Genomic DNA, 113,218 nt, shown 5'->3' with positions numbered 1-113,218 from the left:
CGAGCGCCGAGCTCGACCATGGCTCGCCGTCGGTAAGAAAGGCGAGGACGGCGGCGTGCTTCTCCTCAACGGGCCGCGCCAGCACGAGGACGTCGCGCGTCTTCCGCGGCGCCAGCACGAAGCCCTGCTTCGTCGCGCTGATATCGGCCAGCGGCGCGAGCTTGGTGCGGAGTCGTCCGATCTCGACGCGCAGGCGCGCGCGGTGCGATTCGTCGGCGTGCCTGGCTTGAAAGGCGCCGGATATCAGCGTCTCGCGCGAGACATCCGCAGGCCATGCCTGCGCCAGGAGACGCGCGAGCGCGAACAGCACGGGACGCGTTCCAAGCGACACCGCGACGCCTTGCCTCCGCACGACGTGATGGAAGGTATCGACGACGAGCGCCGTCGAGGTCGCCAGACGTTCGACCTCTCCCAGCAACAGCGGATGTTCGCTGCCGCGGGCGATCAGGCGTGCTGCCGGCGTGTCGAGGATCAGGCTCGCGCTGTCGACCTCGGCCACGAGCGCCGGAATGGCTGCAAGGCGCGCCGCGTGAGCCGCGCGGCCGAGCGCTGTGCGCGCGTCGTTCGTTCTGAGCCGCCTGATGGCGATGCCGGCGAGCACGAGCTCGCGGACGACCTGCGACGCGGGCGGGAGCATGGCGGGACGGACTTCGGCGAGGGTGCGCTCGGCCTCGTCGAGGCGCCCGACCAGAAGCAGGCGGCGGGCCTCGACATGGCCCGCATGGGCGGCATTGACGAGATCGCCGTGCTGTTCGAGCGTCGCGCGTGCCGCCGCGAGCGTCTTCACCGGCCAGTTCAGATCGCGTGAGACCAGCGCGATCTCGGCTTCGGCCACCAGGCATCTTGCGCGTGCCACCGCCTCGCGCGGACCGAAGGCACGCGCGGCGGTGCGCAGCAGCGACTTGGCCTTGGCGAGATCGCCGAGCTGCGCCATCGCGATGCCGCGCAGCGCCAGCGACGGCGCATCGTTGCGCAGCGCGACGCGGTTCAAGGCGCCGAGCGGATCGCCGGCCTCTAACGCGCGCGCAGCGGCAGTGATCAGCGATTCCATGTCAATCCCGCCACACTTGTTACTCCCACCGCGCAACCGCTTGGTGCCAGAAGTCGTTGGCAGGACGTCGAGCAAAAGCTTTGGAGAGTCATGATGACATCAGCAGAAAAAGCAGGAACCAACGGAAAGACCGCCATGCAGACACCGCCGGTGGTGTCGCCGCAGGACTGGGAGGCGGCCCGTCTGCAGCTGCTCGTGAAGGAGAAGGCGCATACCCGTGCCCGCGACGCCCTGGCCGCCGAGCGGCGCCGCATGCCGTGGATGGCTGTCGACAAAACCTATGCGTTCGAGGGGCCCGGCGGCAAGCTCAGTCTGCACGACCTGTTCCAGGGCCGGCGGCAGCTGATCGTCTATCGCGCCTTCTTCGAGCCCGGCGTGTTCGGCTGGCCCGATCAGGCCTGCCGCGGCTGCTCCATGGTGGCCGACCAGGTCGCCCATGTCTCGCATTTGAATGCCCGCGACACCACGCTGGTGTTCGCCTCGCGCGCGCCGCAAGCCGACATCGTCAGGCTGAAGCAGCGGATGGGCTGGATCATGCCCTGGGTCACCATCACCGACAGCTTCGATGCCGATTTCGGCGTCGACGAATGGCACGGGACGAATGTGTTCTACCGCGACGGGACGCGCATCTTCCGCACCTATTTCGTCAAGAGCCGCGGTGACGAGCAGATGGGCGGGACCTGGAACTATCTCGACATCACCCCGCTCGGCCGCCAGGAGGTGTGGGAAGATTCGCCGGAAGGTTACCCCCAGACCCCGACCTACAAATGGTGGAATTGGCACGACAGCTACACCGAAGGCGCCGCGCCCGACAAGCGATGGGTGGAGATCTCGGACGCCGGCGAGAAAGCCTTCCGCGAGGAGGCCGCGGGAGAGCGGAAATGACCGGTCCGGTCAGCGCGGTCCCCAGCGCCAGCCCCGACGGCGTCGCGGCCGCGCGCCACCTCGCCAGATGGCTGGGGCTGGCGGCCACGCCGACCTTCGCCATCATGGCCGTGCTGACGGCTTTGCCCGGGGGTGGGCCCGCGGAGATGCTGTGCGGCGCCGGGCAGGGCTCTCTGCTCGGCGGGATGGTGCCGATGTATCTCTTGATGAGCGCGTTCCACGCCGCGGCGTGGCTGAGGCTGATGGCGGGGCGCGGTCAGCCGGTAAGCGCGCCGCCGGTGTGAACGCCTCGTCCTTCGAGACGACCGCTCCGCGGTCTCCTCAGGATGAGGCTAATCGACATCGGAGCCGCGGCTAGAGAGCTGCCCCGCACTCAGGCCTCATCCTGAGGGCCCGCCGGAGGCGGGCGTCTCGAAGGATGATGTGATCCTCGCTTTGCCAGCTCATGCAGCCTGGCGAAGTCGCCGCGCATAAACGCTTCCTTCTTCGCGCGGCTCCATTTCTTGAGCTTGCGCTCGCATTCGATTGCGTCGGTGATGCGATCGAACCATTGATAGAAGACCAGAGTGACGGGTCGACGAGACTTTGTGTAGCCCTCGAACGTGCCGGCGTTGTGCTGCGCGACTCTGATCTCGAGCTCGGTGCGGGTCGTGCCGATGTAGTAACTGCCGTCCGCGCATTGGAGAATGTAGAGGTATGCGCCGTCTGTCATCGTGAACGCCTCGTCCTTCGAGACGACCGCTTCGCGGTCTCCTCAGGAAGAGGCTAACTGACGTTCCAGGCTTGCTGCAAGGATGAGGCCGCGCACGCAGCCCTCATCCTGAGGAGCCCGCCGGAGGCGGGCGTCTCGAAGGATGGCCGCACCTCGCAAGCCAATTGCCCCACGGTGGCGCCTTCTATTGCGTTCCGCCCGCCGCTTGCAGATACGCAACCACCTTACCCGCTTCGTCCTTCGAGATGCCGCCATAGGGCTGCATCTTGTGGCCGGACACGACCTCGTCCGGCTTGACCATGAAGCGGGTGAGCTTGTCCTGGTCCCAGGCGAAGCCGGCTTCTTTCATGGACGAGGAGTAATTGTAGTCCGGCAGCGAGCCGGCCTTGCGTCCGACGATCTTGTTGAGATTGGGACCGAGGCGATTGTCGCCTTCCTTCATGGAATGGCAGGTGCGGCAGGAATTGTTGAAAGCCTGCTTGCCGGCGTCGTCAGGCGCGGGTTGCTGCGCGAGCGAGGCGGGCGCGGACACGAGCAGCGTCAGTGCTCCGGCGCCGGCGAGGGCGTGCAGCCATGGGCTTGGCGAGGGTTGCCTTCGTGGTCGCATTTGCGCCTCCATCGGGGATTGCGCCGCAACAGGCGCAACGGGATGTCAGGGCAAACGAAAACGGCCCCGGTGGGTTCCGGGGCCGTTCGCGTTACGTTGTCCTGTCGCTTCAGCGGCTCGCGGCGCCGAGGTCTGCGCGGCGCTCGGTCATCGGCAGCACGATCACCTTGGTGCCGACGTTGACGCGGGAATAGAGGTCGGTGACGTCCTCGTTGGTCATGCGGATGCAGCCGGAGGACACGCGCTTGCCGATGGTTTCGGGGGCGTTGGTGCCGTGGATACGGTAGATGGTGCCGCCGAGATACATGGCGCGCGCGCCGAGCGGATTGCCGGGGCCGCCGGCCATGTGGCGCGGCAGATAGGGCTGGCGGGCGATCATTTCCGGCGGCGGCGTCCAGGCCGGCCACTCGGCCTTGCGGCTCACCGACTGGATTCCGGACCAGGTGAAGCCGTCGCGGCCGACGCCGATACCGTAGCGCAATGCCTGGCCATTGCCGAGCACGTAATAGAGATAGGTGTTGGGCGTATCGATGATGATCGTGCCCGGCGCTTCGCGCGTCGCGTAAGAGACGGTCTGGCGGCGGAAGCGGGCCGGCAGCTCGACCGCGTCCTGATCCTCGGGCTCGGTCTGGTAGGTCGGCGCCTGATAGGGCTGATACGACGGCTGATACGGCTGCAGCGGCTGCGGCGCGGTCATCGGCGGCAGCGGCTGGAAGAACGGGAAGATCTGCACCGGCGCGGCCTTGGCTGCACCTGCAAATGCGATTGCGGAAACCGCGACGGCACTGAGTGCAACGGCGCGCGAAAACGTCTTCGTGTCCAGATTGAACATGTGATCGCCCCTGTTTGCTCGGTGTTTTGCTCACCGCGGCACCGTTGCGGTGCTCCGTTGCCTGAATTCCTAACGGCAAAACGTTTCGGGACATTTGCGCGGAAAACCGAAAACGGTTTCACGGCGGCAAGAATTGTTTCATGACAGTTTCGTGGCCCCGCCGGCTCGTTAACGAACAAAACAGCGCGCCGACACTTCTGTGACGTCACACGCCTGAAATATCCTTCGTTGATGGTCGATGCCTGAGAATCATCAAACTCTCGGGATTTTCCCATGCGGGTATTAATCGCGACGGACGCCTGGCATCCCCAGGTCAACGGTGTGGTCCGCACCCTGACCTCCCTGGCGAATGCGGCCAAGACCCTCGACGTCGAGATCGACTTCCTCACCCCCGACGGCTTTCCGTCCTGGCCGCTGCCGACCTATCCGGGCCTGCGCTTTGCGCTGCCTTCGGCGAAGGAGATCGCGCGGCGGATCGAGAAGGCCGCGCCGGAGGCGCTGCATATCGCGACCGAGGGCCCGATCGGCTGGGCGGCGCGCGCCTATTGCCGCCGCAACCGGCTCGCCTTCACCACCTCCTACACGACGCGCTTTCCGGAATACGTCTCGGTGCGGACCGGCATCCCGGCGGGCGTCGGCTATGCGGTGCTGCGCCACTTCCACGATGCCGCCGCCATGACCATGGTTGCGACGCCCTCGCTGCGGCAGGAGCTGTCCGAGCGCGGCTTCAAGCGGCTCGGCTTCTGGACGCGCGGCGTCGACACCGGGCTGTTTCATCCCGACGCTCCGGCACAGCTCGACCTGCCGCGCCCGATCTTCATGACGATGGGGCGCGTGGCGGTGGAGAAGAATCTCGAAGCGTTCCTCTCGCTCGACCTGCCCGGCACCAAGGTCGTGGTCGGCGACGGTCCGCAGAAGGCGGCGCTGGAGAAGAAATATCCGGACGCAGTCTTCCTCGGCGAGAAGAAGGGGGCGGATCTCACCGCCCATCTCGCCGCGGCCGACGTCTTCGTGTTTCCGAGCCTGACCGACACCTTCGGCGTGGTGCAGCTCGAGGCGCTCGCCTGCGGCACGCCGGTTGCGGCGTTTCCGGTGACGGGCCCGAAGGACGTCATTGCCGATCACCCGATCGGCGCGATCGACCACGATCTGCGCACCGCCTGCCTGCGCGCGCTCACGATGTCACGCGAGACCTGCCGCAACTTCGCGCTGGAGCGCTCCTGGGAGAACAGCGCGCGCCAGTTCGTCGGCAACCTCACCTCACTGCAGCCCAGCCGCTCCTTGCGCGCCTCGCCTCGCATGGCGCGGCGGCCGGTGCGCGGCTGACCGTTTATTCGAACCACAGCGAGAACCTCATCGATGGCTAAGATCATGAACCTTGACGGCACCCAGCAGCTCGACCTCACGCGCGGCACGGTCGAGCAGGCCTATGACCGCTGGGCGCCGGTCTACGATCTCGTGTTCGGCGGCGTGTTCGCCAAGGGCCGGCAGGCGGCGATCGCGGCCACCAACAAGATCGGCGGCCGCGTGCTCGAGGTCGGCGTCGGCACCGGCATCTCGCTGCCGCTCTACGCGCCGAACCTGCGCATCTTCGGCACCGACATTTCGGAAGCGATGCTGGACAAGGCGCGCCGCCGCGTGACGGAGCAGAAGCTGAAGAACGTCGAGGGCCTCGCGGTGATGGACGCCGAGAAGCTCGAATTCCCCGATAATTCCTTCGACGTCGTGATGGCGCAATACGTCGTCACCGCCGTGCCGAACCCGGAGAAGGCGCTCGACGAATTCGCCCGCGTGCTGCGTCCGGGCGGCGAATTGATCATCCTCACCCGCGTCAGCGCCGACACCGGCATGCGCCGCTTCATCGAGCAGAAGCTGCAGCCGGTGGTGCGTCCGCTCGGCTTCCGCACCGCCGAGTTCGCCTGGTCGCGCTACGCCAAATGGCTCGCCGGCGCGCACGGCATCGAGCTTGCCGAGCGCCGCTTGATTCCGCCGCTGGGACACTTCTCGCTGGTGCGCTTCCGCAAGGTCGACGTCGCCAAGGCGGCTTGAGCTCACGCGTCGCGTGCGTCATCGCGCCGCTGCACATCGTCACATGACAAAATGATGATGTCACACGGCCTACATCGAATCTCTGTAAATCCTGAACCCGAAAGAATTTTGGGGATGAGCATGATCAAGAACTATCTTGAGCAGCTGCGGATCCAGCGCTGGGACGACCATCGCTACTATCACCACAGCCGCATCAATCAGAGCCTGCACTTCGTCAGCGCGCTGAGCTTCCTCTTCGCCTATGTCTGGCTGTTCATCGATCCCGTCGTCTCCGCGCTGGTCGGCTGGCTGGTGTCGATGACCTCGCGCCAGGCCGGCCATTTCTTCTTCGAGCCGCACACCTACGACCACATCAATCAGGCGACGCACGAGTACAAGGAAGAGATCAAGGTCGGCTACAATTTGCAGCGCAAAGTGGTGCTGATGGCGATCTGGGCGCTGTCGCCGCTGGTGCTGGTCGTCGATCCCACCCTGTTCGGCATCTTCACGCCCTGGCAGAGCGCGACCGACTTCATGCGGCAGGTGGCGAAGATCTGGCTCGTGGTCGGCGGCGGCGGCCTGCTGTTCCGCACCGTGCACCTGTTCTTCATCCGCGACGTCGAGACCGGCCTCGTCTGGATGACCAAGATCCTGACCGATCCCTTCCACGATTTGATGCTCTATCGCGGTGCTCCGCTCGCTTTGATGCGCGGCGAGCTGATGGATCCCGGCCTGCACCTCAATCCCGAGCACACGCTGGGCTTCATCGAGGAGCCCGTGCTCGAAGAGCAGCACGCTTGAAGCGCGCGGCGCACGCGACAGGCTCCGATGTCTGATGGCTACGTCATGCCCGGGCTTGTCCCGGGCATCCACGTGTTGGGGACTGCGAACGCGGTGCTTCCTTCACCTCTCCCCGCGTGCGGGGAGAGGTCGAATTTGCGCGGAGCGCAAATTCGGGTGAGGGGGGCTATCCGCGGGGGTGCTGCCAGATTGTCGTGCGTCAACGCTCACCGCACGCGCGGAGAGTCCCCCTCACCCCGACCCTCTCCCCGCAAGCGGGGCGAGGGAGAAGGGCGAGCGGTGATCGGGGCCAAGTGTCAGAAAGCCTCAGCGCCCGAAGCGCTTGGCCAGCATCTCTTTCAGGATCTGGCGCTTGATCTGCTTGTTGGTGAGCACGCCATCGTGCCACCAGAAGCCGTCGGCCTTCATCTTCTGCGCGGCGCGGACGAAGCGGTCGGCGACTTCGGTGAAGTCGGCGTCGGTGTAGTTGAGGCTGAAGATCAGCCGTCCGGTGCCGACCCAGCTCAACGCCAGGCCTTCGGCGCGCAGGTAATATTGCAGCATCCAATTGTAGCGGGACGGCGTGGTGTATTTCACCGTCCAGATCGAGGAGAAGTTGGCGAAGCGCACCGGCAGGTCGGCATCCTGCATCATCTGGTTGAGCTTCTTCACGCGCCCGTTCCAGGTCTCCTCCAGCCCATCATAAACGGCGCGGAAGTTCGGGCTGGCGAGGCGGCTCAAGAACTCGTCCATCGCCGTCATGACGTAGGGGTGCGAGTTGAAGGTGCCGCGGGCGAAGCAGATGTCGGCGGGGCGGTCGTCGCGGAAGCGCCGCATCAATTCGCGCTTGCCGCAGACCACGCCGACCGGCAGGCCGCCGGCGAGGCTCTTGCCGTAGGTCACCATGTCGGCCTTGACGCCGAAATATTCCTGGGCGCCGCCGGCGGCGAGGCGGAAGCCGACGAAGACCTCGTCGAAGATCAGGACGATGCCGCGCTGGTCGCAGACCTCGCGCAACTTCTTCAGCCATTCGGTGTAAGCCGCGCGATCGAAGTTGCCGCCGCGCGAGGAATCGACCAGCGAGGAATCGCCGGGCGCGTTGGCGTTGGGATGCAGCCCCTGCAGCGGGTTGACCAGCACGCAGGCGATGTCCTTGCGCGTGCGCAGGACATGCAGCGTCTTCTCCGACATTTCGGCGAGGGTGTAGGTCTCATGCGCAGGAATGGGATTGCCGACGCCCGGCTGCACGTCGCCCCACCAGCCGTGATAGGCGCCGGCGAAACGAACCAGATGCGTGCGCTTGGTGTGGTAGCGCGCCAGCCGCACCGCCTGCATCACGGCTTCGGTGCCGGACATGTGGAACGAGACTTCGTCGAGGCCGGAGATTTGGCAGAGCCGCTGCACATTCTCGAGGATGACGGGATGGTAGGGGCCGAGCACGGGGCCCAGCGCATGCGCGCGCTTCTCGGCGCCCTCGATGCACTCCTTGTAGAAGTCGTTGCCGAAGATGTTGACGCCGTAGGAGCCTGTGAGGTCGTAAGCAGTGTTGCCGTCGACGTCGGTGACGGTGACGCCGCGCGAGGACTCCATGAAGGTCGAGGTGCCCAGATGCTTGCGGACGAGACGCGAGAACTGGAACGGCACGCGGTAGCTCTCGGTGAAGTTCAGATCGGAGATCGTCTCCGCGGCCTCCTTCGTCATCGCGCGACCCTTGGGGTAGCGCTCGGCGTAAAGCCTGGCGAGACGAAAGAAGGCGTCCTTGCGTTGCGCTGCGATGTTCGCCGGCGCGCCGTCGCAGGCGAAGTATTGATCACCCTCGAACTCGTAGAACGGCAGCAGCCGCGCCACCCGGCGCGACATCTTGGAGTGCCCGGCGAGCGAGCGGTGCTTGGCGCGGGAGAGTTCGACCCGCGCCTTGATCTTCGGGAGGACGGCGGCAGCGGACGCTGCGGCGGCCACGGACATCGAGAGAATCGGGAGTGTCGTTTCCATGACAACAAGCGCTAAACCTGTGAGCTGACAGATTCATGACAGTCAAAGCCCTCATCGCCTCTTTCACCCAGCAGGAAGATCTCAACTTCCTGTTGACCAACCGCATCCCCCGCGCGGCGCTGACCCGCTTCATGGGTTGGTTCTCCAAGATCGAGAATGCCCTGGTGCGGGATTTCTCGATCGCGCTGTGGAAGCTGTTCTCCGACCTCGATCTGTCGGAGGCGCGCAAGACGCAGTTCAAGAGTCTGCACGACTGCTTCACCCGGGAGCTGAAGCCGGGCCTGCGGCCGTTCGATCCTGATCCTGCAGTGGTGGCGAGCCCCTCGGACGGCATCGTCGGCGCTCACGGGAAAATCGCGGACACCGAGCTGTTCCAGGTCAAGGGCGCGCCCTATTCGCTGCTCGATCTCGTCGGCGATTCCGCGCTGGTCGAGCAGCACCGCAACGGCTCTTTCGTCACGCTGCGGCTGACCTCGAGCATGTATCACCGCTTCCATGCGCCTTATGACGCGCACATCGAGCGGGTCACGCTGATCCATGGCGACGTCTGGAACGTCAACCCGATCGCGCTCAAGCGCGTCGAGCGCCTGTTCTGCAAGAACGAGCGCGCGGTGATCCGCACGCATTTGTCGACCGGCGAAGCCGTGACACTGGTCCCGGTGGCGGCGATCCTGGTCGCGAGCATCCGCTTGCACTTCCTCGACATGGTGCTTAACGCGCAGACGCGCGGCTCGGTCAATTTTCCCTGCGACGTCAACGTGAGCAAAGGCGAGGAGCTCGGCTGGTTCGAGCACGGCTCGACCATCATCATCCTCGCGCCCGGCGATTTCTCCTTCTGCGACGGCATTGCCGAGGGCACACGCATTCGCGCCGGTCAAGCGCTGCTCAGGAGAAAGTAGCCTTCAATCCGCCGCCCCCGCCGCCTATATCGTCGGGCGGGGACGATTCGATCGATACGGATGTGACGATGGCGCGGGCGCCGGTCATGGCGGCGGGTGGTATTGTGTTGCGGCGCGCGCCGGTGCCGCTGGTTGCAGTCGTGCGCCAGCGCAAGCGCAACGAATGGGTCCTGCCCAAGGGCAAGCTCGACGACGGCGAGACGCCGAGGGAAGCCGCGCACCGCGAGGTGTTGGAGGAGACCGGCCACGACGTGGCCGTGCACGAATTTCTGGGCACGCTGGTCTATCAGTCCGGCGGGCGCTCCAAGGTCGTGCATTACTGGAGGATGGAGGCCGACGGCGGGCCGGTCCGCAAGCTGATGAACGACATCAAGGCGGTCGACTGGCTGACGCTGGACGACGCGATCGCCCGTCTGTCGCGCGAGTACGAACGCGTCTTCCTGACTCAGATCGGACCGATCGCGCTCGCGGCGGCAGGGCTGGCGCCTCTGTTCGCCCCGGAGCAGGTTTCCGAGCCGGTGTCGCCGTTGGCGAAAGACGACATCCATGCATCTTTGCAGACGCTGACACAAGCGGAAGCAGCATCCGTCGATGAATTGCGGCACGGCCTGTTGCGGAAGGTGAAGGCTTGGCTGCGCGGCGAAGCGTGAGTTACTTACGCGCAATTTCAGTGCGGCATTGAAGGTGCACCCTCTCCCCTTGTGGGAGAGGGTGGCTCGCCGCAATAGCGGCGAGACGGGTGAGGGGTCTCTATCCTCACGAGCGGGTCCGGCGAGTGGATAGAACCCCTCATCCGGCGCTTCGCGCCACCTTCCCCCACAAGGGGAGAAGGAAGACTACCGCCGCTCCTTCTCCTTCGGAGCGGGCGCGGGTCTGTGCGGCGCTGCGGGACGTTGCGCGGCGGGGAGGCGTGGCTGGAAGCCGCCGGGGCGCTGCATACCTGGTTGTTGAGCCGGAGGCTGGCCCGGTTGCAATCCTGTGCGCGGCAATGGCTGCTGCGGACCTGTTTGCTGTGTCCCGCCCGGTTGCGGCGGCACGATTCCTCCGGGCTGAATCTGTCCACCACGCTGCGGCAGGGTCTGCGGTACGCGTGGACGGCCGGCACCTCGCGGCTGGCCGGGCTGCGGTTGCAAGTGTTGCGGCTGCCCGGCACGCGGCATGCCCGGCTGCACCGCGCCGCCGTGCTGTCCTTGTCCCTGCCGCTGCGGCGGCTGCACGCCTTGCTGTAGTCCCTTCCGGCCCGGCGTGCCCGGCTGCTGCTGACCCGGACGGTTATCCTGACGCTGCCCGTTCGGTTGCTGCGGCAATTGCCCTGGGGTCGTCGTCGGCCGCAATTGTTGCTGCTGCGGCGGTTGTGCCGGCCGCGGAATGCGGCTGAGCGCAGCCGGATTGGCGCGACGGAAGTCGCGCTGCTCGATGACGATCTGCCGGCCCGCAGTCTGCGCCAGATGCACCTGGCCGACGAAGCCGCGGTCGCGCGCGATCTGCTGCGCGGGAATTATGATCGGCACGGCAGCAAAGCGCATGCCGCCGGCCGTGGCTGCGCCCGCTCGGATCGCAAAGCCGCTCGCGGCTTGCGTCAGCGCGCCGAGCCGCGCGCCGCTCGCGCGTTCCTCGACATCGATGTGGCCGACCCGGCCGTCGGCGTCGGGATAGAGCTTGATGTTGACGTTGCGCGCCCGGTTCGCCGCCGCCCCTTCGGGCACGTCGACGACCCCGGTGGTGCCGCGGATGCCGAGCGTTGCCGTCGGCGTCGTGATCTTCATGTCGCCCGTCTTCGCCACCGCGGCCGCCACGAAGGCAACCGTGCCCTTGCCGACGTCGAAGATCGCCGAATTCTGCTTGCCGCCGTCGTCATAGACGTAATTGTCGATGGTGATCTTCGCGCTGGCCGAGAGGTTGAACGTGGTGGCGTCGTTGAAGGTGATGCCGAGCGCGGAGTTCGACGAGGTCTGCACGATGTCGTTGAGATAGATATCGTCGCGCACGCGCAGCGGATAGGAATTCTTGTCGCGGATCACGGTCGCGATCCCCGTCACGGTCGCGACGTTGCCGATCGGCTCGACGGCGGGGGGCTGTGCGTCTGCAGACGGTGCCGGCGTCGGCGTCGGCGTCGGCGAAGGCGCGGGCGTTGGCTGGGCTTGCGGTTGCGCCTGTGCGAACTCGATCGTCTCGGATGCGCACGCTACACCAGCGCCTGCCAGCGGCAAGGCCAGCAGGGCGAGCGCGAATACGAGGCGGCGCCAAGCCAGCATTGATGTCACGAAGGAGTCCCGGTGAGAGCGTGAGGCGAGATCGGGCGATTTCAACGGGGTGTGGCTGAATGGTGGATGAACGTCTGTCGTCGGGGCAGGGGCTAGCTATCCTTCCGTCATGGCCGGGCTTGTCCCGCCTGCACGGACGAAGCCGCTACGGCGCGGCGAAGGCACGGCCATCAACGTCTTGATTGCGGTACGAAGAACGTGGATGCCCGGGACAAGCCCGGGCATGACGAAGAGTTGTCTACTTTTCGCGATGCGCTCCGCGGGTCAGCTCACGCGCTTCCAGGTCTGGCCGCCGCAGAACATGCCGCCGAAGGCGCAGCCCTGCACGCGCATTACGTTCGGACCTTTCATCGAGATCGTGGAGTCGTAATTGCGGCCGGAGTTGGGATCGCGAATGCGGCCGCTCCACTTCGATCCTTCGGGCTTCATGTTGATCAGGATGCGCTCATTTGTCTTCTCGGCAAAGCCGCAGAGATTGGCGCCACACTGCTCGACGCGGACATTGCCCTTGTTCTCTTCGGTCGCCCAGATGCCGATCGGCGAGTTCGCTGCGGCCACGGGCGCGGCAGCCACCGGAGCCGGCGCGGGAGCCGCGGCGACCGGAGCGGGGGCGGCAACAGGGGCAGGCGCAGCAACAGGAGCAGGCTGCGAGCTGTCGTAGCCGACAGAAGGAGCGGCGGCAGCGGTCGCGGCTGGGGCAGCGGGCGCGGCTGGCGCTGCCGGCGCAGTCGCTTGCGGCACGGGCTGCTGCTGCACGGGAGCCGGCGTGGGTTGCGTCGTCGTGGGCGCCGGAGCCGGCGTGGTGTCGTCGTCATCGTCCTTGGAGCCGCCAAGACCCTTGAGGTTGATGTTGTTCAGCTTGATCGGCTTGTCCGACAGGCCCGGCGCGACGATGGTCACGCAATTGAGCGAAGCGCAGTTGCGCGGCGTCTCGATGCGGATGTGCTGGCCCTCGATCTGGAACGAGATCGAATTGCCGGCATGCGCGGCGGCGGTCGAAGCCAGGAAGAGGGCGGTGGCGGCGATGGAGAGCTTGTTCATGACAACCTCCGAAAATAGCGCGGTCCCGATATGGACTGGTGTCGCTGGTGAATGAAGCGTGGTTCGACCCTACGCCGCGGCGGTCGGGCGTTCTGTGATGGGCGTCACAACGAGCGAACAACGCCTGGGTGATGCAGCGCACATTCAGCCGCGCCTGCGCTGCGTAACGTCGTCGCGACACCGAGGGAAACGCAGATGCAGCGGCTTGCAACCTGGCTTGCCACCTGTCTTGGCACATCGATCGTGCTGCTGGCGGTCGCGCCGACGGCGCAGGCCGGCTCCTACACGTTCTCGATCGGCGGCAGCCGGTTTCATGTCGAGGCGCCGCGCAATTGCCGATCCGCGTCCTGTATCACGGTGGCCTCCAGGCGCAACCTCAGGCCGACGGACGATGTCGGCACGGCACGAACTGTGCAGCCGGCGCCCGCGCCGATGATCCAGGCGCCGCAGCCGGCTTGTCCGGCGGCAGCGGTCAAGCCGCCACAAGCGGCTGTGGTGGTGCCGCCACCGGCGCCTCCCGTTCTTGCCGCGGCGTCGTCGCAGCCTGTTGCACCGCCGCCGGCGCCAAGCTTGGAGATTTCGAGACTGGAGACGTTGAGCCCCGGTCCGCCGCGGGTTGACCTGGAGCGCATCGACCAGCCGAAGACCGCCGCGCTCGAACCGCCGCGCATCGAGCCGCCGGTCATCGTTCCGAGCACCGAGATCAATCAGACTGCAGCGGTGGCGCAGATCAGCACTGACCAGGGCCACGCGCTGCTCGGCGAATGGGAGAGTCTAGGTGCCAAGGGCACGGTCCGCATCGAGCGCTGTGGAGCTGCGTTGTGCGGTTACGCGCTCAGTGAAGCGTCGAGCCGCGGCGAGAGCGTGCTCGTCCACATGAAGCCGAAGAAGCACAATGTCTGGACCGGCAGCATCTACAGCCGCTCCAGCGGCAACACCTACTACGCCACGATGACGCTGAAGAGCTCCGGCAAGCTGCACGTCGAAGCCTGCGCGCTCGGCCGCTTCTGGTGCTCCGGCAACGACTGGACGCGGGTCGAAGCGCCGCGGGAGGAGCTGATCACGACGTCACCTCAATGGAGCGCGCGGTCGTAGCTCGCGGCGATGCGCATTGTTGTGCCTTCGCCCCTTGTGGGAGAGGGCAGCTCCGCTGGTCGACACGAATTCACTTGGGTGAGGGGTTGTCTCCACAAGCACTGTGCCGCGAGGATAGAACCCCTCATCCGTCGCGCTTTCGCGCGCCACCTTCTCCCACAAGGGGAGAAGGGAAGAGAGTCACTGTGTGCTTTGAGTCTAAATCATCCCGAGCACGATGGCGCCGACGAAGGCCATGGCGAGGTAGGCGGTGATCACGCTCAATCTGCCGGCGAACGTCATGAGGTCGCTCCCTCGGTGCGCGCTGCTTGGCGCGCAGCCCTTATGGTTAACAGAAAGTCTCTTTTCGAAAAAGTCAGGCTCGCTGTCGCTCGTCATCGGCAGCAACCGGTGCCGCCGCGCCCGGTATGGTTAAAGAACACTGAAATCAACACGTTGAAGAGTCTTTAAGTAAATTCATCGAACGTGCGTGCATGACGCGCGGAGTTCGTTTGTATCTCGTCGGCTCCATCGTCCTTGTTTCGCTAGCGGGTTGCGGTCGCGGCTTCTTCCAGGCCGAACGCGAACCCTGGCGGGCCGAGGCAGAAGCCGCATGCCTGAAATCGGGCGCAGTCAAGGAAAGTGCGGACATCGTCCGCATCGACCCGATCTCCGGGCCTGGCAGCTGCGGCGCCGAGTTTCCGCTCAAGGTCGCCGCCATCGGCGAAGCCTCCGGCACCTATGGCTTTGCCGACGAGGCGCTGCGTCCGCCCGGCAGCATCGGCAACCAGCCGCGTTGGCCGGTGCAGCCGCAGTCGAATTATCCGCAGAGCCAAGGCTATCCAACATCGTCCTATCCCGCATCGTCCCATCCGCAGCCCTCGAACTATCCCGAGAGCGCGGTGCGCCAGCCCACCGGCTACGGCACCTCGACCGGACCGATGTCGCTCAACGCCCCCGGCGTGGCCGCGCAGGAAGACGAGATCGACCTGCCGCCCGAGGGCACCGATGCCGCGGGGGCGGCGCGCTACATGAACACACCGAGCTATCCGGCTCGTCCGGCGCCTTACTCGCAGGCGCCGGCGCAGCAGCCGCTGCCGCGTCTTGGTCCTGCGCAGGGTAATCCCGTCACGAGCGTCGGTCCCGTCGCGATCAAGCCGACCGCGACGCTCGCCTGTCCGATCGTGTCCGAGCTCGACCGCTGGCTCGCCGACACGGTGCAGCCGTCGGCGATGCGCTGGTTCGGCGTGCGCGTCGCCGAGATCAAGCAGATCTCCGCCTATTCCTGCCGCGGCATGAACGGCAATTCGCGGGCCCATATTTCGGAGCACGCCTTCGGCAACGCCCTCGACATTTCCGCCTTCGTGCTCGCCGACGGCCGCCGCATCACCATCAAGGACGGCTGGCGCGGCATGCCGGAAGAGCAGGGCTTCCTGCGCGACGTGCAGGCTGGGGCCTGCGCGCATTTCACGACCGTGCTGGCGCCGGGCTCCAACGTCTTTCACTACGATCACATCCATGTCGATCTGATGCGCCGCGCCAGCCGCCGCCTGATCTGCCAGCCGGCCGCGGTGTCGGGCGAAGAGGTCGCCTCGCGCGCGCAATCGCGCAGACCCTATGCGAGCGGGCGCGAGCCGTCGGTGACCGGTTCGCTCGGTGCTCGCAAGAGCACGATGCACAAGCGGGAAGACGACGAGTACATCGACGAATAGCCCGATTTGCCAGTAGCCCGGATGGAGCGAAGCGCAATCCGGGAAAAACTGTCCCCGCATTCCGCTTCGCTCCATGCGGGCTACGATCGCGTCAAAGGCAATGTCTATCGTCCGCTATCTCACCCACCCGCAGGTGCAAATCGATCCCGATGTGCCGGTGCCGCAATGGGGCCTGAGCCCGGTGGGTCGCGCGCGCACCGAAGCCTTGGCGAATGCAGGCTGGCTCGCAAGCACGACGCAGATCGTCTCCAGCGGCGAGCGGAAGGCGATCGAGACCGCCGAGATCGTTGCCGCTCGGCTCGGACTCATGATCGAGATCCGCGAGGCCATGCACGAGAACGACCGTTCGGCGACCGGCTTCCTGAAGCCGGCCGAGTTCGAAGCCGTCGCCGACCAGTTCTTCGCCGCGCCTCATCTCAGCGTGCGCGGCTGGGAGCGTGCCGCGGATGCACAGGCGCGGATCGTGCGCGAGGCTGAGGCGGTGCTGGCGCGACATCGTCCCGGCGACGTCCTGTTCGTCGGCCACGGCGCAGTCGGCACGCTGCTGTTTTGCCACATTGCGGGCCACCCCATCGCCCGCATCCACGATCAGCCCGCCGGCGGTGGCAACTGCTTTGCGTTCGCGCGGGAGGGGCGGCGCGTCCTTCACGGGTGGCGCGCAATGGAAGACATCGAAATTTGATCCCAGCCGAGCCGGAGTTCACCCTGCAGCCGGCTTCCGCGGCGCCGGTGCCAATCCCATGCAGCGCTGCACCTCACCCGGGACGTTGTAGGTGCGCATGATGTGGCGGCTGTCGCGTAAGCCGGACGCCTCGCGTTGCACCACGAACATCCAAAGCGCCTGGCCAGCTTCCAGCACCAGCTTGCGCCTGGCCGGTTGCATCGCTTCCGGCACATCGGTCGCTGCGTGGGCGGCGTCGAACTCGCGCAAGCGCGACAGGCTCTGTTCGAGGGCGCGGCCCATCCGTCCAAGCGCGGAAGCCTGTTCCTGGACGATCTCGTAGTGGAGGATGTCGACCGGCGGGCGAAGATCACGAGACATGGCCGCAATATAGCCGCCCGGCCCACAGGCGCAACGCGCGGCTACTTCGCCTTATACGCCGCCAGGAACATCCGCGTTGCGCTCTCGACCACCGCACTCATGCGCTGTTCCGACGGCGCGGGCGCCGCCTGGAACACGAAGGGCAGGAACAGCGAGGCCTTGCTGAGCTCCATGAACTGCGAGGCGGCGAGATCGCAATCGTCGATCGCGAGATCGCCCGAGGCGACACGGGCCTTCAGGTAAGCGGAGAGGCTTTTGATGCTCTTGTCCAGCACGCGCGCATAGTAACGGCGGCCGACATCAGGCATGCGCTCGGCGATCGCCATCACGGTGCGGATCGCGGATCCGCCACCGGGGCGGCAGACCAGGTGAAGATAGGCGAGGCCGAACTCCTTCAGCGTGGTCTCGGCCTCGCGCTCGGGATCGAAACTGAACACGACCTGGCCATGCTGGAGCGCCTCCTGTTCGACGATGGCTTCGAACAGCGCGAATTTGTCGGCGAAATAGACGTAGAGCGTGCCCTTGGAGACCTGCGCGGCGCGGGCGATCTCGCCCATGCTGGCGCCGTCGAAGCCAAGATCCATGAACACCTTGCGGGCACCGTCCAGAATCTGGCGGCGCTTGGAATTGTCCTCGTCCGGGACGACGTGCAATTGTTCGCCGGCAGCTACAACCATTGGTTTAGGGTCTCGGAAGCTTTTTGGTTCGGATCAGGGCCATGAAACGCCAACGAAGGATTCGCGGCAGTAAGGTCTGCAGGACATAATCTCTATATTGACCGAACCGTTCGGTCAATGGTATTTGAGATCCAGCGAGGAGATCGCCCGCAACAGAGGGCGCCCTCGGTTGCGTTTGTGGGGAGGCCTGGATGGCCGCATCGAGAGACCAGACGGCTCGCGTCCTTCGCCAGGAAGCGGTGGAGGGCCAGGCGGGCGGCGATCCTGGCTCCGAGGCATCCGCACTCCCTGCCGAGCAACTGCGCCCTCATGTCGCCGAGGAGGCGAAGCGTCCGACCCGCGAGGCGCCGGAGAGTCCGGTGACCGACAAGCCGCCGGCACCCGGGGCGGAAGCGCCCGCCGCCGCTGCGCCCAAATCCGGCAAGCGCAAATTCGTCCTGACCGGCCTCGGCCTCGCACTCGCGTTCGCCGTTGCGGGCTATGCCGGCTATTACACGCTGGTCGGCCGCTTCTACATCTCGACCGACGATGCCTATGTCCGCGCCAACAACACCATGCTCGGCGCGCGCGTTGCCGGCCATATCTCCGCGATCCTCGCCGGCGACAACACGCCCGTCCAGGCCGGCGACATCATCTTCCGCATCGACGACGGCGATTACAGGATCGCGGTCCAAGCCGCCGCGACCAAGATCGCGACCCAGCAGACCACCATCGATCGCATCGGCCGCCAGGTCGCCGCACTCGACAGCCAGGTCGCCCAGGCCAAGGCGCAGCTCGTCTCCGCGGAAGCGGGCCTCAAGCGCGCCGACCTCGATTACGAGCGCCAGCAGGCGCTGAGCAGCAAGGGCTTTGCCTCGCGCGCCACCTTCGAAAGCTCGGAGGCCGGACGCGACCAGGGCGCCGCCGCGGTTAAGGCTGCAAAGGCCGCCTTTGAGGTTGCCGTCAGCAATGTCGACGTCGCCAGGGCGCAGCAGGCCGAAGCGCAGGCCCAGCTTGCCGAGCTCAAGACCACGCTGGCCAAGGCCGAGCGCGACCTCGGCTTCACCGCGGTGCGCGCACCGGTCAACGGCACGTTCTCGAACCGCCTGGTCAACACCGGCGACTTCGTCGCGGTCGGCCAGCGCCTCGGCAACATCGTGCCGCTGGACGAGGTCTATATCGACGCGAATTTCAAGGAGACGCAGCTCAAGCGCATCCGTCCCGGCCAGCCGGTGACGATCAAGGTCGATGCCTATGGCATGCGCAAGTTCTCCGGCGTGGTCGACAGCATCGCGGCGGGCGCAGGCTCGGTGTTCACGCTGCTGCCGCCCGACAACGCCACCGGCAATTTCACCAAGATCGTGCAGCGCGTGCCGGTCCGCATTCGCGTGCCCAAATCGGTGGCGAAGCAGAACCTGCTCCGCGCCGGCATGTCGGTCTACGCCACCGTCGACACCAACAAGGGCGCCGCCGACGCCGACAGCGAGGTCGACCTCGACCATCCCACCGCGGTCCATCCGCAGTAGGGACGATGACATGAGCCGCGCTGCTGCCCCGAATGCAGGTGCGCTCCCTCTCCCGCTTGCGGGAGAGGGCTGGGGAGAGGGTGTCTCCTCCAGGGAGACTCCCCAAGAGGAGAAAGCCCTCACCCGCCGCGCTCTTCGAGCGCGTCGACCTCTCCCGCAAGCGGGAGAGGTAAGAGCCCGCCGCTCCAGTCCGAGCTGACACATGGCCACCGCCACCACCGCTTCACCTGCCATGATGGCGGATCCCGCTTCGGAGCGCATTGCGCCGAAGCGGCTGTTCGCGTTCATCATCATGGTGTTCGGGATGTTCATGTCGATCCTGGACATCCAGATCGTCTCGGCCTCGTTGAGCGAAATCCAGGCCGGGCTGTCGGCGAGTTCCAGCGAGGTGTCCTGGGTTCAGACTGCCTATCTGATCGCCGAGGTGATCGCGATCCCGCTGTCGGGCTTCCTGTCGCGCGCCTTCGGCACGCGGCTGCTGTTCGCGATCTCGGCGGCGGGCTTCACCGCCGCAAGCCTGCTCTGCGGCTTCGCCACGACGATCGAGGAGATGATCCTCTGGCGTGCGCTGCAGGGCTTCCTCGGCGCCGGCATGATCCCGACCGTGTTCGCCTCGGCCTACACCGTCTTTCCGCGCACGAAATTCCACATCGTCGGCCCTATCATCGGGCTCGTCGCGACGCTGGCCCCGACCATCGGGCCGACGGTCGGCGGCTACATCACCGACCTGATGTCGTGGAACTGGCTGTTCTTCATCAACGTCGTGCCCGGCATCGGCATTACATTAGGTGTGCTGGCGCTGGTCGATTTCGACGAGCCGCATTTCGAATTGCTCGACCGCTTCGACTGGTGGGGCCTATTGTTCATGGCGAGCTTCCTCGGCACGCTGGAATACGTGCTGGAGGAAGGATCGCAACATCAATGGATGCAGGACACGTCGGTCGCGATCTGCGCCTGGATCAGCGGTCTCTCGGCCATCGCCTTCTTCTGGCGCGTGTTCACGGCGGCCGAGCCGATCGTCAATCTGCGCACCTTCTCCGACCGCAATTTCGCCGTCGGATGCACGCTGCAATTCTGCATCGGCATCGGCCTCTACGGCCTGACCTACATCTACCCGCGCTATCTCGCCGAAGTGCGCGGCTACAGCGCGCTGATGATCGGCGAGACCATGTTCGTCTCCGGCATCACCATGTTCCTGGTCGCGCCGCTGGTCGGCCGGCTCATGGCGAAGGTCGACATGCGCTACATGATCGCATTCGGCCTCATCGTGTTCGCGATCGGCTCCTACCAGATGACCTTTATCACGCGCGAATACGATTTCTACGAGCTGCTGGTGCCGCAGATCCTGCGCGGCATCGGCATGATGTTCGCGATGGTGCCGACCAACAACATCGCGCTCGGCACGCTCGCGCCCGAAAAGGTGAAGAACGCGAGCGGCCTGTTCAACCTGATGCGCAATCTCGGCGGCGCGGTCGGCCTCGCCGTCATCAACACCGTGCTCAACGAACGCACCGACCTGCACATCGTCCGCCTGCAGGAGCGGGTGACCTGGGGCAACGCGACCGCGACTGAAACCCTGACCATGTTGATGCAGAAGTTCCAGGGGCTCGGCGATTCCGCGCTGATGGCGATGAAGCAGCTCAGCCAGATCGTGCATCGTCAGGCCGTGGTGATGAGCTTCGGCGACGTCTTCCTCATGCTGGCGCTGTTCTATCTCGGTCTCAGCCTGCTGGTCGCGCTGCTGAACAAGCCGGCTTCGCCGTTCGGCGCGGCCGGCGACGCGCACTAATTTGCAACACTCGTGCGTGATCTCGCGCGAGGCCCGTTGCAATCGGCTGGCGACACATCTATAAAGCGCACCTCATTCATTCGAACCGGGGAGAGATTTGCATGATGTCGTCGCAATCGCAGATCGTACGCCCGCGCTCGATGATGACCTCGATCACGTTCTGGCTCGGTATGTACGCGGCCTGTTAGAGGCCTCTTCCGCCAGCTTTGATTGGGCCAAGGTTTTGGCCAAGCGTCCCGATCGCTTCGTTTCCCAAGTCAAAGTCAGTCTTACGTGACGCCGTCGCGGCCTTCGGGCCGACTCGCGTCCATCGATGGAGCCGGCCCGCGCGAAGCGGCCGGATGATGCCATGACCGCTCTGTCAAAGAAGCCCGCCGCCATTCGCGTCGTGCTGCCCTTCGTCTTCCGGCACTGGCTGAAGCAGCCGGTGCGCGGCCTCGTCGTGGCCGGCGGCCTGTTGGGGGCAACCGTCGCCGACCTGTTCATGCCGGTCTTCTCCGGACATCTGGTCGATGCGTTGACCCGCGGACCGTCCGATCCCGATGCGCGCCATGCCGCGCTGGTCGCGTTCGGCGCCATCGTGGCGCTGGGCGCGGCCTCGGTGGTGCTGCGACTCGCAGGGTTGCAGGCGATCGTGCCGTTCACGCTCAAAACCATGTCGGACGTCGCACAAGAGGCTTTCACCCGCGTGCAGCGCTTCTCGACCGACTGGCATGCGAACTCCTTTGCCGGCTCCACGGTGCGGAAGATCACTCGCGGCATGTGGGCGCTCGACCTGCTCAACGACACCATCCTGATGGCGCTGGCGCCCTCGCTGCTGGTGCTGGTGGGCTCGATGATCCTGATCGGGATGCACTGGGCCTCGCTCGGCGTGGTGATCGCGATCGGGGCGATCTTCTACGTCACGATCACGGTGGTGCTCTCGACCCGCTACATCGCGCCGGCCGCCCGCGTCTCCAATGCCTGGGACACCAAGGTCGGCGGCACGCTGGCGGACGCGCTGACCTGCAATGCGGTGGTGAAGTCGTTCGGCGCGGAGTCGCGCGAGGACACGCGGCTCGCCGGTGTCATCAACCGCTGGCGCGTGCGCGTGCGGCGGACCTGGTATCGCTACAATTACACGGCGATGTCGCAGCTTTCCTTGCTGCTGTGCCTGCGCGCCTCCGTGATCGGCGGATCGGTGCTGCTGTGGATGTCAGGTCACGCCTCGCCCGGCGACGTCACTTATGTGCTGACCAGCTACTACATCATCCACGCCTATTTGCGCGACGTCGGCATGCACATCAACAACCTCCAGCGCTCGGTCAACGACATGGACGAGCTGGTGGCGATCCATGACGAGCCGATCGGCATTGCCGATGCGGCCGACGCGCGGCCGATCGCGATCGAGGGCGGCGAGATCGTGTTCGACGACGTCACGTTCCACTATGGCGGCCATCGCGTGCCGCTGTACGACGGCTTGTCGGTCAGGATCCGCGCCGGCGAGCGGGTCGGCCTGGTCGGCCGCTCCGGCTCCGGCAAGACCACCTTCGTCAAGCTGGTGCAGCGGCTCTACGACGTCACCGGCGGCCGCGTGCTGATCGACGGGCAGGATATCGCGCTCGCCACGCAGCAATCGCTGCGCAGCCAGATCGCGATCGTGCAGCAGGAGCCGATCCTGTTTCACCGCACGCTCGCCGAGAACATCGCCTATGGCCGGCCCGGTGCCAGCCTTGAAGCGATCGAGCAGGCGGCCCGCCTCGCCAACGCGCATGACTTCATCCTGCGCCTGCCGAAGGGCTACGGCACGCTTGTCGGCGAGCGCGGCGTCAAGCTGTCGGGCGGCGAGCGGCAGCGCGTCGCGCTGGCGCGCGCCTTCCTGGCGGATGCGCCGGTGCTGATCCTGGACGAGGCGACCTCGAGCCTCGATTCGGAATCGGAGGCGCTGATCCAGGAGGCGATGGAGCGACTGATGAAGGGGCGCACCTCGATCGTGATCGCGCACCGGCTGTCGACGGTGAGGAGCCTCGATCGCATCCTGGTGTTCGACCGCGGCGAGATCGTCGAGCAGGGCACGCATACGGTGCTCGCAGCCAAGCAAGGGGGCATCTATCGCGGCCTGTTCGAGCGTCAGGTGGTGGAGCTCGGACAGATCGCAGCAGCGGAGTGAGGCGCGCGGCGGCGGGGCGAAGTCCCGCCGTCACGGCGTCGAAGGATGGAATGAGATGAAAGACCTGACGCGCGGCTCCATCGCTAGCCACATCCTGAGCATGGCGCCTCCGATCATGGCCGGCATGATCTCGATCATGATCTGCCAGCTGGTCGATCTCTACTTCGTGTCGGGGCTGGGTGATGCCGCAGTGGCAGGCGTGGCCGCGGCGGGAAATGCCGGCTTTCTCGTCAACGGCCTGATACAGGTGCTCGGCGTCGGGACAGTGGCGCTGATTGCGCATGCGGTGGGACGCAAGGACCGGCGGGACGCCAATCTGATCTTCAATCAGGCGGTCGCGCTGTCGGTGCTGTTCGGCCTGCTGACCCTGGTCACGGGAGCGGTGCTGTCGCGTCTTTACATGCGTTCGATCGCCGCTGACCAGGCCACGATCGAGGCGGGGACCACTTATCTGTTGTGGTTCATGCCGGCGCTCGCGCTGGAATTCGTCATGCAAGTCATTGCCTCCGCGCTCAGCGCGACCGGCATCGTGCGCCCCGCCATGTTGGTGCGGGTCCTTGCCGTCATCATCAACATTGCACTGGCGCCGGTCCTGATCTCCGGCTGGGGCACCGGTTATCCGCTCGGTGTCGCCGGCGCCGGACTGGCGAGCACGATCGCGGTGGGCGCCGGCGTCCTGATGCTGCTGGCGTGTTTTCGCAAGGTCGAGCGCTACGTTGCATTCAATCCGGTGCAGTGGCGTCCGCAACCACGCCACCTCAAGCGCATCCTCAATGTCGGTCTGCCGGCCGGCGGCGAGTTCGCAATGATGTTCATCTTCATGGCGGTAGTCTACTACGTGCTGCGCGACTTCGGCGCGGCGGCACAGGCAGGCTTCGGTATCGGTCAGCGCGTCCTCGCCCTCATCCAGATGCCGGCGCTCGCGGTTGCACTGGCGGCCGGGCCGATCGCCGGGCAGAATTTCGGCGCCGGCGACGCCGCGCGGGTGCGAGAGACTTTCGTCAAATCGGTGCTGATCACCTCCATCGTGGCGGTCGGCTTCATGATCCTCGCGCAGCTGAAGCCGGAGCTGCTGCTGGCCGGATTCTCCAACGACCGGGAGACGATGGAGGTCGCCTTTCTGTTCCTGCGGATCATCTCGCTCAACATGGTGGCGCAGGGCCTCATCTTCACCTGCTCCAGCATGTTCCAGGGCCTCGGCAACACCAGGCCTGTGCTGCTGAGCTCGATGACGCGCGTGCTCACCTATTCGCTGCCGGTGCTCTGGCTGTCGACGCGACCCGGATTCCGCATCGAGCACGTCTGGCATCTTTCGATCGCGGCGACGACGCTGCAGGCCGGCTTGAGCCTTTGGCTGCTGCGCCGCGAGTTCGGCAAGCGCTTCGCGCCGCGGGACCAGGCCGCGGAGACGGTGGAAGCCAAGCCGGTCGCGCCTTCCGCTCCCGCGTAGCGAAAGTGACCTCCCGCGAGTTCGCGGCGCTTTAATGCGCGCCAAGGCTGTTCCAGACGAGCGTGAGGCCCGACAGAAACAAGAGGCCGAGCACGACATCGCCGAAATGCTTGTCGTTCAGCGCATGGTAGACGCGCGCGCCCGCCCATGCGCCGATCAGCGTGCCCGGAAACGCGACGGCCGCGAGCCAGACCACCTTGAGGGCGACGAGACCTGATGCCGTCTGCAACACCAGCGCGGTGGCGAGCACCGTGAAGTTAAAGAGTTGGAAGATGCCGCGCCGCTCGTGCTTGTTCCAGCCGCGGATGTTGGCCCACAGGATCGGCAGCGGGCCGGACAATCCGGCAAGTCCGCCCAGAATGCCGCCGGCAAAGCCGATCGCACCGTCTGCGATCCGGCCGCCGATCTTGATCGCGAGCGGCCTCTTGTTCAGATACAGCGCGCTCGAAAAGATCAGGATCAGCACGCCGACGCTCAGCCTGAACACCTCCGGGTCCGCGGAGGCGACCATCATGGTCCCGAGCGGCACGCCAATCAGTCCACCGATCAGGAACGGCCAGACCAGCGAGAGATCGAAATTCTTCCACATCGAGGGCAGCGTCGAGGTCTGTGCGATGACCGAGCAGATCAGCACCAGGGGCACCGCGAGCGAGGGCGGCAGCACGTAGAGCCAGATGCCGAGCGCCATCAGCGCCGTGCCGAAACCGGCCAGTCCCGAGACGAAGCCGCCGGCGAGCGCGCCGAGCAGCAGCAGGACGTAGGTGAGCGTTTCCAACGGATTGTCCTTGTCGCAAGGGGCGACCCTGAACGGTTGATCGCACGGCTCGCATAACATGCCTGCCGGCATCGAGGTCAATCCATGCCGCATGCAAGCGTGATCTGCGGCTTTCCAGCGCCGCGATCGTCAAAGACTAGACGATCTGCCTCGTATCGGCAGGCTTGTGCAGCGCGCCGACCAGGATACGCAGCGCTTCCGTCAATTCCGATCTGTTTCGGGCCGCGCCGAGCGAGACGCGTGCCGCATGCGGCGGTGCCCCGTCGACGGTGAAGGCATCGCCGGCGACGACGGCAAGCCCGTTCCGCAGCAGATGTGCGGCAAGATCGGGCCGCTCCTCCGGCAGCCGCAGCCAGAGATGATGCGCCGCGGGCCTGGCGAGGAACTGAAAGCCTTTCAGCGCGCGTTGCGCGAGCTGCTGGCGCCCGACCGCTTCGTTGCGGATGGCGCTGATGATGCGATCGGCGATGCCGTTTTCGATCCAATGCGTCACCAGCGCGACCATCAAGGGCGCCGGCATTTGCACGGTCGCCTGCAAGGAGGTGCGCATGTCCCGCTGGGCGCCGCTGTCGGGCGTCACCAGATAGGCAACACGCAGCGCCGGCGCGATGCATTTTGACAGCGTCGTTGCAAGATAAGTCCGCTCCGGAATGAGGTTCGCGATCGGCGAGGCCGAGCGGTCGAGCAGCCCGTAGGCATCGTCCTCGATCAGGATGGTGCCGGCATCGCGGATGATCTTCGCAATAGTGCCGCGCCGCTCGGCGGAAAGCGTCGCCGTGGTCGGATTGTGCAGCGTCGGAATGAGATAGACGGCTTTCGGCGTATGCACGCGGCACGCCTTTGCCAGCGCATCCGGCAGGATGCCGTCCTCATCCATGGGGACACCGACGAGCTTGACGCCGAGCAGTGCCGCGGCGGCCTTGATGCCAGGGAAGGTGAGGGCTTCGGTCAGCACCGTATCGCCGGGCCGCGCAAGATGGGCGAGCAGGTTGAAGAGGATCGTCTGGGCGCCGGGAAAGATCACCAGCCTGGCGGCCTGCGCATGCGGAACGCGGGTGCGCATCCAGCGCGCCGCGACCTCGCGCTCATGCGCGCTGCCGCCGGGCGGCTGGTAGTTGAGATACGCCGTCAGGCCCGATTGCGCGCGGAGGGCTTCGAGTCCGGCGATGATGCGCTCGTCGAGCTGCGCCTCCAGCGGGTGCGGCGGCACGTTCATCGACAGGTCGATCGCGACCGGGTGCGGCAGGTCAACCGCGCGCCGCGCGCTGGTCTCCGAGACGAACGAGCCCTGTCCGACCCGGGCTTCCATGATGCCGCGGCGCCGCGCCTCGGTGTAGGCGCGCGTCACTGTGGTGAGGTCGATGCCGAGGACCTTTGCCAGCGCGCGCTGCGTCGGCAGCTGCTGACCGCGCACCAGCCTGCCGGCGGCAATGTCGGCCTCCATGGCCTCGACGATGCGCTGGTAGCGCGGGCCCGAAAGCTCCGAGATTGTAGGGATCCATTCCATGCAATTTTGGCCCATAACCTTTGAATGTATGGATGCAAGATATTATTGTATGGATCATCGAAAAGGAAGAGGTGTGGTCATGTCTGTCTCTCCGGCGACGGTCTCTCTGGCCAAGGCGATGTGGCGCGGGTTCAGCGGCAGATGTCCGAATTGCGGGGAAGGGCACATGTTCGGCCGCTTCCTGAAAGTGACTGACGCGTGCGACCATTGCGGCGAGGAGCTCTTCCACCAGCGCGCCGACGACTTTCCTGCCTATCTCGTGATGGTGGTGGTCGGCCATCTCGTGGTGCCGGCGATCCTCGCGGTCGAGACCGCTTACGCGCCGCCGGAATGGCTGCAACTCGCGGTGTGGCTGCCGGTGACGCTGTTCGCCTCGATCGCATTGCTGCAACCGACCAAGGGCGCCATCGTCGGCCTGCAATGGCAGCTCGGCATGCACGGTTTCGAGGCGGGCAAGCTGCGGCGCGAGGCCGGCGAGCTTGCGCCGGTGCTGGTGAAGGACACGCGCGCCGCCTGAGGCGGCGTTTACATCGCGCGGCATGCCGCTACACTCCATCGTATCAAGCAAGAACGATGGAAACGCCATGGCCCCGCGCGCGAAGACCTTCCTGCTCTGTCACGGCGCATGGTCCGGCGGATGGGCCTGGAAGAAGATGCACCCGCTGATGGCGCAGGCCGGCCACCGCCTGGTGGCGCCGACCTACACCGGGCTCGGCGAGCGCGCGCATCTGGCCAATCCGTCGGTCGATCTCGACACCCATATCCAGGACATCCTCAACGTCATCGCCTTTGAGGACCTCAGCGACATCGTGCTGCTCGGGCACAGCTATGGCGGCATGGTTGCGACCGGCGTCGCCGACCGCGCGCGCGAGCGCGTAACGCAACTGATCTATCTCGACGCCTTCGTGCCGCGTCACGGCCAGTCGCTGTTCGACCTCAACGAGGGCGGGCGCGAGCCGATGCGCAAGGCAGTCAGCTCGGGCGACGGCTATCGCATCCCGCCGAACCCGCCGCCGCCGGACACCTCGCCGGCCGATCTCGACTAGCTCAATGCGCGCCGCGTCCCGATGCCGATCAAGTGCTTCGAGACGCGCCTGAGGCTCGAACATGGCGAGCCGGCGATGCCGCGCAGCTACATCTACTGCACGCGCCTTCCGCCCGGCGATGTGTTCGGGCAGTTTGCCAGGCGCACGAAGAGCGAGAAGGGCTGGCGCTATGTCGAGCTCGACGCCAGCCACGCGCCGAATGTGACGGCGCCCGAGGCGTTGATGGCGGTGTTGGACGAGATCGTCGCATAGGTCGCAGCCGTCATTCCGGGGCGTGCGCAGCACGAGCTACGATGCGCAATTGCGCATCTGAGAATCCATTTCTCCTCCGCGCCGGCCGCCTGATGGATTCCGGGCTCTCGCTTCGCGAGCCCCGGAATGACGGCGGTTGGCTGGCGAGGTGATCGGCCAAAATGGTGAGGGGTCCGATGCGTTGGCACCGAACCCCTCGTCGCACATCAGCCGGCCTGTAAGCCGGGTTCTGTAGGGCACCGTCCGCTTGCGCGAACGATACGTGACGGCCATTCCTCTGGGGTCATGTTTGCACATGGCCTCGAGCAACCTACCCGGACGGCGGGCCTGACATCGCCCCGCGGCGTTATCGCTTTCGCGAACAGCCCGCTTAAGCCGTCCCTATTCGGTTTTGCTCCCGGTGGGGTTTGCCATGCCGGCTCCGTTGCCGGACCCGCGGTGCGCTCTTACCGCACCTTTTCACCCTTACCGCGCCGAAGCCCCGAAGGGCGAAGGCGGGCGGTTCATTCTCTGTGGCACTTTCCCTGGGGTCACCCCCGCCGGACGTTATCCGGCACCGCATGTCAAGGGAGCCCGGACTTTCCTCCCCGGCGGCCTTTCGGCACCTGCCGGAGCGGCCGTCCGGCCGACTGACTGATAACGCATGGGGCATTTGTGACGGTTTCGTCAAGCCGATATCGCCGCGCACGGCCCGCCCGAAATATTTTATCCTGAAGATGTCGTTTGGCGCGCCGCCCGTTCGACTGGTTGTCGGCAACACAGCCGAACACAGGAGTGAAGCAATGCAATATCTGCTGATGATCTACCAGAACGAGGTCGAGTACGCGAAGATCGACGCGGCGACCAGCCAGAAGATCCTGGCCGAGTATCAATCCTTCACGCAAGACATCATCCAGAACGGCAATTTCAAGGCCGGCGACCGCTTGCAGCCGACCACGACCGCGACAACGGTGCGCGTGCGCGACGGAAAGACGCTGACGACCGATGGTCCGTTCGCGGAAACGCGCGAGCAGCTCGGCGGCTATTACCTGATCGAAGCCAAGGATCTCAACGCCGCCATCGAGATCGCGGCGCGGATTCCGAGCGCACGCATCGGCTCGATCGAGGTGCGGCCGATCTGGGTCTATGAGAAGTGACGGCTCTCTCACCTTCGTCATTCCGGGATGCGCCGCAAGGCGCAGGCCCGGAATCCATATCCCCGAATCGTGGTTATGGATTCCGGGCTCGCGGCTTTGCCGCGCCCCGGAATGACGAGAGGGGGTGATCGCGTGACATGACCCCTGGCGAGATCGACAAAATCTTCCGCGACGAGGCGGGGCGGGCGCTAGCCACGCTGATCCGTCTCGTCGGCGATTTCGATCTCGCCGAGGACGCGCTGCAGGATGCGTTCGCGGTCGCGCTGGAACGCTGGGCGTGTGAGGTCCCCGACAATCCGCGCGCCTGGTTCGTCAACGTCGCCAAGCACAAGGCGATCGATCGCATCCGCCGTCAGGCTGTCTTCCGCGGCAAGCAGCAGGCGCTGGTGCACGAGCTCGAGCTCAACGCGCTGGGCCCGGACGAGCCGACAGCAACGCTCGACGATGACATGCTGCGGCTGATCTTCACCTGCTGCCATCCCGCGTTCGCGCCCGAGGTGCAGGTCGCGCTGACGCTGCGCACCGTGTGCGGACTGTCGACAATGCAGGTGGCGCGCGCCTTCCTCGTCGGCGAGGAGGCGATGGCGCAACGGCTCGTCCGCGCCAAGCAGAAGATCAGGCTTGCCGGAATCCCCTATGAGGTGCCGGAACGCGAGATGCTGGCGCCGCGGCTCGATGGCGTGCTCGCCGTGATCTATCTCGTCTTCACCGAAGGCTATGTCGCAACCGAGGGCGCGGACTTGATGCGGCCTGATCTGGCGAGCGAAGCCATCCGGCTTGGCCGCCTGCTGAACCGGCTGATGCCCGACCGCGCCGGCATCAAGGGCCTGCTGGCCCTGATGCTGCTGCACGACGCGCGCCGCGCCGGGCGACAGACGCCGGCCGGCGACATCGTCCTGCTCGAAGAGCAGGACCGCTCGCTGTGGCACCGCGCGCAGATCGACGAGGGGCTGCGGCTGGTGGAGCACGCGCTGCGCGTGCCGGGCCGGCCACAACCCTATGCGGTGCAGGCCGCGATCGCGGCGCTGCATGCGCGTGCGCCGAGCTTCGAGGAGACCGACTGGCCGCAGATTGCGGGGCTGTACGAGGTGCTGCTGCGCATCAATCCGTCGCCCGTGATCGAGCTCAATCACGCCGCGGCGCTATCGATGGTCGATGGGCCGGCACGAGCGCTCGATCTCGTCGATGCGATCGCCGCGCGCGGCGGGCTTCGCGGCTATGAGCTGTTGCCCGCCGTGCGCGCGGATCTGTTGCGGCGGCTCGGCAGGACGGAGGAGGCGCGCGAGGCCTATCGTGCGGCGACGGTGGCGACGCAGCTCGAGCCGTTGCGAAGGCTCTATGCGCGAAGGATGAGGGAGATGGGGTAGGAGCCTCACACGCCGTCATTGCGAGCCAACGGGTCCGCGCGAAGCGCGGCCCGATGACAGGCTCCGCGAAGCAATCCAGACTGTCATCGTAGAGACAGTCTGGATTGCTTCGTCGCAAGAGCTCCTCGCAATGACGGCGTGTACGGCTACTCCGTCACTTCGACGCCACCGGCGTTCCTTCCGCCGGCAGGCTCGACAGCAGCGCCTGTAAGGTCGACAGCGTCGAGTGATCGGCGACGCCGTCCAGCCGCGCCGGGCGGAAATGGCGCTGGAAGGCGGTGACGACTTCCATTGTCGCAGCGTCGTACTTGCCGTTCAGGGGCACGCCATAGCCGTACCTTGCGAGCGCCTGCTGCATGCTCAGCACCGCGTCGCTGATGGTGCCGAGCATGAGAGTCTCGCCGCGGACGATCGGCGCGGGCGTCACCCAGTGGCCGACGCCGGAATTGGCCAGCGAATGCCACGGAAATTTCTCGCCGGGATCCTTCTTGCGGGCGGGCGCGACGTCGGAATGGCCGAGCACCCGGTGCGCCGGCACCTTGCGGCGGAGCATGATGCCGCGGCACAGCGCGATCACGGCGGCAATCTGGCGCAGCGGATACTCCGGATAGCCCCAGTCATGGCCGCGATTGATGATCTCGATTCCGATCGAGCAGGAGTTGACGTCGTCCTCGCCGGCCCAAGAGGAGACGCCGGCGTGCCAGGCACGCTTGGCCTCAGGCACGCATTGCACGATGCGGCCGTCCTCCAGCACGACATAATGCGCCGACACTTCGGTGCCGGCGGTGCAGAGGCGCGCCAGTGCGCCTTCGACATCGGGCATGCCGGTGTAGTGCAGCACGATCATGTCCGGCTGCCGTCCCTTGTTGCGCTCGCCATGGTTCGGGGAGGGGATGATGTCGGAGACGATCGAGGAATCGGGCTCGAAGGTGCGCAGGCCCGCCACGGTCTTGGGAACCGGGAGAACGCGGTGACGCTTCGAATCAGATCCAGGCGTGGACGAACCCGAGGGCATGAGCAGCTCAAATGGACGGAGAGTGGGGCAAGCCCTTCTCTTTACTATTCCTTTACCCTTCATCGCGCGCAATCGCGCGGCGCGGTTAACGGATTCATTTTGGCAATGTGTGTGGATGACGCATCACTCCCCTCGTCACCTTTTCCACTTGTCACGAACCGAGCAACGCTTTCTTAACGCTAAGGGCCGTTACTGAGAGATGAAGAGCCGACCCGCGTCCGGAGGCGGCCAAAGCGTATTTTGGCTCGAAATCCCATGGCTGCCCGACAAATTCCGCTGGGAACACTGGGTTTGTGGCCCGGGACGATCGGGCTCGGTAACCATGCTGGACGAGGGCTTTGTCGTGGAACCGCCGCGACGCGCAATGATTCGAGGCGTTATGGGCTTGTTCGGCCTCGATTCCGCTTGGGTATCTCGGCCGGCGGCCGGCAGGCGTCGCGCATGAGTTCGGTTCCGCACATCCCCGTTCTTGGCCGTGAGGCCATCGCGCATCTCGCCCCGCGCGAGGGCGGCGTCTATGTCGATGCCACGTTTGGCGCCGGCGGCTATAGCCGCGCGATCCTGGACGTGCCGGGAACCCGAGTGATTGCCATCGATCGCGACCGCACCGCGATTGCCGGCGGTGCCGAACTGGTCGAACGCGCCGCGGGCCGGCTGACGCTGGTCGAGGACCGCTTCTCCAACCTCGCCGAAGTCTGCGCGGCGCAAGGCGTCGATGGCGTCGACGGCGTCGTAATGGATGTCGGCGTGTCCTCGATGCAGCTCGACCAGGCCGGCCGCGGCTTCTCCTTCCGCCTCGACGGTCCGCTCGACATGCGGATGGGACAGACAGGTCCGACCGCGGCCGAAATCGTCGCGCGCGCCTCGGAAGGCGATCTCGCCGACATCATCTATCTCTTCGGCGAGGAGCGGCATTCGCGTCGCATCGCCCGCGCCATCGTGGCGGACCGGCAGGAAACTCCGTTCACGACCACGCGCGCGCTCGCCGATCTCGTCGGCAGGGTGGTGCGATCGAAGCCCGGCGACATTCACCCGGCGACACGGACGTTCCAGGCGCTGCGCATCTTCGTCAACGAAGAGCTCGAGGAGCTCCAGACCGCGCTCGCTGCGGCCGAGCGCGTGCTCAAGCCCGGCGGCCGCCTCGTCGTCGTCTCGTTCCATTCGCTGGAAGACCGCATCGTCAAGAATTTCCTCTCCGAGCGTTCGAAGACCGGCGGTGGCTCGCGGCATCTGCCGGAAGTCGCGCAAATTGCGCCGAGCTTCCAGCTGCTGACGCGGCGACCGGTCGTCGCCGGCGAGGACGAAGTTGCGCACAATCCGCGCGCGCGCTCGGCAAAGCTGCGCGCGGCCGAGCGCAGCTCGGCGCCGGCGCATGAGACCAATGAGGCATCGTCCTGGCCGAAGCTCGCCGACGTGATGAGGGGCGGCTAGCGCATGCGCATCATTCACCTCCTCGTCATCGGGGCGCTGATCTTCGCAGCCGCTCATGTCTACCGGATCAAGATGGACTCCACGGCGCGTACCGAGAAGGTGCTGCGGCTGCGTGCGGAAATCCGCGAGCAGCGCGATGCGATCGCAGGGCTGCGGGCCGAATGGGCCAAGCTCGATGCGCCGCATCGGCTGCAGGGCCTGTCCGACCGGCATCTGCACCTCAAGCCGGTCAACGGCACGCAATATGATTCGCTGAAGAGCCTGCCGGAGCGTCCGCCCCGGATGTTCAGGCCGGGCGAGCCCGATCCGATCGGGGCCATGCTCAAGACCATCGAAGCCGCGAGCGACCCTGATGCGGTGACGGGCTCCGTGCCTCAGCGCGAGGACAAGCAATGAGCCCGGCAACGCCTGCAAAACTTACCGAAAAGTCGACCGAGCGGTCAGGTGAACCTTGGCGGCGGCGGCTGATCCGAAGCCTGCTCTACGGGCGCAACGTCGATCGCGCCGCGAAGGCGCGCGCGCGTGTCGGCCTCGCCATGCTCGCCTTCGCTTCGGTCTATGCCCTGATCGGCGGGCGGCTCGTGATGTTCGCGATCGGCGCCGACGCCCACAGCGCGCGCCGCGCCGCAGCGCAAGAGGTGGTTGCGACCGCGCGGCCCGACATCGTCGATCGCAACGGCGCCATCCTTGCGACCGACGTCAAGGCGGCGAGCCTGTTCGGCGAGCCGCGCCGCATCATCGACAAGGACGAGGCGATCGAGCTCCTCACCGCGACCATTCCCGACCTCGACGAGGCCGAGGTGCGCGAGCGCCTGAGGACACGCAAGGGCTTCGTCTGGCTCAAGCGCGAGGTCACGCCGGCGCAGCAGCAGGCCGTCCACAAGCTCGGCATTCCCGGTATCGGATTCCTGCGCGAGAATAAGCGCGTCTATCCGACCGGCAACGAGGTCGCTCACCTCATCGGTCTCGTCAATATCGACAACCAGGGCATCGCCGGCCTCGAGAAGTGGCTCGACAATCAAGGGCTCGCCGACCTCCACCGCGCCGGCTTTGCCACCGACCGGTTGCAGAAGCCGATCGAGCTCGCGGTCGATCTGCGCGTCGAGCACGCGCTGCGCGACGAGCTGTTGAAGGCCAAGGACAAGTTCCGCGCCAAGGCCGCGTCAGGCATCGTCTCAAACGTCAAGACCGGCGAGATCGTGGCGATGGTCTCGCTGCCGGACTTCGATCCCAACAATCCGAAGGAAGCGCACGACCCCGACCGCATCAACCGCCTCACCACCGGCGTCTACGAGATGGGCTCGACCTTCAAGGCGTTTACGCTGGCGATGGGGCTCGATTCCGGCAAGATCAATCTGAACTCGATGTGGGACGCGCGCGGAAACCTGCATTACGGCAAGTTCACGATCCACGACAGCCATCCGGTCGGGCGCTTCATCAACACCAAGGAAGTGTTCACCTACTCGTCCAACATCGGGGCGGCACGGATTGCGCTCAACCAGGGTGTCGAGGCGCACAAGGCGTTCCTCGCCAAGCTGGGCCAGACGACGCGGCTGCGCACCGAATTGCCGGAGAGTGCGGCGCCGCTGCTGCCGCGGCGCTGGAGCGAGCTGAACACGGTCACCGCCGCGTTCGGCCAGGGCCTGTCGGTGGCGCCGTTGCAGGCGGTGATGGGCATCAACGCGCTGGTGAACGGCGGCTATCTGATTCCGCCGACATTCCTGAAGCGCAGCGAATCCGAAGCCCAGGCGATGGCCAAGCGCGTCATCAAGCCGGAGACCAGCGACAAGATGCGGTTCCTGATGCGGCTCAATGCCGAAGTCGGTTCGGCGAGAAAGGCGGACGTCAAGGGCTATTACGTCGGCGGCAAGACCGGCACGTCCGAGAAGGTCGTCAACGGCCGCTACGCCAAAAAGCGCGTGCTCAACTCCTTCACCGCCATCCTGCCCTGCGATGATCCCAAATATCACGTCCTGATCATGCTGGACGAGCCGCAGGCACTGCCGGAAACGCATGGTTTCATCACCTCGGGCTGGAACGCGGTGCCGACCGGCGGCAAGGTGATCGAGCGGATCGCGCCGCTTCTGGGGGTCGAGCCGCGGTTCGAGCTGCCGCCTGCGGAGCGCCTTATTCTTGCAGCATCCAGGACAACCCAGTAATCAACCGGGTGGGCCATCGCCGCTGCTGAGTCGGGATTTTCCCCGGAGGATCCGGCTTTCCGGCACGGCATGTCGACTGGAACACCATGAAGCTGCGCGACCTCTTGGGTCAGGATGTCAAGGGCAATGATGCCGCGATCGAGCCCGCCGCTGCGGCGCTCGAGGTGAGCGGCCTTGCGCTCGACAGCCGCGTGGTCCAGCCGGGCAATCTCTTCTTCGCGCTCGCAGGCAGCAAGACCGACGGCGCCCGCTTCGTCGATGCCGCGATTGCGGCGGGCGCGGTGGCCGTCGTCGGCGACCATGCGCCGGCCGCCTGCAAGGTGCCGTTCATCACGAGCGCCAATCCGCGCCGGGCGCTGGCGCTGGCCGCAGCGAGGTTTTTCCCGGCGCAGCCTGCGACGATCGCCGCGGTGACCGGAACCAGCGGCAAGACCTCGGTCGCCGCGTTCACACGCCAGATCTGGGAGCGGCTCGGGCACGCCTCCGCCAGCATCGGCACCATCGGTCTCGTGTCGCAGAAGCGCACCGTCTATGGCTCGCTGACTACGCCGGATCCGATCGTGCTGCACCGGCAGTTGGACGAGATCGCGCGCGAGGGCGTCACGCATCTCGCCTTCGAGGCGTCTTCGCACGGGCTCGACCAATATCGCCTCGACGGCGTGCGCATCTCGGCCGGCGGCTTCACCAATCTCTCGCGCGACCACATGGATTACCATCCGACCGTTGCGCATTACCTCGCGGCTAAGCTCCGCCTGTTCCGCGAGCTGGTGCCGCCTGATGGCGCGGCGGTGATCTCGGCCGATCATGATTGCTCGGCGGAGGCGATCGATGCGGCGACATCGCGCGGCCTGCGCGTCATGGCGGTGGGCCGCAACGGCGATGGCGCCGGCGAGGGCATTCGCGTCACGGAGGCCGTGGTCGAAGGCTTCTCGCAAAAGCTCACGGTCGAACATCGCGGCAGGGCTTACGCGATCCGGCTGCCGCTGGTCGGCGAATTCCAGATCGAGAATGCGCTGGTGTCGGCCGGCCTGGCCATCGGCACGGGCAGCGATGCTGAAAACGTGTTTGCGAGCCTCGAACATCTCGAAGGCGCCAAGGGCCGGCTCGAGCGCGTCGGCGAGCGCAATGGCGCGCCGATCTTCGTCGATTATGCGCACAAGCCCGATGCGCTCGCGAAGGCGCTGCAGGCGCTGCGGCCTTATGCCCGGCGCAGGCTGGTCGTCGTGTTCGGCGCCGGCGGCGACCGCGATGCCGGCAAGCGTCCGATCATGGGCGAGATCGCGGCGGAGAACGCCGACGCCGTCATCGTCACCGACGACAATCCGCGCAGCGAGAAGCCGGAAGCGATCCGCGCCGCGATCCTCGCCAGCGCCAAGGACGCCCGCGAGATCGGCGACCGCGCCGAGGCGATCCGCGCCGCGATCGAGGACTTGCAGGAGGGCGATGCGCTGCTCATCGCCGGCAAGGGCCACGAGACCGGGCAGATCGTCGGCGGCGAGGTGCTGCCTTTCAGTGATCACGAGGCGGTCGCCGCCGCACTAGCGTCGAGGGTTGCATGAGCGGGCCAATATGGACGGTTGCCGAGGTCGCGCGCGCGCTGGGCGTCGCCGGATCGTTCCCGGCGACGGCAATCGATTTCGTCACCCAGGACAGCCGGCTGGTGAAGCCGGGCAGCCTGTTCGTTGCGCTGAGCGGCACGCCGAGCGGAGGCTTCATCTCGGCTTTCGCCAGCGCGCGCGACGGCTGGGAGTTCGCCGACAAGGCGGAAGCCGCGGGCGCAGTGGCGATGATCGTGCCGCACGAGATCGCGGGCATCCGCATTCCCCAGATCGTGGTCAAGGACACGCTGATCGACGGCCTCTGGGGCCTCGCGCGCGCCGCACGCGCGCGCTTCAACGGCCCGGTGATCGGGCTTACCGGCAGCGCCGGCAAGACCAGCACCAAGGAATTCATCGCCGCCTATCCGAACGCCTATGCGAGCCCCTCGAGCTTCAACAATTTCTGGGGCGTGCCGCTGACGCTGTGCAATGCCAGGCGGGACGCCAGCCTCTGGGTCGTTGAGATGGGCATGAACCAGAAGGGCGAGATCGCCCGTCTCAGCGAGCTCACGCAGCCAACCGTCGCGCTCGTCGTCAACGTCCAGCCGGTGCACCTGGAGAAGCTCGGCTCGCTCGAAGCCATCCGGCGCGAGAAGGTATCGATCGCGCTCGGGCTGCCGGAGGATGGCGTGCTGGTGCTGCCTGCCGGAATCAAGGCTTCCGAGTGGAAGGGCGAGGTCGTGCGCTTCGGCGGCGAGCACGCCGAGGTGCACGAGGTCGCGCACGCGCCGCACGGCGAGAGCTGGCAGGTCGTGGCCGCGATCGGCAGGAAGGAGATTGCCTTCAGCCTCACCCCTGGCGCGCCGCACCGGGTGCACAATGCGCTGGCCGCGCTCGCCTCGGTTCATGCCGCGCATCTGGACGTCGCGACCCTCGCGGTCAAGCTCGACCGCGTCGGCATCATGACCGGCCGCGGGGTCGAGCAGGCGGTCGGCGATATCACCGTGATCGACGACAGCTTCAACGGCAATCCGGCCAGCGTGGCCGCGGCGCTGCAAAGCCTGCAGGCGCGCAACATCAGCGGCGGCCGCCGCATTGCGATTCTCGGCGACATGCTCGAGCTCGGCGCGGACGCAACGAGCTATCACACCGGTCTTGCCAGCCACCTCGACGGCATCGATGGCGTCTATTGCGTCGGGCCGCTGATGCGCCACCTGTTCGACGCATTGCCCTCGGGCAAGGGTCTTGGCTGGCACGACGATCCCGCCACGCTGAAGCCGGACGAGGTCGCAAATCTGCTGAAGGCAGGCGACGTCGTGGTTGTCAAGGGCAGCAAGAAGATGTTCTGGGTCAACAAGTTTGTGCCGGGGCTGGTGGCCGCCTTGCAGGCAAAGGCGTAAACTGCTTGGAAGACGCCGTTCCCGAATCCCACCCTTTGCGGCGGAAGCCGTCCGTTTCCCGAAACGCGCGGCCCATGACGAAGACCAGCGAATGCGCGTGAAGCACCTGGACGTGCAAAGGCGCCATAGGACCGTCTGAATGTTTTACTGGCTGATCGAGCTTTCCAACACATTTCCGGGCTTCGGTGCCTTTCGCACCTTCCTGAACGTCTTCCGCTACATCACCTTCCGCACCGGTGGCGCCATCGTGACCGGCGCGCTGTTCGTGTTCCTGTTCGGCCCCTGGATCATCGATCACTTGCGCATCCGTCAGGGCAAGGGCCAGCCGATCCGCACCGACGGTCCGCAATCGCATCTTTCCAAGAAGGGCACGCCCACCATGGGCGGGCTGATGATCCTGTCCGGGCTCACGGTCGGCACCGTGCTGTGGGCCAATCCGCTCAACCCCTATGTCTGGATCGTGCTGGCGGTGACGCTCGGCTTCGGCTTCGTCGGCTTCTATGACGATTACCTCAAGGTGACCAAGCAGACCACGACCGGGTTCGGCGGCAAGCTGCGCCTCTTGATCGAAGCCGTGATCGCGCTGGTCGCCTGCTATGCGCTGGTGCGGCTCAACCGCGATCCCGCCTCCACCGCGCTGACGATTCCCTTCCTAAAGGATACCGTGCTGCATTTCGGCTGGTTCTTCGTTGTCTTCGGCGCCTTCGTCATCGTCGGCGCCGGCAATGCGGTGAACCTCACCGACGGCCTCGACGGCCTCGCCATCGTGCCCGTGATGATCGCCACCGCGAGCTTCGCGATGATCGCCTATCTCACCGGCAACTTGGTGTTCGCCGACTATCTCCAGATCAAATATGTCGCAGGCACCGGCGAGCTCGCGGTGCTCTGCGGCGCGTTGCTCGGCGCCGGCCTCGGCTTCCTCTGGTTCAACGCGCCGCCGGCCTCGATCTTCATGGGCGACACCGGCTCGCTCGCGCTCGGCGGCATGCTCGGCGCGATCGCGGTCGCGGTGAAGCACGAGATCGTGCTCGCGGTGATCGGCGGATTGTTCGTGCTCGAGGCGGTTTCGGTCATCGTGCAGGTCGTGTCCTTCAAGCTCACGGGCAAGCGCGTGTTCGCGATGGCGCCGATCCACCATCACTTCGAGCAGAAGGGCTGGACCGAGCCGCAGATCGTGATCCGATTCTGGATCATCTCGGTGATGCTGGCGCTCGCCGGCCTCTCGACGCTGAAGCTGCGGTGACCGATCGATGATCCCCGTCACGTCCTTCGCCGGCAAGACGGTCGCGGTGTTCGGCCTCGGCGGCTCGGGGCTCACCTCCTGCCATGCGTTGAAGGCCGGCGGCGCCGACGTGATAGCCGCCGACGACAATGCCGAGAACGTCGCCAAGGCCGCGCAGGCCGGCTTCATCACCGCGGACTTGCGCAACGTCTCCTGGGCGAAGTTCGCCGCGTTGGTGCTCGCGCCCGGCGTGCCGCTCACCCATCCGGTGCCGCACTGGAGCGTCTTGAAGGCGCGCGAGGCAGGGGTGGAGGTGATCGGCGACATCGAGCTGTTCTGCCGTGAGCGGCGCCGCCATGCGCCGGACGCGCCGTTCGTCGCCATCACCGGCACCAACGGCAAGTCGACCACGACGGCGCTGATCGCGCATCTGACCAAGGTCGCCGGCTACGACACCCAGATGGGCGGCAATATCGGCACCGCGATCCTGTCGCTGGAGCCGCCGCGCATGGGCCGCGTCCACGTCATCGAGATGTCGTCCTACCAGATCGACCTTACGCCCTCGCTCGATCCCTCCGTCGGCATCCTGCTCAACGTCAGTGAGGACCATATCGATCGCCACGGCACGATCGAGCATTACGCCGCGGTGAAGGAGCGCCTCGTGGCCGGCGTGCAAGGCGGCGGCACCTCGATCGTCGGCGTCGATGACGGCTATTGCCGCGACATTGCCGACCGGCTCGACCGCGCCGGCAAGAACGTGGTGCGCATCTCGGTCAAGAATCCGCTCGCGTCGGGCATTTACGTCGAGCACGGCACCATCGTGCGCGCCGCGGGCGGCGCCCGCAGCGAGGTCGCCGCGCTCGGTGGCATCGGCTCGCTGCGCGGCCAGCACAACGCGCAAAACGCGGCCTGCGCGGCTGCTGCCGCGCTCGCGATGGGCATCAGCCAGGACGTGCTGCAGAACGGCCTGCGCAGCTTTCCGGGGCTGGCGCATCGCATGGAGCAGGTCGGGCGCCGCGGCAACGTGTTGTTCGTCAACGATTCCAAGGGCACCAACGCGGACGCCACCGCCCATGCGCTGTCGTCCTTCGCCGACATCTTCTGGATTGCCGGCGGCAAGCCGAAGGCCGGCGGCATTACGAGCCTGACCGGGTTCTTCCCGCGCATCCGCAAAGCCTATCTGATCGGCGAAGCCGCGCAGGAGTTTTCGGGCACGCTGGGCACACAGGTCGGGCACGAGATCAGCCAGACCCTGGACGTTGCGGTCGAACACGCGGCCCGCGATGCGGAAGCCTCTGGCCTCACCGATGCCGTCGTGCTGCTGTCGCCCGCCTGCGCCTCCTTCGACCAGTACCGCAACTTCGAGATCCGCGGCGCCAAGTTCCGCGAGCTGGTGCAAGCGCTGCCGGGTGTGCAGCCGGTGGTGTGAGGACACCGACACCAACGATTGAATGACATAATGACTCTGGTAGGCGCCTGGCTTGTAGACGAGACCGATGAACTGGCGCTAGCCCGCCTGGGAAATGTCCTGCTCGAGTTCGATGAGAGCGGTGGGCTGCGCTACACAATTCGTGAGCACGACAAGCGACAAATCATCAATCTTCGATATCGGGTGGAGGGCTCGGCGATTGTCACCGACCAGCCCTCAGCTCCACAAGTTGAACGAACCCAGTTCTCATTCGCCGAGGATGGCGTTCTCACTCTGGCGTTTGGCGGCATACCCTATCGATTCGTCAGGGCTCCCGGTTCGTAGCCTGGCACCAACGCTTCGCTCAAAAGTTACCCGTCCCTTTAACCTCCCGGTAACCAACCTCGGCGACCAATGAACGGACCTCTGTCCGAAAGCGGCCGCCCATGCTCTCCCGTGAAGAACGCACCCCCTTTTCCGAGTGGTGGTGGACCGTCGACAAGCCGCTGATGGGCGCCATCCTGGGGCTGATGCTGACCGGGGTGATCCTGTCGCTGGCGGCGAGCCCGCCGGTTGCGACCCGCATCGGGCTCGATGCCTTCCATTTCTTCAGCCGCCACGTGCTGTTCCTGGTGCCGTCCTGCATCGTGCTGCTCGGGGTGTCCTTCCTGTCGCCGCGCGCGATCCGCCGCTCGGCGCTGATCATCTTCGCGGCGAGCATCGTCCTGATCGTGCTCACGCTCGCCTTCGGCCCGGAGGTGAAGGGCTCGCGCCGCTGGATCACGCTGCTCGGCGTCAACATCCAGGCCTCCGAGATCGCAAAGCCGTCCTTCGTCGTGATCGCGGCCTGGCTGTTCGCGGAATCGACGAGGCGCCCGGAGATGCCGGCGACCTCGATGGCGGTGGTGCTGCTGCTGATGCTGGTCGCGCTATTGGTGATGGAGCCGGATTTCGGCCAGACCATGCTGGTCCTGATGGTGTGGGGCTCGCTGTTCTTCATCGCGGGCATGCGGATGATCTGGGTGTTCGGCCTCGCAGGTCTCGGCGCGGCCGGCCTGTTCAGCGCCTATCTGTTCGTTCCGCACGTCGCGGGGCGCATCAAGCGCTTCATGAACCCGGCCTCCGGCGACACCTTCCAGGTCGATACCGCCATGGAGGCTTTCTACAACGGCGGCTGGTTCGGGCTCGGACCGGGCGAGGGCATCGCCAAGCGCAGCCTGCCGGACAGCCACACCGACTTCGTCTTCGCGGTCGCGGGCGAAGAGTTCGGCATCATCCTGTGCCTTGCGATGCTGGCGCTGTTCGCCTTCGTCGTCATGCGCACGCTGTCGCGCGCCTATGCCAACGAGGACATGTTCTCGCGCTTTGCGGCGTCCGGGCTCGCGATCCTGTTCGGCGTGCAGGCGGCGATCAATATGTCGGTGAACTTGCAGCTCATCCCCGCCAAGGGCATGACGCTGCCCTTCATCTCCTATGGCGGCTCCTCGATGGTCTCGCTCGCCTATGGCGTCGGCATGATGCTGGCGCTGACGCGGCTGCGCCCGCGCACCGAGGTCGAGGCGAGCGGCCACGCCGAGGCGATGCGCAGTTACGCGTGAGCCGTCATTGCGAGGAGCGAAGCGACGAAGCAATCCAGGCTGTCTCCGCGGAGGTGGTCTGGATTACTTCGCTTCGCTCGCAATGACGAGAAAGACCCTGTAAAACTCCCTCATTATGGACACGTCCCCCCTGATTCTTCTCGCCGCGGGCGGCACCGGCGGCCATCTGTTCCCGGCCGAGGCCCTCGGCGTCGAATTGATCCGGCGCGGCTATCGCGTCCGCCTCGTCACCGACGAGCGCGCGCTGCGCTATAGCGGGCTGTTCAGCAAGGACATGATCGACGTGGTCAGAAGCGAGACCGCGCGCGGCCGCAATCCGCTTCAGCTGGCCTATGCCGGCCTCACGCTTGCCGCCGGCACGCTGTCCGCCTACGCGCTGATCAAGCGGCTGAAGCCCGTCGCCGTCGTCGGCTTCGGGGGCTATCCGACGCTGCCGCCGCTGGTCGCGGCGAAATTCGCCGGCGTGCCCGGCATCATCCACGACGCCAACGCCGTGCTCGGCCGCGCCAACCGGTTCCTGTCGAGCCGCGTGCGCGCCATCGCGACGTCCTTGCCCGGTGTGCTCGATCGCGATCCGGCACTGGCAGGCAAGACGACGACCGTCGGCACGCCGATGCGTCCGGCGATCCTCGCGGCCGCCGCGGTGAAGTATGCCGCGCCCGAGCCGAACGGTCCGCTGCGTCTGCTCGTCGTCGGCGGCAGCCAGGGCGCGCGCATCATGGCCGACATCGTGCCTAGCGCGATCGAGCGGCTCGAGCCTGCGCTGTGGAGCCGTCTCGTCCTCACCCAGCAGGTGCGCGAAGAGGACATGAGCCGCGTGCGCGCCGTCTACGACAAGCTCAAGATCAAGGCCGAGCTCGCGCCGTTCTTCACGGATCTGCCGGCGCGGCTTGCCTCCAATCATCTCGTGGTATCGCGCTCCGGTGCGGGGACCGTGGCCGAGCTCGCCGCGATCGGCCGGCCCTCCATCCTGGTGCCGTTGCCGGGCTCGATCGACCAGGACCAGTTCGCCAATGCCGGCGTGCTGGCCAAGGTCGACGGCGCGATCCGCATCCCGCAGACCGAGTTCAGCTCCGACCGGCTGGCATCCGAAATTTCCGGCTTCGCCGCCGAGCCGGCACGGCTTGCCGCCATGGCGGCGGCGGCGAAGGGGGCGGGGCGGCTCGATGCGGCCGAGCGGCTGGCGGATCTCGTGGTGAAGACCGCGGGAATCTGACGCCTGTTCCGGCCCGAATGGCCAAAAAGCCACTTGTCATGCCCCGCGAAAGCGGGGCATCCAGTATCCGACGCAGTTGATTTGAATCTCTGGCGTCGCGGAGTACTGGATCGTCCGCCTTCGCGGACGATGACCCCAAGGAAACCATATGAGACTGCCGCGCGAGATCGGACCCATCCACTTCGTCGGGATCGGCGGGATCGGCATGAGTGGCATCGCCGAGGTGCTGGCCAATCTCGGCTATGCCGTGCAGGGCTCGGACGCCGCCGACAATTACAATCTCGACCGTCTGCGCAAGAAGGGCGCGAAAGTCTCGGTCGGCCACAAGGCCGAGAATATCGACGGCGCCGAGGTCGTGGTCGTGTCTTCCGCGATCAAGCGCGACAATCCGGAACTGATGGCGGCGCGCGAGAGGCGCATTCCCGTGGTGCGCCGCGCCGAGATGCTGGCCGAGCTGATGCGGTTGAAGAGCTGCGTCGCCATCGCCGGCACCCACGGCAAGACCACCACGACGACGATGGTCGCCACGCTGCTCGACGCCGGCGGGCTCGATCCGACCGTGATCAACGGCGGCATCATCAACGCCTACGGCTCCAACGCGCGGCTTGGCGCAGGCGACTGGATGGTGGTCGAGGCCGACGAGAGCGACGGCACGTTCCTGAAGCTGCCGACCGATGTCGCGATCGTCACCAATGTCGACCCCGAGCATCTCGATCACTTCAAGACCTTCGAGGCGGTGCAGGACGCGTTTCGTCACTTCGTCGAGAACCTGCCGTTCTACGGCTTTGCCGTGATGTGCATCGATCATCCCGTCGTGCAGAGCCTCGTCGGCAAGATCGAGGACCGCCGCATCATCACTTATGGCGAGAATCCGCAGGCCGATGCGCGGCTGGTCGATCTCACCGCCGGCGGCGGCGGCTCGAAGTTCAAGGTCGTGATCCGCGACCGCAAGAACGGCACCACGCACGAGATCGCCGATCTCGCGCTGCCGATGCCGGGCCGGCACAATGCCTCGAATGCGACGGCGGCGATCGCGGTCGCGCACGAGTTCGGCGTGTCGGACGAGGCGATCCGCAAGGCGCTGGCCGGCTTCGGCGGCGTCAAGCGCCGCTTCACCAAGACCGGGGAGTGGAACGGCGTCACCGTGATCGATGATTACGGCCATCACCCCGTGGAGATCGCAGCCGTGCTGAAGGCCGCGCGCGATTCTTACACCGGCAAGGTGATCGCGGTGGTGCAGCCGCATCGCTACACCCGCCTGCAATCGCTGTTCGAGGAGTTCTGCACCTGCTTCAACGATGCCGATGCGGTCGTCGTCGCCGACGTCTATGCTGCCGGCGAGGCGCCGATCGAAGGCATCGACCGCGATCATTTCGTCGCCGGCCTGCGCGCCCACGGCCATCGCGAGGTGATCCCGCTGCCCAATGCCGGCGAACTAGCCAAAATCGTTCATGGCATCGCCAAGAGCGGCGATCTCGTTGTGTGTCTCGGCGCCGGCAACATCACGCAATGGGCGTATGCGCTGCCGGACCAGTTGAAGGCGCTGGGGTAGCGCGGTGGGATTTCCCGACATCACCCCTTCACTCAAAGCCGCGATGCCCGAGCTTCGCGGGCGGCTGTTGGCGAACCAGTCGCTGGCCGAGCTCACCTGGTTTCGCGTCGGCGGTCCCGCGCAGGTGCTGTTCACGCCGGCGGACGAGGACGATCTCGCTTACTTCCTGGCGCATCTCGCCTCCGCCATTCCCGTCTACGTCATCGGGGTCGGCTCCAATCTGATCGTGCGCGACGGCGGCATTGCCGGCGTCGTCATTCGTCTCGCGCCGCGCGCCTTCGGCGAGGCGACTGCGAGCGGCGACATCGTCACGGCCGGCACGGCTGCGCTCGACAAGCGCGTGGCCGAAGTTGCGGCCTCCGCCAATATCAGTGGGCTCGAATTCTATTTCGGCATTCCCGGCACGATCGGTGGTGCGTTGCGCATGAATGCCGGCGCCAATGGCGACGAGACCAAGGACGTGCTGATCGAGGCGAGGGGCATCGGGCGCGACGGCACCAAGCACGTCTTCTCCAACGCCGAGATGAAGTTCGTCTACCGCTCCAGCGGCGTCGATCCCTCCATCATCTTCACCTCCGCGCGCTTTCGCGGCGAGATCAGGGACGCGGAGGCGATCCGCGCGCGCATGGCGGAGGTGCAGAGCCATCGCGAGACCGCGCAGCCGATCCGCGAGAAAACCGGCGGCTCGACCTTCAAGAATCCGCCCGGCCATTCCGCCTGGAAGCTGATCGACGCCGCCGGCTGCCGCGGCCTGCGCGTCGGCGGCGCGCAGGTCTCGGAGATGCATTGCAACTTCCTGATCAACACGGGCGAGGCCACCGCGCACGACATCGAGACGCTGGGCGAGACGGTACGTGCACGCGTGAAGGCGAATTCCGGAATCGAGCTACACTGGGAAATCAAGCGGATCGGGGTTTCATGATCACCGTCATTCCGGGGCTCGCGAAGCGAGAGCCCGGAATCCATAGGGCGGCGGAGTTCGTGGATGAATGGATTCTCAGGTGCGCAATTGCGCACCGTAGTTCGCGACTACGTCGCGCCCCGGAATGACGGAACGAGAGAGACTATGAACATGCGCATCACCATCCTCTTCGGCGGCTCCAACCGCGAGCGTCTCGTCTCGGTTGCCACAGCCCAGGCGCTGCATCAGGCGCTGCCCGAGGCTGACCTCTGGTGGTGGGACGTCGAGGACAAGGTGCACGTCGTGCAGTCGAAGCAGCTGCTCGAGCATGCCCGCCCGTTCGAGGACGAATTCAAGCCGGGCACGCGCGGCGTCCCGCTCGCGCAGGCGCTCGACCGGGCCAAGGCTGAGGATCGCGTGCTGGTGCTCGGCCTGCACGGCGGGCGGGCCGAGAACGGCGAATTGCAGGTGATGTGCGAGGCGCGCGGCGTGCCCTTCACCGGCTCGGGCTCGGCGTCGTCGCATCTGGCCTTCGACAAGATCGCAGCCAAGCGCTTCGCCGCGCTCGGCGGCGTGACGCCGCCGGAAAATCTTGCGCTCGATGATATCGACGAGGCTTTCGCCGAGTATGAAAGGCTGATCGCAAAGCCCGCGCGCGACGGGTCGAGCTACGGCCTGATCTTCGTCAATGCCAAGCAGGACCTCGTCGCTGTCCGCAACGCAGCGAAGCATGAAGAGTACGTCATCGAACCCTACATCGTCGGCGTGGAGGCGACCTGCGGTGTGCTGGAGCGCACCGACGGCTCGATCATCTCGCTGCCGCCGATCGAGATCATTCCGGGCGAGGGCAATTTCGACTACGCGGCGAAATATCTTCTGAAATCGACCCAGGAGATCTGCCCCGGCCGCTTCGCACCCGAGATCACCGCCGCGCTTAAGGAGCAGGCGATGCTGGCCCATTGCGCAATGTCCTGCACCGGCTACTCCCGCTCTGACTTCATCGTCTCGGACAAGGGCCTCGTCTATCTCGAAACCAACACGCTGCCCGGGCTGACCAAGTCCTCGCTCTACCCCAAGGCGCTGAAAGCCGAAGGCATCGAGTTCGTCGACTTCCTGCGCGGCCTGGTCGAGCTCGCCTGCCAGCGCGTGCGGAAATAGTCAGGACTGGTTAACGGCCGGACCGGCGAAACGGGCCGGTTTGGTAGCCAAAACCGGTAAAATGCCGGACATGGCGGCGCAAATGCCAGATATCGCGAGGCAAAATGCGCAGGTCGTTAACGAATTTTACCTTTTGTTTACCAGGACGTCCGAAGGTTAACGCTGGCGGCGCATATGGCGCTTTGGCTGCCGGCGCGTGAGCTGTCGCGGGTGATGTCACCTCCAGCGAACGCTTTGAAGGGGAGAGGTTTTCTTCTGCTGAAGACCAGCACCCGGCCCGGCAAGTCCGAGACGTCATGTTCGCCAGGATCCGCGCGATGTCGCGGGCAAACTGTTGACGAGCTCGTGCAATGGATGGTGCAGGACGCCTCACCCGATCGCTTTTCGGATCGCTGAGGCCCCAAGCTGACCTGAAGGCGGCCGCTATCGGAGCGGTCGTGCTTCTGCGCGAGTGGGCGCAGGTCAAGCGCGAAGAGGCGCGCGCTGCCGCCAGGGACAAGGCCAAAGCCAAAGCCCAGGCCAAGGCCGCCGTCGAGCGCGAGCCGCCGCCGCGCCTGGTCGCGCTGGTCGAGCGCTATCTGCCGCGCCGGGTCGGCCTCAGCATGACCGTGCTGCTGTTGATCGGCAGCTGCGGCTTCGGCATTGTCAAGGGCGGCCACCTCCAGGATTTCGTCACCGCGGTCAGCGATGCCCGCAATGCGCTGGCCAATTCCGCCGGCTTCCGCATCACCTCCGTCGTCATCAACGGCCGCAAGCAGCTGACCCAGGACGAGATCCTCGCGATCGGCGGCGTCAGCGGCCGCTCCTCGCTGCTGTTCCTCGATGCCGAGGCGGTGCGCGACAAGCTCAAGGCCAATCCCTGGATCGCGGATGCGACCGTGCTGAAGCTCTATCCGGGCCAGCTCATGATCGAGCTCACCGAGCGCAAGGCGTTCGCGCTGTGGCAGGAGGCCGGCCGGCTCTCCGTCATCGCCGACGACGGCGCCGTGCTCGAGCCCTATGTCTCGCGCCGCTTCCTGTCGCTGCCGCTCGTGGTCGGCAAGGGCGCCGAGACCCAGGCCCGCGATTTCCTGGCGCTGCTGGCGCGCTACCCGCAGGTCCATTCGGTGACCAAGGCCGCGATCTACGTCGGCGAGCGGCGCTGGAACCTGCGGCTCAAGGACGGTCTCGACATTCGCCTGCCCGAGCAGGACGTCGGCAACGCGCTTGCGATGCTGTCGAAGCTCGACAAGGAGGACAGGCTGTTCTCGCGCGATATCGTCGCCGTCGACATGCGCCTGCCGGACCGGCTGGTGGTGCAGCTCTCCGAGGACGCCGCCAAGGCGCGCGAGGAGCTGTTCAAGGACAAGAAGAAAAAGAAGGCCGGGGATTCCGCATGACCGGTCTCGATCGCACCCAGACGCCGAAGACGCGCCCGATGCCGCACAAGCGCGGCGGCATCGTCGCCTGCCTCGACATCGGCACCAGCAAGATCGCCTGCATGATCGCGCGGCTGAAGCCGTCGCCGCCGAGCGATGCGCTGCGCGGCCGCACCCATGCGGTGGAATTGATCGGCTACAGCCAGATCCAGGCGCGCGGCATGAAGGCCGGCGCGGTGATCGATCTCGGCGAATGCGAGCAGGCGGTGCGCCAGGCCGTCGGGCTTGCGGAGAAGATGGCCAAGGTGCGGGTCGAGTCCGTGCTGTTGTCGGTCTCCGGCGGCCGGCTCGCCGGCCAGCTGGTCGAGGCTGCCGCCGACATTCGTGGCGGCGCCGTGACGCCGGCCGATGTCAGCCGCGTCACCTCCACCGGCATGCGCCACGCCACCGGCGAAGGCCGCACCGTGCTGCACGCCCTGCCGGTCGGCTACACGCTCGACGGTGTCAAAGGCATCCGCGATCCCCGCGGCATGGTCGCGCACCAATTCGGCGTCGACATGAACGTCGTCACCTGCGACGCCACCGTGGCGCGGAACCTGATGCTGGCGGTGGAGCGCTGCCACATCAATGTCGAAGCCATGGCAGCGAGCCCCTATGTGGCCGGACTCTCGGTGCTGACCGACGACGAGGCCGATCTCGGCGCCGCTGTCGTCGAGATGGGCGCCGGCACCACCACGATTGCCGTTTATTCGGGCGGCCGCTTCGTGCATGCGGCGGGTTTTGCGGTCGGCGGGCAACACATCACGATGGATCTTGCGCGCGGACTCTCGGCGACCATTGCCGATGCCGAGCGAATCAAGACCTTATACGGCACCGTCATCACCGGCGGATCGGACTCGCGTGAGCTGATGTCTGTGCCGACAGCCGGTGACGAGCAGGATCTGCCGCAGATCGTCTCCCGCGCCACCATCGCGAACATCGTCAAGCACCGTGCCGAGGAAGTCTTCGAAATGGTTCGGGACAAGCTGAAGGATTCGCCCTTCGCCGCAGAGCCGAACGGCCGCGTCGTGCTCTCGGGCGGGGCCTCGCAGCTGACCGGCCTCGTCGATCTCGGCACCCGGATTCTCGGCCGGCCCGTGCGGGTCGGTCGTCCGCTCGGTTTCGGCCGGCTTCCCAACGAGGCGAAGAACGCCGCGTTCGCGGTGCCGGCCGGACTTCTGGTCTACCCGCAATATGTTCACCTCGAACATGTCGAACCGCGGCATACGCGGCAGCAGATCAAGACAGGGACCGGCGGATATTTCGGAAAGGTCGGACGATGGCTACGCGAGGGCTTCTGATGACCGCTTTCCGCAATCTTCGATTTTCACCAACTCCCGCGGCCACCGGCCGGGGCGAACCCACGCGCGCGTGATCGAGAGGCAACCATGACCATCAGCATCAATGTTCCTGATATTCACGAACTGAAGCCCCGGATCACCGTGTTCGGCGTCGGTGGCGCCGGCGGCAACGCCGTCAACAACATGATCACGGCGGGCCTGCAGGGCGTCGACTTCGTGGTCGCCAACACCGACGCGCAGGCGCTGACGATGTCGAAAGCGCAGCGCATCGTGCAGATGGGCACGGCCGTCACGCAAGGCCTCGGCGCCGGCTCGCAGCCGAACGTCGGCGCCGCGGCCGCGGAAGAGGTGATCGACGAGTTGCGCGACCATCTCTCGGGCGCCAACATGGTGTTCGTCACCGCCGGCATGGGCGGCGGCACCGGCACGGGTGCAGCTCCCGTCATCGCCAAGACCGCGCGCGACATGGGCATCCTCACCGTCGGCGTGGTGACCAAGCCGTTCCACTTCGAGGGCCAGCGCCGCATGCGCACGGCCGAAGCCGGCATCGCCGAGCTGCACAAGGTCGTGGATACGCTCCTGATCATCCCGAACCAGAACCTGTTCCGGGTCGCCAACGAGAAGACCACCTTCGCCGATGCCTTCGCGATGGCCGACCAGGTGCTCTATTCGGGCGTCGCCTGCATCACCGATTTGATGGTCAAGGAAGGCCTGATCAACCTCGACTTCGCCGACGTCCGCGCCGTCATGCGCGAGATGGGCAAGGCGATGATGGGCACCGGCGAAGCCTCCGGCGACAAGCGGGCGCTGACCGCCGCGGAAGCCGCGATCGCCAACCCGCTGATCGACGACTCGTCGATGAAGGGCGCCAAGGGCCTCCTCATCTCCATCACCGGCGGCAAGGACCTCACTTTGTTCGAGGTCGATGAGGCCGCGACCCGCATCCGCGAGGAAGTCGACCAGGACGCCAACATCATCGTCGGCGCCACCTTCGACGAAGCGCTCGACGGTCTGATCCGCGTCTCGGTGGTCGCCACCGGCATCGAGCAGGCCGCGATCGCCCGCAACAGCCAGGCCACCTCTGCGCCCGTCGCCAACCCCGCACCGCAGATGCAGCAGGCTGCCGCCCCGGCCGCCGCCGCCGAGAGCCGTCTCGCCGACCTGACCGCCCGGCTGCGTGCCGACAATCAGCGTCTGGCCGAGCGTGCCCAGAAGCTGGAAGCTCAAACCCCGGCCGCCGCGCCGGCTCCGATTGCCGCCGCGCCCCGTCCGAACGTCGAGCGTGCTGCGCTCGCCGCGATCGCCGCTGCCGTTTCCGAGGTGCCGCAGCCGCCCGCGCCGCAGACCTATGGCGACGTCACCGTGCGCCCGATCGCGCAGAAGCCGACCCTGTTCCCGGAGGCCGACATGGCCCCGGTCGCGGTGCAGGAGCCGATGACGCCTGATACCTTCATCCCGCCGCAGGCCGAGCGTCCGGCCCGCGCGCCGCGCATGCCGCGAATCGAGGAGCTGCCGATGCCGGCGCAAGCCGAGATTCGGCAGGCCCGCGGCGAGGCTGAGGAGGAGACCCCGCAGAAGACCCGCCTGTCGCTGCTGCAGCGCCTCGCCAATGTCGGCCTCGGCCGTCGCGACGAGGAAAGCGAGCCACCGGTCGCGGCCCGCACCGCCGGTCCCGCCATGCCGCCGCTGCCCGAACGCCGGCCGCAGAAGACCGTGGCGCAGCAGATCGCGTCCAACGAGCCGGTATCGGAGTATGCCCGCCGTCCCGCGCCGCAGGGCCTGGACGTCCATGGCCGCCCCGCGGCTGTTGCGCCGGCGCCACAGGGTGACGACCATCTTGATATCCCGGCCTTCCTGCGGCGGCAGGCGACCTGAGGATTGTTACAATAAGGCAGACGAAAAAAGGTCCCGGCGAGGAGCTCGCCGGGACCTTTCCTTTTGTCCCGGGCATGTCCGGATTGAGCAGCCAAACAACTGATTTTAAATGATTAATTACGGCTTCGGTGGTTCAGTAGAACTGCCGATAGCGGTCCCGAAACCCGGCGCAATTTGGTTAAGCCTTGGCGCGAATACGGCAGGTTTGGGGTAACAATCGGTAAAAAAGCGTGAGTTGGCGCTGTTTGAGGCTGCAACTATGGTTTGCCGTGACTTGGGGATACGGAGATTCGGAAGCGTCGGCTCTGGCCGGCCAAGCAGGTCTCGTATAAGTCGCAGTGGGTCTTAGTGGGGCGGGTTCCTGATGAAATTTAGCCGGCAAACAACGCTTCGTGCGCAAGCCTCTGTGGCAGGCGTGGGCGTTCATTCCGGTCTTCCCGTCACTCTCACGCTTGGGCCTGCGCCTGTCGACGCGGGTTTTATTTTTGTCCGGACCGGACTTGAGGGAAGTGACCGCGAAGTTCAGGCCACCGCCGAGCAAGTGATTGCGACTGACTTTGCCACGGTCCTCGGCGACCGCAACGGTCCGCTGGTGTCCACTGCCGAGCATGTGCTTGCTGCACTGCGGGGAATGGGTGTCGACAACGCCACCATCGAGATCGACGGTCCCGAAGTCCCGATCATGGACGGCAGCGCCGCCGCCTTCATCGCGGCAATCGACCAGGCCGGCATCGTCACCCAGCCGGCGCAGCGCCGTTTCATCCAGGTTCTGAAGCCGATCTCGGTCAAGATCGGCGACTCCTTCGGCGAGGTCAGGCCCCACACCAACGGGTTCCGCGTCGAGGTCGAGATCGATTTCACCAATCCCGTCATCGGCCAGCAGGCTTACGCCTTCGACCTCAATCCGGAAGGTTTCCGCCGTGAAGTCGGCCGGGCCCGGACCTTCGGCCTGATGTGCGACGTCGCGCGGCTCTGGAGCGCCGGCTATGCCCTCGGCGCCTCCTTCGACAACACCGTCGTGTTCGACGACGAGCGGCTGCTCAACACCGAGGGCCTGCGCTACGCCGATGAATGCGCCCGTCACAAGGTGCTGGACGTGATCGGCGACCTCTCGCTGGCCGGCCTGCCGCTGCTTGGCGCCTACCGCTCGGTGCGTGGCGGTCATAAGCTCAACCACGCCGTCTTGACGGCGCTGCTCGCCGACCGGACCGCCTGGCGGGTGGTCGAGGGCGAGGCTGCCCGCCGCACCACGCGTGCCGTGGGCGAGGTCGGTCGTGGCATCGTCGGCGGCCGGGTCGCTGCGGCCTTCGGACCGGATGTGTCCTGACGCGGCCTGTCGCCTTCGGAACGTGGTTGGCGGCCCCGGGAAACTCCTGGTAACCATGATCGGCTAGCATTGCGGCAGGTTCGCCTTAATCCGGGCGAAATGCCTCCCTATCCGGTTCGTTAACGATCGTTTTCGGATACATCGGCGTGGTCGCGTGGCAGGCACCACGGTTACATTTCGCGCCCATGAGGGGTTCGTGGGCTGGCGGACACCGCATCATAGGGCGTCAGGGCTTAAACTCATGTCGGCACAGCGTATGACGCGCGGATTTTTTTCGGTCTCGTCGCGAGCCCGCGGGCTGATTCAGGCCGTCACCTTCATCGTTCTTGCGCTGCCGCTCGCCGGATGCGGCACGGGCGCGCTCTGGGACAAGTTCACCGCCAAGGATGACACCTTCGTCGAGGAGCCCGCCGACAAGATCTACAATGAGGGCCTGTACCTCATGAACGAGAAGAAGGACATGAAGGCGGCGAACAAGAAGTTCGAAGAGGTCGACCGCCAGCATCCTTATTCCGACTGGGCCCGCAAGTCGCTGCTGATGTCGGCCTATGCGTCCTATCAGGGCGGCGATTATGACGGTTGCATCGGTGCCGCCACCCGCTACGTCACGCTGCATCCCGGCAGCCCGGATGCGGCCTATGCGCAATACCTGATCGCCGCCTCCCATTACGACCAGATCCCGGACATCAGCCGCGACCAGACCCGCACCGAAAAGGCGATCGCTGCGCTGGAAGAGGTGGTGCGCAAATATCCGAACTCGGAATATGCGACCTCGGCCAAGGCCAAGATCGAGGGCGCGCGCGACCAGCTCGCCGGCAAGGAAATGAATGTCGGCCGCTACTACGCCCAGAAGCGCGACTACACGGCCGCCATCAATCGTTACAAGACCGTCGTGACGCAGTACCAGACCACTCGCCATGTCGAGGAGGCGCTGTTCCGGCTCACCGAGGCCTATATGGCGATCGGCATCGTTGGCGAAGCGCAGACCGCGGCGGCGGTGCTTGGGCACAATTTTCCTGACAGCCGCTGGTACAAGGACGCCTATAATCTTGTAAAATCCGGCGGTCTCGAGCCGAGCGAGAATCAGGGGTCCTGGATCAGCCGGACCTTCAAGAAGATGGGTCTCGGCTAGGAAATTTGGTTCCATGCTGGCGCGTCTGTCGATCCGTGACATCGTCCTGATCGAACGGCTCGATATCGAATTCGCCTCCGGCCTCGCGGTTTTGACCGGCGAGACCGGTGCGGGCAAATCCATCCTGCTCGATGCCTTTGCGCTGGCGCTCGGCGGCCGCGGCGACGCCGGCCTCGTGCGTCACGGCGCGGAGCAGGGGCAGGTCACGGCCGTGTTCGATGTCCCGAAGAATCACCCTGCGACGAAGATACTGGCCGAGAATGGCCTCGACGACACCGGCGAGATGATTCTCCGGCGCGTGCAGCTCGCCGACGGCCGCACCCGCGCCTTCATCAACGACCAATCGATCAGCGTGCAGACGCTGAAGGCGGTCGGCACCGCCCTGGTCGAGATCCACGGCCAGCACGACGAGCGCGCGCTGGTCGATGCCGCCACCCACCGCCGCCTGCTCGACGCTTTTGCCGGCCTCGAGAAGGACGTCGCGGCCGTCGAAGCGTTCTGGGATGCGCGCCGCACCGCCAACACCGCGCTGGAGGAGCATCGCGCCGCCATGGAGCGCGCGGCGCGCGAGGCCGATTATCTGCGCCACGCCTCCGACGAGCTGAAGCAGCTCGCGCCCAAGGACGGCGAGGAAACCGCATTGGCTTCCCGCCGCACCACCATGATGCAGGGCGAGAAGATCGCCTCCGACCTGCGCGAGGCGCAGGAGGCGGTCGGCGGCAATCATTCGCCGGTTGCCGCGCTCTCGGCGGCGGTGCGCCGGCTGGAGCGCCGCGGCGTCAACTCGCCGGCGCTGGTCGAGCCCGCGGTAAAGGCAATCGACGCGGCGATCAACGCGCTGGAGGAGGCCGATCAGCATCTCCAGGCGGCGCTGGCCGCAACTGATTTCGATCCGGCCGAGCTCGAGCGCATCGAGGAACGGCTTTTTGCTTTGCGTGCGGCGTCTCGCAAATATTCGACCCCGGTTGACGGCCTCGCCGCGCTGGCCGCCAAATACGCCGCCGACGTCGTCCTGATCGATGCCGGCGCCTCGCGCTTGAAGAAGCTGGAGCAGGCCGCGATCGAGGCGGACAGCCGCTATGCGGCGGCCGCCAAGAAGCTGTCGCTGGCGCGGCAGAAGTCGGCCGAGAAGCTCAACAAGGCGGTCAATGCCGAGCTTGCCCCGCTCAAGCTCGAACGCGCGAGGTTCATGACCCAGGTCGAGACCGACGAGGCTGCGCCCGGGCCGCAAGGTTTCGATCGCGTCGAGTTCTGGGTGCAGACCAATCCGGGCACCAGACCGGGGCCCTTGATGAAGGTCGCTTCCGGCGGCGAGCTGTCGCGCTTCCTGCTCGCGCTCAAGGTCGTGCTGTCCGACCGCGGCTCGGCGCCGACGCTCGTCTTCGACGAGATCGACACCGGCGTCGGCGGCGCGGTCGCGGACGCCATCGGCGGGCGCCTGGCGCGGCTTGCCGGCAAGGTCCAGGTCATGGCCGTGACCCACGCCCCGCAGGTCGCCGCCCGCGCCGACCAGCACCTGCTCATCTCCAAGGACGCCCTCGACAAGGGCAAGCGCGTCGCCACCCGCGTCAATGCGCTCGCCGCCGACCACCGCCGCGAGGAGATCGCCCGCATGCTCGCCGGCGCCGAGATCACGGCCGAGGCGAGGGCTGCGGCGGAACGGCTGCTCAAGGCGGCGACGGCTTAGGCTTGTGTCCCGGACGCGCGTAGCGCGAGCCGGGACCCAGAATGCCTGCCGCGACATGGGCCCCGGCTCTGCAGCGCACCGCTGAAGGAGCGCTGCGCTGCGCCCGGGGCACGAGATTTCCACAAGGCTTTACCCTCCCGCCCGCTCCGTCGTATCCAAGCGCCATGGCCAGAGCAGCAAAATCCAAAGCAACACCGCTACGCGACGTCGCCGAGCTCACCAAGGCGCAGGCCAAGGTCGAGCATAAGCGGCTCGCCCTCGAGATCGAGGGGCACAACGATCGCTACTATCAGGAGGACGCGCCCACCGTCACCGACGCCGAATACGACGCGCTGCGCCAGCGCCTCAACGCGATCGAGGCGCGTTTTCCCGAGTTCGTCACCGCGGACTCGCCCTCGCAGAAGGTCGGCGCCGCGCCGTCAGGGCGCTTCAAGAAAGTCCCGCATGCCGTGCCCATGCTGTCGCTCGACAACGCCTTTGCGGAGGAGGACGTGCGCGACTTCGTCGGCCGCATCGTGCGCTTCCTGAAGCTCGACGACGACAAGATCGGCTTCTCCGCCGAGCCGAAGATCGACGGCCTCTCGATGTCGCTGCGCTACGAGGGTGGCGAGCTCGTCACCGCCGCGACGCGCGGCGACGGTGCGGTTGGCGAGGACGTCACCGCCAACATCCGCACGCTCGAAGACGTGCCGCAGAAGCTGAAGGGCCGCAACATCCCCGACATCTGCGAGGTGCGCGGCGAAGTCTACATGACCAAGAAGGCGTTCCTGGCGCTCAACGAACGGCAGAAGGCGGCAGGCGACACCATCTTCGCCAATCCGCGCAATTCGGCCGCGGGTTCGCTCCGCCAGAAGGACCCGACCATCACCGCCTCCCGTCCGCTCGGGTTCTTCGCCTATGCCTGGGGGCAGATGAGCGCGATGCCGGAAGACACGCAGAGCGGCATGATCGGCTGGTTCGAGCGCTGCGGTTTCAAGACCAATCCGCTCACCAAGCTCTGTCACTCGGTCGAGGAACTGCTCGCCTTTCATCATGCGATCGAGGAGCAGCGCGCGCGGCTCGACTACGACATCGACGGCGTCGTCTACAAGATCGATCGCATCGACTGGCAGGAGCGGCTCGGCTTCGTCTCGCGCACGCCGCGCTGGGGCATCGCGCACAAATTCCCGGCCGAGCGCGCCATGACGGTGCTGCGGGACATCGAGATCCAGGTCGGCCGCACCGGCTCGTTCACGCCGGTCGGCAAGCTCGAGCCGGTGGGCGTCGGAGGCGTCATCGTGCAGAACGTCACGCTGCACAACGAGGACTACATCAAGGGCATCGGCAACAAGGGCGAGGTGCTGCGCGAGGGGCGCGAGATCAGGATCGGTGACACCGTGGTGATTCAGCGCGCCGGCGACGTCATCCCGCAGGTGGTCGACGTCGTCCTCGACAAGCGGCCGAAGACCGCCAGGGAATTCCACTTCCCGAAGAAGTGCCCGTGTCCGCTGCACACCGACGTCGTGCGCGAGGAGACGGCGACGGGCGAGGAGGGCTCGCGCGCCCGCTGCACTGGCGAGTTCGCATGTCCCTATCAGAAGATCGAGCATCTGAAGCTGTTCGTGTCGCGGCGGGCCTTCGACATCGACGGCCTCGGCGAGAAGCAGCTCCAGTACTTCTTCGACGAGGGCTGGGTGAAGGAGCCCGCCGACATCTTCACGCTGGAGAAGCGCAACGCAAAACTCAAGCTCGAGGAGATCGAAGGCTACGGCGCGACCTCCGTGCGCAACCTGTTCGGCGCCATCGAGAGCCGGCGCAGAATCGCGCTGGAGCGCTTCATCTTCGCGCTCGGCATGCGCCATGTCGGCGAGACCACGGCGCTGGCGCTGGCGCGCGGCTACGGCTCGTGGGACGCCTTCCATGATGCCTGCCTCAAGGTTGCCAAGGGCGACGAGGAGGCGATCGCGGACATGGACGCGCTCGACCAGATCGGCGACACCGTGATCAAGAGCATCGCCGATTATTTCGGCGAGAGTCACAATCGCGGCATTGTCGAACGCCTGACCAAGGAGGTCGAGATCGTCGACGCCGAGAAGCCGAAGAGCAATTCGGCCGTCGCCGGCAAGACCGTGGTGTTCACGGGCTCGCTGGAGAAGATGACACGGGATGAAGCCAAGGCGACGGCCGAGCGGCTCGGGGCCAAGGTGTCGGGCTCGGTTTCGAAAAAGACCGATCTCGTCGTCGCGGGCCCCGGCGCCGGCTCGAAGCTCGCGGACGCCAACAAGCACGGCGTCAAGGTGCTGACCGAAGACGAGTGGTTGAAGCTGATCGCCGAGTGAGGGGCGCGTTGGCCCCTCGCAACCGTCGTCATCGCACAGGCGCTCCCCCAACAGCTTCCCGTGATGGTACGCGGGGGCGCAAGAGTTCCTTCACCATTCGCGTTGACCCGATGTTTACCGCTTCACGTGAGGCCGCATTTACCAATGCGCGACGTCGCCCCGTGAAAACACCTGCATTCGCTTGAGTGTGCCGCCTGCGCAACGCCGATTAACGCCCCGGCAACCTAAATTAGATACTCACAATAAAGATCGAATTGCACGGATGTACTGAGTTCGATCGAACCAGCGTAAGCGTAGCGTGAGCGTATCGATGTCTGTGTTGCGTAACCATCCGAAGGGCGCGCGGTTCGCGTCCTTCGGCATCGGTCTCTGCATCTTCGCATTGATGCCGAGAGAGACCGGCTATCAGGACATTGCCTCGTTGCTGGCGCGCCAACCCGGCGTCGCCGAGCGGTGGCAGAAGCAGGTGTTCTCCGCTGCGTCCTCGATCCAGCTTGCCACCTACAGTTTTTCCCGCCCCATCGGCACCTCGGTTCCGCAGAGCGCGATGGTTCGGCTCGCGAGCCTCGACGGCGGCGACGTCACCGGCGCGATCCGCCGCAATCCGGCGCTTCAGGCACCGCCGCGCTACCACGCATCCGACTTTCCCAAGGTCGATCGCGCCCTGAAGGGCGATCGCCTCGCAATCGTCGCGCCGACGCAGTCGCCTGAGACGGCCGCGCCGGCTGCAGCACCGGCCAAGGAAGATCCCGCTACCTCGAACAGCTCGGTGTTCGGCGCCAAGACCGCCGCATTGCCGCCGGCGATGTCGCCGGAATCCGCGGCCCCGCTCGATCCCGAGCTGCAGGAGGCGATGCGCGCGCCGCCGCTGCCGCAATATTCCAATCCGCCGCAGGCGAGCGAGGCTGCGCGCGCGTTCGCGGTGCAGCCGCTGGAAGCGCTGAAGCACGCCACGGCGCCGGCTGCTCCCGCGCGCGATCCTTTCAGCGTCAAGACATCGAGCCTTTTCTTCGGCAGCTCCTCGCTGGGCGGCCAGATCGAGACCATCGAGAGCTGGCAGCCCGGCGCCGAGCCGCTGATCGTGATGCCCGACCCCGACATGAAGGTGACGGCCTCGCTGACCCCGCCGACGGCGGAGATCGCCAAGGACATCGAGAGCGGCGAGAGCGTCGCGCCGAAGGGCGAGGTCAACGCCGACAACCAGCGCGGCAAGTCGCCGGCGGAGCGACTCGCGCTCGACGACAAGTCGCGCGCCAAGTCCGAGAAGTGTCTTGCCGAAGCCGTCTATTTCGAGGCCCGCGGCGAAGCCGTGCGCGGCCAGATTGCGGTGGCGCAAGTGGTGATGAACCGCGTCTTCTCCGGCAAATATCCCGACACCGTGTGCGGCGCGGTCTACCAGAACAAGCACCGTCACCTGGCCTGCCAGTTCACCTTCGCCTGCGACAACAATGCCGACGTGATCCGCGAGCCCGAAATGTGGGAGCGCGCCAAGAAGATCTCCAAGGCGATGCTCGACGGACAGATCTGGCTGCCCGAGGTCGGCAAGTCCACGCACTATCACGCCTACTGGGTGCGCCCGTCCTGGGTCGCCGAGATGAAGAAGCTGTACAAGACCGGCGTGCACACCTTCTATCGGCCGCGCAACTGGGGCGACGGCAGCGAGTTGCCGAGCTGGGGCACGCCGGCGCAAACCGCCGCGCTCTCCGCCGCGCTCGCGCAGGAAGCCAAGAGCTCCGCGGAGTTGGGCGAGCGGCGGTAGCGCCTACAAGTTGATCGTCATGCCCGGGCTTGTCCCGGGCATCCACGTTCTTCGTAACGCATGACGTTGATGGCCGGGACAAGCCCGGCCATGACGCGAGAGGTGCCATCACGCCTCGATGTCCAGCGCACAATCGAAATTCGGCGCAGAATGCGTCAGGGCGCCGGCCGACGCATAGTCGACGCCGGTGGCCGCGATGGCGGCGATCGAGTCCAGCGTGACGCCGCCGGACGCCTCCAGCGCGAGGCGGCCCGCGTTGAGCCTCACCGCCTCGCGCAGCGCCGCAAGGTCCATATTATCGAGCAGCACCGCATCGGCCATCCCGCTCTCGAGCACCTCGCGCAGCTGCGCCAGCGTGTCGACCTCGATCTCGATCTTGACGAGATGGCCGGCATGGGCGCGGGCGCGCTCCAGCACCGGGCGGATGCCGCCGGCCACCGCAATGTGGTTGTCCTTGATCAGGATCGCATCGTCGAGCCCGAAGCGGTGGTTGAAGCCGCCGCCGCAGCGCACCGCGTATTTCTCCAGCGCCCGCAATCCCGGCGTGGTCTTGCGCGTGCAGCAGATGCGCATCCTGGTGCCTTCGGTGCGGGCGACATAGTCCGCGGTGAGCGTGGCGATGCCCGACAGCCGGCCGACGAAGTTCAGCGCGGTGCGCTCCGCCGTGAGAATGGCGCGCGCCGGGCCCGAGATCGTCAGCACGTGCTGGCCGCGCGCAACCCACGCGGCATCGCGGACATGTGCGCGCACCTCGATCTCGGGCGAAAGCTTCTGCAAGGTCGCGAGCGCCAGCGGCAATCCGGCGATCACGCCGGACTGGCGCGCGACCAGGATGGCTTGCGCGCGCGTCGCCTCCGGGATCGTCGCCAGCGAGGTGATGTCGCCGGCGCGGCCGAGATCCTCGTCGAGCGCGCGCTCAACGGCGGTCTCGATGGCCAGCGGCGAAAGGAAGGCATCGGGATAGAGCAGTGAGGTCGGGGTGATCATGGGGCCTCCTTCAGGCGATCATGGATTGCACAAGGCGTGGCCGCGGGCGCTCGTCGAGGCTCTCCGCGACCTCGCGCGCCGCGGCGAGCGTGGTCATCGTTCTCTGCGCCAGCGCTGGGTTCTCGGCCGAGTGATCGGAACGGTAATGCGCACCGCGGCTTTCGCGCCGCGTCCAGGCCGCAGCGGCGACGAGCAGGGCCGAAATCGCCATGTTGCCGAGGACGCTGCGTCCGGCCTCGCGCTCGAGCCTGACGAAATGGCGCACGGCTTGCGCAAGCCCATCACCGTCGCGGATCACGCCGACATGCGCGCTCATCATTGCGCGCAGCCGCTTCACCTCCGCAGCATCCGGCGTGCCGGCGCGTGGTGTCACCAAAGACTCGGGAAGGCGTGCCGGCGGGGGCACAGTGCGGCCGGCGATGTCGTCGGCAATGCGGGCGGCATAGACGACGGCTTCGAGCAGGGAATTCGAGGCAAGCCGGTTGGCGCCATGCGCGCCCGTGGAGGAGACTTCTCCGGCGGCCCAGAGACCGTCGATCGAGCTGCGGCCGCGTGCGTCAACCGCGATGCCGCCCATGTGGTAATGCGCGGCTGGCGCGATCGGAATCGGTTGCGTCGCGGGATCGATGCCGGCAGCGATGCAGCTCGCATGCACGGTCGGAAAACTCGTCGCGAAACGCGCGCCCAGCGCCTGTCGCGCATCGAGGAAGGCGCCGCGCCCGGCCGCGATCTCGGCGAACACGCCGCGGGCCACGATATCGCGGGGCGCGAGCTCCGCGAGCGGGTGGCGGGCGCTCATGAAGCGCTCGCCGTTGCCATTGATCAGCGTTGCACCTTCGCCGCGCAGGGCTTCGGTGGCGAGCGGTGCCGGGTCGCGGCCGACCATGATGGCGGTCGGGTGGAACTGAACGAATTCAGGATCAGCAATCACGGCGCCGGCGCGGGCGGCGATCGCAAGGCCCGAGCCGCTCGCTTCCGACGGGTTGGTGGTGACGGCGTAGAGATGGCCGAGCCCACCGGTCGCAAGCACGACCGCGCGCGAGGTGAGCACGAGCGGCCGTGCCGCGGGATTGCCGGCCTCGCGCAATTGAAGCCCGGTGACCGCGCCGTCCTCGGTCAACAGTGCTTCGGCGACGAAGCCTTCCATCAGGCGGATCGAGGGCGTGCGGCGCACGGCCTCGCTCAAGGCCGCGATGATCGCGGCGCCGGCGCCATCGCCGCGCACATGCACGATGCGACTCGCGGAATGCGCAGCTTCGCGTCCGACCGCAAGCCTGCCGTCGAGATCGCGGTCGAACGGCACGCCATAGGCGAGAAGATCGTGGATGCGCGGCGCAGCCTCCCGCGCAATGCCGAGCGCAACGGCTTCGTCGACGAGGCCGCCGCCGACCGCGACGGTGTCGGCAGCGTGTGCCTCCGGCGTATCGCCTTCGGCGACGGCCGCCGCGATGCCGCCTTGCGCCCATGCCGAGGACGCGCCGCGCCCGAGCGGTGCCGCCGAGATCAAGGCCACCGGCCGCGGCGCGAGCTTCAGCGCGCAGAACAGTCCGGCAAGGCCGCCGCCGACGATGACGACGTCGTCGGTGCTGGCGAGGTCGTGGATGTCGTGTTGCATGTTACTCGCCCTCAATTTCTCAGATTGATCATGCGCTCGACCGAGTGCCGCGCGCGTTCCGCGAGCGCGGGGTCGATCGTCACCTCCTCGCCAAGCGTCAGCAGGCTTTCCAGGATGTTGGCGAGCGTGATGCGCTTCATGTGCGGGCAGAGATTGCAGGGGCGAAGCATCTCCACGTCGGGCAGCTCGGCCCGGACATTATCGGCCATCGAGCATTCCGTGATCATGACGAGCCGCCGCGGCCGCTTTGCCCGCACCCAGTTGATCATGTGCGCGGTCGAACCGGTGAAGTCGGCTTCCGCCAGCACGTCCGGCGGGCATTCCGGATGCGCGATGATCTGCACGGACGGATCGGCCTCGCGAAAGCTCCGCAGCTCTTCGCCCGTGAAGCGCTCATGCACCTCACAGGCGCCTTTCCAGGCGATGATCTTCACGTCGGTCTTGGACGCCACGTAAGTGGCGAGGTATCGGTCGGGCAGGAAGATCACGGTCGGGGCGTTCAGGCTCTCGACCACCTGCACCGCGTTCGAGGACGTGCAGCAGATGTCGACCTCGGCCTTCACCTCCGCCGAGGTGTTGACATAGGCAACAACAGGCACGCCGGGGAATTTCTCCCGCAGCAGCCGCACGTCCGCACCGGTGATGCTGGCGGCGAGCGAGCAGCCCGCGCGCGAATCCGGGATCAAGACGGTCTTGTCCGGATTGAGCAGCTTCGAGGTCTCCGCCATGAAGTGCACGCCGCATTGGACGATGATGTCGGCCTTCACCTTGGTGGCTTCGACCGCGAGCTGGAGCGAGTCGCCGCCGATATCGGCGACGCAGTGGAAGATCTCCGGAGCCTGGTAGTTGTGGGCGAGGATGACCGCGCCCCGCGCGCGCTTGAGCTCGTTGATCGCGTGAATCGTCGGCGCCATCAGCGGCCATTCGATCGACGGGATCACGTGCTTGACGCGGTCATAGAGCGGCGCAGTGGCGCGTTCGACCGCCGGCGTCCATTCCAGGGAGGGCATCAGCCATGTCGGTCCCGGACGCACCGGCGCGGCGCGCGGGGAGGCGGTGGGTTGGCCTTGCGGCCGGTTGGCAAAGTCGTCGGGACCGTAAATTGCAGTGATCGGCATTGAAGCCTCCCAAGTGTGGCCATTATGCGTGGCATTATGCTCAGTTTGAGAATATATGGGACCCGAGAAATCCGGCCTAGGAGGCCGGGCGAACGTCGCTGCGGTCGGCATATGCTCAACCTGAGTAGATCGAACATAGCACGCGTCGCTGCTTGCCGCTAGGGCCTGCCCGCACACATTCCCGTCACTGCGCGCCTGCCAGGCGAGGTCAGATTGAAACGCAATGCTCCCGCGTCAGCTCTTCGTGGAATGCAATCGTTTTGGCCTTGGGATTTTCATGCATATGCATTAAACGGGCTGTCCCGCGGCTGCTGATTTGCGGCTCCGCCAAGGACAGACGAGGACAACCATGTCGACACAGATCGGCGAGCTCGCTCCGGCCTCGCGTTCCTCCAACTGGCGTACCCCGGCCGTCATCATCCTCTGCGGTTGTGCCATCGGCATGCTCGGCTTCGGTCCGCGCTCGGCGCTCGGCTTCTTCGTGCAGCCAATGAGTCACGAATTCAGCTGGGGCCGTGACGTGTTCGGCCTCGCCATCGCCGTGCAGAATCTGTTGTGGGGACTGGGCCAGCCGTTCGCCGGTGCGGTCGCGGATCGCTTCGGCCTGTTCCGGGTGATGTGCGTCGGCGCGCTGCTCTATGCCGGCGGGCTGCTGTTGATGCGCTATTCCTCGACGCCGCTGTCGCTCAACATCGGCGCCGGGGTGATGATCGGCTTTGGCCTCGCCGGCTGTTCGTTCAATCTGGTTCTGTCGGCCTTCACCAAGCTCTTGCCCGCGGAGAAGCGCGGCATCGCGCTCGGCGCCGGCACGGCGGCGGGTTCGTTCGGACAGTTCCTGTTCGCACCGATCGGTGTCGCCTTGATCGACAATTTCGGCTGGCAGCAGGCGCTCTCCGTATTCGGCTTCCTGATGCTGCTGATCATCCCGCTGTCGCTGGCGCTCTCGACGCCGCCGGTGACAAGCGTGAACAGCGCAACGCCCGCGCATGACCAGACCATCACCAAGGCGCTTGCCGAAGCTTTCGGTCATCGCTCCTACGTGCTCCTGGTGCTCGGCTTCTTCACCTGCGGCTTCCAGCTCGCCTTCATCACCGTGCATCTGCCGGCGTTCCTGGTCGATCGCGGCATCACCGCACAAACCGGCGGCTGGGTGATCGCGGCGATCGGCCTGTTCAACATCATCGGATCGCTGAGCGTGGGGTATCTCCAGAACTACCTTCCCAAGCGCTACATCCTCTCGGCCATCTACTTCACGCGCGCGCTGGCGATCCTCGCTTTCATCTCGTTCCCGATCACGCCGTTCTCGGCGATCGCGTTCGGTGCAATCTCCGGCCTGACCTGGCTGTCGACGGTGCCGCCGACCTCGGCGTTGGTGGCGCTGATGTTCGGAACGCGCTGGCTCGCGACGCTCTACGGCTTTGCCTTCGTCAGCCATCAGGTAGGCGGCTTCCTCGGCGTCTGGCTCGGGGGCATCGTGTTCGAAAAGTTCGGGTCCTACACGCCGATCTGGTGGCTCTCGATCCTGTTCGGCGTGCTCTCGGCGCTGATCAATCTTCCAATCGTCGAGAAACCGGTCCAGCGGGTGGTTGCGCAGCCGGCCTGATCGGCTAAACATCCGCGACAAACAAAGTCAGGGAGTTCAGTCGTGGCCACATTCAAGGCTGTCAGGATCGACAAGGCGGACAAGGGCACCACCGCGCAGCTCGCGCAGTTCGACGAAACCGAGCTGATGGAGGGCGACGTCACCGTCCGCGTCGAATGGTCGACGCTGAACTACAAGGACGGCCTTGCGCTCACCGGCAAGGCGCCGGTGGTGCGCCGCTTCCCGATGATCGCCGGTATCGATTTCGCCGGCACGGTCGAAGCCTCCTCGCATCCGCAGTGGAAGGCGGGCGACAAGGTCGTCTGCACCGGCTGGGGCATGGGCGAGACCCATCTCGGCGCCTATGCGGAGAAGGCGCGGGTGAAGGGCGACTGGCTGGTCGCTCTTCCGCAAGGGCTATCGGCGCGCGATGCCATGGCGATCGGCACCGCCGGCTTCACGGCGATGCTCTCGGTGCTGGCGCTGGAGAAGCATGGCATCTCGCCGAAGAGCGGCCCGGTCGTGGTGACGGGCGCTGCCGGCGGCGTCGGCTCGGTCGCGATCGCCGTGCTCTCGAAGCTCGGCTACCACGTCATCGCTTCGACCGGGCGGGCCTCCGAGGCCGACTACCTGAAGCAGCTGGGGGCTGCCGAGATCATCGATCGCAATGAATTGTCGGCCCCTGCAAAACCCCTCGCCAAGGAGCGCTGGGCCGCCGGCGTCGACAGCGTCGGCTCGACCACCCTCGCCAACCTGCTCTCGATGACGAAATATGGCGGCGCGATCGCGGCCTGCGGCCTGGCCGCCGGCATGGACCTGCCGTCCTCGGTGGCGCCGTTTATTTTGCGCGGAGTGTGCCTTCTCGGCATCGATTCGGTGATGTGCCCGATCGAGCCAAGGAAGGCCGCCTGGCAGCGGTTGGCCTCCGATCTGGATCGGACCAAACTGACTGAAATCACAGAGGAAATTTCGCTCGGCGAGGTTCAGGGCTGGGGCGCGAAAATCCTCGCCGGCCAGGTTCGCGGCCGCGTCGTGGTAAAAATTGTCTGACGGCGTTCAGACTTTACCAACCAAGCTGCTTCAATCTCGCCATGGTTCGTATGGTAAGCAGCGGGTAAAGAGATAAAGGCATCGCCCGCTGCGGGGGTTGGTTCGGAGTTGAGCATGCTTGCGCGTATTGTGTTGGGGGCTGTCACGGCGGCAGCGACGTTTGCGCCGGCCATCGCTGGAAGCATGAATGCCGACGAGGCGCGCCGCTTCGTGGCTGGCAAGGTGTTCGCCTTCACCTGTTTCGACGGCACCCGCGGTGCAGGCCGCATCCTCGACGATCTCGGCGCGGCCGGTGCGGTGCAATTCTCGGGCTCGGGCCCGGTCAAGCACCTCCGACTTCCCGGCAATACGCTCCAGATCCGCGGCCAGAATGTTTGCGCCTCGATCAAGGGCATTCCGTTCGAGCCCTGTTTCAACCTCGAAAAGACCGACGATCGCAGCTTCCGCGGCTCGGTGTCGGGCATGGGCTTCGCCTATTGCGACTTCCGTCACCAGGGCGGCAACCAAATGCTGATGGCGCGCGCTGCAGCGCGGCCGCGCTCGCTGCACCGACCGGAGCACACCGGTACGGTCGCCGCGTCGAACACCGAGGTTGCCGCGCGCGTCGAGACGCCGCGTGTCGAGGGCAGCCGGCTCGAGCCGGTGAAGTCCGAGCCGGCGAAGAACGAGGGACCGCTGGAGCTGCGCCGCTCCACGCAGTGAGCTCGCCTGCGCGAGACAACCCGCGCCATTGATCGTCGAAGGCATCATCGAACATCAAGCCGCCTGCGCCGTAGTCATACGGACGGCGGCTTTCATGCCTTGGTAGCTGTTCGGGCCGCAGTTTGCGCGCGCCGGGGGGCGGTCCCACGCAAGGGTTCAATCATGTCGCTCTATTTCTTCCGCATCAGCACCGGCCGTTATTCCGGCGCCGCCGACCTGCCGTACGAGTTCGAGGATCGCGCAGCCGCCTGGACCGAGATGACCGAGGTGTGCGCCAATCTGCTCAGCGGCATCGCGCGCGGCCTGAAGCCGAACGCCGAATGGTGCATGGAGCTGCTCGATGAGGACAAGCAGCCGGTCTTTCGAATCAGCCTCGTCGGCGAGGCCATCGGATGTAAAGCGTCCTAGCTCCGACTTGAAGCTGCAATTTACAACTATGACGGGATCGTTTCCTTTCGCGCTCAATCATTTAGCGTGCAAAGTCAGTATTTCTGCGAGGGATTTCGTTAACCAAATCGGAATGTGAGAAGCTCATTTTTTGGGCAATGGCGCAGTCAGGGGAAGCCGACAATGACTCGGCTGCGCGTTCCTTCGGGGGAAGCATGCCCATGTTGAGCCTAGTTCAGAATCTGAGGATCGGGACCAAGCTGGCGATTGCGTCGGCGCTCGGTGTGCTCCTGGTTGGGGCCATGATTGCAAGCCAGATGCTCGGCAATGCGGGAATTCGCGAGAGCAGCCAGAGCGCGCTTGCGCAGCAGCAGATCGCGCGCGACGCAGTCAAGGCCGAGGCTGCGGTTCGCGGCATGCAGCTCGCGGTACGAGACCTTCGTCTTGCCAATAGCCCGGCTGACATTCAGAAGGCCGTCCAGAATCTGGGCGAGCGGCAAAAATCGACGAATGCGCTGGTCGATGAAATGCTGAAGCTTTCTCACGAGGCGGAGAACCGCGCTCGGATGGAGAAACTGAGATCGCTGGCTGCGAATTACGAAAAGGCCGCGCAGCAGATCGCCGGCGTGCGCGGCGAAGCCCTGGCCGCCAGCGGTGCAGACGGAGCGGCCCGCGCTGCGAAGCTCAATGAAGACGTCGTTCGCATCGCACGCGAGGTGACCCTGCCGATTGCCGGCGAGCTCGACGTGCTGATCAGCCAGATCGCCGACTACGCAAGGCACAAATCCGAGGAGAAGAATGCCGCGGCCGCGGCACAAATGAGATCGAGCGAGCAGCTTGCGATCCTGGTCGGCGCACTCGCCATGCTCGTCCTCGTCGGCTCCTGGCTGATGTCGTTCCTGACCATCGCGCGGCCGATCCGTGCGCTCACGGTCGCCATGGACAAGCTCGCCGGCGGCGATTTCTCCGTGGTTCTGCCCGGTCTCGGCCGCAAGGACGAGGTCGGCGGCGTCGCGGCGGCCGTCGAAAAGTTCAAGGTCGTGTCGGAGCAGAAGGCGCGCGAGGACGCCGAAGCCAAGATCAGGCAGGACCAGATTGCGTCCGCGCAGCGCAAGGCCGAGATGCACAAGCTGGCTGACAGCTTCGAAGCCGCGATCGGTGAGATCGTCGATACCGTGTCCTCGGCCGCGACCGAGCTGGAAGCTTCCGCCTCGACGCTGACCGCGACCGCGGCGCGCGGCCAGGAGCTCACGACCATGGTTGCTGCCGCTTCCGAGGAAGCGTCCACCAACGTGCAGTCGGTCGCGTCGGCGACCGAAGAGCTGTCGTCGTCGATCACCGAGATCAGCCGGCAGGTGCAGGAATCCGCCCGCGTCGCCGGCGATGCGGTGAACCAGGCTCGCACCACGACCGATCGCGTCGGGGAGCTCTCCGCTGCTGCGGCGCGGATCGGCGACGTGGTCGAGCTGATCAACACCATCGCCGGCCAGACCAATCTCCTGGCGCTCAATGCAACCATCGAGGCCGCGCGCGCCGGCGAGGCAGGCCGCGGCTTTGCCGTCGTCGCTTCGGAGGTCAAGGCGCTTGCCGAGCAGACGGCGAAGGCGACCGGCGAGATCGGCCAGCAGATCGCCGGCATCCAGACCGCCACCGAGCATTCGGTCGGCGCGATCAAGGACATCAGCCACACCATCGAGAAGCTGTCGGAGATCTCCTCGACCATCGCAGCCGCGGTGGAAGAGCAGGGGGCCGCAACGCAGGAGATCTCCCGCAACGTGCAGCAGGCGGCGACGGGCACCCATCAGGTGTCGTCCAACATCACCGACGTGCAGCGCGGCGCGAGTGAGACCGGTTCGGCATCCTCGCAGGTGTTGGGCGCCGCGCAATCGCTGTCAGGCGACAGCAACCGGCTGAAGCTCGAAGTCGGAAAGTTCCTCGATACCGTCCGCGCGGCCTGACACGTGCCTTTGCGTCCGCATCGTAACGGGAGATGCCGGTGCGGCTGCAACAGAGAGTTGCAGCGAACCACGATCGCTGCGCACGAGCCGTATTTTTACGTAGCCTCCTGTTAACGCCTGTTTGCGATTATGCGCGCAATCCTTCGGGAAAAGAACCAGCCAGCATTGTTGAACTGACCTTCGCCCGGGTCGTCCGTCGTGACGTCTGCGGCGCAGATGATGTGCGCGTTGCCGGGTAATCATCGGGATTGTCGTGATGTCGAAATTGTCGATCGTCTTCAAGCTGCTGACCGTGCTGTCGGTCCTCGTGCTCTCGCTCGCCGGCGTCGGCGTGATGGCGATCGGCACGATGCAGAACATCAACGCCCATACGGTCGAGATCGCGCAGGGCTGGTTGCCGAGCGTGCGTGCGCTCGGCTCGATGCGTGCTGACATCAACGAGCTCCGCGTCGCGCTGCGTCTGCACCTGATGCAGGATACTGCCGAAGGCAAGGAGGCTGCCGAGAAGCGCCTGGCAGGTTTGCGCGAACGGATCGAGAAGACCCGCAAGATCTACGAGCCGCTGATCACGCGCGCAGAGGAGCGTTCGCTCTACGAGCAATGGACCAAGGCCTGGGCCGAGTACCTGAACGGCGTGCAGGATGTAATGGCGCTGTCGCGCAAGAGTGTCGGCCGCTTCCCGACCGATGCCAACGAGATGTTGCAGACCAAGGTCGCGAAGATGGCTCAGGCCGCCGATCCGCTGCTCCAGAAGGGCATCGAAATGAACAATCAGGGCGCCGAGCTGGAGACGAAGCAGGCCGCCGACAGCTACGCTACGATCTTCCGTGTGCTGGTCGGGATCATCGTGGCCTCCGTCGTGATCGCGATCGGCGCCGCCTACTATCTCGTGCGCGACGTCTCGCGTGGCATCGCTTCGATCATCCGCCCGATGCAGTCGCTCGGCGAGGGCGACCTTGCGGTGGAGGTGCCGCATCGCGGCGAGAAGACCGAGATCGGCTCGATGGCGGATGCGCTCCAGATCTTCAAGGAGGCGCTGATCGCCAAGAAGGCGGCCGACGCTGCGGCGGCGCGCGACGCCGAGGCCAAGATCGAACGCGGCCGACGTGTCGATGCCATCACCCGCAATTTCGAGGTCATGATCGGCGAGGTCGTCGAGACCGTATCGTCGGCTTCGACCGAGCTCGAGGCGTCCGCGGCAACGCTGAGCGGCACAGCGCAGCGCGGCCAGGAGCTCGCAACCGTCGTTGCGGCTGCGTCGGAAGAAGCTTCCACCAACGTCCAGGCCGTGGCCTCTGCTTCCGAGGAGCTGTCGTCCTCTATCACCGAGATCAGCCGCCGCGTGCAGGATTCGGCGCGGATGGCAGCGGAAGCGGTCGAGCAGGCGGCGCGGACCAACGAGCGCGTCAACGCGCTGTCGCAGGCGGCCGCCCGCATCGGCGACGTCGTCGAGCTCATCAACACCATCGCGGGCCAGACCAACCTGCTCGCGCTGAACGCGACCATCGAGGCGGCGCGCGCGGGCGAAGCCGGCCGCGGCTTTGCCGTCGTCGCCTCCGAGGTCAAGGCACTGGCCGAGCAGACCGCGAAAGCGACCGGCGAAATCGGGGCGCAGGTCTCGGGCATCCAGGCGGCGACGCAAGAATCCGTCAACGCCATCCAGGAGATCGGCGGCACCATCGAGCGGCTGTCGGAGGTGTCCGCGGCGATCGCCGCCGCCGTCGAGGAGCAGGGCGCGGCCACGCAGGAGATTTCGCGCAACGTTCAGCAGGCCTCGCTCGGCACGCAGGAAGTGTCGTCCAACATCACCAACGTGCAGCGCGGTGCGATCGAGACCGGCTCGGCCTCGAGTGAAGTGCTGTCGGCGGCGAAGTCGCTGGCGACCGACAGCACCCGCCTGAAGGTCGAGGTCGCGCAGTTCCTGGAATCGGTCCGCGCGGCCTGACGTTTAGCTGCCCGTCTGCGGCGCGGCCGGCGTCGGTGCGATCTGCCGCCGGAACAGGATACGCTGGTAGAGCCAGCCGATCGCGACCAGCACGACGCCGAGGCACATGAACGAGAGCGCCCGATAGACGCCGGTCAGCGTCCACACGTCGACGGCGAAGGCCTTGAAGATCGTCAGCGCGATGACGGCAGCGGACGCCAGCCGCGCACGCTCCGAATTGACCAGGATGCCGACGCCGAGCAGCGCCACGCCAAAAGCGAGCCAGCCGATCGAATAGGTATATTGCTCGGCGCTCGTGGTGCCACCGTAGAGCAGGACCGGGCCGTGATAGAAGCGGCGGATCTCCAGCGTCACATAGGTGAGCGCGAACACCAGGGCGCCACCCGCAATCGTGTTTGCATATGCGACACTGCGGTGTCCCGCCACTGCGTAGGAGAGCAGCAGCATCAGCACGGCCGGCAACGCATAGCCGAGCAGCAGCAGATTGAACACGAGGCTGCCGACATTGACGCTGGAGAGCAGCATCGGGTTCTCCAGGATCAGGAGGCCAAACACGCTGATGAGGCCGGCGATCGCCGTCAGCACGACCGCGCCGACATTGTGCACGATGCTGTGGCTGCGCAGCCGCAGGCGCTCCAGGCCGATTGCCATGGCTAGCATGACACAGACTTGCAGCGCGAACTCGAGCAGCGAGGGCGGCGAGGTCATGCGGCCGCCGGTCGCAAAGTGCCGGATCTCCATGAAGGCGAGCAGCGCGGTGAACAGGATCGCCGCCGTCTCGACCACGCGCAGCGGCGGATCGTCGGCGCGGCGGCGCAGGAAGATGCTCGCGCCCCAGAACGAGGCGGCCGGCAGGCCATAGCCCCACAACAGCCAGTTGAAGATCGGCGTGGTGCCGACGGCATCGCCGACGATGCTCGGATCATAGACGATGCGCGCAGTGACGATCGCAGCGAAGACGGCAGCCAGCCGGCGCAGCACCGGAATCGGCCGCTGCAACGAGATCCAGGCGGTGCCGAGTGACATCAGCGCGAGCGCAATGGTGAGCCAGCCCTTCTCCAGGGCGAAGGTCAGCGCCAGCGCCAGCGCGCCGAGCGTACCGGTCGCGAACAGCGCGACCGAGGTTGCAACGCCGGGCCGTTCTTCGCGGCGCATCAGCGCTTCGGTCGCAGCGCCAAAGGCCGCAGCGAGCAGCACGGCGAGGATCGCAAACGGGATCGAGCGGTCGAGATGGGCAATGCGCGCATAGAGCGCAACCAGGATGGCGATCGGCGTCGCGACGCCCGCCGCCGACCACACCACGGGAATGATCACCGAGTTCGAGCGGCCTTGCGCGAAAAAGCCCGTGACGCCGAAACCGGCGGCGAAGATCGCGGCCGTCACCAGATGCAGCGTCACCGCGCTATCAATCGCGACCGGGCCGACGCCGGGCATCGGGCCGCCCGGCAGCACCAGCATATCGGGGTTGGCGCGCAGCGCCCATTCGGCGAACACGATGAACACGGCCGCCGCGGCCGCGCCCAGCGCGCCGGTCGCCGCCGGTGCGCGCCAGGCGACGAACAGCGTGCCGCCAACCAGGAGCGTGAAGGCGATCAGCGCGAGATCCGCATGCGCGCTCGACAGCACGACCAGCATCGCGCCGAACAAATAGGCGCCGAGCGCGCCCGATGAGACCGGCTCGATCTCGCCGTCCTCCATGCTGGGCCCGAACATGAAACCGCAGACGACGAGCAGTGCGGCGAGCACAAAGCCGGCGATGGCATGGAAGGCGTGCGGCGCGACCTGCACCTGTTCGGTATCGAGACCCGGGAAGATCCAGAGCACCGCGAATGCAATGGTCGTGACCGCAAGCCAGCGCCATAGCCTGATGCGGGCGAGCCCGAAACTCGCGGCCGTCACGACCGCAAGATAGATGTAGAGCGCCCAATAATCCGGCTTGCCGGAGGAGACGAGGATCGGCGTCACGAAGGCGCCGACGACGCCGAGCCCGGCGAGCGCCGGGCCATGCAACAGCGCTGCGGCCAGCGTGCCCATCGCAACGATGCCGAGCAGCACGAAGGCCGTCGCAGGCACGAGGAAGTCGTAGAGCGCGTACGCCGCGTAGATGGTCGCGAACGCCACCGCCGTGCCGGCCGCGGTGAGGATCGCGGGAATGTTGGCGATAGGCAGCGCCGCGATGCTCGAGATGCTCTCCTTGCGCCGCGTCCATTCGCCGGCGCCAAGCAGCGCAGCGGCGAACAGGCCGCCGAGGAACACGCGCACGCCGGGGCCGAGCAGACCGGCCTCGATCGAATAGCGCACCATGAAGAAGCCGCCGAGCGCGAGCGCAAGCCCGCCGATCCACACCACCCAGCGGGTGCCGAGCCGCTCCTCGAAGCCGGGTGCGGCCTCCGGGACCGGAGGGGGCGCAGCGGCGCCCGTGCTCGGCTCGAGCGGGGGCGGCGAAATCTCTTCGGTGACGAGCGGAGGCGGCGTCGTTTCGGCTTCCGGGGCCAGCGGCGGCGGCTCTGCGGCTGCAGTCGTCGCGGGGGCTTCGGCCTGCGCCGGCATCAGCGGGGGCGGCTGCACCGGCCGCTGCGCGTAAAGCATCTCTTCGAGCGAACTGATCCGGCGGCGCAACTCGGTCGCCTGGCTGGACGCCTTGATCGCGATCAGGAAGGCGATGATCGCAATGATCAGCGCAAAGACGTCAAACGGGCCGTCGAACATGAAGCCTCCAGGCAATCGGCAGGGGCCGATACCACTGATATCAGGATCTTAATTTCTTGAGCATGATCTTACCGGAAAACCGCAACGCACTTTTCCGGATCATGCTCTAGCGCCGGGAGCGAACGCGCAAGCCCGGCGCGGGCCGCTCCTGGAGCACCTCGCGGCGGAAGCGGTAGAGCGCTGCCGGCCGTCCGCCCGTCTGTGTCGACATCACCCCGGTCGGTTCGACCAGGGCTTCCATCTCGACCAGGCGGCGGAAATTCTGCTTGTGCAGGTGCCGGCCGGAGATCGCTTCCACCGTGTGCTGCAGTTCAGTGAGTGTGAATTCGGTCGGCAAAAGTTCAAAGACTACAGGACGATACTTCAGCTTTGCGCGCAGCCGCGCGATTGCCGTCGCGAGAATCCGTCGATGGTCGAACCGCATCGAGGTCCCGAGCGGGGGAAGCGTCTTGCGCGCCAATGCCGCAGGACGGCCGTCGCGGCGGGCCTCCTCGATCAGCCCGGCCTCGTAGAGCAGCTCGTAGCGGTCGAGCACGCGCTCCTCGTCCCAGGGCGCGCCGTCCAGACCGAAATAGAACCGCACGCGATCCTTCCGCGGCAGGGCGCGAATCGTCTCCGCGGTCTCCTCCTCGGCCCATTCGGTCAGCGCGGGGATGATGTCGCTCGCGATGATCGCCGGCGGCTGCTCGCGCCAGTCTTCCCAGGGGAAGAATCGGTACCAGGGCGCGAAGCTCGCCGCGTTTGCGGCGAGCTCGCCGCCCGCGGGGCGCGTCAGCGCGAGATAGCCGATCGACACGATGTGGGCTCCGGTGTCGCCGGCCTCGGCATGACGGCCACGGTCGCCGAACGTGTAGAGCTGCTCAACATAGCCGAGCCGCAGCCCCGCCTGTTGCTCGACCCAGGCGCGCAGGCCGATCTCGAACGTGCGATGGCTCACCGCGTCGAACGGACCGAACGGCAGCCCGGCAAGCCGGTCAGCACCGGGTGCGGTCAGGATCAGCGGCTCGTGGTTCTCGATCGCGACGATGGCCGCGGTGAGGCCGATTTCGATTGGCGTCAGCAGCGTCTCGCTCATGCGGCTGCCGTGTCGTTGAATTGAACAGAATGCCGCTTGGTTAAGACGGCCCATCCGCGGACTCGGTGCACCTCTCCCGCTTGCGGGAGAGGTCGCGTCGCATCGACAGATGCGAGGCGGGAGGGGACTCTATCCTCTGGGGGAGTCTTCGTCGCCGAGATACCCTCTCCCCAACCCTCTCCCGCAGGCGGGAGAGGGGGCGCACCTCCATCGTGACAACCAGCTGTCATTCGAGCTCGATCGCGAAGGGGCGGCCTTCCACCATCATCGCGCCGGGGCCCATTTCGTCGAGCGCGCGCAGCATGCGGCCGTTGCGTCCGAGTGCACGATCGGCGAGGCCGACGATGCGCCGATTGGGCGAGGCGATCGGCGAGGCCGCGCGAATCTTCCTGGCGATCTCGATCTCGTCGCGATTTGGATTAAGCGCGCAAACGGCCGCGAACGCGCTGGCGGTGGAGCGGCTGATCCCGGCATAGCAATGCACCACCAGCGGGGCGCTGCGGTCCCAGCCGCGCACGAAGTTGAGCACCTGCTCGATATGCGTCTCCGACGGCGCGACGAAGCCGTCCATTTCCTCGGTGATGTCGTCCATCGACACCTTGAGATGGTTGGCCGGGAGCACCGACACCGGACGCGCCACCTGCTCGACATTGGCCATCACGGTCAGCACGTGGCTGGCCTTGGTGAGGCGGACGGTTTCGGGAAGCGCGGCGAGGGAACAGACGTGGATCATGGCGAACCTTTTTGCGCCCGATTATAGCGAGCGCTCGTAGGGTGGGCAAAGGCGCATCGCGCCGTGCCCACCATTTCGCAATTGCGCGCATGTCGCTTGGTTCGGTGGGCACGCTTCGCTTTGCCCACCCTACGAAGGAATAATGCTACGCAAACACGGCGCCAAACCGCTCCAGAAACTGCTTCTCGGCCCGCGCCGCGGTCCAGGGCGTCAGATAGTCGCCTCGGACGCTTTCGGAGAGACCCGGATCCTTGCCGAACAGGCGCCGCGCTTCGCTCGCGCTGAAGCCGGCGAGCTCGGTTGCCTCGAGATAGGCCGCACCGCGATCGGCGGCCTTGATGGCCTGCGTGATGTCATCTGGCAATACCGGCGGCAAACCGAAGCGGATATGGATGGCGCCGAGCAACCGCTTCTCGACGGCCTTGTAGTGACCGTCGAGCACGGCCTTGAACGGCGAGATCATGTCGCCGATCACATATTCCGGCGCATCATGCAGCAGGGCCGCGAGCCGCACGCGCTGGTCGACGCGGGGTATCTCATGCCGCAGCACCGTCTCTACCAGCAGCGTATGCTGCGCGACCGAAAAGATGTGCGCGCCGAGGGTCTGTCCGTTCCAGCGCGCCACCCGCGCCAGCCCGTGCGCGATGTCGCCGATTTCGATGTCGAGCGGGGAAGGATCGAGCAGGTCGAGCCGCCGGCCCGACAGCATGCGCTGCCAGGCGCGGACCTCTTCGTTGCGCGCTGCCTTCTTCGCCGTCATTTGGCCTTGAGGCGCAGCTTGCGCTGGGTCTTGCTGCAGGTCGCATGACAGTGGCAGTCGACCAGGTGGTCGTTGACCATGCCGGTCGCCTGCATGAAGGCGTAGACGATCGTCGGGCCGACGAATTTGAAGCCGCGCGAGGACAGCTCCTTGGAGATCTGTACCGACAGCGGCGTCGAGGCCGGCACGCTTGCCGTGGTCTTGAACTGGTTGACCTTCGGCCGTCCGTCCATGAAGTCCCACAGCAGCTTCGAGAAGCCCGGGCCCTTCTCCATGATGTCGAGATAGGACTTTGCGCTTAGGATCGCGCCTTCGATCTTGGCCTTGTTGCGCACGATGCCGGCATCGTTCATCAGCGCGTGAACCTTCCTGGCATTGTAACGCGCGATCTTCTCCGGCTGGAAATCGTCGAAGGCTTTGCGGAAATTGTCGCGCTTGCGCAGGATCGTGATCCAGGACAGGCCAGCCTGGAAGCCGTCCAGCATCAGCTTCTCGTACAGCGCGCGGTCGTCGTATTCCGGCACGCCCCATTCGGTGTCGTGATAGGCGACATAAAGCGGATCTTCGCCCGGCCAGGGGCAGCGGGTCAGACCATCGGGATGCAAGCTGGCAGCGCGGCTCATGCGATCGGCTGCTTGGCTGGAATGCGAACGACGTCTGGTTCAGCGAGTGTCAAAGCCAGCCCCCCAGCGGTGAGCGGCTGGCCTGCATCGAGTGCATCGGCGACACGATCGATGCGCACCAGCGCGATGCCCTTGCCGCCGGCCGTCGAGCCGATGGTGCCGACCGGCTTGTCGCCGGCGAGAATGGTTGTGCCAGGCTCGGGCGAGGCGTCCTCGAGCAGCACCTTCACGCTGCGCGTGCGCGCGGTGCCGCGATGCTGCATGCGCGAGACGACCTCCTGGCCGACATAGCAGCCCTTGTCGAAATCGACGCCGGCGAGGCGGTCCATGTTGGTCTCATGCGGGAACGCATCGCTGTACATGAAATCGAGCCCGCCGCGCGGCACGCCGAGCGCAATGCGATGCGCCTCGTACTCGGCTGCATCGACCAGCTCGGCGCCAATGAGATCGGACAGTTTCTGCTTGAGATCTTCCTGGACCAGGATGCGGTAGCCGAGCCCCTCAGCCCGCGGATCGGCAAAGGCAAGGTCGGGCTGCGCCGTCGGCTCGCCGTCCCAGGCCGCGAGCACGCCGAGGTCGAGCTTGTCCACGGTGACCTTGGCGCGCAGCTTGTAGAATTTCAGCTTGGTGGCGAGGGTGTCCGCCAGCGCCTTGGGGCAGTCGATCAGGAACCCGCCGCCGTGGCCTGCGGACGCTTCCGTGATCAGGAAATCCACGATGATCTTGCCCTGCGGCGTCAGCAATGCGCCGAATCGCCCCAGACCAGGTTTCAGCCTGTCCAGGTCGGTGGTGACGAGGCCATTGAGGAAGTTGCGCGCATCCTCACCCGCGACTTTGATCACGCCCCGGTCGGGAAGAAACGCCGATTTCATGCGAAAATCTCTTGCGACATGTTGCTCCGGAACGTAAGCCCGCAACGCATAAACGACAAGACCTCGAGCCCTGCGCCCTGAGGATGAGAGAGGCCCAATGACCCAGCGTTTCGATGTGATCCTGAAGGGTGGCACCGTCTTCAACCAGGACGGCGAGGGCGTGCGGGATATCGGCATCACGGGCGGCCGCATCGCCGAGCTCGGTCCGCTGTCGCAAGGCTCGGCCGCCGAGGTGATCGACTGCAAGGGCCTGCACATCCTGCCCGGCGTGATGGACACGCAGGTGCATTTCCGCGAGCCCGGGCTGACGCACAAGGAAGACCTCGAGACCGGCTCGCGCAGCGCCGTGATGGGCGGCGTCACCGCCGTATTCGAGATGCCGAACACCTCGCCGCTGACCGTGACGGAGGCCGAATTCACCGACAAGGTGAAGCGCGCCCATCACCGCATGCATTGCGATTTCGCCTTCTTCATCGGCGGCACCCGCGAGAACGTGCAGGACCTGCCTGTGCTGGAGCGCGCACCCGGCTGCGCCGGCGTCAAGGTGTTTATCGGCTCGTCCACCGGCGCGCTTTTGGTGGAGGACGACGAGAGCCTGCGCCGCATTTTCCAGGTGATCCGCCGCCGCGCCGCCTTCCACGCCGAGGACGAATACCGCCTCAACGAGCGCAAATCGCTGCGCATCGAGGGCGATGCGCGCTCGCATCCGGTCTGGCGCGACGAGACCGCGGCGCTGATGGCGACGCAGCGCCTCGTCAAGCTCGCGCACGAGACCGGCAAGCGTATTCACGTGCTGCACATCTCGACCAAGGAGGAGATCGAGTTCCTGCGCGACCACAAGGATGTCGCCTCCTGCGAGGCGACGCCGCACCATCTCACCCTGGTCGCGCCGGAATGCTACGAGCGGCTCGGCACGCTGGCGCAGATGAACCCGCCGGTGCGCGGCGCCGATCATCGTGCCGGCATTTGGCGCGGCATCGAACAGGGCATCATCGACGTGCTCGGCTCCGACCACGCCCCGCATACGCTGGAGGAGAAGCAGAAGACCTATCCCGCTTCGCCTTCCGGCATGACCGGCGTGCAGACGCTGGTGCCTGTTATGCTCGATCACGTTAATGCGGGTCGGCTCTCGCTGGCGCGCTTCGTCGACCTCACCAGCGCCGGCCCTGCGCGCCTCTACAACATGGCCTGCAAGGGCCGCATCGCCGCCGGCTACGATGCCGACTTCACCATCGTCGATCTCAAGCGCAGCGAGACCATCACCAACAAATGGGTGGCGTCCAAGGCCGGCTGGACGCCCTATGACGGCGTTCGCGTCACCGGCTGGCCGGTCGGCACCTTTATCCGCGGCCGTCGCGTGATGTGGCAGGGCGAGCTGGTGACGGCCGCGCAGGGCGAGCCGGTGCGGTTCCTGGAGACGCTGAAGCAGTAGGGTGATGTGGGGGACGCACGGGGCTTCCCCATTCGTCATTGCGAGCGCAGGAAGCAATTCAGTCTGTCGCCGCGGAAAGACTCTGGATTGCTTCGCTGCTCTCGCAATGACGGGAGGAGCGGTCTACACTTCCTCTCGAACGGGAGTGCAGCCTGATGTCCCAACCCGCCGCCCTCATCACCACCGAGCAGCTCGCCGCCATGCTCGGCGATCCCAACCTTCGCCTCTACGACTGCACGACCTATCTTGAGCCCGCGCCGGAAGGCAGCGCCGTGCCTTATCGCGCCGTGCCCGGCGACAAGACGTTCGCCGCCGGCCACATCCCCGGCGCCGATTTCCTCGACCTGCAAGGCGAGTTCTCCGACGCCTCGTCGCAACACTTCTTCATGATGCCCGATGTCGCCCAGCTGGAGGCCGCCTTCGGCCGCCACGGCCTCGATGCTGGCAAGACCATCGTGCTCTACAGCATAGGGACGATAATGTGGGCGACGCGGTTCTGGTGGATGTTGCGCGCGCTCGGCGTCGATGCCCACGTGCTCGACGGCGGCTTCGACAAATGGCAGCAGGAGGGACGGCCGACCGAGACGGGCGCACCGAAAGGCTATCCGGTGACGGCCTTCAAGGCGGCGCCGCGCCCAGGCTGCTTCGTCGACAAGGAAGCCGTGCTGGCGCGGATCGGCGATCCCGCGACCATCATCGTCAACGCGCTCGGGCCGCAGTTTCACCGCGGCCTCGAGCCGAGCCGCTATGGCCGGCCGGGCCGCGTTCCCGGCAGCGTCAACGTTCCCGCAGCCACACTCGTGAATGCCGACAAGACGCTGGCGGATCTTGCGGATGCGCAAGCGAAGTTCGCCGCCCAGGGCGTCACGCGCGACAAGAATGTGATTCTTTATTGCGGCGGCGGCATCTCGGCGACGATCGACCTCCTGCTGCTGACGCAGCTCGGCTACGACAAGCTGACGCTCTACGACGCTTCGATGGGCGAATGGGCGAGGGATCCGGCGCTGCCGATCGAGACGGACTGAGGCGCGCGTTCCCGGCTCTGTCGGGAACATCTCCCGGTCATCGCGAGATTAATGCTTGTCCGCCGGCAACGGCTTCCGTGCGATAAGAGCGGCAGACTTCGCGACGCCTTTCGCAGAGTCATTCATCCGTCAACTGGCCCCGCCCGCGTGGCGGGGTCATTTTCAGGACGGCTTACTGCTTCAGGACGGCTTACTGCCTGCAGATGCCGACCGAGAATTCGCCGTTGCGAATGCGGCCGGGAAAGCCCTCGACGAACTTTGCCACTGCGTCCTCGCCATAGGTGCCGACGAGCTCGGCGAGGGCCGCGAACAGGCTCGCCTGCGCCAGGCAGTCGCCGTCGACGCCGTCATGACGCGCCTCGGCCCAGGCCTCGTTGAGATAGCTCAGTGCGGCCTGTTTCTGCTCGTGATCGGGCAGCGGCGCGCGGGCGGGGGCGTAGGAAATCGGCTGGCTCATGAAACTCGGTCAGGCTGGGGCGCGATCCACGGCGATGCGCTGTGCGAGAGGTGTAGCACGGGCGTTAACGACCGCTAGGCCACATCTTTAAGAACGGTTAACGGCTGTGAACAAAGTCGATGACAGGGTTCCAGGCCCGCACATGCGTCGACCGCGCCGTCATTCCGGGGCGCGCCTCGCGCGAGCCCGGAATCCATCGGGCATCAGAGACGGTGGATGAATGGATTCCGGGCTCTCGCGCGCGAGCCCCGGAATGACGGGGTAGCTAGTTCGCGTAGCGCGCCGTGAGATCGCGCGAGATCTTCGAGCCTTCCTCGATGTAGCGGCGGATCGCCACCATCGCGGCCGGCGTGCAGCTGCGATAGGTCTGCTGAAAACCGTTATAGCCGCGGTTGAAGCCGGCGATCATGCGGGTGCGGCGCTCGCCGGAGGGGGTCTCGGCATCGATCAGCGCCTGCATCTCGTTGCGCCATTTGTTACCCTCGTTGGCCCCGCAGATGCCGCGCAGATAGTGCAGGCCGCCGAGGATCTCGGCCAGCCGCTGCAGTTCGCCGTCAAACGGCGCCGCCACGTCCTGGGCCCTCGCAGGCACGGAGGCGCAGGCGAGAATCAGGACAAAAATGGCCAGAAATCGCGACGACATCGGCGGCTGTATGCCCCCTCGGGACGGCTGGCGCAAGGCGGGCGGTCAGGCTCCAAGCAGCCGGTGAGCGGACAGGATGACCTCCTCCAGCCCCCCGGTCAGCTTGAGGTCGCCGAGGCTTGCCAGGGCGCCAGGGGCGATCCAGCGGTGATCGTCGAGCTCGTCGTTCAGCGCCGGCTCCCGGGCCGTCCAGCGCGCGGCAAAGGACATGATCAGGTAATGGCCGGCGCCGGCCGCGGCCGGCAGCACCTCGCGCCAGCCGGCGAGGCCAATGATCTCGATGCAAAGGCCGGTTTCCTCGTCGACCTCGCGGCTCAGGGCCTGATGCAGCGATTCGCCGAACTCGACCCGGCCACCCGGCAGCGAATAGAAGCCCTTGGCCGGCGAGCGGGCGCGGCGGACCAGTAGCACCTTGCCGTCGCGGAAGATCGCCGCGCTGACCGCAAGCTGGGGATGGGCAGGATGGACGATTGCGGCCAATCGCGTCACCTATCCGGATGAGTCGCCATGATGGTGTCGACGTCGGCTTCCGCCCCGCCATTGATGATGCCGCCGCAGGCTGCGATCAGGGGCTTGACCCAAAGCGTGGCCTGCTCGGCGAGGCGGACCCGCGTCGTGTCCTTCTCGACCTCGCGCATGGCCGAGCCGACCGCGGTCAGGATCGAGGTCATGGTATCCGTCAAGTGGTCGAACTGGGCACGCACGTTGGGATCGGCTTTCTCATAGGCTTCGATCGCCAAATCCCGCGCCTTGAAATTCGACGCCGTGAAATGCTCGGCATAAGACAGCGGCGTCCAGGTCAGGAAGTCTTCGGCGCATTCCGGCATATCCGGCACCATTTCGAGCAGCATCACGGCTTCATTGAAATGGTTGAGATAGTCGGTGGCAAGCCCGGTCCGCGGATTGATGTTGGCCACGCGCAGCCGTTCGGCCCAGGCGGTCGCCTCAGGGCCCGTCTGTACATGCGTCCGCGCGGGTTGGGAGGCCGTTGAGCTCATCTGCCGCAGTGTTAACGTTCGGGGTTAAAAGGACCTGAACGGACCCTATATAGGCCTCCAAGGATGTGTGGACGCTTCGTCATAACTTCGGCCCCCGCGGCTTTGCGGCAACTGTTCGGCTATGTCGAGCAGCCGAATTTCCCGCCCCGGCACAATGTCGCCCCGACGCAACCGATTCCGGTGGTGCTGCTCGAGAACGGCGCGCGCCATTTCCGCCTGATGCGCTGGGGTCTTCTGCCCGGCTGGGTCAAGGACCCCCGCGGGTTCACGCTCCTGATCAACGCCCGTTCCGAGACGGTGCTGGAGAAGCCTGCGTTCAAGAACGCGATTCGCCGCCGGCGCGGCCTGATTCCGGCCGATGGTTATTACGAGTGGAAGATGCAAACCGGCCGCAAGCAGCCCTTTTTCATCCACCGTGCCGACGGTGAGCCGCTCGGCTTTGCCGCTGTGTTCGAGACCTGGGTCGGTCCGAACGGCGAGGAACTCGACACGGTCGCGATCGTCACCGCCGCGGCGGGCGAGGATCTCGCCGCGCTGCATGACCGCGTGCCCGTCACCATCAGCCCGCACGACTTCGAGCGCTGGCTCGACAGCAAGGGCGACGAGATCGACGCGATCCTGCCCTTGATGAGGCCCCCGCGCGTCGGCGAATTCGCCTGGCACCCGGTCTCCACCCGCGTCAACCGTGTCGCCAATGATGACGAGCAGCTCGTGCTGCCGATCAGTGCGGAGGAGATCGCGGCGGAAGCCGAGGCGGCGAAGCCGAAGAAGGCGGTGCGGAAGACTGCGGCAGCGTCATCAGATGACGGGCAGGGGTCGTTGTTCTAGGTGCGGTGCCGCCACTCACTCCGCTGTCGTCCCGGACAAGCGCGCCCAAAGCGCGCGCCGATCCGGGACCCATAGCCACAGGATGAGGTTATGGCGTAAACTGTTCACCACGAGTCTTCGTCAAACGCGATCCTGTGGTTATGGGTCCCGGGTTCGCGCTACGCGCGCCCCGGGACGACGACTGAGTGTGAGGCGCTGCCGTCACACAATCTCCCGCGCTCTCAGCCCCGCGATCTCTGCCGCATCGAATCCCAGCTCGCCCAGCACCGCATCCGTATCCGCGCCCAGCTCCGGCGCCATGCGATCCAGCCGGCCGCCGCCATGAGCGAGCTTGAAGCCGCTGCCGGCAAAGCGCAGGCGGCCGTATTGCGTGTCCAGCTCATGGATCGCGCCGCGCGCCTTGATTTGCGGATGGTCGATGACCTCCTCGACCTTCCAGATGCTGGCGCAGGGCGCGCCGGCGTCCTCAAGAATTGTCTCCCATTCGCGTGCCGGCCGTTTTGCCAGCGCCTGCTCGATGATGGCGCGCAGCGCGCCCTCGTTCTCGTTGCGCGAGAACCAGTCGGCAAAGCGCGGATCTGACAGCGTATCCTCGCGCCCGAGCGCAGCCATCAGCGCGCGGTACTGCTTCTCGTTGTTGACGGCGAGCAGGATATGGCCGTCGCCGCACTTGAACAAATTCGCCGTGGTCCGGCGGCTCACCGCCTGATTGCCCGATAGCTGCTGTCGATGTCCGGCGACCGACCAGTCGGCGATCTGGCCCGAGAGAAACGCCAGCGTCGCCTCCAGCATGGAGACGTCGATCAGCTGCCCCTTGCCGGTGCGGTCGCGCTGATAGAGCGCGCTCGAGACGCCGAAGGCAGCGGTGGCGCCCGAGAGCACATCGCACACGGCGAATCCCGCGCGCGTCGGCCCCGTCTCGGGGTGGCCGGTGATCGCCATGATGCCCGACAGCGCCTGCATCTTGCCGTCATAGCCGGGCCGCAAACGATCGGGGCCGGTCTGGCCGAAGCCGGAGACCGCGCAATAGATCAGCTTCGGGTTGATCGCCGCCAGCGCCTCGTAGCCGATGCCGAGCTTGTCCATCACGCCGGGCCGAAAATTCTCCATGACCACGTCGACACGGCTTGCGAGCTTCTTCACGATCGCGATCGCCTCCGGCTTCTGCAGATCGAGCGTCAGGCTGCGCTTGTTGCCGTTGACGGCCTGAAACGCCGGCGCCAACCCGCGCTCGGCCCATTCGCGGCTGAGCGGCGTGCGGCGCATGTCCTCGCCCTCGCGCCGCTCGATCTTGATGACGTCGGCGCCGAGCAGCGCGAGCTGGTAGCTCGCATAGGGGCCGGCCAGCACTTGCGTAAAATCCAGGATCTTCACGCCCTCGAACGGTCGCGTCACCTCGCTCTCCCTCGGCTTATTGTTGTTGGAGGACGTCAGGCGGCGCGGTTGCCGCGCGCGATCTCCTTCTGCTTGTCGAACTCGGCGCGGCGGCGAGCCAGCTCTTCGGGCGAGAGCTGCGCAACGTTGTTGTAGTCGAGCTTCCAGGAGGCGTCCTCGCTCCAGCGCAGCGGCGATTGCATCGTGGTCTGCGGACCGCTCGCGCTCTCCAGCAGCCGGAGCGCGAGCTCGAGCGTCTGGGCCTGCGACGCGATGTCGTGCGGCTTGCCGGCGGAATTGCCGAGCGGGAAGTCGGAGAACAGGAAGCGCGGCACGGCCGCGTGCTCGACGATGTCCTTGGCGCAGCCCATGACCACGGTGGCAATGCCGTTGCGCTCCAGGTGCCGCGCCACCAGCGCCGTGGTCTGGTGGCAGACCGGGCAGTTTGGCACCAGCACCGCGACGTCGACCTTGTCCGCGAGGCAGCGCGCCAGGATCTCCGGCGCGTCGGTGTCGAGCGTCACGCGATGGCTGCGGTTGGTCGGCGCGCCGAAGAAGCGCTGGCTCACTTCGCCGATGCGGCCGGCGGCGCTCGCCTTCAACAGCTGCGGCAGCGGAAACCAGGTGCCGCTGTCGGTGGCCGAGGTGTGCTTGCGGTCGTAGCCGATGTGCGAGATGCGCAGATCGTGCTGTTTCGACGTGTCGCCGTCATAGACCTGATAAAACTTCGCGCTGCCATTATACGCCGCGCCCGGCCCCTGGTCGCCCTTGGCCGGATCGTAGGGCGCCGCGGTGGTGATGATGGTGACGCGCGATTGCGACAACGGCTTCTTCAGCGGCTGGAACGGCGCCTCGGTGTAATGCGCCCAGCGGTACGGCGTGGTGTAGCCGATCGCCGCGTAATAATCCCGGGTGCGCTGCATGTAGGGGACGGGGGAATCGTAGTCGGGCGCAAAGCCGAATTCATCGTCGCGCGGAGCGGACATGGCGCGTCTCCTGGTTCTTGGTTGACGACAGACTAGAGATAGTTTTGCGGTTGCTCAACCGGGGGGAGCGGCGGCGCAGGTCTGAATTGCAGGCTTGATAGAGCGAGCTGCGCTCCTCCCCTCTCCCCTTGTGGGAGAGGGTGGATCGCCGCATAGCGGCGAGACGGGTGAGGGGTATCCATCCTCACGAACGATCTCACAAGTGGAGAGAACCCCTCATCCGGCGCTTCGCGCCACCTTCTCCCACAAGGGGAGAAGGAAGGACAGCCGCAAGGTCACCTGAACACATGCAGCGCCACATACTGCAGCAGCATGATCGCCTTGGCGTCGATGATGCGGCCGTCGGCGATCATCGCCAGCGCCTCGTCGATGGACAGCTCCAGCACCTCGATGTCCTCGCCCTCGTGCTCCAGGCCGCCGCCGTCGCTCACCCGCATCTCGGGCTCGTATTCGGCGACGAAGAAATGCAGCTTCTCGGTGATGGCGCCGGGGCTCATGAAGGCCTCGAACACCTTGTGGACATGGTGCAGGCGATAGCCGGTCTCTTCCTCCGCCTCGGCGCGGATGCGCTCCTCGGGCTCGGCGTTGTCGAGCACGCCGGCGGCGGCCTCGATCAAGAGGTCGTCGTAACCGCGGATGAAGGCCGGAAGGCGGAACTGGCGCACCAGGATCACGGTCCGTCGCGCGAGATTATATGGCAGCACGGCGGCGGCATTGTCGCGCTCATAGGTCTCGCGATGCTGGGTCTGCCACTCGCCACTTGCGCGCCGGTATTCGAAGGTCGTGGTCTTCAGCGTGGTCCAGCCGTCCGAGAGCACGCGGACGTCCTTGATGCGGACGCGGTCGGAAAGGGTCATGCCTCGATCTCAATTGCTTGGCGTGGTCGCACGGCCGTCGAGCCACTTCTGGAACATCACGGATGTCGACAGCTCGAAGCCGAGCGAGCCATAGAACGCGTTGGCCTGCGCGTTCTCGCGACGGACCAGGAGCTGCAGCTTCGAAATCCCGGCGCTTCGCAGCCGGTCCTCGGCCGCCGCCATGATGATGCGGCCATAGCCGCGCTTCTGACAGCTGGGATCGACGGCGACGTAATAGACCCAGCCGCGATGGCCGTCATGGCCGACCATCACGGTGGCGACGATCGCGCCATTGTCGCGGCCGACCAGCACGGTGGAATTGTCGCGCCGCCGCGCTAGTGCGATGTCGGCATGCGGGTCGTTCCAGGGGCGCGTCAGGCCGCAGCGCTGCCACAGCGCGACCACGCCCTCGACGTCGGCATCGGTGATCGCATCGATCGCAAGGGAAGCGCTCACAGCACCTTCCCCGGATTCATGATGCCGAGCGGATCGAGCATCGTCTTGATGGAGCGCATCAGCTCGATCGCGGTTTTGTCCTTCACCTCGGGGAGCTCGTCGCGCTTGAGCACGCCGATGCCGTGCTCGGCCGAGATCGAGCCGCCCATGCGCAGCACGATCTCGAACACCACCGCGTTCACATCATGCCAGCGCGCGAGGAAATCGGCGGTGTCGGCGCCGATCGGCTGGCTGACGTTGTAATGCAGATTGCCGTCGCCGAGATGGCCGAACGGCACCGGCCGGGCGCCGGGGATCAGCTTCACCACGGCCGCATCGGCTTCCGCGATGAATTCGGGCACGGCCGCAACCGGGACGGAGATGTCGTGCTTGATCGAGCCGCCTTCCGGCTTCTGCGCCGCCGACATCTCGTCGCGCAGCTTCCAGAACGCGCCGCGCTGGGCGAGGCTCGCCGCGATCACGGCGTCGTCGACGATCTCCTCCTCCATGGCACGGCCCAGGATCGTCTCCAGCGGCGTGCGGGCATCCTCGCTCGGCGATGACAATTCCATCAGCACGTACCAGGGATGCTTTGCCTCAAGCGGGTCGCGCACGTCGATGCCGTGGCGGACCGAGAAATCCACCGCCAGCTCCGACAGCAGCTCGAAGCTCGTCAGCGCATTGGCGGCTTCGCCTCGCGCGATGGTGAGCAGCTTCAGCGCCGCCGCCGGCGATTTCAGCCCGACGAAGGCGGTCTCGATCGCCCGCGGCTTCGGAAACAGTTTCAGCGTCGCCGCGGTGATGATGCCGAGCGTGCCTTCGGCGCCGATGAAGAGGTTGTGTAGATTGTAGCCGGTGTTGTCCTTCTTCAGCTTTGACAGCGAATTGAGCACGCGCCCATCGGCGAGCACCACTTCGAGGCCCAGCGCCATCTCGCGCGCGACGCCATAGGCGAGCGCCGCGGTGCCGCCGGCATTGGTCGAGAGATTGCCGCCGATGGTGCAGCTGCCTTCGGCCCCGAGCGACAGCGGAAACAGCCGGTCGACCTCGGAAGCCCTGGCTTGCGCGATCTGCAGCACCACGCCGGCCTCACACGTCATGGTGTTGGAGGCGGTGTCGACCTCGCGGATCTTGTCGAGCCGGCGCAACGACACCACCACCTCGCCATTGTGTGGCGTCTGGCCGCCGACGAGCCCGGTGTTGCCGCCCTGCGGCACCAGCGCGATGTTGTGCGCGGAGGCGAGCTTGCAGATCGCGGAAACCTCCGCCGTCGAGCCCGGGCGCAGCACCAGCGGCGAGCGGCCGTGGAACAGATTGCGCTCCTCGGTGACGTAAGGCTCGATATCGGTCGGGTCGGTGATGGCGTGGCGGTCGCCGACGATCTTGCGGAATTGCTCGATCAATTCGGGCGCAAGCGGCGGGGTGGCAGGCTTGTTGATGTTCATGTCCTCGTCTCTTGCTTCAACGCGCCACCGCGGCGCGGCGCAGCCGGTCGTTGATCGCCTCGCCCAGACCATCTTCGGGAATCGGCATCACCGCAATCGCCCGCGGCGCTTTCGCATCGAGGCTGCGAAGATAGCCGAACAGATTGGCCGCGGCTTCATCGAGATCGGCGGTGGGCGACAAATTCATGACGGCCGAGGCGGCGTCAAGGCCCGGCAGGCGCTCCGGGCCGAACGCCAGCAGCGCGTCGCCCGGCGCGACCTCACGTGCATTGAGCCGCACATGGGCGCGCGGTGCGTAGTGCGAGGCCAGCATGCCCGGGGCCAGTGGCTGGCTGTCGTCGCTGCCAGCCTCCGCCGGCGGCCGCGCCAGCTTCGCGCCCAGCACCGCCTCGATCCGCTCGCGCGACAGCCCGCCGGGACGAAGCAGCATCGGCGCGTCGAAGCAGCCGATAATCGTGGATTCCACGCCGACCGTCACAGGCCCGCCGTCGATGATCAGGTCGATCCGCCCGGCAAGGTCGCTCTCGACATGGGCGGCCAGCGTCGGCGAGACGTGGCCGGAGATATTGGCGGACGGCGCGACCACGGCGCCGCCGAAGGCGCGCAGGATCGCCTGTGCGACGGGGTGGGCGGGAATGCGGATCGCCACTGTGTCGAGGCCGGCGGTGGCGAGATCCGCCACCGTGCAGTCCTCGGCCTTCGGCACCACGAGCGTCAGCGGCCCCGGCCAGAACGCCTCCGCAAGCGCCAGCGCGCGCGCATCGAACAGCCCGATCCGCCGCGCGGCTTTGAGATCCGCAACATGCGCGATCAGCGGATTGAACGCCGGCCGGCCCTTGGCGGCGTAGAGATGGGCGATCGCGACCGCATTGGCAGCATCCGCCCCGAGCCCGTAGACCGTCTCGGTCGGAAACGCGACCAGCCCGCCGGCCGCAAGTCGCCGGGCGGCGGCTTCCGCGTCGGCTTCGCCGGCCGGCAATATCAGCGTTTCGACACCCGTCTTCACAGGGATAAAATTCCTCATCTCGGCCGCTTGCAGTGCGTCAAGCCCAACGCTATAAGCCGCCTTCTTGTCGGAGTGTGGCTCAGCCCGGTAGAGCACTGCGTTCGGGACGCAGGGGTCGCAGGTTCGAATCCTGCCACTCCGACCAAGATTTCAACTACTTATAGTTTCCGGGGCGTCGTTCCGCAATGAAATGCGCAATGAAAAGCCTCTTGCCTCCGGGGATAACGCGCTCACGACCTCTTCCTCAAGCGTGGGTTGTGACATATCAGCTTCCGCAGGGAGGGCTGAGTGTCGAGTCCATTTCAGAGGATTGTTCTTTTAAATCGATTGGTTGCTCGGTCGATTTCAAAGGCTCCGAGCCACGCCAAAGTTCCGATCGTCTCCGGCAAGAGCATGTTCGACGCTCTCGAGGAGCGACGAAAAGCAGCGTGGGCTATTGAGTTTTTCGGAAAGTCAGAGACCGAGAGAGAGTCCGAAGAGACGGACGATGAGCGGAAAATCCGGTGCGCCGGATTGAACTTCATCTGGCTCCGAGATCTCAAGTCTCATACACGCGACGGTTTTCGATACTATCAGCTTCTGCTGGAATACGTTGATCAGCAAAAGACAACATTCTCCGTCGTCGACACGGCAAACTTGAACGGACGGGATATCTCCGGCCACGAAAATGAACGCGGGTGCGTGTCAGCCCATGTGGTCGTTCGCACCCCGGTCGTGGCCGTTGATAGCGGCGACTACCGATGTGTGATCGAAGTTGCACACTCAATAAACCGAAAATGATTGAGGATTTCCTGTGTCGGCAGCTTCGCCGATGGGCAACGCAGGACGAACTCTCATTTGACGTACCGGTGCCAGATCCGAAACGAGGAAATGTGCTCAAGCCCTACCGATTCAATCCCCGCCTGGAACTCCACGCCGATGTTGGACGGAACGTCGGGTTTGCCACTGGTCCAGGTGCTGAAATTTCCTATCTAATCTTTACCAAGAGCAAAGAAAAACAATCGATTGCCGGTAAAACCCATGTGATCAATGAGGAATTTGACGCCCAAGTTCAATTGAAGGTGTCCGCCAAGCAGGGACCAAACGACCCTAAAGCACGTTTCGAATGGATGAACGCCCTGCGAACCTACTACACACAGCGCGGGTACAAGATTAAGGTGTCATTCCGGCACGTAAACGGTGCGATGATCACCGGGTCGTTGCCGGATGCACTTGCCGGCGCTTCGGATCTGATGATCTGCACAAAAGATGTAATATCTCTCCAGGCAGCCAGAGAGTGGTACACGACAGTCAACCGCGATGTCGTGAAGCAGATGGAAGCCTTGCTGGACAAAGACTCGCTATGGAAAGGTCACGGATAGAGTATCTGGACGTGGAACAGGGCGGGACGCATTCGCGACTGCGCCTGCTTGCTCCTATCCGCTACCTTTCTATCCGTCATCCAGAGAAGCGCCGGTATGACGTGATCGTTCCATTATCCGTCGCACTGGTGGCATGGATCGTTTACGTAGGCGTCCAACCACGCGCCCCACTGTTCGGCGATGCTGGGTTATTGCGGTTTGCCAGAGACCTATTGATCATGGCTGTACCGTTTATGGTGGGGGCGCTGGCGGCAGTATCGATGGGCGCGCCAGGTAACAACATTGATCGAAGGCCAATGGGAGCTGAGCTTTGGCTGGACAATGACGCCCTGACTATGCGCCAATTCCTTTGCTTTCTGCTAGGTTATCTGAGCTTCTTGGGCCTTGTGACGCTATTCGCTGTCGTGGGCGCTGGCTTGATGAGGGACGCGGTTATCAGCTGGACAGCAAGTGCTCCGTTGGCTCGAACAGCGGTCTGGGCAATCGGTAGCTTGATCCTGTCTATGCTTTTATCGTTCTTGTCGGTGACTGTATTTTGGTCGCTCTATTTTCTGACAGACGTTGCTAACCGCAAGGGGAATTAGCGTCGTCCCCCAAACGCTTCGGCCGCCTCTTCCTGGAAATCTGGATGGTGATGGCCATAGTTGGCTTCCAGCTGCTCCACGGTCATCCCAAGCCAGCCAGCGGCTTCCCACATATCGACGCCAGCTTGCATGAGCCAAGTCGCGGCGGTGTGGCGCAAGGAGTGGCGAACCACATCATCGCCCAGTCCCGCATCCTCCAGAATTGCTTCCCAAGCCGACCTGATCTTGCCGGCAAGCGGCTGGCCATCGTGGATGCGGTTGACGATGAATCGTATCTGCTCGCCGTTCCTCATGACGCCCGCTGCTCTGAGTTCGGAGGAACGCTTCTCGTCGATCTTACGCCAGCGGACTAGGTGAGGGCGCAGCCGGCTGGCGATCTTCGCGGGCGGGCGTCGCTTCTTGGTCGACCGCTCCAAGGCTCCCTTGCCTTGGTACACCATCGCGTCCAGATTCATCCAAGGATGAGTCGTTGTCGATAGCCACTGTGTGCGGCGGATCGTCTCTTCGCGGCGCGCGCTGTAAATGCCGACCAACATGAAACGCGCCGCCGGATAGCGACGGCGGATGATCCACCGCTCACGTCTCAAAAGCTTGCCATCTTCACCACGCTTCCAGGTCTCTCGCTCATTGTCCCACACGTAACCAATCGCTGCTGCGAGTAAGCGAGCGGCTTCATTGCGTGTTAGCCACCGGTGACGCCCCTCCGCCTTTGGAGGCAGGGTGATCTTTGGGACCACGCTAAGTGTGTGTTCTGCGTGATAGACGTTGACCGCAGCCCGCAAATCCTCAAGTCGGCGTCGCGCGGTCTGATCTGAGACCGAGCTGTTGCGGGGCTTGATGCCTGCCTTTCTGTTGTTCTCGTTCGGCGTGCCAGTAGACCAGTCTACGAAATCACGACAGAGTTGGGCTTTGAGCTCGCTGACCGTCTTGTCGCCAAAGAAGGTGTTGAGGTCGAGCAAGCGAATGAGCAGCAGATCGTGTTGTGCCCACGCGCGTTGGTCGCTCTTATCCTTGGGGCGCTTTGCAATCTCGTAAGCAGTGAGAACATCAGCTATGGCGAGGGCGCCCGGGTCAGTGGCGCCGATTGTACTTGTATGTCGCCCGCCGATGTAGGTTTCGAGTGCCTTCGCAGCGCCATCAATGTCGTCGCGGCCGAAGCCTGTGCGGATCTGCCGGCCGCGGTCGAGGATGATCCAGGTCTCATCGTCGTCTCGGAACCAGAGTCGTGGTGGCTTGGCTTTGCGGCCCGGCATGACGGCTTGACCAGTTTGCGGATGGCGCGAGGTGTGGTCAAATCTTTGCCTGCCACTTTGGCAATTTCAAGAGTCCCAGTCGCTGCGGCCCTGCGCAACGATGATAAGGTCAATGGACCGTGCGGAAAAAATACGGTAACGGCCTCGATCAGCGTCATCACTTCGTCCTCCCCCCACTGTGCAGGATCGGGCCGGGCTTTGGCGCGAGCGAGTCTATCGATCTTACGCTTCGGCATATCTTGAACGCGGTACTTGTGAGTGCGCGAGGCCCTTCGGATCGGCCACCCGTCCAAGGTGTATGCGAAATCTGCTCTTCGAGAAGCGCGCCTCTCATTACATGCGGCAATTGGCGGTTCCCGAGTGCAAAACGGACAATTCGAGACTCTTAATCAGCGGGTCCCAGGTTCGAGCCCTGGTGCGCCCACCAAGCAAATCAAGCACTTACAGCAGTGCACGTCAGAACGGACCATTCGGTTTGACGTCCGGTTTGAGAAATCTGTTCATTGTCCGTACGCCGATGGCGGGATGGCTGCGCGTTACCGCAGCGGCTAGCTCGTTTCCGCGGCGGCGTGGAGCACTCTCTCACGCAGAAGCCTTGGCGACCGAGATCCCAATCCGTGGTTCCTACCCGTACACTTCGCTCAGCTTTTTGATCGCTGACTCCGCGAGTTCGAGCCGGCCACCCAGGTAGTGCGCGTCCAGAATCTCCTGCACGGTCTTCATCGAGTGGCCGGTGATCGAGGCGATCTCCGGCACCGAGCAGTTGGATAGCGCGAGGCGCGTAACAGCAGTGCCGCGCAAATCATGAAAGTGCAGGTCCTTCAAGGACGTTTTCTTAAAGGTCTTGTCCCAGCTCGTCCTGAAGCCGTCCTCCGTCCACGGCCGTCCGAACGAATTGACCAAAATGGTCACTGCAGAGCGCTTTTCCTTGAGCGCAGCATCAAGCGCCGCCTTTAGCGTCGGCCCCACCGGTATGGTTACACGGCGCCTGCCCTTGCTGCCGCGTCCCTTAGACTGACGCATCCGGATGTACGTGCCATCGTAGTCCTTCCAAGTTAGGCGCAGCAGGTCCCCTTGGCGCTGGCCCGTCCACAGTGCAAGCAGTAGAGCCGCCTGCAGCTCAACGGACGCAACGCTGCAGAAGGCCCGGATGTCCTCGGCGCTCCACACGATCTCCGATCGATCAGAGTCGTAAAGCCGCGCGCAAACGTTCACTGCGATCTTGCCGCGATCCTTCGCAACCGACAGAACACGCGCGATCGTTGTCCAAACGTAGTCCGCCTTGCGCGGCGTATCGGAGAATGAATCACGAAACTCTTTGAAGTCACCCCTCTTCGAGAGCGCCGATTGGCATCGATCCAAACTTGGCCTCGATGAGCTTGAGATATCCGTCGTAAGCGCGCTTACTCTTGTCGCCGAGATCTTTGTACTCGCTACAGTCCTTGAAGTAGTCGATGAGCGAGCTGAACGTCTCGGCAGTCTTCGTTGTGTACGACGACACTGCTTCGTTGTAGAGCCGCATAAACTCCGGTGTGCCGGGTTCCGCGTCAATGCGCGGGCCTCCTTTCCAAGCGTACCAGTAGGTCTTCGATGTACCGTCAGCGAGCTTTTTATGGACCAGTTGATCCCTTTCAGCCGCACTCGCATTCTGGGAAGCCTTCCATGCGTCGTATGGTGTTAGTTGAGCTTCAATCTTAGGCTGTAAACCAGATAGCCGGTCAAGGGCCGCGTCAATAGCTTTTCTATCCCATTTGCGTGGTTCCGGGAATCGGTCTAGGCATGATTCCGCGTCGAACCCATTCGGTGAACGCCGAAAGCGACTCGCAGCCAGCGTAAGCCGCAGCTTGTTTTTTTAGAGATGCCACGCGGCTCGGTCACCCTGTGCTCCACTGCTGTGAATGGCGCCGGATTGCGAGCAAACCCGAAAATGCGGCTGAACAAAGAGCGTCGGATCGGCTGTCGTATGTTCAGCCAGCCTGGCGTGGAAATCGGTCAGGGCATGATCACGGACTTGGAGTGGAACATGATGCGGCACGCGGCAAGAGCGAAGGCGCTCGAAATCTGGACAAGCTTCTAAATATTAAGAAGCACTGCTTTGCGGAGTTTTGTGCCTGCGTCTGATCAGCGCCGCGTGCGGGCGTTCTTGGTGTTGAGCTGCTTTGGTCTCGATCGCTTGTCCTGTGGTGCTGGCGCACAACGGTCTTTAAGTGTTACTAGCTTGGCGATCGCTCGAGCCAAAGCGTCAGGGGTATCGAAGCGAGCGATTCCACGGCGAACGCGAGCCCTCTCAGAAAAGTTTATGGTTCGTTTCGCTTTCCCGTCGGCCGACAGCAGCACGTAATCGAGCACTGACTCGTTATGCTCAGACAGCCTGATGGCGGCGATCCAGCCCTGAGGCAGGCGTGCCCTGCGCTTGATCGACCAATACGGCGCTCGATTTTGCCTTCCGCAGCAGAGGGCTGATCGAATTGAGATGTTGACCGATCCACGCACGCGCAAGTAATCGGTCCGGTTGCTAGAGATGATGCGACCACCAGCTTTCCTGATGGCCATGGCGATGTGAGAGCCGAGCTTGGCCTCTTGCTCTGCCCAGCGCGGGCGCGACTCGAGAAATGCATAGTTTCGCTTGGGAGTGTAGCCGATTAAGCGATACACGTTCATCATGCTGCCGAAGTGAGTTTGATAGGTGGAAGCGCAGGGAAGGCCGACCGTGCTGGCTATGGATAGCAGAGCTCAGGCGCCCTTCCTTGAGCAGCGTTTTGCGTAGACGGGCAAGCATCTCCTCTTCAGTGATATCGACACGCCGTTCCTCAATGATCTTGTTTACTTTCAGGAAGACTTCGCGTTCGATGATCGGCTCGATACATCTCTCGCTGGTGATCCAAAGCTCGGGAGGATTGCAGGTGCAGGTCCGCCGCAGCTTGCGTGATCGGCGGTTGAAGGTCAGGTTTCCAATGTAGTTCTCGTTTCTAAGCACCATGTTAACCGCTGCGCGCGTCCACCGAACTCCCGTGCTCGTGAGTATGGCCCTCCGGTTTAGCTCCCGGGCGATAATCGCTTCCGACTTTATCTGCAGAAAGCGCTCGAAGATCCACTTGACCACGGCTACTTCCTCGGGAATGCCGGGGCGCACTCGGACGTGATCAGTCATGAGGTATTTTTGGTCACCGTTCTTCAGCACGCCTCGCGACCGCTGACTCTGATCGACAAGTTCTCGCAAGAGAGCATAACCAGGGCGACCTCCAAGCTTGAAGCCAAGTCGGGCGAACCGGCACTGCGCAGCGTGAACCTTCGCCGAAAGCTCACGACTGTACTCGGCCGCCATTACGCGCTTGATGTTTTTGATGATGCTGGAGAGCACGCTGCCGTCATTATCAAACTGCTCAGCACAATACACGATGTTGATGCCTGCCTGTTTGCACACGAATTCGTAATACGCGCTCTCATCGACGTCCTGAAAGCGGCCCCACCGGCTTACGTCATAGACCAGAATATGACCGAAATCGGCTGCTCCTGTTTGGACATCCTTGATGAGCTGTATAAGACCGGCCCTGTTCTTGATGAGCAGGCCGCTCTCTCCCTCATCGCGATAGGTTCGTACAATGGTCAGGCTATGGGCGTGCGCGTATGCTGCAATCACAGCAGCCTGATTCTGAATCGAGTATTGCTGCCGTTGTGTCGACATGCGGACATATTGTGCCGCTCTCATGCCGAGCTGCGATCGTACCGGATGAGCCTTATAGATCTCGAGCGCGTTGGCCATCATTCTCGCTCCCGAAAGTTACACCGGAGCAAATCAAACATCTATGCGACGCTTGCAGCAATAATTACATCAATTGAAGAAAATAGTCCCGCATCGCCGCCGGTATCGACGCAGTTGGGCGACCACCTCTCTTCGCAGCTCGCGTGCTAAGGAGCTCGTTCAAGGAGCATCTACAACGCCCAGCGGCGGAGGGCGCGATCCGGGAAAAGTATGTCTTCGGTGCGCCGTATAGTTAGCGCATTGGCGGTCTTATACTATGGCTGTATCAATCCTTCTCTGTAATCCGCAATAGATGGGAAGTGCATGTCTCGATCACTGCTCGGATAGGGTTTGAAAAAGCTGGTGCCAATGCCTGCTTTCTTCCAGCTCTGCTAGCAGATCACCGGCGGCTCCTCTGATCAGCCTCGTCTATTCTGGATGGCGCTTACGAGATAGACGCCTCACACCGCGCGTTGCAGGTGCGAGTGTTGGTATTATTCGGTCGCGCCAGCTCGGGTCCAAGCGTGGATCATCGAGGGCGCGACCAAGTAAGGCAACCATTTCGACTCACGCCTCACTACATTGAGACTGAGATTGAGGGCGCGCCTGGACGACAAACCATGGCATTGGTTTCTTAGCGGTGAGAAGCCCGAAACCAGACATTCCGTCGCGTCATCGCGATAGAGGCGGGCCGTCTGCTCAACCAAATGCCGATGATGTCGTCAGGCAAACGACTCTTCTTTTCGGCAGAGCCTCCCATGTTTTAACGCGCTGAATTCGAGTGCAGGAACCTGGCCTTTCGAGCAGCCTGCAGCCTCCTACCATGAGTGGCCGAATGGGAAAGACCCATTCCCACCGGAGCAGGTAATCGATGCTTGGAGCGCTTACCATCCAACGCGACTCTCGCTGATCCCGTCCAGGTACTTGCGCGATTGCACGATTAGCATGCCCGATCGTTCGATGAGCGAAGTGATGGCTTCATTTCGAGGCAGTCGTTTGCAAGGCTCGCCACACCGCACACGGTTACAGGTCCGAAAGGATCGAGCGCAACCTGAAATTACACCTGGTACTTCTGTTCGCCTTGCTGATGCCGTGAAGATCGCATTTCCTTTAGGGGAATGACGGTCGCGGGTTTGCGTCGCGAGCGCGATCGGAGTCAATTGATTATTCAGAAGATTGCCGGCAAAGATTTACAACGCTGGCTCATATAGAACGGATGAGAGAGCTATGCCGCGAAGAAGCAAGGGCGCCCGACTTCAGCTCAAGGCTGCCCGCCGAAACAAGAGCGGAAAGATCACTCACCAGCCAACCTGGATCATCAGAGACAACGGCCGGGATGTCAGCACAGGCTGCGCTGCAGATGAGATTGCGGCCGCGGAGGAAAAGCTAAGAGACTACATAAGCTCTAAACACACCCCGAAGCGACGAATTCGCCACATAGACGATATCGCTATTGCGGATGTCCTCTCGATTTATTTGGACGCGCAGCTGGACAAGCTTCGCGGTCGTTTCAAGGTCGATAGCGAGAGCGAAGATACGATTCCCGATATCCGCAAGTTCAAGAAGCGGATCGAACGGTTGAACGAGTGGTGGGGAGCAAAAATGCTGGGCGAGGTAAATGGGGAGGCATGTCGCTCGTACGCCAAGAAGCGCGGCAAAAGGGGAGGCGCGCGCAGAGACCTTGAAGACCTCCGCGCTGCCATTGGTCACCATGCAGGTGAAGGATATCATCGGGAAATCGTGAAGGTGTCGCTGCCTGAGAAGGGGCAACCCCGAGACAAGTGGCTGACGCGCAGCGATGCGGCCAAATTGGTTTGGACCTGCTGGCGCTATCGCGAAATGCAAAAAGGCTCTCGCCGACCGATGGAGGACGTGAAGGTCCCCACAAGCAAGCGTCCCCTTCGCCATCTTGCGCGGTTCATTTTGCTGGGCATCTACAGCGGAACCCGTGCGGGAGCTATCGCAGCCTCGTCTCCAATTCCGGCGATCGGTCGCTCCTATGTAGACCTGGAGCGCGGTCGCTACTACCGTCTGAAACAGGGCAGCGCCAAAACCAACAAGCGGCAACCGACGGTGCCCATCCCCTTTCGCTTGCTAGCTCATCTGCGGCGCTGGCATCGGATTAATCCAGAGGCGAAGCATTTCGTCGAGTACAACGGAAGGCCGATTACCTCGGTCAAAACGGCGTTCAAGAGTGCTGTGAGGCTTGCAGGGCTTGGTCCGGGCATCTCGCCTCACACTCTGCGACACACCGCGGCTACTTGGCTGATGCAGAGAGGGGCAGATCCTTGGCAGGCGGCAGGCTATCTCGGAATGTCGCTTGAGGTTCTGCTCAACACGTATGGCCATCACCATCCCGACTATTTGTCCGACGCCGTCGAGAAAATCGCCAAGCGCGAGCCCGCGGGCGAACGAAAAGCGGTCGTATCTGGTGCGGTTTCTGGTGCGGTGATTCCGATCAGACGAAACGGGGCCTGATAAGTTGCTGATTTTATTGGTGGGCCCGGCAGGACTCGAACCTGCAACCAGACCGTTATGAGCGGCCGGCTCTAACCATTGAGCTACAGGCCCCGCCGCGAGGCGGCCGCAGGTAGCGCGGCCGGCAACGGTGCGCGGTTCGTTTACAGGGCCTGAGGCGGGGGTGCAATGCTGGCGCTGGTGGATGGGGAACGCCGGCACGGCATCATTGATAAATTTCGAATAACCGAAATTGGCGATGATGGCTGTATAACCCTGTTTTGCCCGACGAAGCAAACCGCGTTTTCGCAGGTTTTTTCGACGTGAGGCGGTAACCCATTGAAATCACTGGCCTCGTCTACTGTGCATGGGGTTGTTTTCGCAATTTGTTTGAGGGGGCCTGTTGGCCCCCTCGAACATGTGCGGCTGCGCTCGGCGGCACGGCCGCTGCCTAGTCCACCGAGACCCCGGCGAACTCGACCACCTTGCGCCACTTCGCGGTCTCGTCCGCGACCAGCTTGCCGAACTCGGCCGGCGTCATCGGCTTGGGGATGCCGCCAGTCTCGGCGAGCTTTGCCACCAGCTTCGGGTCCTTCAGCGCTTCGCCGACGGCCTTGTTGAGGATCTCGATCACCTCGGCCGGAGTGCCCTTCGGCGCGGAGATGCCGTAGAAGCCGACCGATTCGAAGCCTGGCACGGTCTCGGCGATCGCGGGCACGTCGGGCGCGCTCGGCCAGCGCTGCGGCGAGGTCACACCCAGCGCACGGACGTTGCCGCCCTTCACCTGCTCCATCGCGGAGGGCAAATTGTCGAAGATGAGCTGCACCTTGTTGGAGATGATGTCGGGATAGGCGACCGCCGAGCCGCGATAGGGCACGTGCACCATGTCGCACTTCGTCATCGCCTTGAACAGCTCGGCCGACATGTGCACCGAGGTGCCGTTGCCGGAGGAGGCGTAGGTGATCTTGCCGGGATTGGCTTTGCAATAATCGATGAACTCCTGGACCGTCTTCGCCGGAAACGCGTTGGAGACGACCAGCATGTTGGTGAGCTGCATGATGCTCGCGACTGGGGTGGTGTCGCGCAAAAAGTCGAACGGCAGCTTCTTGTAGAGCGAGGTCGAGATCGCGTTGTTGGGCGCGACGAACAGCAGCGTGTAGCCGTCCGGCGGCGAGCTGATCGCGGCCGCCGCGGCGATGTTGCCGCCCGAGCCGGTGCGGTTCTCGACGATGAATTGCTGGCCAAACCGGTCCGACAGCCACTGCGCCATGATCCGCGCCACGATGTCGACCGGGCCGCCGGCGGAAAAGCCGATCAGCCAGTGCACGGGCCGGTCCGGATAGCCGGCGGCGGCGGGAGGGGCGGCGCTGAAAAGACCGAACAGGACTGCGAGCCCGAAAACACCGTGACGCAAAATTCGCAACATGACACCTCCCATTATTCTATTGTCTTTGCGCGGCATGCTTTCACAAAATCAGGTCGCTGCCTACATCGTCGCAAGTCGGTGTTGACGCAGGTCCGTCAGGGGCGACCATGAGATTCGCGATGATCCTTCTCGGTGCGGCGCTGCTCGCCAGCCCCGCCGCCGCCCAGACCGGAGGCACGGCCATTCCGACCGCGACGATCAGCTTGGGAACAGCGACGCCCGGCGGCGGCTTCCCGCTCTATGGCAACGCCTTCGCGGAGGTGATGAACGCGGCCGATCCGCATCTCACCATCGCCCCGCGCAACACCAAGGGCAGCAACGAGAACATCCCGCTTCTAGAGAAGGGCGAGCTCGATCTTGCGCTGGTTGCGGGCGAGCCGGCCTACGAGGCCTTCGCCGGCATCGGCCGGGCGCCGGTTCGGCTCAAGATCCTCACGGCGATCTATTCCAACCCCGGCATGTTCGTGGTGCGCGCCGACAGCCCGTACACAACGATCCGCGATCTCGTCGGCCAACCCGTCGCGTTTGGCGCCAGGGGCTCCGGCCTGCCGATCCTGGCCCGTTATGTGCTCGATGGTCTCGGCCTTAAGCAGGACGAGGACTTCAAGGCTGTTTATCTCGACCGCGCCGGCGACGGCCCCGCGATGGTCGAGGACGGCCGCGTCGCCGCGCTCTGGGGCGCCGGCATCGGCTGGCCCGGCTTTGCCGCCGTCGCTTCGAGCGCGTCGGGCGCGCGCTTCATCGCGCCGAGTGCGGACGAGATCGCCCGCATCCGCGCCAGGCATGCCTTCCTGAAGCCGCTGACCGTGCCGGCCGGCTCCTACCCGAAGCAGACCGAGCCGATCGCCTCGCTCGGTTCCTGGAGCTTCATCCTCACGCGCGAGGATCTGCCCGACGACGTCGCCTACCGCCTCGCCAAGACGTTGCACGGTATCGAGGCGACGTTCTGCAAGAAGCTCGCGCAGGCCTGCGAGACCACCGCCGCGAACACGGTCGCGGCCGCGCCGAGGCCGGAGCTGATCCATCCGGGCGTGATGAAGTATTTTCGCGAGATCGGGGTGGTGAAGTAGCGAGTGGCGAATTGCGAATAGCGAATGGAAGCTTCCATTCGCTACTCCCTATTCGCCACTCGCCAATCTCACTTCTTCACCAGCGGGCACGCCGGGTCCGGCGGGCCGAACGCCTTGTCGCCGGAAATGGTCGTGAGGATCTTGTAATAGTCCCACGGATATTTGCTCTCCTCCGGCGTCTTCACCTGCACCAGCCAGAGGTCGTGCACCATCAGATTGTCCTCGCGAAGCTTGCCGTTGCGGGCGAAGAAATCCTCGATCGGCTTCTCGCGCATCTTGGCCGCCACTTTCAGCGGATCGTCGCTGCCGGTCTCCTTGATGGCGTTGAGATAGTGCATCACGCTGGAATAGACGCCGGCCTGCCACATCGACGGCATCCGGTTCATCTTGGCGAAATAGCGCTTCGACCATTCGCGCGTCTTGTCGTCCATGTCCCAGTAGAACGAGGTGGTCAGCAGCAGGCCTTGCGCCGCCTGTAGGCCGATGCCGTGGATGTCGGTGATCAGCGCCAGCAGCGCCGCCATCTGCTGGCCGCCCTTGAACACGCCGAACTCGGCGCCGGTCTTGATCTCGTTCATGTTGTTGGGGGGACCGGCGGCAATGCCGATGATCTTGGCCTTGGAGGCCTGCGCCTGCAGCACGAAGGAGGAGAGATCGGGTGTTGCCAGCGGCGGCCGCACCGAGCCCAGCACCTTGCCGCCATTGGCGGTGACGACGGCGGAAGCGTCGCGCTCCAGCGAATGGCCGAAGGCGTAATCGTCGGTGATGAAGAACCAGCTGTCGCCGCCGCGCTTGACCACCGCATCCGCAGTGCCGACCGCGAGCGCGCGGGTGTCGAACACCCATTGGATGGCATAAGCCGAGCAGAACTTGCCGTGGAAGTCCGCGGTGCCGGTGGAGTGGGTGATGAACAGCCGCTTCTTCTCGTTGGCGATGGTCTGCACCGCGAGCCCGACCGCCGAGACGGGCACGTCCACGATCAGATCGACCTGCTCGACGTCGAACCAGCGCCGCGCCAGCGAAGCGCCGATGTCGGCCTTGAGTTGGTGGTCGCCGATCACGACGCTGATCGGCTTGCCGAGCACCTTGCCGCCGAAATCGTCGATCGCCATTTGCGCCGCGGTCACCGAGCCCTGGCCGGTCGGCGCCGAGGCCGGGCCGTTCATGTCGGTGAGCACGCCGATCTTGACGACGTCGTCGGAAACCTGCGCCGACGCCGCGCCGGACAGCACGGTCGCCAGCAAGGCGGCCGCGACGGGCACTCCAAATCTGATTGGGTTCACGCTCGTCCTCCCTGATCCGGCTCATTGGCCGGTGTTGCTTGTCCGGGTATGGCCCGGTCGAATTGGTTTCTTTTGCAACTATTAGGGGGCTGGCGTCAATGTCAGGCTGCGAAGCGGATCTGTCCTGCGGGGGAGGGATCGTAGCCGGTCAGCTCCTCCGCGCGCTGGCGCAGCCGCCGCTCGTTCAGGAAGCGGAGCAAGGCCTGCATGGCGGGGCGGAAATAGCTGCGCTGCCGCATCGCGAGGTCGAAATTCTCCCAGACCAGCGGCACGAAATCGAGACCGGCCGAGCGCGCCGCGGCGCGCGTCGCGATGCCGCAATCGGCCTGGCCGGCGCGAACCAGCTCGGCCAGATCCGGGCCGGTCAGCGCCGGCGTCTCGATCCGGCGCAAGTCCCGCATCGAGGCGCCGGCGCGCTTGAGCAGCACGTCGAGCAGCATCTGCGCGCCCGTGCCCTGTTGCCGCATCGCCATCCGGGCCCCGGCTGCGAGCACGTCGGTCAGGCTGTGCAGGTGCTTGGGATTGCCGTGCGGCAGCAGGAGACCCTCTTCGCGGCGCACGAACGCGATCAGCACCGCATCATGCAGGTCCGGCGTGGTCCGCAGCGCTTCGATGCTGGCATCGCTAGCGAAATTGTCGCCGGCGTCGAGCGCGTGGAAGTGCACCGCCGCAGCCATCACCTCATTGCGCTGCAAGCGCTCGAGCCCGCGCGCGCTGCCCTCGCTCATCGATCCGAGCCCCGAGCCGGACTCGCGCAGGCTCCAATCGAGCAGTTCGTCGTGGCTGCCGCCGACGACCGGCGGCGGCTCGGCGATCAACATGCCGGCCGGACGCGCAAGGCCCGACAGGACCCAGAGGTCGAGCTCGTGCCGTGGGAACAGCCATTTTCCCGTCACCTTGCTGCAGGGGATCGCACCGGTGGTGACGAGCTCGTAAAGCTTGCGTTCGCCGAGCCGAAGGTAATCGGCGGCTTCGCTGGTGGTCAGGAATTCCATCCTGCATTCCTATGCAAATTCTTGCTTCTTTTTGACGTCCGACGCAGGTGGAATTCTGCATTTCAGATATTTGTCGCAGGGAACCATGCCCGATCATCTCGCTGCTTTGCAACACATCCGCACGCGCGATCTCTGCTTTGGTGAACGATCCTAAAGAGATCGCGCGCCCGGTGCGCCGCGATGAAGTTGCCGAAATTTCCCGGCCGGCAGCGCAAAAACGCGTCACGAGTGCGGCGCAATCGATCATCATCATGACGGCGTCAAACCTGAGGGAACCCGATCATGGGCCGCCTGTCCGTTGCACTTGCGCTTCTCTGCGGCCTTGCCGCAGGCGTTGCGGCTTCGGCCGCGGAGGACCGCAGCATTGTCCTCGCTTCGACGACGGCGACGCAGGAATCCGGGCTGCTCGACTATCTGCTGCCGATCTTCCGCGACAAGACCGGCATCGACGTCACCGTGATCGCGCGGCGCGCCGACGAAGTGCTCGATGGGGCGCGGCGGGGTGAGGTCGACGTCGTGCTGATGCACGCGCGGCCTCAGGAGGAGAAGTTCGTCGCCGACGGCTTTGGCGTGAAGCGATACGACGTGATGTACAGCGACTATGTGCTGATCGGGCCGAAGAGCGATCCCGCGGGCGTAAAGGGCAAGGACATCGCGACGGCGCTGAAGGCGATCGAAGCCAAAGGCGCGCCGTTCGTGACGCGTGGCGATCGGTCGGGCACTCATGCCGCGGAGCTCGCGCTTTGGATCGTCGCCGGCATCGACATCGCGAGCGCCAAGGGCGCCTGGTATCGCGAGGCCGGGCCCGGCATGGCCGCATCGCTCGGGGCCGCGCGCGCGGCCAATGCCTATGTGCTTGCGGATCGCGGCAGCTGGATCGCGTTCAGCGATCGCGGCGATCTCGACATCGTCGTCGAAGGCGACCGGCGGCTGCTCAACCAATATGGTGTGATGCTGGTGAACCCTGCGAAGTTCCCGAACGTGAAGAAGGACCTCGCGCAGATCTTCGTCGATTGGCTGACATCGCCGGAGGGGCAGACGGCGATCGCCGGCTACAAGGTGGACGGACAGCAGCTGTTCTTCCCCAATTCGGACAGGTCGGGCGGCTGAGGGGTGAGGCCGGCACCGCCGGCGGTTGCCAAACCGGACGATGCATGGTCCTCATGGCGCATGACCCAGCGCCTGCCGCCTTCGCTCACGCCGCTCGACACCGCGCTCGCCGCGCTGCTGCGGGGCGTTGATCCCGTCGCGCCGATGGAGGTGCCGCTGGCGGACGCAATCGGCTGCATCGCGGCGGGTGCGCCGCTGCTTGCCGCCTATCCTTCCCGGGATGTTGCGGCCGTAGATGGTTGGGCGCTATCTGCCAACGATCTCGTCGGGGCGTCCGCTTACTCGCCCGTGCCGCTGGCAATGGCTCCTGCATGGGTCGAGGCGGGCGAGGCGATGCCGGCGGGATGCGACTGCGTGCTCGATGCCGACGCCGTGGAGACGTCGGGGCCGCTTGCCCAGGTGCTCGCAGAGGGCGCGCCGGGGCAGGGTGTCAGGCGCGCAGGCAGCGACATCACCGCGCGTAGGGCCGTGGGGGACGCCGGCCATCCCATCCGTGCGGCGGACCTGTTGCTGGCGCGTGCGGCGGGCGGGGACAAACTCGCCGTGAGGCGGCCGCGGCTGCGCATAGTCAATGTGCCGGGTGGGACGGTCGCGGCGCAGACGATTGCCGGGATCGCGCACACAGCGGGACTGGATGTGGAAACGCGTCCAGCGCGTGCGCGCGATGCAGCGTCGATTGCCGATGCGCTCGATGCGTCCTCCTGCGATGTCCTGCTGACCATCGGCGGCAGCGGCGTCGGCCGCCAGGACGCCGCCATCGCCGCCCTCGCCCGGCGCGGCGAGGTCATGGCGCACGGCCTTGCGCTGCAGCCGGGGCGTACGGCGGCGGTCGGACGGCTGGGACGAGTTCCCGTCGTCGCCTTGCCCGGCTCGCCCGATTCCGCGCTTGCAGCTTGGCTTGCACTCGCGCTGCCGCTCGCGGACCGTTTGTCGGCGCGTCGGCCGCGTCGAAAAGTGTCGCTGCCGCTTGCGCGAAAGATCGCCTCCAGCGTCGGCATCACGGAGATCGCTTTGCTGGCTGAGGAACATCGTGCCTGGATGCCGCTTGCCGTGGGCGAATGGCCGCTTCAGGCCATCGCCCGTGCGGACGCATGGCTGCTCATTTCCGCCAGCGACGAGGGATTTGCGGCAGGTACGCCGATCGATGCGTATCTGATGCGGGCGTGATAAGGGTTCTGGCATGACGATGATCCCGAAATCACCGGACCGCAGCGCGCTCGAGCAGGAGCAGTTCCTCAAGATCCTGTCGCGCGAAGAGGCCTTGGCGCGCTTCGAGGCGGCCTTGTTCCCGCGCGCGCTTCGAACTGAAACGCGCAAGCTCGCAGCCGCGCTGGGCGCTGCCCTCGCCGAAGATATCACGGCAACGATCGACGTGCCGCCGTTCGACCGCTCCAATGTCGACGGCTTTGCCGTGCGCTCCGCCGACCTTGCGGCGGCCGGCGAGGGCGCGCCCGTGCGCCTCGCGCTGAATGGCGAGACCGTTCATTGCGGGACCGCGCCGACGCTGCAGGTGGCGGCCGGAACCGCAACGGCGATCGCCACCGGCGGTCCGTTGCCGCGCGGCGCCGATGCCGTGGTGATGGTCGAGCACACCCAGCCGGCCGGCCAGGATGCGATCGATGTCCGTCGCGCCGTCTCGCCGGGGCAATTCGTCTCGTATGCCGGCTCCGACATCGCGCGGGGCGAGGCGCTGCTGCGCGCCGGCACCATCATCGGCTCGCGCGAGATCGGCATGCTGGCGGCTTGCGGCATCGCCGAGGTGGGTGTCGCGCGCAGGCCGCGGGTTGCCGTGATCTCCACCGGCGATGAGCTGGTTCAGCCCGGCGAGGTGCTCGGGCCCGCCGAGATCTACGATACCAATGGCGCCATCGTCGCGGCCGCGGTCGACGAAAACGGTGGCGAGGCCGTCTTCCTCGGCGCTGTTCCGGACGACGAAGCCAGGCTCGAAGCCGCCATGCGCAACGCGCTTGCGGAAGCCGACATGCTGGTGCTCTCGGGCGGCACGTCGAAAGGCGCGGGCGACCTCTCTCATCGCATCATCAGCCGGCTCGGCGCACCCGGCATCATCGCCCATGGCGTCGCGCTCAAGCCCGGCAAGCCGTTGTGTCTTGCGGTGTGCGACGGCAAGCCTGTCGTGATCCTGCCGGGTTTTCCGACTTCGGCGATGTTCACCTTCCACGACATGATCGTGCCGGTGCTGCGCAGGATGGCCGGACTGCCGCCGCGCTCCGATGCCAAGGTGAACGCGACCGTGCCGGTACGCATCGCTTCCGAGCTCGGCCGCACCGAATTCGTCATGGTCTCGCTGGTTGAGGGCAGGGAGGGCCTCATCGCCTATCCCTCCGGCAAGGGGTCTGGTGCGATCACGTCCTTTGCTCAGGCGGACGGCTTTCTGCGCATCGACGCACTTGCCGACCAGATGCCGGCCGGCACCGAGACCGAGGTGACGCTGTTCACGCCGCATGTGCGCGTGCCGGATCTCGTCATCGTCGGCAGCCATTGCACCGGCCTCGATCTCGTCACCGAACAGCTCGCGCATGCTGGTCTCACCGTGCGCTCGATCGCGGTCGGCAGCCTCGGCGGGCTTGCAGCAGCCAAACGTGGCGAATGCGATCTCGCGCCGATCCATCTGTTCGACGATCGCAGCGAGACCTACAACACGCCCTATCTCGTCGAAGGACTCGAGCTCGTCGCCGGCTGGCGGCGGATGCAGGGCATTGTCTTCCGCAAGGGCGACAAACGTTTCGAGGGCCTGAGCGCAAGGGATGCTGTTGCCGCAGCGCTCGCCGATCCCGCCTGCATCATGGTCAACCGCAACCAGGGCGCCGGCACCCGCATCCTGATCGACCGGCTGCTCGGCGGCGCGCGGCCGGAAGGCTACTGGAACCAGCCGCGTTCGCACAATGCGGTGGCGGCGGCCGTCGCGCAGCACCGCGCCGACTGGGGCATGACCATTGCGCCGGTCGCCCACGCGGTCGGCCTCGGTTTCATTCCGCTCGCGGAAGAGCATTATGACTTCGCGGTGGTGAGTGCGCGAAAGCAACGGCCGGCAGTGCAGGCTTTTCTCGACGCACTCGGCTCGAACGAGGTACGCGCGTCGCTCGCGCGAGCGGGCTTCCGGCCCGCATAGACGAGGGACCACGACGCGTTCGAGCCATGAGAGGTCTACGGCTACGATGCCTGGTCGGTACGGCTGGCGGCCTGAGCGGCCTGCTCTCGCTTGCGCTCACGATCCTCGGCCTCGGCAAGCGCGCGCCGCGCGGCGGGTGGCAGCGGCTTTGGATCCGGCGGCACCTCGACGATGTCAGGCTTGCTCAGCTGCCTCGTGCGATCGATCGTCTCGGAGAGATCGAAGACGAAATCGACGAATTCGAAGATCGTATTCAAGAGAGGGGCGGCCATGGCTTCGTCCGGGGAATGTCCAGACCTGTGGTCGCTCCCGTTCCAGGTCCGGTTCAAGACGCCATGAACTTGGCGGGGCGCCGCAGCGACCAACGAACATGAGCCAGGTCATGACCGCATCGACGCCCCTCAATTTCCGCAGGATCGCTGCTCTCGTCGCGGCGGCCGGCACGCTGTTCTGGCTCTACACCTTCCATTACATCGCGAATGTTCCGCCCGGGGACGGCAGCGGCTTTCAATGGCTCGCGGTGTTTCCGCTGGGCATGGTTTTCGGGGCGTTCTTCCTGCCGGCTTGGCTGCTGGTTGCGATCGGCCGTTTGCCGCGCTTCACCACTGCCGTCGGCATTTGCGGCCTGATCGCCTTCGCGATCATCTGGGCGCAGCTCCTCAACGAGTTTCCGAAATCATAGAGTCGCTAAGACGCGTCATCCAGCGCCGCCAGCCGCTCGGCCTCGGCGATGTCCTCGACCGTGTTGGCATTGAAGAACGGATCGAGCGGCTCGATCGGCCACGTCACCGTCGCAAGCGGATAGCGCGCGGTCCAGCGGTCGATCTTGCGGAGGTCTTCGACCACGAGGGCGTGGCGCAGCTCCTCGCGCAAGGCGACGCGCCACAGGCCGATCACCGGATGCGACTGCTCGCCTGAGGCTGCGACCGCAAGCTGCGCATTCTCACGCGCGCGCGCCTCATGCAGCTGCGCGACGAGGTCGCGCGGCAGGAACGGGCAATCGCCGGCGGCGCTCAGCACCCATTCGATCTTCGGCCGGTTCGCCGCGGTCCAGTCGAGCGCCGCGAGGATGCCGGCGAGGGGGCCGGGGAAGCCGGGCACGTCGTCGGCGACCACCTGCAAGCCGAACGCGGCAAAGCGGGCGGGATCGCCGTTGGCATTGAGAATCAGTCCGCTGCACTGGGACGCAAGGCGCGCGATCACGCGTTCCAGAATGGTGCGGCCGCCGATGGTGCGCATCGGCTTGTCGCCGCCGCCCATGCGCCGCGCGAGCCCACCGGCGAGCAGCACGCCGAGAGTCGGCGGAACACGCGCCGCGGAAATGTCAGTCGTCACCGCCTTCACCCTTGCGCTTGTGCTTGGCCGATTCCTCTTCGACATAAGCGAGGTTCTGGTCGTAGACGATACGCTCTTCGCCTGCGAGCGCGATGAAGCGTTTGCCGCGGGTGCGCCCGACCAGCGTCAGGCCGACCTGCCTTGCCAGATCGACACCCCAGGCGGTGAAGCCGGAGCGCGACACCAGGATCGGAATGCCCATGCGCACCGTCTTGATCACCATCTCGGAGGTGAGGCGCCCCGTGGTGTAGAGGATCTTGTCGGACGCGTCGACGCCGTGGCGGTACATCCAGCCCGCGATCTTGTCGACGGCGTTGTGGCGGCCGACATCCTCGGTGTAGCAGAGCGGGGTCCCCTCCTTGCACAGCACACAGCCGTGGATCGCGCCGGCCTCCAGATAAAGCGAGGGCATGGTGTTGATGGTCTGCGTCATCTGGTAGAGCCAGGAGGTGCGCAGCTCTGCCTTAGGCAGCGCGACGCTCTCGACCGCCTCCAAGAGGTCGCCGAAGGCGGTGCCCTGCGCGCAGCCGGAGGTCTGCGTGCGCTTTTTCAGCTTGGCCTCGAAATTGGTGTGGTGTGAGGTGCGCACGACGACCACCTGGAGGTCGTCGTCGTACTCGACCTCGGTGACCACGTCGTTATATTTCAGCATGTTCTGGTTCAGCAGATAGCCGAGCGCCAGATATTCCGGATAGTCGCCGATCGTCATCATGGTGACGATCTCCTGGGCGTTCAAATAGAGCGTCAGCGGCCGCTCCATGGGTACCTTGATCTCGACCCTGGCGCCGGTCTGGTCGGTGCCGGTCACGCTCTGGGTCAGGCGCGGGTCGTCCGGATTGGGGACGATCAGGGGCACCGGGGCTTTGTCGATCTTCATCATGGCGGCGAGGTTAGCATGACATTCGGGTCAAGCCGATATAAGCATGGAGGGGAGAGAGCGAAATGCCACCTTGTCGTCATTACGAGCGCAGCGAAGCAATCCAGGATCTTTCCGCAGCGGCAGTCTGGATTGCTTCGCTGCGCTCGCAATGACGGGGAGGGGATGGTGGTTCCATCGGCGAGCGCTGGTTGCTGGAAAAGAGAGCTGGAATGAAAGTCATCGGCCTTGCAGGCTGGAGCGGTGCGGGCAAGACCACGCTGTTGACGCGGCTGATCCCGCATTTCGACGCGCAGGGCCTGCGCGTCTCCGTGATCAAGCATGCGCATCACCAGTTCGACGTCGACGTGCCCGGCAAGGATTCCTGGCGCCATCGCGAGGCCGGCGCGGCGGAGGTTCTGGTGGCCTCGTCGAAACGCTGGGCGCTGATGCATGAGCTGCGCGGGGCGGCGGAGCCGCGGCTGCCGGAGCTGCTCGACAAGCTCTCCGCGGTCGATCTCGTCGTGGTCGAGGGATTCAAGCGCGAGCCGCACCGCAAGATCGAGGTGCATCGTGCCGCCAACGGCAAGCCGCTGCTGTTTCCGGACGATCCCGGAATTGCCGGGATTGCGACCGACGTCGCGATTGACACGAGGCTGCCGACTGTCCATCTCGACGATATCGAAGGCGCGGCGGCATTGATGATACGGGCGGCGATGCCGGTCGAGGAAGCGGTAGCAAGAAGCGCCGCGACACGCTGACGAGGCACCATGGCGCAACTGTCGGACGATTGCTTTGCCTTCGGCGGCCCGATGATGTCGGTCGACGAAGCCGTCGGCCTCATCACGACGCGCGTCAACGCCATCGTCGATCTCGAGACGGTGGCGCTGGTCGATGCCGACGGGCGCGTGCTCGCGCGCGATCTGGCCGCGCCTTTGCCGCTGCCGCCGTTCACCAACTCCGCCGTCGACGGTTACGCCGTGCGCAACGCCGACCTTCCGGCAAGCGCAGAGCAGGCCTTCCCGCTTGACGGCCGCATCCAGGCCGGCGGCCTTGCGCAAGCGCCGATCAAGCCCGGCCACACCGCGCGCATCTTCACCGGCGCCCCGATGCCGCCGGATGCGGAGACGGTCTTCATGCAGGAGGACGTCCGCATCGATGCTTCAGGCAGGATCGTGCTGCCGCCGGGGCTGAAGCCCGGCGCAAATGTGCGGCCCGCAGGCGAGGACATTCCCCAAGGTCAGGTCGCGCTGCGCGCCGGCCAGCGCCTGCGGCCGCAGCACGTCGCCCTTGCCGCCGCGTTCGGCCTGACAAGGCTCGACGTCGTCAGGCGCATCCGTGTCGCCGTGTTCTCGACCGGCGACGAGCTCGCCTCGCCCGGCGAGCCGCGCGCCGCCTCGCAATTGTTCGATTCCAACCGCTTCATGCTGATGGCGATGCTGCGGCGGCTCGGCTGCGAGGTCAGCGATCTCGGCATTCTGCGCGATGAGCGAGCGTCGCTGGCGCGCGGCCTGAAGCAGGTCGCAGGCGGCCATGACCTGATCCTCACCACCGGCGGCGTCTCGACCGGCGAGGAGGATCACGTCAAGGCGGCGGTGGAGAGCATCGGCTCGCTGGTGCTGTGGCGGATGGCGATCAAGCCCGGCCGTCCCGTGGCGATGGGCATCATCGGCGGCACACCGTTGATCGGACTGCCCGGAAATCCCGTCGCGAGCTTCGTGACATTCGTCCATGTGGTGCGACCGACGGCGTTGGCGCTGTCGGGCGCCTTGCCGGAGCCGCTCTTGGCGATCCCGCTGCGCGCGGCGTTCACCTACAAGAAGAAGGCCGGCCGGCGTGAATATGTGCGCGCCTCGCTGCGGCGCGCGCAGGACGGCGGGCTCGAGGCGATCAAGTTCCCGCGCGAAGGCGCCGGGCTCCTATCCTCGCTGGTCGAGACCGATGGCCTCGTCGAGCTCGGCGAGGACATCACGAATGTCGAGCCGGGGCAGGACGTGGGCTTCCTGCCCTACGCCAGCCTGATCTGATGCCTCCTAACGTTGACGCAGCCGCTCCGCCTCGCCATGGTGCGGCCATGACCAGGACGACACTCGATCTCACCGGGTTGAAATGCCCGTTGCCGGCCCTGAAGACGCGCAAGGCGCTCAAGCCGCTCAAGGCGGGCGACCAACTCGAAGTTCACTGCACCGATCCGCTCTCGGTGATCGATATTCCCAATCTGATCCGCGAGACCGGCGACAAGGTCGAGATCACCGAGCGCAACGAGGCGCGCATCGTGTTCCTGGTCGAAAAGAGCGACGCCCCGTAGAAACGGGAATGTTCACGGCGGACGCCTTTGCGATCCCGCCGCGCCTCAAGCGACGTCGATAGGACTTCGCTATCGCAGCATGAGACGCCTTTATTGATCTCCCGGCCAATTCGGGCTTGGCTCGGCCTTGCTCAAGAACGCAGGGCCGGTGCTGGGCTCTGTTGAGCCGTGCAGCGTAACCACTTCCGCGAGCGTGATAATTTTCTTGGCATCTGGCATGCCAAAGGATAGAAGTGGAGTTCTGATAAGGACGAGATCGAGACGAAGCGATGAGCCACGAGGACGTGCACAAGGTCCGCTCCTTCGAGCATCCCGGTGAGGGACGCCGACGCGCCAAGGCGACCCCCAAGGGGCGGCAGGTCGATCCCACGGCCGCGCACGAGATCGAGCTGTTGCTCGGCGACAGGCCGCGGCGGCGCGATCTGTTGATCGAATATCTGCACCTGATCCAGGACAAGTATCACCAGATCTCGGCGGCGCATCTGGCCGCACTCGCCGACGAGATGAAGCTCGCCTTCGCCGAGGTGTTCGAGACGGCGACCTTCTACGCGCATTTCGACGTGGTGAAGGAAGGCGAGCCCGACATTCCCCCGCTGACGATCCGGGTCTGCGATTCGCTCACCTGCGAGATGCTTGGCGGCGAGAACCTGCTCGAAGATCTGCAGAGCGCGTCAGGTCCCGGCATCCGCGTCGTGCGCGCGCCCTGCGTTGGACGCTGCGACACAGCGCCGGCCGCCGAG

At 65.4% G+C, this 113,218-nt stretch carries 103 protein-coding genes, 2 tRNA genes, 1 other RNA gene and 1 pseudogene (2 of these 107 cut by a window edge); 63 read left to right on the top strand and 44 right to left on the bottom strand.

What is annotated here, in order from left to right; genetic code table 11:
• A protein-coding gene (locus I6F21_RS01260; RefSeq protein WP_225182679.1) for a helix-turn-helix domain-containing protein crosses the window boundary here: on the bottom strand, positions 1-1,051 show its 5' portion. It extends 170 nt beyond the left edge of the window; only the first 1,051 of its 1,221 coding nucleotides appear in the window; its start codon is at positions 1,049-1,051; the stop codon falls past the left edge of the window.
• Positions 1,052-1,141: 90 nt separating this feature from the next.
• On the opposite strand from I6F21_RS01260, the gene I6F21_RS01255 reads away from it, so the two are divergent.
• Positions 1,142-1,936 (top strand): thioredoxin family protein, encoded by a 795-nt coding sequence (locus I6F21_RS01255; protein ID WP_036028450.1) that lies wholly within the window; start codon positions 1,142-1,144, stop codon positions 1,934-1,936.
• The gene (locus I6F21_RS01250; protein ID WP_036028447.1) at positions 1,933-2,220 is read left to right on the top strand and encodes a hypothetical protein; all 288 of its coding nucleotides are present in this window, start codon (positions 1,933-1,935) and stop codon (positions 2,218-2,220) included. Before I6F21_RS01255 ends, I6F21_RS01250 begins: the two co-directional genes overlap by 4 nt.
• Positions 2,221-2,309: 89 nt before the next feature.
• On the opposite strand, the gene I6F21_RS01245 is transcribed toward I6F21_RS01250, so the two are convergent.
• From I6F21_RS01245 to I6F21_RS01235, 3 genes are all read right to left on the bottom strand, one after another.
• A complete protein-coding gene (locus I6F21_RS01245) occupies positions 2,310-2,648 on the bottom strand; it encodes a GIY-YIG nuclease family protein (protein WP_225182678.1) in 339 nt (112 codons plus the stop codon).
• Positions 2,649-2,832: 184 nt separating this feature from the next.
• Positions 2,833-3,267: a c-type cytochrome gene (locus I6F21_RS01240; protein ID WP_036028446.1), complete on the bottom strand. Its 435-nt coding sequence runs from the start codon at positions 3,265-3,267 to the stop codon at positions 2,833-2,835.
• A 97-nt stretch (positions 3,268-3,364) separates the two neighbouring features.
• Positions 3,365-4,087 (bottom strand): L,D-transpeptidase, encoded by a 723-nt coding sequence (locus I6F21_RS01235; protein ID WP_225182677.1) that lies wholly within the window; start codon positions 4,085-4,087, stop codon positions 3,365-3,367.
• Between the two features lie 273 nt (positions 4,088-4,360).
• Between I6F21_RS01235 and I6F21_RS01230 the strand changes: the two genes are divergently transcribed.
• The 3 genes from I6F21_RS01230 (at position 4,361) to I6F21_RS01220 (ending at position 6,916) form a co-directional block, all read left to right on the top strand.
• Complete coding sequence (locus I6F21_RS01230; RefSeq protein ID WP_057026948.1) at positions 4,361-5,413, top strand: glycosyltransferase family 1 protein; 1,053 nt, start codon at positions 4,361-4,363, stop codon at positions 5,411-5,413.
• Positions 5,414-5,446: 33 nt separating this feature from the next.
• Complete coding sequence (locus tag I6F21_RS01225) at positions 5,447-6,136, top strand: methyltransferase domain-containing protein (protein WP_036003432.1); 690 nt, start codon at positions 5,447-5,449, stop codon at positions 6,134-6,136.
• A 120-nt stretch (positions 6,137-6,256) separates the two neighbouring features.
• Entirely contained in the window at positions 6,257-6,916 is a 660-nt protein-coding gene (locus tag I6F21_RS01220) for a hypothetical protein (RefSeq protein ID WP_225182797.1), read from the top strand.
• A 306-nt stretch (positions 6,917-7,222) separates the two neighbouring features.
• On the opposite strand, the gene I6F21_RS01215 is transcribed toward I6F21_RS01220, so the two are convergent.
• Entirely contained in the window at positions 7,223-8,887 is a 1,665-nt protein-coding gene (locus I6F21_RS01215) for an aminotransferase class III-fold pyridoxal phosphate-dependent enzyme (RefSeq protein ID WP_225182676.1), read from the bottom strand.
• A gap of 35 nt (positions 8,888-8,922) precedes the next feature.
• Here I6F21_RS01215 and asd point away from each other — a divergent pair, with 35 nt between their 5' ends.
• Both asd and I6F21_RS01205 read left to right on the top strand, forming a co-directional pair.
• Complete coding sequence (gene asd / locus I6F21_RS01210) at positions 8,923-9,786, top strand: archaetidylserine decarboxylase (protein ID WP_036028430.1); 864 nt, start codon at positions 8,923-8,925, stop codon at positions 9,784-9,786.
• Between the two features lie 68 nt (positions 9,787-9,854).
• Positions 9,855-10,436: an NUDIX hydrolase gene (locus I6F21_RS01205; protein ID WP_036028428.1), complete on the top strand. Its 582-nt coding sequence runs from the start codon at positions 9,855-9,857 to the stop codon at positions 10,434-10,436.
• A gap of 186 nt (positions 10,437-10,622) precedes the next feature.
• On the opposite strand, the gene I6F21_RS01200 is transcribed toward I6F21_RS01205, so the two are convergent.
• Positions 10,623-12,041: a FecR domain-containing protein gene (locus tag I6F21_RS01200; RefSeq protein WP_225182796.1), complete on the bottom strand. Its 1,419-nt coding sequence runs from the start codon at positions 12,039-12,041 to the stop codon at positions 10,623-10,625.
• Positions 12,042-12,314: 273 nt separating this feature from the next.
• Positions 12,315-13,091, bottom strand: a complete 777-nt coding sequence (locus I6F21_RS01195) for a DUF2147 domain-containing protein (protein ID WP_225182675.1) — start codon at positions 13,089-13,091, stop codon at positions 12,315-12,317.
• 195 nt (positions 13,092-13,286) lie between these two features.
• Between I6F21_RS01195 and I6F21_RS01190 the strand changes: the two genes are divergently transcribed.
• A complete protein-coding gene (locus I6F21_RS01190) occupies positions 13,287-14,186 on the top strand; it encodes a DUF2147 domain-containing protein (protein WP_225182674.1) in 900 nt (299 codons plus the stop codon).
• Positions 14,187-14,384: 198 nt separating this feature from the next.
• On the opposite strand, the gene I6F21_RS01185 is transcribed toward I6F21_RS01190, so the two are convergent.
• A complete protein-coding gene (locus I6F21_RS01185; protein WP_158284424.1) occupies positions 14,385-14,564 on the bottom strand; it encodes a hypothetical protein in 180 nt (59 codons plus the stop codon).
• Positions 14,565-14,659: 95 nt separating this feature from the next.
• Here I6F21_RS01185 and I6F21_RS01180 point away from each other — a divergent pair, with 95 nt between their 5' ends.
• Both I6F21_RS01180 and I6F21_RS01175 read left to right on the top strand, forming a co-directional pair.
• The gene (locus I6F21_RS01180; protein ID WP_225182673.1) at positions 14,660-15,877 is read left to right on the top strand and encodes an extensin family protein; all 1,218 of its coding nucleotides are present in this window, start codon (positions 14,660-14,662) and stop codon (positions 15,875-15,877) included.
• A gap of 100 nt (positions 15,878-15,977) precedes the next feature.
• Positions 15,978-16,559: a histidine phosphatase family protein gene (locus I6F21_RS01175; RefSeq protein WP_225182672.1), complete on the top strand. Its 582-nt coding sequence runs from the start codon at positions 15,978-15,980 to the stop codon at positions 16,557-16,559.
• 18 nt (positions 16,560-16,577) lie between these two features.
• Here I6F21_RS01175 and I6F21_RS01170 read toward each other — a convergent pair whose 3' ends face one another.
• Positions 16,578-16,919: a DUF6665 family protein gene (locus I6F21_RS01170; RefSeq protein WP_036003457.1), complete on the bottom strand. Its 342-nt coding sequence runs from the start codon at positions 16,917-16,919 to the stop codon at positions 16,578-16,580.
• Between the two features lie 41 nt (positions 16,920-16,960).
• Positions 16,961-17,596 carry a TetR/AcrR family transcriptional regulator gene (locus I6F21_RS01165; protein ID WP_057026938.1) on the bottom strand — a complete coding sequence of 212 codons (636 nt, stop codon included), beginning with the start codon at positions 17,594-17,596 and terminating at the stop codon, positions 16,961-16,963.
• Between the two features lie 191 nt (positions 17,597-17,787).
• Here I6F21_RS01165 and I6F21_RS01160 point away from each other — a divergent pair, with 191 nt between their 5' ends.
• The 4 genes from I6F21_RS01160 (at position 17,788) to I6F21_RS01145 (ending at position 24,489) form a co-directional block, all read left to right on the top strand.
• The gene (locus I6F21_RS01160; protein WP_225155361.1) at positions 17,788-19,101 is read left to right on the top strand and encodes an HlyD family secretion protein; all 1,314 of its coding nucleotides are present in this window, start codon (positions 17,788-17,790) and stop codon (positions 19,099-19,101) included.
• A gap of 202 nt (positions 19,102-19,303) precedes the next feature.
• Positions 19,304-20,890, top strand: a complete 1,587-nt coding sequence (locus I6F21_RS01155; protein ID WP_057026936.1) for a DHA2 family efflux MFS transporter permease subunit — start codon at positions 19,304-19,306, stop codon at positions 20,888-20,890.
• A gap of 349 nt (positions 20,891-21,239) precedes the next feature.
• The gene (locus tag I6F21_RS01150; RefSeq protein WP_036003502.1) at positions 21,240-23,039 is read left to right on the top strand and encodes an ABC transporter ATP-binding protein; all 1,800 of its coding nucleotides are present in this window, start codon (positions 21,240-21,242) and stop codon (positions 23,037-23,039) included.
• 55 nt (positions 23,040-23,094) lie between these two features.
• Entirely contained in the window at positions 23,095-24,489 is a 1,395-nt protein-coding gene (locus I6F21_RS01145; protein ID WP_225182671.1) for an MATE family efflux transporter, read from the top strand.
• 31 nt (positions 24,490-24,520) lie between these two features.
• Here I6F21_RS01145 and I6F21_RS01140 read toward each other — a convergent pair whose 3' ends face one another.
• Both I6F21_RS01140 and I6F21_RS01135 read right to left on the bottom strand, forming a co-directional pair.
• Positions 24,521-25,264 (bottom strand): sulfite exporter TauE/SafE family protein, encoded by a 744-nt coding sequence (locus I6F21_RS01140; protein WP_036038352.1) that lies wholly within the window; start codon positions 25,262-25,264, stop codon positions 24,521-24,523.
• A gap of 136 nt (positions 25,265-25,400) precedes the next feature.
• Positions 25,401-26,771, bottom strand: coding sequence for a PLP-dependent aminotransferase family protein (locus tag I6F21_RS01135; RefSeq protein ID WP_225182670.1), 1,371 nt, complete (start codon positions 26,769-26,771; stop codon positions 25,401-25,403).
• A 49-nt stretch (positions 26,772-26,820) separates the two neighbouring features.
• On the opposite strand from I6F21_RS01135, the gene I6F21_RS01130 reads away from it, so the two are divergent.
• The gene (locus tag I6F21_RS01130) at positions 26,821-27,288 is read left to right on the top strand and encodes a DUF983 domain-containing protein (protein WP_225182669.1); all 468 of its coding nucleotides are present in this window, start codon (positions 26,821-26,823) and stop codon (positions 27,286-27,288) included.
• Between the two features lie 67 nt (positions 27,289-27,355).
• Positions 27,356-28,069 (top strand): annotated as a pseudogene (locus I6F21_RS01125) (alpha/beta hydrolase).
• 202 nt (positions 28,070-28,271) lie between these two features.
• Here the strand turns inward: I6F21_RS01125 and rnpB are convergent.
• An RNA gene (gene rnpB, locus I6F21_RS01120) (RNase P RNA component class A) lies at positions 28,272-28,702 on the bottom strand.
• 149 nt (positions 28,703-28,851) lie between these two features.
• On the opposite strand from rnpB, the gene I6F21_RS01115 reads away from it, so the two are divergent.
• Complete coding sequence (locus tag I6F21_RS01115; RefSeq protein WP_074447535.1) at positions 28,852-29,205, top strand: YciI family protein; 354 nt, start codon at positions 28,852-28,854, stop codon at positions 29,203-29,205.
• A 137-nt stretch (positions 29,206-29,342) separates the two neighbouring features.
• Positions 29,343-30,572 (top strand): RNA polymerase sigma factor, encoded by a 1,230-nt coding sequence (locus I6F21_RS01110; RefSeq protein ID WP_036028378.1) that lies wholly within the window; start codon positions 29,343-29,345, stop codon positions 30,570-30,572.
• A 154-nt stretch (positions 30,573-30,726) separates the two neighbouring features.
• Here I6F21_RS01110 and I6F21_RS01105 read toward each other — a convergent pair whose 3' ends face one another.
• Positions 30,727-31,587, bottom strand: a complete 861-nt coding sequence (locus I6F21_RS01105) for an N-acetylmuramoyl-L-alanine amidase (RefSeq protein WP_193375204.1) — start codon at positions 31,585-31,587, stop codon at positions 30,727-30,729.
• 441 nt (positions 31,588-32,028) lie between these two features.
• Here I6F21_RS01105 and rsmH point away from each other — a divergent pair, with 441 nt between their 5' ends.
• The 21 genes from rsmH (at position 32,029) to I6F21_RS01000 (ending at position 59,966) form a co-directional block, all read left to right on the top strand.
• Positions 32,029-33,018: a 16S rRNA (cytosine(1402)-N(4))-methyltransferase RsmH gene (gene rsmH, locus I6F21_RS01100; RefSeq protein ID WP_036028388.1), complete on the top strand. Its 990-nt coding sequence runs from the start codon at positions 32,029-32,031 to the stop codon at positions 33,016-33,018.
• Between the two features lie 3 nt (positions 33,019-33,021).
• Positions 33,022-33,414, top strand: coding sequence for a hypothetical protein (locus tag I6F21_RS01095; protein ID WP_036028375.1), 393 nt, complete (start codon positions 33,022-33,024; stop codon positions 33,412-33,414).
• Complete coding sequence (locus I6F21_RS01090; RefSeq protein ID WP_036003486.1) at positions 33,411-35,177, top strand: penicillin-binding protein 2; 1,767 nt, start codon at positions 33,411-33,413, stop codon at positions 35,175-35,177. Before I6F21_RS01095 ends, I6F21_RS01090 begins: the two co-directional genes overlap by 4 nt.
• 86 nt (positions 35,178-35,263) lie before the next feature.
• Positions 35,264-36,736 carry a UDP-N-acetylmuramoyl-L-alanyl-D-glutamate--2,6-diaminopimelate ligase gene (locus tag I6F21_RS01085; protein ID WP_225182668.1) on the top strand — a complete coding sequence of 491 codons (1,473 nt, stop codon included), beginning with the start codon at positions 35,264-35,266 and terminating at the stop codon, positions 36,734-36,736.
• Positions 36,733-38,115, top strand: a complete 1,383-nt coding sequence (gene murF / locus I6F21_RS01080; protein ID WP_225182667.1) for a UDP-N-acetylmuramoyl-tripeptide--D-alanyl-D-alanine ligase — start codon at positions 36,733-36,735, stop codon at positions 38,113-38,115. Before I6F21_RS01085 ends, murF begins: the two co-directional genes overlap by 4 nt.
• Positions 38,116-38,254: 139 nt before the next feature.
• Entirely contained in the window at positions 38,255-39,358 is a 1,104-nt protein-coding gene (gene mraY / locus I6F21_RS01075) for a phospho-N-acetylmuramoyl-pentapeptide-transferase (protein ID WP_036003524.1), read from the top strand.
• 7 nt (positions 39,359-39,365) lie between these two features.
• Positions 39,366-40,766: a UDP-N-acetylmuramoyl-L-alanine--D-glutamate ligase gene (murD, locus tag I6F21_RS01070; RefSeq protein ID WP_225182666.1), complete on the top strand. Its 1,401-nt coding sequence runs from the start codon at positions 39,366-39,368 to the stop codon at positions 40,764-40,766.
• 30 nt (positions 40,767-40,796) lie between these two features.
• Positions 40,797-41,090, top strand: coding sequence for a hypothetical protein (locus tag I6F21_RS01065; RefSeq protein ID WP_225182665.1), 294 nt, complete (start codon positions 40,797-40,799; stop codon positions 41,088-41,090).
• 101 nt (positions 41,091-41,191) lie between these two features.
• Positions 41,192-42,343 carry a putative lipid II flippase FtsW gene (gene ftsW / locus I6F21_RS01060; protein WP_057026925.1) on the top strand — a complete coding sequence of 384 codons (1,152 nt, stop codon included), beginning with the start codon at positions 41,192-41,194 and terminating at the stop codon, positions 42,341-42,343.
• A 112-nt stretch (positions 42,344-42,455) separates the two neighbouring features.
• Positions 42,456-43,559: an undecaprenyldiphospho-muramoylpentapeptide beta-N-acetylglucosaminyltransferase gene (gene murG / locus I6F21_RS01055; RefSeq protein WP_199751031.1), complete on the top strand. Its 1,104-nt coding sequence runs from the start codon at positions 42,456-42,458 to the stop codon at positions 43,557-43,559.
• A 148-nt stretch (positions 43,560-43,707) separates the two neighbouring features.
• Positions 43,708-45,111 (top strand): UDP-N-acetylmuramate--L-alanine ligase, encoded by a 1,404-nt coding sequence (gene murC, locus I6F21_RS01050; RefSeq protein WP_036003548.1) that lies wholly within the window; start codon positions 43,708-43,710, stop codon positions 45,109-45,111.
• 4 nt (positions 45,112-45,115) lie between these two features.
• Positions 45,116-46,033: a UDP-N-acetylmuramate dehydrogenase gene (gene murB / locus I6F21_RS01045; protein ID WP_225112586.1), complete on the top strand. Its 918-nt coding sequence runs from the start codon at positions 45,116-45,118 to the stop codon at positions 46,031-46,033.
• Positions 46,034-46,183: 150 nt separating this feature from the next.
• Entirely contained in the window at positions 46,184-47,170 is a 987-nt protein-coding gene (locus I6F21_RS01040; protein ID WP_225139449.1) for a D-alanine--D-alanine ligase, read from the top strand.
• 350 nt (positions 47,171-47,520) lie between these two features.
• Positions 47,521-48,549 (top strand): cell division protein FtsQ/DivIB, encoded by a 1,029-nt coding sequence (locus I6F21_RS01035; RefSeq protein ID WP_036028353.1) that lies wholly within the window; start codon positions 47,521-47,523, stop codon positions 48,547-48,549.
• Positions 48,546-49,868 carry a cell division protein FtsA gene (gene ftsA / locus I6F21_RS01030; protein WP_036003557.1) on the top strand — a complete coding sequence of 441 codons (1,323 nt, stop codon included), beginning with the start codon at positions 48,546-48,548 and terminating at the stop codon, positions 49,866-49,868. Before I6F21_RS01035 ends, ftsA begins: the two co-directional genes overlap by 4 nt.
• Before the next feature lie 87 nt (positions 49,869-49,955).
• Positions 49,956-51,743: a cell division protein FtsZ gene (gene ftsZ, locus I6F21_RS01025; protein WP_225139084.1), complete on the top strand. Its 1,788-nt coding sequence runs from the start codon at positions 49,956-49,958 to the stop codon at positions 51,741-51,743.
• Positions 51,744-52,107: 364 nt separating this feature from the next.
• Entirely contained in the window at positions 52,108-53,070 is a 963-nt protein-coding gene (gene lpxC, locus I6F21_RS01020; RefSeq protein ID WP_109144668.1) for a UDP-3-O-acyl-N-acetylglucosamine deacetylase, read from the top strand.
• Between the two features lie 241 nt (positions 53,071-53,311).
• Entirely contained in the window at positions 53,312-54,202 is an 891-nt protein-coding gene (locus tag I6F21_RS01015; protein ID WP_036003576.1) for an outer membrane protein assembly factor BamD, read from the top strand.
• 13 nt (positions 54,203-54,215) lie between these two features.
• Complete coding sequence (gene recN, locus I6F21_RS01010) at positions 54,216-55,889, top strand: DNA repair protein RecN (RefSeq protein ID WP_225139083.1); 1,674 nt, start codon at positions 54,216-54,218, stop codon at positions 55,887-55,889.
• A 164-nt stretch (positions 55,890-56,053) separates the two neighbouring features.
• Positions 56,054-58,207 carry an NAD-dependent DNA ligase LigA gene (gene ligA, locus I6F21_RS01005; RefSeq protein ID WP_225139082.1) on the top strand — a complete coding sequence of 718 codons (2,154 nt, stop codon included), beginning with the start codon at positions 56,054-56,056 and terminating at the stop codon, positions 58,205-58,207.
• 310 nt (positions 58,208-58,517) lie between these two features.
• The gene (locus I6F21_RS01000; protein WP_225139081.1) at positions 58,518-59,966 is read left to right on the top strand and encodes a cell wall hydrolase; all 1,449 of its coding nucleotides are present in this window, start codon (positions 58,518-58,520) and stop codon (positions 59,964-59,966) included.
• 108 nt (positions 59,967-60,074) lie between these two features.
• Here the strand turns inward: I6F21_RS01000 and nadC are convergent, their stop codons facing one another.
• From nadC to nadA, 3 genes are read right to left on the bottom strand one after another with little or no spacing between them, the layout of a single operon-like run.
• A complete protein-coding gene (nadC, locus tag I6F21_RS00995) occupies positions 60,075-60,953 on the bottom strand; it encodes a carboxylating nicotinate-nucleotide diphosphorylase (RefSeq protein WP_225139080.1) in 879 nt (292 codons plus the stop codon).
• 10 nt (positions 60,954-60,963) lie between these two features.
• Positions 60,964-62,568 (bottom strand): L-aspartate oxidase, encoded by a 1,605-nt coding sequence (locus tag I6F21_RS00990; protein WP_225139079.1) that lies wholly within the window; start codon positions 62,566-62,568, stop codon positions 60,964-60,966.
• A gap of 11 nt (positions 62,569-62,579) precedes the next feature.
• A complete protein-coding gene (gene nadA, locus I6F21_RS00985; protein WP_225139078.1) occupies positions 62,580-63,686 on the bottom strand; it encodes a quinolinate synthase NadA in 1,107 nt (368 codons plus the stop codon).
• Positions 63,687-64,035: 349 nt separating this feature from the next.
• On the opposite strand from nadA, the gene I6F21_RS00980 reads away from it, so the two are divergent.
• The 6 genes from I6F21_RS00980 to I6F21_RS00955 all read left to right on the top strand — a co-directional run bounded on the left by I6F21_RS00980 (position 64,036) and on the right by I6F21_RS00955 (position 71,310).
• Positions 64,036-65,289, top strand: a complete 1,254-nt coding sequence (locus tag I6F21_RS00980) for an MFS transporter (RefSeq protein WP_225139077.1) — start codon at positions 64,036-64,038, stop codon at positions 65,287-65,289.
• 42 nt (positions 65,290-65,331) lie between these two features.
• Positions 65,332-66,318 (top strand): MDR family oxidoreductase, encoded by a 987-nt coding sequence (locus tag I6F21_RS00975; protein WP_225139076.1) that lies wholly within the window; start codon positions 65,332-65,334, stop codon positions 66,316-66,318.
• Positions 66,319-66,432: 114 nt separating this feature from the next.
• A complete protein-coding gene (locus tag I6F21_RS00970; protein ID WP_128263696.1) occupies positions 66,433-67,020 on the top strand; it encodes a hypothetical protein in 588 nt (195 codons plus the stop codon).
• Between the two features lie 162 nt (positions 67,021-67,182).
• On the top strand, positions 67,183-67,428 hold the full coding sequence (locus I6F21_RS00965) for a hypothetical protein (protein ID WP_036003604.1): 246 nt from the start codon (positions 67,183-67,185) through the stop codon (positions 67,426-67,428).
• A 200-nt stretch (positions 67,429-67,628) separates the two neighbouring features.
• Positions 67,629-69,365, top strand: a complete 1,737-nt coding sequence (locus I6F21_RS00960; RefSeq protein WP_225139075.1) for a methyl-accepting chemotaxis protein — start codon at positions 67,629-67,631, stop codon at positions 69,363-69,365.
• A gap of 256 nt (positions 69,366-69,621) precedes the next feature.
• A complete protein-coding gene (locus I6F21_RS00955; RefSeq protein WP_036038279.1) occupies positions 69,622-71,310 on the top strand; it encodes a methyl-accepting chemotaxis protein in 1,689 nt (562 codons plus the stop codon).
• 3 nt (positions 71,311-71,313) lie between these two features.
• On the opposite strand, the gene I6F21_RS00950 is transcribed toward I6F21_RS00955, so the two are convergent.
• The 6 genes from I6F21_RS00950 to I6F21_RS00925 form a co-directional block, all read right to left on the bottom strand.
• Positions 71,314-74,019 (bottom strand): DUF2339 domain-containing protein, encoded by a 2,706-nt coding sequence (locus tag I6F21_RS00950; RefSeq protein ID WP_225139074.1) that lies wholly within the window; start codon positions 74,017-74,019, stop codon positions 71,314-71,316.
• Between the two features lie 106 nt (positions 74,020-74,125).
• Positions 74,126-75,094 carry an NAD regulator gene (locus I6F21_RS00945; RefSeq protein WP_225139073.1) on the bottom strand — a complete coding sequence of 323 codons (969 nt, stop codon included), beginning with the start codon at positions 75,092-75,094 and terminating at the stop codon, positions 74,126-74,128.
• Between the two features lie 226 nt (positions 75,095-75,320).
• A complete protein-coding gene (locus I6F21_RS00940) occupies positions 75,321-75,827 on the bottom strand; it encodes a protein-tyrosine phosphatase family protein (protein ID WP_036028306.1) in 507 nt (168 codons plus the stop codon).
• Positions 75,828-75,972: 145 nt separating this feature from the next.
• Positions 75,973-76,587 carry an HD family hydrolase gene (locus tag I6F21_RS00935; RefSeq protein ID WP_225139072.1) on the bottom strand — a complete coding sequence of 205 codons (615 nt, stop codon included), beginning with the start codon at positions 76,585-76,587 and terminating at the stop codon, positions 75,973-75,975.
• Positions 76,584-77,210, bottom strand: coding sequence for a DNA-3-methyladenine glycosylase I (locus I6F21_RS00930; RefSeq protein ID WP_225139071.1), 627 nt, complete (start codon positions 77,208-77,210; stop codon positions 76,584-76,586). Before I6F21_RS00930 ends, I6F21_RS00935 begins: the two co-directional genes overlap by 4 nt.
• Positions 77,207-78,082, bottom strand: coding sequence for a folate-binding protein (locus I6F21_RS00925; RefSeq protein ID WP_225139070.1), 876 nt, complete (start codon positions 78,080-78,082; stop codon positions 77,207-77,209). Before I6F21_RS00925 ends, I6F21_RS00930 begins: the two co-directional genes overlap by 4 nt.
• A gap of 97 nt (positions 78,083-78,179) precedes the next feature.
• Here I6F21_RS00925 and I6F21_RS00920 point away from each other — a divergent pair, with 97 nt between their 5' ends.
• Both I6F21_RS00920 and I6F21_RS00915 read left to right on the top strand, forming a co-directional pair.
• Positions 78,180-79,514 (top strand): dihydroorotase, encoded by a 1,335-nt coding sequence (locus I6F21_RS00920; RefSeq protein ID WP_225139069.1) that lies wholly within the window; start codon positions 78,180-78,182, stop codon positions 79,512-79,514.
• Between the two features lie 155 nt (positions 79,515-79,669).
• Positions 79,670-80,539 (top strand): sulfurtransferase, encoded by an 870-nt coding sequence (locus I6F21_RS00915; RefSeq protein ID WP_225139068.1) that lies wholly within the window; start codon positions 79,670-79,672, stop codon positions 80,537-80,539.
• A gap of 190 nt (positions 80,540-80,729) precedes the next feature.
• Here I6F21_RS00915 and I6F21_RS00910 read toward each other — a convergent pair whose 3' ends face one another.
• From I6F21_RS00910 to I6F21_RS00895, 4 genes are all read right to left on the bottom strand, one after another.
• A complete protein-coding gene (locus I6F21_RS00910; protein WP_036003643.1) occupies positions 80,730-80,996 on the bottom strand; it encodes a hypothetical protein in 267 nt (88 codons plus the stop codon).
• A 265-nt stretch (positions 80,997-81,261) separates the two neighbouring features.
• Entirely contained in the window at positions 81,262-81,639 is a 378-nt protein-coding gene (locus I6F21_RS00905) for a TIGR02301 family protein (protein ID WP_036003646.1), read from the bottom strand.
• 45 nt (positions 81,640-81,684) lie between these two features.
• The gene (locus tag I6F21_RS00900) at positions 81,685-82,119 is read right to left on the bottom strand and encodes an NUDIX domain-containing protein (RefSeq protein WP_036003648.1); all 435 of its coding nucleotides are present in this window, start codon (positions 82,117-82,119) and stop codon (positions 81,685-81,687) included.
• Between the two features lie 5 nt (positions 82,120-82,124).
• On the bottom strand, positions 82,125-82,637 hold the full coding sequence (locus I6F21_RS00895) for a hypothetical protein (RefSeq protein ID WP_074447530.1): 513 nt from the start codon (positions 82,635-82,637) through the stop codon (positions 82,125-82,127).
• Positions 82,638-82,700: 63 nt separating this feature from the next.
• On the opposite strand from I6F21_RS00895, the gene I6F21_RS00890 reads away from it, so the two are divergent.
• Positions 82,701-83,465, top strand: coding sequence for an SOS response-associated peptidase (locus I6F21_RS00890; RefSeq protein WP_225139067.1), 765 nt, complete (start codon positions 82,701-82,703; stop codon positions 83,463-83,465).
• A 201-nt stretch (positions 83,466-83,666) separates the two neighbouring features.
• Here the strand turns inward: I6F21_RS00890 and I6F21_RS00885 are convergent, their stop codons facing one another.
• From I6F21_RS00885 to I6F21_RS00860, 6 genes are all read right to left on the bottom strand, one after another.
• Positions 83,667-84,860 carry a CoA transferase gene (locus I6F21_RS00885; RefSeq protein ID WP_225182664.1) on the bottom strand — a complete coding sequence of 398 codons (1,194 nt, stop codon included), beginning with the start codon at positions 84,858-84,860 and terminating at the stop codon, positions 83,667-83,669.
• 35 nt (positions 84,861-84,895) lie between these two features.
• Complete coding sequence (locus I6F21_RS00880; RefSeq protein ID WP_225139065.1) at positions 84,896-85,825, bottom strand: glycine/sarcosine/betaine reductase selenoprotein B family protein; 930 nt, start codon at positions 85,823-85,825, stop codon at positions 84,896-84,898.
• 275 nt (positions 85,826-86,100) lie between these two features.
• Positions 86,101-86,682: an NUDIX domain-containing protein gene (locus I6F21_RS00875; RefSeq protein WP_036028286.1), complete on the bottom strand. Its 582-nt coding sequence runs from the start codon at positions 86,680-86,682 to the stop codon at positions 86,101-86,103.
• Between the two features lie 9 nt (positions 86,683-86,691).
• Positions 86,692-87,138: a GNAT family acetyltransferase gene (locus I6F21_RS00870; RefSeq protein WP_225139064.1), complete on the bottom strand. Its 447-nt coding sequence runs from the start codon at positions 87,136-87,138 to the stop codon at positions 86,692-86,694.
• A complete protein-coding gene (locus I6F21_RS00865) occupies positions 87,135-88,562 on the bottom strand; it encodes an FAD-binding oxidoreductase (protein WP_225139063.1) in 1,428 nt (475 codons plus the stop codon). Before I6F21_RS00865 ends, I6F21_RS00870 begins: the two co-directional genes overlap by 4 nt.
• A 16-nt stretch (positions 88,563-88,578) precedes the next feature.
• Positions 88,579-89,586, bottom strand: coding sequence for an L-threonylcarbamoyladenylate synthase (locus I6F21_RS00860; protein WP_225139062.1), 1,008 nt, complete (start codon positions 89,584-89,586; stop codon positions 88,579-88,581).
• A gap of 50 nt (positions 89,587-89,636) precedes the next feature.
• Between I6F21_RS00860 and I6F21_RS00855 the strand changes: the two genes are divergently transcribed.
• From I6F21_RS00855 to I6F21_RS00840, 4 genes are all read left to right on the top strand, one after another.
• Positions 89,637-89,713: transfer RNA gene (locus I6F21_RS00855), tRNA-Pro, on the top strand.
• A 143-nt stretch (positions 89,714-89,856) separates the two neighbouring features.
• Positions 89,857-90,348, top strand: coding sequence for a hypothetical protein (locus I6F21_RS00850; protein WP_225128279.1), 492 nt, complete (start codon positions 89,857-89,859; stop codon positions 90,346-90,348).
• Entirely contained in the window at positions 90,345-90,929 is a 585-nt protein-coding gene (locus tag I6F21_RS00845) for a hypothetical protein (RefSeq protein ID WP_225128277.1), read from the top strand. Before I6F21_RS00850 ends, I6F21_RS00845 begins: the two co-directional genes overlap by 4 nt.
• 11 nt (positions 90,930-90,940) lie before the next feature.
• Positions 90,941-91,513, top strand: coding sequence for a hypothetical protein (locus I6F21_RS00840; protein ID WP_225128276.1), 573 nt, complete (start codon positions 90,941-90,943; stop codon positions 91,511-91,513).
• On the opposite strand, the gene I6F21_RS00835 is transcribed toward I6F21_RS00840, so the two are convergent.
• The 4 genes from I6F21_RS00835 to I6F21_RS00820 form a co-directional block, all read right to left on the bottom strand.
• A complete protein-coding gene (locus tag I6F21_RS00835) occupies positions 91,510-92,766 on the bottom strand; it encodes a tyrosine-type recombinase/integrase (RefSeq protein WP_225128275.1) in 1,257 nt (418 codons plus the stop codon). The genes I6F21_RS00840 and I6F21_RS00835 overlap by 4 nt on opposite strands.
• A gap of 624 nt (positions 92,767-93,390) precedes the next feature.
• Positions 93,391-94,128, bottom strand: a complete 738-nt coding sequence (locus I6F21_RS00830) for a tyrosine-type recombinase/integrase (RefSeq protein ID WP_225128274.1) — start codon at positions 94,126-94,128, stop codon at positions 93,391-93,393.
• Positions 94,091-94,288 (bottom strand): hypothetical protein, encoded by a 198-nt coding sequence (locus tag I6F21_RS00825; protein ID WP_225128273.1) that lies wholly within the window; start codon positions 94,286-94,288, stop codon positions 94,091-94,093. Before I6F21_RS00825 ends, I6F21_RS00830 begins: the two co-directional genes overlap by 38 nt.
• Before the next feature lie 993 nt (positions 94,289-95,281).
• Positions 95,282-96,532: a recombinase family protein gene (locus I6F21_RS00820; protein ID WP_225182663.1), complete on the bottom strand. Its 1,251-nt coding sequence runs from the start codon at positions 96,530-96,532 to the stop codon at positions 95,282-95,284.
• Between the two features lie 1,203 nt (positions 96,533-97,735).
• Between I6F21_RS00820 and I6F21_RS00815 the strand changes: the two genes are divergently transcribed.
• Positions 97,736-98,986 carry a site-specific integrase gene (locus I6F21_RS00815; RefSeq protein WP_225128271.1) on the top strand — a complete coding sequence of 417 codons (1,251 nt, stop codon included), beginning with the start codon at positions 97,736-97,738 and terminating at the stop codon, positions 98,984-98,986.
• 17 nt (positions 98,987-99,003) lie between these two features.
• On the opposite strand, the gene I6F21_RS00810 is transcribed toward I6F21_RS00815, so the two are convergent.
• Positions 99,004-99,079 (bottom strand) — tRNA-Ile (locus tag I6F21_RS00810).
• Between the two features lie 75 nt (positions 99,080-99,154).
• On the opposite strand from I6F21_RS00810, the gene I6F21_RS00805 reads away from it, so the two are divergent.
• Positions 99,155-99,292, top strand: a complete 138-nt coding sequence (locus I6F21_RS00805) for a hypothetical protein (RefSeq protein ID WP_225182662.1) — start codon at positions 99,155-99,157, stop codon at positions 99,290-99,292.
• A 124-nt stretch (positions 99,293-99,416) separates the two neighbouring features.
• Here the strand turns inward: I6F21_RS00805 and I6F21_RS00800 are convergent, their stop codons facing one another.
• A complete protein-coding gene (locus tag I6F21_RS00800) occupies positions 99,417-100,391 on the bottom strand; it encodes a tripartite tricarboxylate transporter substrate binding protein (RefSeq protein WP_225139060.1) in 975 nt (324 codons plus the stop codon).
• 107 nt (positions 100,392-100,498) lie between these two features.
• Between I6F21_RS00800 and I6F21_RS00795 the strand changes: the two genes are divergently transcribed.
• On the top strand, positions 100,499-101,461 hold the full coding sequence (locus I6F21_RS00795; RefSeq protein WP_225139059.1) for a TAXI family TRAP transporter solute-binding subunit: 963 nt from the start codon (positions 100,499-100,501) through the stop codon (positions 101,459-101,461).
• 68 nt (positions 101,462-101,529) lie between these two features.
• On the opposite strand, the gene I6F21_RS00790 is transcribed toward I6F21_RS00795, so the two are convergent.
• Complete coding sequence (locus I6F21_RS00790) at positions 101,530-102,744, bottom strand: ABC transporter substrate-binding protein (RefSeq protein ID WP_225139058.1); 1,215 nt, start codon at positions 102,742-102,744, stop codon at positions 101,530-101,532.
• Between the two features lie 101 nt (positions 102,745-102,845).
• Positions 102,846-103,739 (bottom strand): helix-turn-helix transcriptional regulator, encoded by an 894-nt coding sequence (locus tag I6F21_RS00785; protein WP_225135022.1) that lies wholly within the window; start codon positions 103,737-103,739, stop codon positions 102,846-102,848.
• A gap of 282 nt (positions 103,740-104,021) precedes the next feature.
• Here I6F21_RS00785 and I6F21_RS00780 point away from each other — a divergent pair, with 282 nt between their 5' ends.
• Genes I6F21_RS00780 through I6F21_RS00770 form a run of 3 tightly spaced genes read left to right on the top strand, consistent with a single transcriptional unit; the run spans position 104,022 to position 107,979 of the window.
• A complete protein-coding gene (locus I6F21_RS00780; protein ID WP_225139057.1) occupies positions 104,022-104,849 on the top strand; it encodes a substrate-binding domain-containing protein in 828 nt (275 codons plus the stop codon).
• Between the two features lie 60 nt (positions 104,850-104,909).
• The gene (locus tag I6F21_RS00775) at positions 104,910-106,016 is read left to right on the top strand and encodes a molybdopterin-binding protein (RefSeq protein WP_036026618.1); all 1,107 of its coding nucleotides are present in this window, start codon (positions 104,910-104,912) and stop codon (positions 106,014-106,016) included.
• Positions 106,017-106,029: 13 nt separating this feature from the next.
• Positions 106,030-107,979, top strand: coding sequence for a molybdopterin biosynthesis protein (locus tag I6F21_RS00770; protein WP_225139056.1), 1,950 nt, complete (start codon positions 106,030-106,032; stop codon positions 107,977-107,979).
• Positions 107,980-108,020: 41 nt separating this feature from the next.
• On the opposite strand, the gene I6F21_RS00765 is transcribed toward I6F21_RS00770, so the two are convergent.
• Positions 108,021-108,251 carry a hypothetical protein gene (locus I6F21_RS00765; RefSeq protein WP_036011421.1) on the bottom strand — a complete coding sequence of 77 codons (231 nt, stop codon included), beginning with the start codon at positions 108,249-108,251 and terminating at the stop codon, positions 108,021-108,023.
• A 110-nt stretch (positions 108,252-108,361) separates the two neighbouring features.
• Here I6F21_RS00765 and I6F21_RS00760 point away from each other — a divergent pair, with 110 nt between their 5' ends.
• Entirely contained in the window at positions 108,362-108,661 is a 300-nt protein-coding gene (locus I6F21_RS00760; protein WP_225139055.1) for a hypothetical protein, read from the top strand.
• A 5-nt stretch (positions 108,662-108,666) separates the two neighbouring features.
• Here the strand turns inward: I6F21_RS00760 and mobA are convergent, their stop codons facing one another.
• Both mobA and fdhD read right to left on the bottom strand, forming a co-directional pair.
• Positions 108,667-109,323 carry a molybdenum cofactor guanylyltransferase MobA gene (gene mobA / locus I6F21_RS00755; protein WP_225139054.1) on the bottom strand — a complete coding sequence of 219 codons (657 nt, stop codon included), beginning with the start codon at positions 109,321-109,323 and terminating at the stop codon, positions 108,667-108,669.
• Positions 109,304-110,194 carry a formate dehydrogenase accessory sulfurtransferase FdhD gene (gene fdhD / locus I6F21_RS00750; RefSeq protein ID WP_036011418.1) on the bottom strand — a complete coding sequence of 297 codons (891 nt, stop codon included), beginning with the start codon at positions 110,192-110,194 and terminating at the stop codon, positions 109,304-109,306. Before fdhD ends, mobA begins: the two co-directional genes overlap by 20 nt.
• A 209-nt stretch (positions 110,195-110,403) precedes the next feature.
• Here fdhD and mobB point away from each other — a divergent pair, with 209 nt between their 5' ends.
• The 4 genes from mobB to I6F21_RS00730 form a co-directional block, all read left to right on the top strand.
• Positions 110,404-110,931, top strand: a complete 528-nt coding sequence (gene mobB / locus I6F21_RS00745) for a molybdopterin-guanine dinucleotide biosynthesis protein B (RefSeq protein WP_225139053.1) — start codon at positions 110,404-110,406, stop codon at positions 110,929-110,931.
• Between the two features lie 9 nt (positions 110,932-110,940).
• Positions 110,941-112,197 carry a gephyrin-like molybdotransferase Glp gene (gene glp / locus I6F21_RS00740; protein ID WP_225139052.1) on the top strand — a complete coding sequence of 419 codons (1,257 nt, stop codon included), beginning with the start codon at positions 110,941-110,943 and terminating at the stop codon, positions 112,195-112,197.
• Between the two features lie 47 nt (positions 112,198-112,244).
• Complete coding sequence (locus tag I6F21_RS00735; protein ID WP_036011410.1) at positions 112,245-112,478, top strand: sulfurtransferase TusA family protein; 234 nt, start codon at positions 112,245-112,247, stop codon at positions 112,476-112,478.
• Between the two features lie 269 nt (positions 112,479-112,747).
• Positions 112,748-113,218, top strand: the start of a protein-coding gene (locus tag I6F21_RS00730; RefSeq protein WP_225182661.1) for an NADH-ubiquinone oxidoreductase-F iron-sulfur binding region domain-containing protein. Its footprint extends 1,236 nt past the window's final position; 471 of the gene's 1,707 nt are visible here — the first part of the coding sequence; the start codon lies at positions 112,748-112,750; its stop codon lies beyond the right edge, outside the window.

The organism is Bradyrhizobium sp. NBAIM03 (genome assembly GCF_020194055.1).
GTDB classification, from domain to species: Bacteria; Pseudomonadota; Alphaproteobacteria; order Rhizobiales; family Xanthobacteraceae; genus Bradyrhizobium; species Bradyrhizobium yuanmingense.
Note: the sequence above shows the minus strand (reverse complement) of the source record. Positions and strands in the feature narration are given on the sequence as shown.

Coding starts and splice junctions, on each gene's coding strand:
- I6F21_RS01255 (WP_036028450.1), top strand. CDS start 1,142: ATGATGACATCAGCAGAAAAAGCAGGAACCAACGGAAAGACCGCCATG.
- I6F21_RS01250 (WP_036028447.1), top strand. CDS start 1,933: ATGACCGGTCCGGTCAGCGCGGTCCCCAGCGCCAGCCCCGACGGCGTC.
- I6F21_RS01245 (WP_225182678.1), bottom strand. CDS start 2,648: ATGACAGACGGCGCATACCTCTACATTCTCCAATGCGCGGACGGCAGT.
- I6F21_RS01240 (WP_036028446.1), bottom strand. CDS start 3,267: ATGGAGGCGCAAATGCGACCACGAAGGCAACCCTCGCCAAGCCCATGG.
- I6F21_RS01235 (WP_225182677.1), bottom strand. CDS start 4,087: ATGTTCAATCTGGACACGAAGACGTTTTCGCGCGCCGTTGCACTCAGT.
- I6F21_RS01230 (WP_057026948.1), top strand. CDS start 4,361: ATGCGGGTATTAATCGCGACGGACGCCTGGCATCCCCAGGTCAACGGT.
- I6F21_RS01225 (WP_036003432.1), top strand. CDS start 5,447: ATGGCTAAGATCATGAACCTTGACGGCACCCAGCAGCTCGACCTCACG.
- I6F21_RS01220 (WP_225182797.1), top strand. CDS start 6,257: ATGATCAAGAACTATCTTGAGCAGCTGCGGATCCAGCGCTGGGACGAC.
- I6F21_RS01215 (WP_225182676.1), bottom strand. CDS start 8,887: ATGGAAACGACACTCCCGATTCTCTCGATGTCCGTGGCCGCCGCAGCG.
- asd (WP_036028430.1), top strand. CDS start 8,923: ATGACAGTCAAAGCCCTCATCGCCTCTTTCACCCAGCAGGAAGATCTC.
- I6F21_RS01205 (WP_036028428.1), top strand. CDS start 9,855: ATGGCGCGGGCGCCGGTCATGGCGGCGGGTGGTATTGTGTTGCGGCGC.
- I6F21_RS01200 (WP_225182796.1), bottom strand. CDS start 12,041: ATGCTGGCTTGGCGCCGCCTCGTATTCGCGCTCGCCCTGCTGGCCTTG.
- I6F21_RS01195 (WP_225182675.1), bottom strand. CDS start 13,091: ATGAACAAGCTCTCCATCGCCGCCACCGCCCTCTTCCTGGCTTCGACC.
- I6F21_RS01190 (WP_225182674.1), top strand. CDS start 13,287: ATGCAGCGGCTTGCAACCTGGCTTGCCACCTGTCTTGGCACATCGATC.
- I6F21_RS01185 (WP_158284424.1), bottom strand. CDS start 14,564: ATGACGAGCGACAGCGAGCCTGACTTTTTCGAAAAGAGACTTTCTGTT.
- I6F21_RS01180 (WP_225182673.1), top strand. CDS start 14,660: ATGACGCGCGGAGTTCGTTTGTATCTCGTCGGCTCCATCGTCCTTGTT.
- I6F21_RS01175 (WP_225182672.1), top strand. CDS start 15,978: ATGTCTATCGTCCGCTATCTCACCCACCCGCAGGTGCAAATCGATCCC.
- I6F21_RS01170 (WP_036003457.1), bottom strand. CDS start 16,919: ATGTCTCGTGATCTTCGCCCGCCGGTCGACATCCTCCACTACGAGATC.
- I6F21_RS01165 (WP_057026938.1), bottom strand. CDS start 17,596: ATGGTTGTAGCTGCCGGCGAACAATTGCACGTCGTCCCGGACGAGGAC.
- I6F21_RS01160 (WP_225155361.1), top strand. CDS start 17,788: ATGGCCGCATCGAGAGACCAGACGGCTCGCGTCCTTCGCCAGGAAGCG.
- I6F21_RS01155 (WP_057026936.1), top strand. CDS start 19,304: ATGGCCACCGCCACCACCGCTTCACCTGCCATGATGGCGGATCCCGCT.
- I6F21_RS01150 (WP_036003502.1), top strand. CDS start 21,240: ATGACCGCTCTGTCAAAGAAGCCCGCCGCCATTCGCGTCGTGCTGCCC.
- I6F21_RS01145 (WP_225182671.1), top strand. CDS start 23,095: ATGAAAGACCTGACGCGCGGCTCCATCGCTAGCCACATCCTGAGCATG.
- I6F21_RS01135 (WP_225182670.1), bottom strand. CDS start 26,771: ATGGAATGGATCCCTACAATCTCGGAGCTTTCGGGCCCGCGCTACCAG.
- I6F21_RS01130 (WP_225182669.1), top strand. CDS start 26,821: ATGGATCATCGAAAAGGAAGAGGTGTGGTCATGTCTGTCTCTCCGGCG.
- I6F21_RS01115 (WP_074447535.1), top strand. CDS start 28,852: ATGCAATATCTGCTGATGATCTACCAGAACGAGGTCGAGTACGCGAAG.
- I6F21_RS01110 (WP_036028378.1), top strand. CDS start 29,343: ATGACCCCTGGCGAGATCGACAAAATCTTCCGCGACGAGGCGGGGCGG.
- I6F21_RS01105 (WP_193375204.1), bottom strand. CDS start 31,587: ATGCCCTCGGGTTCGTCCACGCCTGGATCTGATTCGAAGCGTCACCGC.
- rsmH (WP_036028388.1), top strand. CDS start 32,029: ATGAGTTCGGTTCCGCACATCCCCGTTCTTGGCCGTGAGGCCATCGCG.
- I6F21_RS01095 (WP_036028375.1), top strand. CDS start 33,022: ATGCGCATCATTCACCTCCTCGTCATCGGGGCGCTGATCTTCGCAGCC.
- I6F21_RS01090 (WP_036003486.1), top strand. CDS start 33,411: ATGAGCCCGGCAACGCCTGCAAAACTTACCGAAAAGTCGACCGAGCGG.
- I6F21_RS01085 (WP_225182668.1), top strand. CDS start 35,264: ATGAAGCTGCGCGACCTCTTGGGTCAGGATGTCAAGGGCAATGATGCC.
- murF (WP_225182667.1), top strand. CDS start 36,733: ATGAGCGGGCCAATATGGACGGTTGCCGAGGTCGCGCGCGCGCTGGGC.
- mraY (WP_036003524.1), top strand. CDS start 38,255: ATGTTTTACTGGCTGATCGAGCTTTCCAACACATTTCCGGGCTTCGGT.
- murD (WP_225182666.1), top strand. CDS start 39,366: ATGATCCCCGTCACGTCCTTCGCCGGCAAGACGGTCGCGGTGTTCGGC.
- I6F21_RS01065 (WP_225182665.1), top strand. CDS start 40,797: ATGACTCTGGTAGGCGCCTGGCTTGTAGACGAGACCGATGAACTGGCG.
- ftsW (WP_057026925.1), top strand. CDS start 41,192: ATGCTCTCCCGTGAAGAACGCACCCCCTTTTCCGAGTGGTGGTGGACC.
- murC (WP_036003548.1), top strand. CDS start 43,708: ATGAGACTGCCGCGCGAGATCGGACCCATCCACTTCGTCGGGATCGGC.
- I6F21_RS01040 (WP_225139449.1), top strand. CDS start 46,184: ATGCGCATCACCATCCTCTTCGGCGGCTCCAACCGCGAGCGTCTCGTC.
- I6F21_RS01035 (WP_036028353.1), top strand. CDS start 47,521: ATGGATGGTGCAGGACGCCTCACCCGATCGCTTTTCGGATCGCTGAGG.
- ftsA (WP_036003557.1), top strand. CDS start 48,546: ATGACCGGTCTCGATCGCACCCAGACGCCGAAGACGCGCCCGATGCCG.
- ftsZ (WP_225139084.1), top strand. CDS start 49,956: ATGACCATCAGCATCAATGTTCCTGATATTCACGAACTGAAGCCCCGG.
- lpxC (WP_109144668.1), top strand. CDS start 52,108: ATGAAATTTAGCCGGCAAACAACGCTTCGTGCGCAAGCCTCTGTGGCA.
- I6F21_RS01015 (WP_036003576.1), top strand. CDS start 53,312: ATGTCGGCACAGCGTATGACGCGCGGATTTTTTTCGGTCTCGTCGCGA.
- recN (WP_225139083.1), top strand. CDS start 54,216: ATGCTGGCGCGTCTGTCGATCCGTGACATCGTCCTGATCGAACGGCTC.
- ligA (WP_225139082.1), top strand. CDS start 56,054: ATGGCCAGAGCAGCAAAATCCAAAGCAACACCGCTACGCGACGTCGCC.
- I6F21_RS01000 (WP_225139081.1), top strand. CDS start 58,518: ATGTCTGTGTTGCGTAACCATCCGAAGGGCGCGCGGTTCGCGTCCTTC.
- nadC (WP_225139080.1), bottom strand. CDS start 60,953: ATGATCACCCCGACCTCACTGCTCTATCCCGATGCCTTCCTTTCGCCG.
- I6F21_RS00990 (WP_225139079.1), bottom strand. CDS start 62,568: ATGCAACACGACATCCACGACCTCGCCAGCACCGACGACGTCGTCATC.
- nadA (WP_225139078.1), bottom strand. CDS start 63,686: ATGCCGATCACTGCAATTTACGGTCCCGACGACTTTGCCAACCGGCCG.
- I6F21_RS00980 (WP_225139077.1), top strand. CDS start 64,036: ATGTCGACACAGATCGGCGAGCTCGCTCCGGCCTCGCGTTCCTCCAAC.
- I6F21_RS00970 (WP_128263696.1), top strand. CDS start 66,433: ATGCTTGCGCGTATTGTGTTGGGGGCTGTCACGGCGGCAGCGACGTTT.
- I6F21_RS00965 (WP_036003604.1), top strand. CDS start 67,183: ATGTCGCTCTATTTCTTCCGCATCAGCACCGGCCGTTATTCCGGCGCC.
- I6F21_RS00960 (WP_225139075.1), top strand. CDS start 67,629: ATGTTGAGCCTAGTTCAGAATCTGAGGATCGGGACCAAGCTGGCGATT.
- I6F21_RS00955 (WP_036038279.1), top strand. CDS start 69,622: ATGTCGAAATTGTCGATCGTCTTCAAGCTGCTGACCGTGCTGTCGGTC.
- I6F21_RS00950 (WP_225139074.1), bottom strand. CDS start 74,019: ATGTTCGACGGCCCGTTTGACGTCTTTGCGCTGATCATTGCGATCATC.
- I6F21_RS00945 (WP_225139073.1), bottom strand. CDS start 75,094: ATGAGCGAGACGCTGCTGACGCCAATCGAAATCGGCCTCACCGCGGCC.
- I6F21_RS00940 (WP_036028306.1), bottom strand. CDS start 75,827: ATGATCCACGTCTGTTCCCTCGCCGCGCTTCCCGAAACCGTCCGCCTC.
- I6F21_RS00935 (WP_225139072.1), bottom strand. CDS start 76,587: ATGACGGCGAAGAAGGCAGCGCGCAACGAAGAGGTCCGCGCCTGGCAG.
- I6F21_RS00930 (WP_225139071.1), bottom strand. CDS start 77,210: ATGAGCCGCGCTGCCAGCTTGCATCCCGATGGTCTGACCCGCTGCCCC.
- I6F21_RS00925 (WP_225139070.1), bottom strand. CDS start 78,082: ATGAAATCGGCGTTTCTTCCCGACCGGGGCGTGATCAAAGTCGCGGGT.
- I6F21_RS00920 (WP_225139069.1), top strand. CDS start 78,180: ATGACCCAGCGTTTCGATGTGATCCTGAAGGGTGGCACCGTCTTCAAC.
- I6F21_RS00915 (WP_225139068.1), top strand. CDS start 79,670: ATGTCCCAACCCGCCGCCCTCATCACCACCGAGCAGCTCGCCGCCATG.
- I6F21_RS00910 (WP_036003643.1), bottom strand. CDS start 80,996: ATGAGCCAGCCGATTTCCTACGCCCCCGCCCGCGCGCCGCTGCCCGAT.
- I6F21_RS00905 (WP_036003646.1), bottom strand. CDS start 81,639: ATGTCGTCGCGATTTCTGGCCATTTTTGTCCTGATTCTCGCCTGCGCC.
- I6F21_RS00895 (WP_074447530.1), bottom strand. CDS start 82,637: ATGAGCTCAACGGCCTCCCAACCCGCGCGGACGCATGTACAGACGGGC.
- I6F21_RS00890 (WP_225139067.1), top strand. CDS start 82,701: ATGTGTGGACGCTTCGTCATAACTTCGGCCCCCGCGGCTTTGCGGCAA.
- I6F21_RS00880 (WP_225139065.1), bottom strand. CDS start 85,825: ATGTCCGCTCCGCGCGACGATGAATTCGGCTTTGCGCCCGACTACGAT.
- I6F21_RS00875 (WP_036028286.1), bottom strand. CDS start 86,682: ATGACCCTTTCCGACCGCGTCCGCATCAAGGACGTCCGCGTGCTCTCG.
- I6F21_RS00865 (WP_225139063.1), bottom strand. CDS start 88,562: ATGAACATCAACAAGCCTGCCACCCCGCCGCTTGCGCCCGAATTGATC.
- I6F21_RS00860 (WP_225139062.1), bottom strand. CDS start 89,586: ATGAGGAATTTTATCCCTGTGAAGACGGGTGTCGAAACGCTGATATTG.
- I6F21_RS00845 (WP_225128277.1), top strand. CDS start 90,345: ATGATTGAGGATTTCCTGTGTCGGCAGCTTCGCCGATGGGCAACGCAG.
- I6F21_RS00835 (WP_225128275.1), bottom strand. CDS start 92,766: ATGCCGGGCCGCAAAGCCAAGCCACCACGACTCTGGTTCCGAGACGAC.
- I6F21_RS00825 (WP_225128273.1), bottom strand. CDS start 94,288: ATGCGGCTCTACAACGAAGCAGTGTCGTCGTACACAACGAAGACTGCC.
- I6F21_RS00820 (WP_225182663.1), bottom strand. CDS start 96,532: ATGATGGCCAACGCGCTCGAGATCTATAAGGCTCATCCGGTACGATCG.
- I6F21_RS00815 (WP_225128271.1), top strand. CDS start 97,736: ATGCCGCGAAGAAGCAAGGGCGCCCGACTTCAGCTCAAGGCTGCCCGC.
- I6F21_RS00805 (WP_225182662.1), top strand. CDS start 99,155: ATGCTGGCGCTGGTGGATGGGGAACGCCGGCACGGCATCATTGATAAA.
- I6F21_RS00800 (WP_225139060.1), bottom strand. CDS start 100,391: ATGTTGCGAATTTTGCGTCACGGTGTTTTCGGGCTCGCAGTCCTGTTC.
- I6F21_RS00795 (WP_225139059.1), top strand. CDS start 100,499: ATGAGATTCGCGATGATCCTTCTCGGTGCGGCGCTGCTCGCCAGCCCC.
- I6F21_RS00785 (WP_225135022.1), bottom strand. CDS start 103,739: ATGGAATTCCTGACCACCAGCGAAGCCGCCGATTACCTTCGGCTCGGC.
- I6F21_RS00780 (WP_225139057.1), top strand. CDS start 104,022: ATGGGCCGCCTGTCCGTTGCACTTGCGCTTCTCTGCGGCCTTGCCGCA.
- I6F21_RS00775 (WP_036026618.1), top strand. CDS start 104,910: ATGACCCAGCGCCTGCCGCCTTCGCTCACGCCGCTCGACACCGCGCTC.
- I6F21_RS00770 (WP_225139056.1), top strand. CDS start 106,030: ATGACGATGATCCCGAAATCACCGGACCGCAGCGCGCTCGAGCAGGAG.
- I6F21_RS00765 (WP_036011421.1), bottom strand. CDS start 108,251: ATGGCCGCCCCTCTCTTGAATACGATCTTCGAATTCGTCGATTTCGTC.
- I6F21_RS00760 (WP_225139055.1), top strand. CDS start 108,362: ATGACCGCATCGACGCCCCTCAATTTCCGCAGGATCGCTGCTCTCGTC.
- fdhD (WP_036011418.1), bottom strand. CDS start 110,194: ATGATGAAGATCGACAAAGCCCCGGTGCCCCTGATCGTCCCCAATCCG.
- mobB (WP_225139053.1), top strand. CDS start 110,404: ATGAAAGTCATCGGCCTTGCAGGCTGGAGCGGTGCGGGCAAGACCACG.
- glp (WP_225139052.1), top strand. CDS start 110,941: ATGGCGCAACTGTCGGACGATTGCTTTGCCTTCGGCGGCCCGATGATG.
- I6F21_RS00735 (WP_036011410.1), top strand. CDS start 112,245: ATGACCAGGACGACACTCGATCTCACCGGGTTGAAATGCCCGTTGCCG.